The sequence below is a fragment of the Achromobacter veterisilvae genome (assembly GCF_900496975.1).
Classification (GTDB): Bacteria; Pseudomonadota; Gammaproteobacteria; order Burkholderiales; family Burkholderiaceae_B; genus Achromobacter; species Achromobacter veterisilvae.
On the sequence record NZ_UFQC01000004.1, the window covers coordinates 1 to 113,093 of the forward strand.

Genomic DNA, 113,093 nt, shown 5'->3' on the forward strand with positions numbered 1-113,093 from the left:
CCTGCGGCGCCGCTTGCGGCGGCCGCGCCGCAGGCGCCTTGGCGGCGGCCTCGGCGGGCTCGGACACAGCGGGAGGGGCGGCAGCCGGAGCCTCGGCGGGCGGCGCTTCGCCTTCCACGCGGACCCGGGCGATGACGGTATCCGCATTCACGATGCCGTCGACGGCCACGACGTGCTCGACCATGATCCCGTCTTCATGCGCCGGCACCTCGATGATGGACTTGTCCGTCTCGATCTCGACCAGCACCTCGCCCGCCTTGAACGCCTGCCCCGGCGCCACGATCCAGGCGACCAGACGGGCCGCGTCCAGCGCCTCGCCGGTCGGCGGGACGACCATGTCTAGCGTTCTCGTCATGCTTTTTCCTTCATGAACTGGATGAACTCCGTGATGGCGCCCTCGGGCTCCATCAGGTAGAACACCTTGGTGCGCCCCTGCCGCATGACGCGCGGCGACGACACGCTTTCATAGCCGGCGCGGGTGGCCTGTTCGTACACGGCGTCCACGTCCTCGACCTCGAACGCCATGTGGCTGTAGCCGAAATCGCATTGCCGGCGCGGCCGCTTGTCGCCGTCCGGCGTGTAGTACTTGAACAGTTCGACCCGATGCGCGCCATGCCGCAGCATCGCCCAGCGGATGGTCGCCCCCGGCAGCCCCACCACCTCGCCCAGCGCGGGCTCCGACCGGTGGTCCATTTCCCCCTCCAGCTCGAAGCCGAGGAAATCCGTGTAGAAATTCCGGGCGCGCTCGAAATCGTTGACGCACACGGCCGTGTGGTGCGCGGCAAGCAGTCTGTCTTTCAGCATTTGTTCTGTCTCCCAGGCGCGGGCGCCTGCATCAACGGGACCCGCCGCGGCGGGCATCCAGGGACCGGAGCGCGGTCTCCACGGCCTGAGCGTCCGCCAGCGCGGCCCGCTCCAGCACCTTGGAGACGACCGGCGACGAGTTGGAACCCGTGACGTGGACGATCTCGTGGTCCAGCCAATCGAACAGCCTGGACTGCGCGTCGCTGGCAAGCCGGGATCCGATCGAGGTGCCGCGGGTGGTCTGCTCGACGATCATCAGCGCCTGCGTGCGCCTGACGCCCGCCTCTATGGTTTCCCAGTCGATGCCCAGCGGATCCAGGGTGCGCAGGTCGATCACCTGCGCGTCTATGCCGGTCCGTTCCGCGGCCTGGCAGCACGTCTCGACCATGACGCCGTAGGTCAGGATGGTGCAGCGCGCGCCTTCCCTGGCCACGCGCGCGCGCCCGATGGGAACGATGTAGTCCCAGTCGCCCGCCGGCACCTTGTCCACCTTCTTGAAGAGATCGTTGTATTCCACGATCAGGACGGGATCGTCGCAGCGCAGCGCGGCATTGAGCAGCCCGATGTAGTCGTAGGGGCGCGACGGCGCCAGGATGCGCCAGCCGGGGTACTGCGCGAACAGGCCGCTGGCGTCCATCGAGTGCTGCGAGCCGTAGCCGGTGCCGGCCGTGACCCGGCTGCGCACGAGCACGGGCACGGCGAACTTTCCGCCGAACATGTGGCGCACCTTGGCGATCTGGTTGAACAACTGGTCCGCCGCGACGAGCGCGAAATCCGGATACATGATTTCCACGACCGGGCGCATGCCGTTCAGGGCCGCGCCCAGCGCCAGGCCGGTGAAGCCGTTTTCGCAGATCGGCGTGCCGATGAGCCGCTCCGGGAAATGGTCGCCGATATCCTTGGTGGCGCCGGCCGTGCCGCCCTTCAGGCGATGCACGTCCTCGCCCAGGATGAAGATGCCGTCGTCGCGCTGCATGTTCAGCAGCATCGCGCGCGCGATCACGTCCTGGAACTTGGCGTCCACCAGGCCGGCGGGCGCCTGGTCTTCGAGTTCCACGGCGCGCTGGCCCGCCAGTTCTCCGAGGTCGCCCCGGATGCCGGTGTCCACGCTCGCGGGATCCGGCCACAGTTCGGGACGGATGCGCTGGGACTTCTCGTCCCCGTAGTGCTCAAGCAGCCGCTCCAGCGCGCCGTCGATCAACTCGTCCGCCCGGCGCTCCAGCGCCGCGATGCCGGCGTCGTCGATCACGCCCAGCGCCTTCAACTGCGCGGGGAACGCCAGGATGGGATCGCGCGCCTGCCAGGCTTCTTCCTCCTCTTTGTCGCGATAGCGGAAAGCGCTGCCCTTCAAGGCGCCGGACTGGTGCAGGTAGCGGTAGGTCTGCGCCTCCAGCAGCACGGGCCCGCCGTCGCGGCGGACGATGGCGCGCGCCTCCTGCATGGCCAGGCGCGCGGCCACGACGTCCATGCCGTCGAATTCGATGGCCGGCACGCCCAGCGACAGGCCGCGGGCGGACAGCCGGGTTTCGCGGGTCTGTTCCGAGACGTGCGTGGATACCGCGTACAGGTTGTTCTCCACGAAGAAGATCGTGGGGGTGCCGTAGAGCGCCGCCAGGTTCATGGCCTCGTACGCCGCGCCGCTCTGCATGGCGCCGTCGCCGAAGAACGCCACGGACACGTGGTCGTGGCCGCGCAGCTTGTCCGCGAACGCGTAGCCCACGGCGTGCGACGGGTTGCCGCCCACGATGGCGTTCGAACCGTAGATGCCCGCCTCGGGATAGCGCAAGTGCATGGAGCCGCCCCGTCCGCCGCAGTAGCCGGGCGTGAGGCCCAGGATCTCGGCGTAGGTCCGATGCACGACCTCGCGATGCGCGTCCAGCGTGGCCGAGGCCAGCGGCGCATAGTCCGCCGGCGTGGCATGGTTCAGCGCCTTGGCCAGGAACTGATGGTGCATCCGGTGCGTGCCGTTGATCTTGTCCGCGGATCCCAGCACCGACATGGCGCCCACCGCAGCGCCGTCCTGCCCGATGCTGGAATGCGCCGGACCATGCAGAATGCCGGCCACGCTCAGCTTCAGGAGCTTTTCCTCGAAGCGCCGGATCAGTATCAACTGCTCCAGCATCACGGTCATTTCCCGGGGCTCGATGGCCCGCGCGTCGGCCGCGGAGACGTTGAGCCGCCACCACGGAGTCTTGGTCTTCAGGGCGGCAAGCCGGGAGGTCATCGCATCGTCTCCAGATCGGGGGGGCGTGCCGGACGCCGGGCGCTTGCCGGCGGTGCCCGCCGAGGACGCCGGCGCGGCGCCATCATCGATATGCTTCATCGTCGCGTTCCTTCAATGCGCCGCGGCCAGGGCGGCGTCCAGGGGCTCCGTTTCCTGCGCGCGGAGCAGCTTCCAGATATGCGTGCGCAGGTGCACGAACGCCTCCATGTCCATTACGTCCTCGATCCGTTCCATGCTGTCCCACTCCTCGCGCTTGCGCACGTCGGCCACGTTGATGATTTCCTTGATCTGCCCGGGCCGGCCCGTCAGCACCACGACCCGGTCCGACAGGTACACGGCTTCCTCCACGCTGTGCGTGATGAACAGCACCGTGCGCGGATTGAGCCGGGACAACTTGACCAGCTCTTCCTGCATGACCACGCGGGTCTGGGCGTCCAGCGCGCCGAAGGGCTCGTCCATCAACAGCACGTCGGGATCCAGCGCATAGCTGCGCGCGATGGCCACGCGCTGCTGCATGCCGCCGGAGAGCTGGTGGGGATACGCCTGTTCATAGCCCGCCAGGCCCATCAGGTCGATGTAGCGCGCCACCGTTTCCGCCCGCGCCTCGCGCGAAGCGCCCTTGCACTTCAGGCCGAAACCGATGTTCTCCGTCACGGTCTTCCATGGGAAAAGCGCGAACTGCTGGAACACCACGGCGCGGTCGGGGCCGGGCTGCTCCACCTCCTTCCCGCCCACGCGCACGCTGCCCGACGACGGGAACTCCAGGCCCGCCGCCATTCTCATCAAGGTGGTCTTGCCGCAGCCGGACGGCCCGACGATGGAGACGAACTCCCTTTCGCCGACCTCGAAGCTGACGTCGTCCAGCGCCAGGAAGCGCTCTCCGCCCCGGCTGAAGGCGCGCTGCACCCGTTCGAAAGTGATCTGACTCATGCTTGCGTTCCTTTGTCTACTTTGAAACGTCGGCGACGAATGCCCTGAGCTTAGGATCGTCCTGGATCATCTTGAGATACTTGCCCGTGACCATGGCCTTGGAATCGGGGATCTTCTTGATGACGCCCACCGACACCATGAATTCCCCCACGCTGTTCCACCAGTCGACGATGTCCGAACTGCCGGCGGCATTGGGACCGAACAGCTTCACCTGTTCGGCCAGATCGAACGCCGGCCGGTCGCGCAGTTCTTGCGCCAGGTATTTGTCCGGGAACTTCACGCCGACGCTGCCGAAGAAGGCTTTCAGGTAGGCGCGGGCCTCTTCGGGATGCGCGCGCTGCCATGCCACCGCGCGCAGGTAGACCGCCAGGAACCGCGCGACCTTGTCGGGATGCTGCTTGGCGAACTGCGGCGTGGTGAACAGATAGCTGTGGATGGGCATGTTCAGCTCCGCCCCCGTGCAGATCACTTTGGCGCCGATGGCTTCTTCCAGGATGTAGGTGTTGGGCGCCCACACGGACGAGACGTCGTACTTGCCGCTCATCACCGCCGCGTTGATGTCGGGCGGCGACAGGTTCACGAAGCGGTAGTCGTCCGCCTTCAGCCCGAACTTCTTCGAAAGGCATTCGGCGGCGCCCCACTGGCCCGTGGAATTGCTCGTGACAGGAATGGTCTTGCCCTTGAGCAGCGCGGGGTTCTTGAGGTATTCGTCCGCCCGGTCCTTGGTGGCCATCACCGTGATGATCGCCGCCTCGCCGTCGGCGATGCCGATGGTCTGCAGGCCGTACTTGGACGCGCCCAGCAGCGACGGGATATTGCCCGCGCCGCCCACGTCCCACGAACCCGAGGCGCCTGCCGCGATCTCGACCGCGCCGGAGGCGAAAGTCGAGATCACCGGATTCAGGCCCACCTCTTTCCACCAGCCTTTCTCGCTGGCGATGTACCACTCCAGCGCCCACCGCTGCGGCTGCTGCCCGATGCGGATGTTGAACAGTTCCTCGCCCGCCGGCGCGGCCTGGGCCGCCGCCGCCCCCGGCGCCGCCAGCCAGCACCCGATGGCGAGCGCTGCCAAGGCCTTGAGGCCTTTGTAGTGTTTCATTGTCTCTCTCCAAGATGGATTGCCGCCACTGCACTGCCCTTCCGTTCGCCCTCCTCTGTCAATGGCCTCGGGACGCCGCGCCCCTCAGCGGGACCAGTCGCGCTGGACCCGCCGCTGCAAGGCGCGCATGCCCCAGTCGATGCCCGCCCCGATCAGCCCGATGGTGATCATTCCGCTGATCACGATGGCGGGCTCCAGGTTGCTGCCGCCCTGCACGATCATGTAGCCCAGGCCGGTGGAGCCGACGATCAACTCCGCGCCGATCAGCGACTGCCAGCCGAACCCCGCCCCGACCCGGATGCCGGCGACGATGTGCGCCAGGGACGCCGGCAACAGGATCTCGGTCAGCGTGGCCCACCGGCCGGCGCCCAGCATCTGGCCCGCCTCAATCAGCGCGCGGTCGATCTGCCTGGCGCCGCGGTAGGCGTTGAGCACGCAGGGCGCGAAGGCCCCGGCGAAGATCACCAGCGTGGGCGACAGGAAACCCGTGCCGAACCAGAAGATCGCGAATGGCACCCAGGCGATGGGGGGAATGAAGCGGAACGCTTCGAACACCGGCGCCACCGCCCAGTCCAGCGCCCGAAAGCGGCCCATGAACAGGCCCAGCGGCACGCCCAGCAGGACCGCGATGGAGAAGCTGATCAGGAACTTCTCCAGGCTGGCCAGCAGATGCATCTGCAGGACCGACCCGGCGTAGGGTTCGCGGGTGTGCTCCGCCATGCTGCGCAGCACCGTCAGCGGGCCGGGCAGGAAGGCGGGGGACACCAGGCCCAGCCCGGAAAGCAGCGCCCAGCCGCCGAAGAGCGTCGCGATACCCAGCGCCGGCATCGCCCAGCGTTCCAGCGCGCGACGCGACAGAATGGCGCGCCGGCCGCCCCGGCCGGCCGTGCTCAGGCTTTCCATGGCATCACCTTGCGTTCGACCTGCGCCAGCAGCGCGGACATCAGCATGCCCATCGCCGCCACCGCGGCCATGGCCACCAGGATCATTCCGGAGTTCAGATCGCGCGTGGCGATGATCAGCACATGGCCCAGCCCGACGAATGAACCGACCAGTTCGGCCGCCACCAGCACCATCCAGCAGGCCTGCAGCGAAGTGCGCAGGCCGGTGAAGATCGAAGGCAGCGCCCCGGGCACGACCACGTCCAGCAGCATCAGGCGGCCGGCCGCCCCGTTGACGCGCGCCGCCTGGAGCAGCGTGTCGTCGATGTTGCGCACGCCGGTATGGGTGTTGATCACGGTCGGCGCGAACGCGGCCAGCCAGATCACGAAAACCTTCGCGCTCGTGCCCAGCCCGAACCACAGGATCGTCAACGGGATCCAGGCGATCGGCGCGATCGGCCGGACGATCTGGAAGACGGGATTGACGTAGGCCTCGACCAGCCGGCTCCGCCCCATCAGGATGCCCAGCGGCACGCCGGTCAGCGCCGCCGCCGCGAAGCCGTAGAGCACCAGCCCTGTGCTCGCCACGATGTGCTGCCACAGCGTGCCGTCGGCGTAGCCCGCGCCGGCGATCTCCAGCAGGGCGTCGTAGGCGTCGGCGGGCGACGGCAACTGCATCGCGCTCAGCAGTTCCAGCGGCCCCGTGGCCAGGTACCAGGCCAGCAGGAGCGCGGCCACGGAGGCGCCGCTGACCAGCCAGCGCAGCGAGAGGCGCCGGCGCCGGGACGGCGCGGGCGCGGCGGCGGCCGGGGGGATGGCGGTCATGGCCGCGGTCCGGTCGAGCAAGGCCGGGGCGCCGGGAACGGCGCTTCGGGAAAGGGGAAGCAGAGCCATTTCAATGCGTCCTCAGCACGATCTTGGCCGACGCCGAGCGCCCGCCGTCCAGGTCGGAGAAGGCCTGGGCGCCCGCCGCGAGCGGGCGCTCCTCGACCCACGCCAGGTCGCCGAACACGCCCCGGTGCAGCGCGTCCACGGCAGCGCGCATGTCGGCCGTCGTGTAGGTGTACGCCCCGATCAGGGTGATCTCGTCAAGCGTCAGGCGGCGCATGTCGATCTCGCTGGCCCAGTCCTGCAGGCCGATGTGCAGCATGACGCCACCCGGCTGGACCGCGGCCAGCGCGGCCGGGCGCGTGGCCTTCCCGCCGACCGCGTCGATCACCAGTTCGAAGCCGCCGGGCGCCGGCTGGGTCTCGCGGGGATCGAAGGCGGCGCAGCCCGCATGCCGTTGCGCGGACGCGCGCCGCAGCGGGTTGGTCTCGGCCAGGCTGACACGGCAGCCTTGGCTGCGCAGCAGCAGCGCCGACAGCAGCCCGATCGCGCCACCGCCGATGACCAGCGCCCGGGCTTCGGCCAGCGGCCGGAACAGCGCCCGCTGCGCCAGCATCACGCCGTGCAGGGCGGTGGCCGCCGGCTCGGTCAGCGCCGCCGCGCGGGCCGGCATGTCCTGCGGAATCGCGACCAGGCAGCGCTCGGGAATGGTCATCAGTTCGGCGAACGCGCCCGGACGCGTCATGCCCACCATGCCGCGGTTGCGGCACAGGTTGTTGCGGCCCTGCACGCAGAAGCCGCATTCGCCGCAGGGGATCAGCGGATTGGCGGTGACCCGTTCGCCCGCGCGGGGGCCACCGACCAGCACGCCCGCGAATTCATGGCCGAGGATCAGGGGCGGATTGCGGCGCGGATCGTGCCCGTGGTAGGCGTGCATGTCCGACCCGCAGATGCCCACGGCCTCGATGCGCAGCAGCGCATCGCCAACCGCCGGGGCGGGTTCGGGCTCGTCCTGGAACAGGATCTGCCGAGGCGCGGTGTAGACGAGGGCTTTCATGGCGGGGCTCCCTGGGAATGTCCGGTCAGCGGGCCGAAAAGCCGCCGTCGACGAACAGCGTCTGGCCAGTGATGTAGGCCGACGCCTCGCTCGCCAGGAACACGGCGGCGCCGTGCAGATCGTCCAGCCGGCCGTTGCGGCCGATCATGGTGCTCCCGGCCAGCGCCTGCACGCGCGACGGATCGCTCATGACCGCGGCCGTCAGCGGCGTTTCGAAGAAGCCCGGCGCGATCGCGTTGCAGGTGACCCCGTGGCGGGACCAGTACTCGGCGATGGCGCGGGTCAACTGCATCAGCCCGCCCTTGGAGGCGCCGTAGGGCGCGCTGTCGGGAAAGGCGCGCACGCATTGCAGCGAGGTGATGTTGATGATCCGCCCCCAGCCTCGCTCCCGCATGGCCGGCGCCAGCGCGCGGGTAAGCAGGAACGGCGCCGTCAGGTTGATGGCCAGCGAACGGTCCCAGTCGTCGTCGCCGGTGTCCTCGAATGGCTTGCGCACGTTGATGCCCGACGCGTTGACCAGGATGCCGGGCGCGCCGAACGGCTCGGCGGCCCGCTGCGCGAAACCTCGCAGCGCCTCGCGGTCCGCCAGATCGCAGGGCAGCGCCCGCGCCGCCAGCCCTTCCGCCGCGAATTCGGCCACGGCGCCGGCCAGTTCAGGCTCGCGCCGCGCCACCAGCACCACGCGGGCGCCGGCGCGCGCCAGCGCCAGGCCAATGGCCTTGCCGATCCCCGAGCTGCCGCCGCTCACCAGCGCGACGCGGCCTTCCAGTCCGAACAGACGGGACATTTGGTTCTGCATGTGGTCCTCACTCGCGCACGGGCTCGCCCAGTTCGAAGGATTCTTGCGGAAAATACTTGGCCAGGCGGTCGTCCGCCGTGCGCGCGTGCGCCTCCATGCCCTCCAGGCGCGAGATCCGCGCGGTCACCTGCGCGGTGTCGCGGCTGGCCTGCCGCGTCATGCGCTGCCAGGTCACGGTCTTGATGAACTTGTGCACGGACAGGCCGCCCGAATAGCGCGCGGCGCCCTTGGTGGGCAGGATGTGATTGGTGCCGCTGGCCTTGTCCCCGAACGCCACCGTGGTTTCCTCGCCCAGGAACAGCGAGCCGTAGCAGCTCAGCCGCCCGAACCACCAGTCCAGATCGCCGCAATGGACTTCCAGGTGTTCGCTGGCGTAGCCGTCGGACACCTGGGCCGCCTCTTCCCGCGTATCGCAGAGCACCACCTCGCCATAGTCGCGCCAGGCCGCGGAGGCTGCGTCGCGCGCCGTGGGCGGCAGCGCCTCGATCAGTTCGGGCACCCGGCGCAGCACCGCTTCGGCCAGTTCCCGGTCGGTCGCGATCAGCCAGGCGGGGGACTCGTGGCCATGTTCCGCCTGGCCCACCAGGTCCGACGCGACGATGGCCGGGTCCGCCGAGCCGTCGGCGATGATGCAGACCTCCGACGGGCCGGCGAAGACGTCGATGCCGACGCTGCCGAACAACATGCGCTTGGCTTCGGCCACGAACTTGTTGCCGGGACCGACGATGATGTCGGCCGGCTTGCCGGTGAACAGGCCATAGGCCATGGCGGCAATGGCCTGCACGCCGCCCAGGGTCATGACGGCGTCCACGCCCGCCACCTTCATCGCGTACAGCACCTGCGGATGGATGCCCTCGCCGCGATAGGGCGTGGAGCAGGCGATGACCGTGGGCACGCCGGCCGCCTTGGCGGTGGCGATGCTCATGTAGGCCGACGCGATGTGCGCATAGCGCCCGGTGGGCACGTAGCAACCCGCCACATTGACCGGAATCAGCCGCTGCCCGGCCACCAGCCCCGGCGACAGTTCGATCTGGAACTCGCGCACCGATGCCATCTGCGCCTGCGCGAACTTGCGCACCTGGCCGGCCGCGAACTCGATGTCGCGCTTGATGCCCGCCGGAATGGACGCGGTGCGCCGTTCGATCTCGGCGGCGGACACCAGGATGTCCCCCTCCCATTTGTCCAGCCGCCTGGCGTAGTCGCGCACCGCGGCCTCGCCGCCGGACTTGATGTTCGCCAGCATTTCCGCGGCGACCTCGCGCGCGGCGGCCTCGTTGCCCTGGGGTTGCTTCGCCGCGGATTTGAGCTTGTTCACTGCCATCGTTTCGGCCTCGGATAAGAGAGGGGACGGGACTCAGTTGGCGTTGTTGGCGAAAGCCTTGAGCGCCGGGGCCTGGTCGACGCGCTTCATGTAGTCGTCGGTGATGTAGGTTGCCGGATCCGGCACCTCGGTCAGCGTGCCCACGCCCTTCAGGTAGGCGGACAGCGATTCATAGGCCTGGTCCAGGGACGACTTGCCGCCCGTGCGCGACATCAGCTTGAGCTGTTCCTCCAGCGTGAAGATCGGCCGCGCCAGTTCCTGTTCCAGGTAGCCGTCGTTCAGCTTGATGCCGTTGGCGTCGAACAGCTTGCGCAGGTAGCCCATGGCCTCGGCCTTGTTGCTCTTCTCGAAGCTCACCGCCCGCAGGTACACGGCCAGGAATTTGGCCACGGCCTCCGGGTTCTGCTTGGCGAATTCGCCGCGCGCCACCAGCGCGCCGGGAATCATCACGCCCGCGTCCTTGCCGCTGCACACCACTTCCGCCCCGCTCTGTTCGTTCAGGGTGTAGAAATTGGGCGCCCAGGTGCCGGCCAGCATCCCGTTGCCGCCGATGAAGGCGGAGACCAGTTGCGCCGGCGCCAGCGTCACCACGCTGACGTCGCTGCGCTGCATGCCCCATTTCTTCAGGCAGGCCATGGTGGCGTATTCGCCCGTGGAATTCGGGCTGAGCAGGATCTGCTTGCCCTTCACTTCCTTGGCCGCGTTGCTGCGCACGGCCGCGGCGTTTTCCTTGCGCGCCATCACGCCGTTGGCGGTCGATTCGTCGTTGGTGATGCCCAGCGTGACGATGCCGTAGCGTTGCGCGCCCAGCACCGCAGGCGGGGACCCGGTGCCGCCCACGTCCCAGGACTTCGACGCGGCGCCCGCGATCTGCTGCGCGCCCGCCGGATAGACCACGAACTCGGGCTTCAGGCCCGCTTCGGCCCACCAGTTCTTTTCCGTGGCGATGTAGATGGGCAGCGCCCAATAGGCGATCTGGTAGCTGACCTTGATGGGCGTGGGCGCCTGGGCCGACGCGGGGGGATTGACCAGCAGCGCGCCCAGCGGCGCCAGGCACAGGCTCAGGATGCGACGGGGGATTTTCGACATGCTTTGTCTCCAGTTTGGCGGATTCCGGTGTGCATGCGCGAGCTGCCGCGTCATTCCCCGGATGGCAGGCTCGGGTCTGTGTCCGAGCTCATTCTTGAAAGCGCATACAGAGAATAAGCGCGTGGAAATCGCATTCAACCCCGAGAAAACCCTAGAGATAGACCGTAGCGTTCCAATAACTGTATATTCACAACATCAAAATTCTGAAAGCGCTTTCAAACATGAAGCGAAAAACCCAGCCGATCTCGGGCGACACGCTGAAATCGATTGCCGCCAGCGGAGGCATTTCCTCGGCCACCCTGTCCCGCGTGCTGAACCATCCGGAAAAGGTGCGCCCCGACCTGCGCGCGCGCGCCATGGCCCTGCTCGCCGAGGCCGGCTACGTCCCGCACGGCGCGGCCCGTTCGCTGGCCTCGCGCAAGACCCGCACCATGGGCGCCATCATCCCCACCGTGGACAGCGCGCTGTTCGCCAAGCTGGTCGACGGCATGCAGCAGACCATCCACGAACACGGCTACCAACTGCTGCTGGCCAGCACCAACTACAGCCCGGCCCGCGAAGCGGGCGAAGTGCGCGCGCTGATCGAGCGCGGCGTCGACGCCATGATGCTGGTGGGCCGCAGCCGCGATCCCGAGCTATACGAGCTGCTGCGGTCCAAGGGCATCCCCTTCGTCACTACCTGCCACTACGACGCCTCCGAACCCTGGCCGATGGTCGGCTGGGACAATGCCGCCGCCGCGCAGCGCATCGCGGGCTATCTGCTGGACATCGGCCACCGCCGCCTGGGCGTGATCGCCGGCATTTCCAAGGACAACGACCGCGCCGCGGACCGGGTCGCCGGCTTCGCCCGCGCGCTGCAGCGCCGCGGCATCGACCTGCCGCCGCAATACGTCATCGAAAAACCCTACACCGTGCCGGAGGCCCGCCGCGCCATGGCCGCGCTGCTGCGCCTGCCCGAGCCGCCCACCGCCGTGATGTGCGGCAACGACATCCTGGCCTACGGCGCCCTGCAGGAATGCCTGTGGCAGAACCTGCGCGTGCCCGAGCAGATCTCCATCACCGGTTTCGACAACATCGAAATGGCCGCGCACTGCCGGCCCGGCATCACCACCCTGAACGTGCCGGCCTTCGAGCTGGGCCAGCGCGCCGCGAACATCCTGCTGGCGGCCGACGCCGACACGCCGCCGGAAAACGTCTGCATCGAACTCGAACTGATCGTCCGCGATACCACCGCGCCGCCCCAGAGCAGCACCGGCGCGCGCCACAACAGTTAAGTCCACCGGAAGAGAGCCCCATGGAAAACACCGAAACACCCCGCATCGCATTCCTGGGCCTGGGCGTCATGGGAAGCGCGATGCTGCGCAACCTGGCCGCGCGCGGGTATGCAGTCGCAGGCTACGACGTCGTTCCCGCCGCCATGGACCGCCTGGCCGACACCGGCTTCCGGCGCGCCGCCACGCCTCGCGACGCGGCGCTGGGCTGCGACGTGGCCATCACCATGCTGCCCACCTCCTCCCACGTGCGCGAGGCGCTGTTCGGCCCGGACGGCGCGGCCGCGGGACTCAACCCAGGCGCCCTGGTCATCGAAATGAGCACGGGCGACGCCGTCGAAACCGACCGCATCGCGGCAGACCTCGCCGCGCGGGGCCTGCGCTGCATCGACGCCCCCGTCGGGCGCACCCCGCGCGAAGCCGCGCAGGGCAAGGCCCTGATCATGGCGGGCGGCGCCCAGGCGGACTTCGACCAGGCGGCCCCGATCTTCGCGGCCATGGCCGACGAGATCGTGCACGTGGGCGGTTTCGGCTCCGGCATCCGGCTCAAGCTCGTCAACAACTACATGTCCATGGTCGGCATGGTGCTGACTGGCGAGGCGCTGATGTTCGCCGCGAAGCTCGGCCTGGACCGCGCCACCGTGGTCAAGGTGCTGTCCAACACCACGGCGGGGCGCGGCCAACTCTTGACCAACTTTCCCGGCAAGGTCCTGGCCGGCGACATCAGTCCCGACTTCCCCATGCGCATGGGCTACAAGGACATCAATCTGGCGATGAACCTGGCGGCTTCCGTGGGCGCCCCCCTGGGGCTCGGCGGCTATGCCCGCGAGATGTTCGCGCTGGCCAAATCCTGGGGCAGGCAGGAACAGGACTGCACCGCCATGCTGCTGCTGCTCGAAGACGTCGCGCACCTGGAGCGCGGCGCCGCGCTCCCGTGAGGCCACGCCATGAGTGAACACATCGCAACCTTGCCGGCGCGCCGCCCGCGCGCCTCGCGCCGGCGCGTCACCGTCGGGGTCGCCGCCGTGGCGATCGCCTTCGCCGCCTGGTGGGCCGTCTCGGCCCTGGGCCTGGTCAACGGCGCGCGCTTTCCCACGCCCGCCACCACCTGGCAGGCCGCCGTCCAACTGTCGCGGGACTCCGGCTATGCCGGAGGCACGCTGTTCCAGCATATCGGCCACAGCCTGCGCCTGGTGTTCCTGGGCTTTCTGGTCGCCATTTCCACCGGCGTCCCGCTCGGCCTGCTGATGGGCTTCAGCAAGCGCTTCGACGCCCTGATCGGGCCGGTCTTCTCCTTGCTGCGCCCGATTCCGCCGCTGGCCTGGATTCCGCTGGCCATTCTCTGGCTGGGGCTGGGCGACTCCGCGAAGATCTTCCTGATCTGGGTGTCCTCATTCACCCCGGCCGTCATCAATACCTACGCCGGCGTGCGCAACATCGATCCCACGCTGATCGAAGCGGCGCGCGTGCACGGCGCGGGCGGCCCGGCGCGCATGCTGCGCGAAGTGCTGGCGCCGGGCTCGCTGCCGATGATCTTCACCGGCCTGCGCCTGTCGCTGCAGACCGCCTGGATGACCCTGGTGGCGGCCGAACTCATCGGCGCCTTCATCGGCCTGGGCAAAGTGCTGGACACCGCCGCGCTGGACATCCGGCCGGGCATGATCCTGTACGCCATGATCTGGGTGGGCCTGCTGGGCGCGGTGATGACGCGCGGACTGGAATGGATCGAAAAAAGGGCACTGCCATGGCTACCCTGACGCGCACGGCGGGAGACGCGCCCGCCCTCAATTTCGGCCTGTCCTGCCTGGGCCTGGCGGGCTTCTTCCTGGCCTGGCACCTGCTGAGCGTGGGCGGCCTCTTCCCGCCCAACTACCTGCCCGGGCCGCTGGCCGTGCTGCGGACCATCGTGCAGTTCAGCGGCGAGCCCTATTCCGGCGCTACGCTGTGGACACACCTGGGCGCCAGCCTCTACCGCTTCGCCTGCGGCTTCCTGCTGGCGGCCGCCATCGGCATTCCGCTGGGCCTGCTGATGGGCTGGTACCGCTGGCTGGACGACATCGTCAGCCCGTTCTTCGACGCGCTGCGCTTCGTGGCGCCCATCGCCTGGGTGCCGTTCGCCGGCCTGTGGTTCGGGACCGGCATCGGCGGTCCGACCCTGATCATCTTCGCCGGCGCCTTTCCCCCCTGCCTGATCAGCGCCTACCGCGGCGCCAAGTTCGTGGACACGCGCCTGCTCGAGGCATCCCGCACCCTGGGCGCCAGCGGCCCGCGCATCGTGGCCGAAGTGCTGCTGCCGGCCTCGCTGCCGTCCATCCTCGCGGGCCTGCGGGTCAGCGCCGGAATCGGCTGGCAATCGCTGGTGGGCGCGGAACTGATCGTGGTGGGCAACGGCATCGGCTACATGATGGTGCAGGGCCAGCTCAACATCGCCACCAACATCGTCATGGCCGGCATGATCGCCATCGGCATCGTCGGCATCTGCATCGACGTGGCGCTGCGCACTTTTGAACAGCGCCTGAAGGCGCGCTGGGGACGCTAGATGAACCAGGAAGCAACGGAAGGCGCGCTGTCGGTGGTGGTCACCGGCGGCGCCAGCGGCATCGGAGCGGCCGTGTGCCGGCGCGTGGTCCAGGCGGGCGGCCACGCCGCCATCCTGGACCTCGACCATGACGCCGCCGCCGCGCTGGCGCGGGAATTGGGGCCGCGCGCCGCGGCCGCTCCCGGCGACGTGCTCGACGAGGCCGGCCTGCGGGCCGCGAACGAAGCGCTGGCCGCCCGCCTGCCGCCGATCACGGGGCTGGTGAACTGCGCCGGCATCGCGCAGGTGCCCACCCCGATCGAAGACTATCCGGTGCAGGAATGGGCGCGGGTGGTGGATTCACACCTGAAAGGCACCTACACGGCCTGCCGCGTCTTCGGCTCGGCCATGGCCGCGCGCGGCCGCGGCGCCGTCGTCAACGTGGCATCGGTGCTGTCGTTCCGCCCCGGCCCGGTCCTGGCCTACGGTCCGGCCAAGGCCGCCGTGGTGAACCTGACCGAGGCGCTCGCCGTGCAGTGGGCGCGCCAGGGCGTGCGCGTGAACGCGATCGCGCCCGGCTGGACCGACACGCCGTTCCTCAGGCCCAAGGAGCGGCAGGGCGAACGCGACATGACGCCCATCCTGCGCGCCACGCCGCTGGGCCGCCTGATGCGGCCCGAAGAGATCGCGGAAGTCGTCTTCTTCCTGCTGTCCCCCGCGTCCGCCGTCGTCACCGGCGCCACCATCCCCTGCGATGGCGGCGTCATCGCAGGATCGGGATGGGCGCCCTACGGCGGCTTTCCTCAAGCCGGGTGACCGGAGGCCAGCCCCGCGCTGTCCAGGATGGCGGCGCGGAACTCCGTCATCAGGGGCGACCAGGTGGTGGCGTGGCGCGAAATCAGCGCAATGTGGCGCTGCAAGGGCCTGCCCAGGACGACCGGCAGCACCGCGATGTTCCGGTCCGCGGCCAGGGCGCTCTGCGGCGCGACGGCCAGCAGTTCGGATCGAGCCAGGAGTTCGAGCGTCCCCTTCGAGAAATGCTCGACCTCCAGCGCGGCCGCCGGCAGGCCCAGGCCGGCCTCGGCATAGCGAGCGTCCAACGCCTTGCGGGCGACGGAGGTGGACGCAGGCAGTATCCAGCGCTGGCCCTGTAGATCGTGCAGCGACAGTTTCCTGCGCGCGGCAAGCGGGTGCTTTCGGCTCGCGGCCACGCATAGCCGGTCTTCGATTATGGGCTCCTGCCGCAGCGCCGCGGGCACGTCGGCATAGACGGGCGCCACCGCCAGGTCCAGCCCGCCGCTGGCGACCCGTTCGTTCAGGTCGTCCGACAGCCCTTGCGTCAACTGGATGCGCAGGGCGGGCCGGCGCGGCAGGAGCAGCCGCAGCGCCGGCATCACGAAGCTGTCCACCGTCGCTCCCGTCGCCCCTACGCGCAGCAGCCCCGCCTCCCCGACCCGCAATTCCATGGCGTGCCTGACCGCGTCGCGGTATTCCGCCCAGAGCTTCCTGGCATGCTCCAGAAACACCAGCCCGGCCGACGTCAGCCGCAGGCCGCGTCCGCTGCGGTCCAGCAGCGCCAGGCCCGTGTCCGCCTCCAGGCGCTGCAAGGACTTGGACAGCGCGGGCTGGCTGACATCGCATGCAGCCGCGGCCCGGCCCAGGTTGCCGTGCTCGACGGCGGCCAGGAAATACTCGATGTCCCGCAGCGAAAGATTCATGAACAATATTTATGCTTATCCATACTTTCAGGAATATAACGCCGCAAACCTCCCCCTAGAATTCCTGGCCTATACCCGAAGACAAACGGAAGGCGCAGCGCATGGACAAGAAGCCCAACATCGTACTGATCGTGGCCGACAACCTGGGATGGGGAGAACTGGGCTGCTACGGCGGCGGCGCCTTGCGCGGCGCCCCCACGCCCCACATCGACCGGCTGGCCGCCGAAGGCCTGCTGCTGCAGAATTTCAACGTCGAAAGCGACTGCGTGCCCACGCGCTCGGCGCTGATGAGCGGCCGCCACCCGATCCGCACCGGCTGCCTGCAATCCGTCCCGCCGGGGCTGCCGCAGGGGCTGGCGCGCGACGAGATCACCCTGGCGCAGCAGTTGTCGGCCCAGGGCTACGCCACGGCGCACTATGGCAAATGGCACCTGGGCGACATCCCGGGCCGCTACCCGTCCGACCGCGGCTTCGACGAGTGGTACGGCATTCCGCGCACCACCGACGAAAGCCAGTTCACGTCCTCGATCGGCTTCGATCCGTCCGTCGCCGACATCCCCCACATCATGCAGGGCCGGGCAGGCGAGCCTTCGGAGAACGTCAAGGTCTACGACCTGGACACCCGCCGCGGCATCGACGCCGAGCTGGTCGACCGCTCCATCGGGTTCATGCGCAGACACGCCGAGACGAGCCGCCCGTTCTTCCTGTACCTGCCGCTGGTCCACCTGCACTTCCCCACCCTGCCGCACCCCGACTTCGCGGGACGCACGGGCGCCGGCGACTTCGCGGATTCCATGGTGGAAATGGACCACCGCGTCGGGCAGATCGCCCAGGCCGTGGACGAACTGAACCTGCGCGACGACACCGTCTTCATCTTCTGCAGCGACAACGGCCCGGAATTCCGCAAACCCTACCGCGGCACCGCCGGCCCCTGGAGCGGCACCTACCACACCGCCATGGAAGGCAGCCTGCGCGTGCCTTTCATCATCCGGTGGCCCGGCAAGGTGAAGCCGGGACTGGTCTCCAACGAAATCGTCCACGTCACCGATCTGTACGCCACGCTGTCGCGGATCGGCGGCGCTCCCATCCCGCAGGACCGGCCCATCGACGGCATCGACCAGACCGACTTCTTCACCGGCGCCAGCCCGGCGTCGCTGCGGGAAGGCTTCCTGTTCTACATCAAGAACGAGCTTCGCGCGGTCAAATGGCGCGACTGGAAACTGCACTTCTACTGGGAGCCGGAAGTCAATGAGGGCAAGGGCAAGCTGGAATCCCCGTACCTGTTCAACCTGAAACAGGATCCCAAGGAAGAAAGCGACATCCTGATCTTCAACACCTGGGTGCTGGGCCCCATCCTGAAAATGGTGCAGGCGTTCAACCAGTCGTGCATCGCGCATCCGAATACCCCGCCGGGCAAGCTGGATCCCAGTTGACGTCCAGGCGGACCGACCGACAGAAAAACACCAGGGGAAAGAAATGAAGTTCACTATCCGTTGCGGCGCGCTGCTGCTCGGCGCCGCCGCATCCGCCAGCGCCGGCGCGGCGGACGCCAGGCTGGACTGGCCCGCCAAACAGATCACGTGGGTGGTCGGCTTCGTGCCTGGCGGCACGGCAGACGTCCTGACCCGCATCGCGGCGCAGGAACTGGCCCGGCAAAGCGGCCTGAACGTTGTCGTGGAGAACCGTCCCGGCGCCGCGGGCGCCATCGCCCTGCAACTGGTGGCGCGCAGCAAGGCCGGCGACGGCTACCTGCTGACCGTGCCGGGGCCGCTGATCTACCCCACGCCCCAGCCCGAGATCGGCCGCGAATTGTCGCCCGTCATCCTGATGGCCCAGGGCCCCATGGTCATCGTCGGCCCCGCCAAGGACGCGCGGGCGTCGCTGCAGGACGTGCTGGAGGACGCGAAGCGGCGGCCCGAAGCCTGGAGCTACGGCAGTTCCGGCAATGGCACTTCGCAGAACCTGGCCGGCGAACTGCTGAACCAGTACGCCGGCACCCGCATCGTCCACGTGCCCTACAAGGGCGGCGGGCAGGCCGTGGCGGATGTGGCCGGCGGACAGATTCCGCTGGCCATCCTGGGGTCGGCTCCGGTCATGCCGCAGATCAAGGCGGGCACGCTGAAGGCCTACGCGGTCACGACGCCCTACCGCCTGGACAGCCTGCCCGGCGTGCCGACGGTGGAAGAGTCCGGATTCAAGGGCTACGCGGCCACCCAGTGGTTCTCGGTCGCGGCCGGCAACGCCATCCCCGCGGCGCAGCTAAAGCAGGTGAACGCGGCGCTGCAGGCCGCCATCCGCGCGCCCGAATTCAAGGCCGCCGTCGACAACGCAGGCATGGTCGCGGGCGGCGGCTCTCCGGAAGAGCTGCAGGCGTTCATCCGGGCGGACAGCGCCAAATGGAAGAAGCTGCTGGACAGCGGCGCGGTCAAGCTGGAGAACTGATCCCGGCCCGCGACCCGCCGGAATCCCGCACGCGCAGCGCGCCGTCAGAAGGTCACCTTGACCGATGGCGCGCTGCGCCGCGCCTCGCCGTGGAATACCGCTTCGATGTTGTTGCCGTCCGGATCCAGGACGAAGGCCCCGTAATAGCCCGGGTGATAGTCCCGGAAGCCGGGCGCCCCGTTGTCCTTGCCGCCGTGGTCCAGCGCCGCCCGGTAGAACGCGTCCACCATCGCCTGGTCCCGCGCCTGGAACGCCAGATGATGGCGGCCCGTCAGTTGCCCCAGCGCGGCCTTGCTGTCCGCCGTGGACACGAACAGTTCGTCCGCCCAGAAATAATCGTCGCCGGCGCCGCCCATCGGCACCTTCAAGGCGTCGAAGACCGCCTGGTAGAACCGCTGGCTGGCGGGCAGGTCCCGCACCACCAGTTGAATGTGGTCGATCAGCCGGCCACGATGGATTTCATGGGTCTGCATGAGACGCTCCTGTAAGAGGGGTGCGTTTGACTATAACGTCCGCTCCTGCGCAGGCGCGCAACAAGGCGCAACGCCGGCGCGCCCGGATGCGAAACCCGATTGCCCCGCGTCCGCGCATACCATAAAATGCGAAACACTCTTATTTGCATTTAGGCTGCGACCATCAGCCCCGGGAGAAACCCATGGAAGCTGACAATTGCGATCCGCGGCAACAAGTCCACACGCTTTACCGCGATCATCATGCCTGGCTGCAACTCTGGCTGCGCCGCCGCCTGGGCAACGTCAGCGACGCTGCGGACCTCGCGCACGACACCTTCGCCCGCATCCTGGATTCGCGCCTGCCCGCCGTCCTGCACGAGCCGCGCGCCTACCTGACCACGGTGGCGCGCGGCATCCTGGTCAACTGGTACCAGCGCCGCGCGCTGGAACAGGCCTATCTGGAAGCGCTGGCGCAGTTGCCCGAGGAACTGGCGCCCTCGCCCGAGCGCCAATTGCTCATCCTGCAAACCTTGCATGAAATCGACGCCATGCTCGACGCCCTGCCCGCGCCGGTGCGGCGCGCCTTCCTGCTCTCGCAGATCGAAGGCCTGACCTACGAAGCGATCGCGCGCGAGATCGGCGTTTCGCTCATTACCGTCAAACGCTATATGGCTCGCGCCTTCAAGCAGTGCCTGGCCTGCATGGAATAGCCCATGAGCGCCCTGGACAACGCCATCCTCGATGAAGCCGCCGAATGGCTGGTCGTCATGAACGCCGGCGCCGTCTCGGCCGAGGACCGCCAGGCCTGGATGGCATGGCGCGCGCGCAGCGCCACGCATGAACAAGCCTGGCAGCGCGCCGAACGGCTGATGGGCGCCTTCGGCGGGATTCCCGCCGCGCTGGCCATGCCGGCGCTGGACCGGCCGCGCTCGCGCCGCGCGGCCCTGGCCAAGCTGGCCGCGCTGCTGGCCGTGGCGCCGGCGGCCTGGGGCGCCTGGCGCTGGTCCGAGAACGAGGGCTGGACCGCCGACTACCGCAGCGCCACCGGCGAACGGCGCGAACTCCGCCTGGCCGACGGCACCCGCCTGATGCTGGACACGGCCTCGGCCGTCGACGTGCGCTACGACGCCGGGCAACGCCTGGTCGTGCTGCGCGCGGGGGGGATCTACATCGAGACGGCCGGCGATCCCCGGCCCTTCGAGGTTCATACGCGCGACGGCAGATTGCGGGCCCTGGGCACGCGGTTCACAGTGCTGCAACAGGACGGCCAGACGAGGCTCGCCGTGCAGGAAGGCGCCGTGCGCATCGCCACGGACCAGGACGCGCGCATCGTGAACGCCGGCGAGCAGGCCGCCTTCTCCGCGCGCGGCATCGGCGCCGCCGCCGCGCTGGACCCCGCCGCCACCGCCTGGACGCGCGGCATGCTGCTGGCCGACGGCATGCCGCTGGGCGACCTGGTTGCCGAACTGGCCCGCTACCGCAAGGGCGTCCTGCGCTGCGACCCCGCCATCGCCGGCCTGCGCGTGTCCGGCACCTTCCCACTGGCCGACACCGACCGCACGCTGGCCATGCTGGCCGCCACCTATCCGGTGGCGGTCGCCTCGCGCCTGGGCGGCTATTGGATCACGCTGGGTCCTGCCTGAAGCGCGGCGGGGCCCGGCGCCGTCACCACCGGTACGTCACGTTGGCCACCACGCTGCGGCCCGCGCCCAGCAGGCACGCATTGTTCAGGAAGCAGCCCGCGACGTAATACTTGTCCGTCAGGTTCCTGACATTGAGCGCGGCGCTCAGGCCCTTCAAGGACGGATCGGCGCGGCCGAAGTCGTAGCCCACCATCGCGTCCACCAGCGTGTAGGCGGGAACCTTGAAGGTGTTCTGCGCATCGCCGAAGGTGGTGCCCGTGTAGCGCACGCCCGCGCCCAGCGTCAGGCCCTCCAGCGCGCCGCCGGCCAGGGTGTAGTCCGCCCACAAGGACAGAAGATGCCTGGGCACGCGCACGGGCACCTTGCCCTTGTTGCTGATGCCGATGAAATTGGGATTGTCCTTCGTCACTTCCACGTCGTTGTAGGTATAGGAGGCGATCAGGTTCAGGCCCCGCACCGGGCGCAGCACGCCCTCCAGTTCGATCCCGCGCGAGGTCACTTCCCCTTCCTGCACGCTGAACGACGTATTCTGCGGGTTGGGCGTCAGCACATTCTGGCGCCGCAGGTCGAAGGCGGCCAGCGTGACGTAGCTGTCCGAGCCCGGCGCCTGGTACTTCACGCCCACCTCGTATTGCTTCGCTTTTTCCGGCTTGAACTGCGCGCCGTTGATGTCGGTGCCCGTCAGCGGAGAGAAGGATTCGCTGTAGCTCACATAGGGAAAGAAGCCGCTGTCGAAGGCATACCCCAGGCCGGCGCGGCCCGTGAAATCTTCGGCGGCGCTGTCGGTGCGCGTGTCGAGCAGCCGGTTCCGGGTACGCTGGTCGACCCAGTCGTAGCGGCCGGCCAAGGTGGCGACCCAGTTGTTCAGCTTGACCTGGTCCTGCAGATACAGGCCCAACTGGCGGCTGCTTTCATCCGTGCTCAGCAGCGACGTGTAGCGCGACGTATCGATGCTGACGCGCGTAGGATGGTAGATGTTGATCGGCGGCGCGTCGCCCGTCTGCGTATCGGCCGTGCGGCGGGTGTATTGGTAGTCCAGCCCCGCCAGCACGGTATGGTCCAGCGCGCCCGTGGCGAATTTGCCGACCAGCCGGTTGTCCACCGAGTACGTGTCGCTGTCGTAGTCGCGCAACTGGTAATAGCGCGCGATGTCCGTGTCGTCGATCACCCCGCTGTTGCGGAAGAGCTGGTCTTCATAGCCCTTGAAATGGCCGTAGCGGAAATTCTGCTGGAACGTCCACGCGTCGGAGAAGGCGTGGCTCAATTCGTAGCCGATGTTGCTCAGCTCGCCCTGCTCCTTGTCGAAGCCCGGCTCGTTGACGGAGCGGTGCCGCGGCACCCGGCCATTGGGATTGGAACCGTCCAGCACCGAATACGGCAGGTTGCTGGTGAACAGGTTGCGGTTCTTCTGGTACGACGCCAGCAGCGTCACCGACGTGCGCGCGCTGGGCGCCCAGGTCAGGCTCGGCGCCACGTACACCCGGTCGTCCGGAATGCCGTCGATATTGCTGTCCGCGTTGCGGCCCAGCGCCACCAGCCGGTAGGCCAGCGTGCCCTGCGCATCGGCCACGTCGCCGATGTCCATCGAACCCTGGATCCGGTCATTGCTGCCCGTGGACAGGCCGACCTCGCGGTGCGACTCGAACAACGGCCGCTTCGACACGAAATTGACGATCCCGCCCGGCGAACCCTGGCCGTACATCACGGAAGACGGCCCCTTCAGCACCTCGATGCGGTCCATGCCGTAAGGCTCCGGCGCGAAGTACCCGGTATTGCTGTTGCGCAGGCCGTCCGTATAGGCATTGGCGGAGATCTGCTGGAAGCCGCGCACCATCAGCGTGTTGTCGGTGGGATTGTCCCCCGCCACGTTGGCGTAGACCCCGGCGGTGTAGCTCAGCGCATCGCTGACGGTCTGCGCGCCCTGCACCGCCATGCGCTCCTGCGTCACCACCGAAATCGACTGTGTCGTCTCCATCAGCGGCGTGGCGGTCTTGGTGGCGGTCGTGGCGCCGCCCACCAGGTACGGATTCGTGCCGGCGTAGCCGGCCGCCCCCGTCACCGTGATCGCCGGCAGCGTCGCCGCGTCGGACACCGACTTGCGCAGCGTATAGCTGCCGTCGGCGCGCGCCGCCATCTCCAGCCCGCTGCCCGCCAGCAGCCGCCGCGCCGCTTCCGCGCGGCTCAATTCTCCTGATACGCCCGGGCTTTGCAGACCATCGGTCCAGGACGGTTCGAAGGCCAGCGAAATTCCCGACGCCAGCGCGAAGCTGGCGATGGTCTTGCCCAAAGGACCGGGCGGAATGTCATAGACCTGGCGGGCGTGGATGCCGGCGGGAGACTGGGGAGCCTGGGCGTAGGCCGAGGCGGCGGCCAGGGAACTGGCCAGCACGGCCAGGGAGATCGCGCGTCGGCGCCGGGCGGAGGGGGAACGCATGGGTAGAGCCTCTCGAACTGGGGTGGATGCCTTGTATGCCAGTCGAGGAGGGAAAAGGTATCACCTTCGGATGGAATTTTTTTGGAGTGAGCGGTTTTTTGGTGCGAACCAGCGGCCGGGATGGTGACGCCCACGCCCGCCTGTGCCGGACCTGAAGCGCGCCGATGTCCGATTCATCGATTTTGGCTCACTCCGGCGCGCCCAGATCGAGGCGCTGTTTGCCACCGCGGGCCCCGGAATCTTGTCGTTGCCGACAAGATTCCGGGGCGGCTGAGGAACGACCTCGGACCGCATTCTCGTCGATAAGCCCTTCCGGAACAGGCATAGGCCGTGATCTAGCCCTGGCCCGTTTCGGCCTCGTCCCGAACGCCTTCCGAGTCGTGCGCGGTGGCATCGAGAGAAGCCCTTCTGCCTGCAGGTGCATCTTTCAACAGCCGATCCTTGAGCGATTCGCTGGCCCTGCCCCAACGGTTGAAGAACATCAGGTTCCCGATAATTTTCTCCCGCTCTTCCTGGTCCTCAGTGAGCGCAAAATAGACCTCCTCGGCGCTCGGCACGTCGATGATACCGAACAGGGTATCGATCAGAGCACCCCGAATTTCGGGATCCGGATCGCGGGCGAATCGCAGTTGAGCGGGGATGGACAGGGGATGGAGAAAGTCATGCGTCTGAAGCAGGCGGAGTCTTACTCCCTTGTCGAGATCAATTGCCAGTTGGGACTGCGTATCCGACGAAAGCCCCGGCTGTTCCGCCAGTTCCAGGCGTACCTCCGTGTCCTTGTCTTTGGCCAGGATCAACTGCACATCGTCGCTCAGGCGCGTGAAAAGAGGGCTACTGCCTGCTTTGGCCAGTCGTTTGCGGATACTCGCGGACGCGTCGGTCGCCAATATCCGTTGCGCGGACGGCACCAATCCGGCGTATGCGGCCAGCGCATACCGGACTTTTTCGTCTCGATCCTGGGCAAGAATCTCTTGCGCCATGCGGCCGATGCCCCGAAAGACAAAATCGCCGCGCTGATCAACCAGGCGCGCTCGCACCTTTGCATCGGAGTCCTGGGCCAGCAACAACTGCGTACGCTTGCGCAAGCCATCGCAAGCGGCCAGGGCAAGGCGGACGGAAGCGCTTTCGTCCTCCGACAACTGTCGCTCCACTTCCGCGTCCATCCATCCATCCTTGCGGATCAGGCCGCTGCGTACCAGGACGGCCTCATCCTTGAGCAGGATTTTCTGGACCTTCAGGCTGATATGCTCATTGGCCGCCAAGGCTTCGCGAACCCGGGTACTCGTATGTCCGGAAAGCGCTTCCTGCGCACCCTCGGACAAAGACGGATTGCCCGCCAGCTCAATGAGGAATGCATCGGAGCCATCACCCAGCGCCAAGGCCTTGCCTTGCAGGGCCGCTGGAAGCTTGCGATTCCGAGCCAGCGCAAATCTGAGCTTTTCCGCGGCACCGGCGGTGAGAGGCTGTCTGAGAATATTCGCCATCAAGGCTTCGCCGATATGCGGATTTCCTGCCAACAGCAGACGCACCTCGTCCGAGCCTTGCTTGAACAAGCGGTTGTACTGCGCTTCGCTCAAATTGTCGTTGCCGGCCAGCGCTTCCTGGACTTCCAGGACATCGTTAATGAGCTTTTCCGCAACCGGCAGAGCAAGAGCCGGATTCCCGGCCAGGGCGCGGCGCGCCTCCTTGTCGCCGTCTTCCGCCAGCCTGGCCTGCAATGGTGCGTCCAATCCCCGATTGGCAGCAAGGCAACGACGTGTCTCAATGTCCCCTCTTTCAAGCAACTGCTGTTGTGTCTGGACTGAAATAGCGCGGTTTGCGGCCAGCGCGCGCCTGATTTCCGGGAGGGAGTTGCTCAGCGATTGCTGCACGTCGGCCGCAAGATCAGAAGATGCCGCCAGGCTGACGAGAATGTCGGCGTTGGAATCCTGGACCAGGTGTCTCTGAACGATTGCGGGCACAGTACGGCCCCAACGCACCAGACGCTCGCGCACGCTGTCATTCTCATCGCGCATCAGTATCTCGAGGGCTGCATCCAGCGTGGCTTGATTGGCGGCAAGATTTCTGCGCACCTCCACGCTTGGATCGCGCGCCAACCGGGCCTGCACTTCGCTGCAAAGCTGGGCATTGTCCGCCAGAGCGGCCCTGACGTCTTCGGCTTCGCTCTCGCTCAATTTCATCTGCAACGTTGCGCCAAGATGCCGATTTCCCGCCAGCTCTCCTTGCACGGATTCCGTGTCTGCGGCGAGCAATTGAAGAGTGGCGCTGGCCAGGTTGGGGTGCCGGGCCAGGTCCCGGCGCACGTCTTCCTTCGGATCCTGCGCCAGAGTCTTTTGTGCGCCGGCGCCAAGGCTTTCGTTTCTCGCCAGCGCGCGGCGCACTTCCGGATCATCCTTGGCGAGTTCCAACTGAACTGCCTCTGGCAGGAACGCCGAATGGCTGCGCTGCGCCAACCGGATTCTGACCTCGATATTGTCGTCCTTCGTCATGGCGAGCTGGACGGCTTCGGCCAGTGATTTCAAGTCGGCAAGCGCTTCGCGAACCTGGAAATCGCCGTCGCGGCTCAGCAGTTCCTGGATGTAGGGATGCAATGTCTCGTTGGTGGCAAGATCTTCGCGAATTTCCGATTTTGATTCGGTTGCCAGCCGCTTCTGTACATCCGAACTCAAGGCCCGGTTGCGCGCCAGGCGCCTGTGAATAGCGGGATTCTTGTCGGCAAGCAGACGGATATGCAGAGCATCGTGGCTGCTTCGCCCGGCCAACAATAGCCGATGGTCGCTTGTAAGCTTCAGACGATCGAACTGCAAAGCCAGCAGATCATGCGGCGCATGCGGATGCATGCAGGCCAGATGCAACAGGTCGAGATCGAATTCGGCGTGATTCTCCAGGATATTGATGCGCAGTGTCAGCAGGCGCTCTGGACAGTTGGGGTTCTGATAAACCTCTTTCCGAATATCGAGTTCCGGGTCCTGGGCCAGCTTTTCCAGCAGATCGTCGGGACAATCCGGATTACGAGCCACATCGCGGCGACGCAAGGCATTGGGATCGTCCACCATCTTGATCATCTGCGCGACGCTCAGACCATCCACCTTCGAGGCCGGCTTGAGCTTGAGTCGTTCGAAAAGCTCTTCGTACTTGTTCACCTGCTCTCGCAGGGTTTCCCGCAACGGTACGGTACGCTGGATGGCGGACTCGATATGCTCAAATCCCAGCTTCGTCTCGCTGAGGAACGCCGCTTCCCGTGCTTCGTTGATTGCGTTCTGTATATCTGCACCCGCATAGTCGCGGCATTGCGCAACCAGCGCGTTGTGCTGTTCCGAAGTGAGTTCCAGGCCATCCTTCCTAAGATAGATATTCAATATCTCGCCGCGCTCGCCGGCATTCGGAAAACCCACATAGAACACGTCGTCGAAGCGTCCCTTGCGCAGCAATTCAGGCGGGAGCGCCGTGATGTTGTTGGCAGTCGCGATGACGAAGACTGCGCCGCTCTTCTCTTGCATCCAGGTAAGGAAATACCCGAAGAGTCTTGATGACACTTCGGATCCGCTGCTGCTGTTCATGCCGACGAATGCTTTTTCCAGTTCGTCTATCCAGAGAATGCACGGGCTGACGGTTTCAGCCATGGTCAAAGCGCGACGCATGTTGTGCTCGCTCTCCCCAACGTACTTCCCAAGCAACGAACCGATATCCAGACGCAATAGCGGCAGTTGGAACACGCCCGCGGCGGCCTTGGCCGTCAGGGATTTTCCGCAACCCGGCATCCCGGCGATCAATACGCCCTTGGGCGAAGGGATACCCGCAACGGCAGCCTTGTCCAGGCGGCGAAAAATCTCCGCCCGCCGGTTGAGCCAGAGCTTCAGGTTTTCCAAGCCGCCGATATCGTTGGCGCTTTCCGAGACCTTGATCATTTCCAAGACACCGCTCTTGGCGATGATCTGTTCCTTTTCTCGCTGGATCAGCGCCAGCGCAGTCTCATCGACCTGCTCGCACTGTTGCCCCACCATGGCCAAGGCAGATCGGATCTCCTCGTGGCTCAGGCCGCTGCAGGCCGCGTTCAAGCGCTGCCGCAACGTTTCAGGGACGCGCAGTTCAAGCGCCTGGCTGACCGTATCGATCTGCGCTGCGATTTCGTCTCCCCGTGGAAGCATCAAAGGCAACAAGGTGATCTGCGCCTCAACCGAGGGGGGAATATGGAGCGTTTCCGATACCAGGACGACCGCCGCCTTGGCGCGATGATGCCGTTGGATGCGATTGAGCAACTGCTTCAGGCGCGCCGTAGCCAGCGGCTGATTCTCCAGGGCGCTGCGCGCATCCTTGATGATGATCAGTTTTCCATCCAGGTCATCATCCAGCAACACCGGCAGGCTGTGAGCCAAGTCGGTGCTTGGTTCCTGGCCACCGCGGGGCTGCTTGTTGAAGAAATCGACCCAACCGTACCCCAGGTTCCATTCCTTGGGGCTGAGCTGAAGGTCGGCGGCAACGTCCGCCATCACGGTGTCGACGCGGCTTTCTTCCCCCGATTGGATGAACAACCCCGGGTAGCCGGCGATCAGATGCCGTTTTATCTTTTCCTTGAGTTCGAGCTGGTTCATGGTCTTTACCAGAGCGAGGCAATAGCCGAACCAATGGACTGCAACGCACGCCCCGCCGACTCCATGGCGCGTCCGGCGCCTTGGGCAGCCTTGGATAGAAGGCCAATGGCCGTCTTGGAGACGGCCTTGCCGGCGGAATAAACCTTCTCGCCAATATGTCCGCCAGCAATACCGCCCGCCACGCCGCCGACGAAACCGCCGACCAGGGTGCCGACGGGACCGAAGACTGTGCCCAGCGCGGCGCCAAGGGCGGCGCCCTTGGTCGCCCCCATGATGGCGACAGTGGCCGTAACGGTGGTGTTGCCGATCTCGTCCAACGCGTCGGCCTGGGTGAGTTCTCCTTTGCCCAGTTTGTAAAGCACCTTGGCGTTCTGCAGTCCCACGCAGGCGATATTGGCGATCAGGCCGGCCGGCGTGTTGCGCAACGCGGCGCCGAGCCAACCGTTCTTCACTGCCACGACCAAGGCGCCGGACACCGACACTTGCGCCGCGACGTTTCCGGCCGTACGCAAGGAGCTTTCAAAAAACTCTTTCAGATCGTCGTCGACACTGGGATTTTCCCGGCCATTCAGGCTGTTCCACGCGCGTCGGCCCAATATACGGGCGCCTTGCATGCCCGCGGCGATGCAGGCGCCTAGAAGCGCCTGCTTGCCGATCTGCTTGGCCACTTCGATGCGATTGGTGTCGTTCCATTCATACTGGCGCGACTCCTCCCTGGCCTGCGCATCTTCCTGGAGCCGCTTTGCCTCTTCCTTGGAAAGGGGCCGGGATTGCACTCCGTCAGCTTCAATACGCTCCGTGCTATTTGGTACGTCGGCCCCGTGGCCTTCCGGCACCAGGCGCTCCTGATCCGGATAGTCGCCTCGCTCGAACAAGTTTTCAGTCTGATTGGCGTCTGAGCCATACTTGGACTGATATTTGTTGACAACATTCCCCTTGGTATCGACGATCTCGATATCCACGGAATTCAAGTCACGCGAATTGACCATTCGTGCGCGGTAACCACTACCCTTTGCCGCTGCGTCGATGTTGAACGTATCGACATGATGCTGCTCGGCAATGAAGCCGTCGAGATTCCAGTTGAGACTGACATTGCCGGTCTGCGTCATGATGACATGACGCGCGTTATAGTTGGCTTCACTAAGCGCCTGGTCGATGCCGCTGGCGTACTGCCCTACATTTGCCGACCCCGCCAGCCCCGCATTTTTCTCTATTTCGCGGGCCAGCCAGGAGGCCTTGCTCTGCCCCTTGTCCAAATGCTGCTGCAGCGATTCGCGCGAACGGTTGAAAGCGCCGGTCGATGCCATGATCTCCCGCGTGCTTTGCAGAAGCTCCTCTTCACTGCCCCATATCGCCGGGTACTTACGGAATTCATCGCTCAACCACTGTTCAAGGGGCTTTTCGCCACGCTCGTTGCAGGAAGCCACAAACGAGCTGATGAGGGCCGTGGTTTTCTCGGCGGCTTCCTTGTCTTCAAAAAACGCGTTTTCCGCCTGCGCAATCTGATCTTGCTCCAGCGCCTGTTCGTCGACGCCCTCGTCATTGCGAGGTTTTTCTACAGCTTGATTCATGGGTTTGATCCTATTCAGACAATGTTGACTGCAAGTAGTGATTCAGTTCGTCATGTAGCTGCTGTTGCAGCCATGAGGGCTCTACCACCCGTACATGAGGGATCCAATAGCGGAGGATCGGCAACAATTGGTTTGGATGGTTGACCTGGCAGCGAAGCAGCAATCCGCCGTCGTCCCGCTCTTCGATCAGTTCCTGATGCGGCAGGACATGCCGGCGTTTGAAGTAGTAGGCGCCGGACCGGGCGACCCTGACCGTGACGGCCAAGCGCGACTGTCCGAACCAGACATCCTCGTCGTCGTCGATCTGGGCATGAATGCCGTCGTCGGGAATGAATGTTTCATCCAATACCTGTAGATCGGCAATCCGGTTCAGGGCAAAGCTCTTCAGCCGGCCGTCGTCGATGGCGGCCAGATACCAGACGCCCTTGTTTTGAATCAGCCGATATGGCTCAAGCAGTCGCCGGCGCCCCGTATACATCATGGCGCAGCGCCGATTGTTCTCGACGGCTCGTTTCAGTTCGCGGAAATTCCAGACGTCGGGGCGATCCCCTTCGAAATGCGCATCCCGTACCAGCAGCCCGGACTTGCCCGATTTCAGCAGCTCCAGCCAGGACCAGTTTGGCCCGGCGGGGAACATTTTCTCGACGCCGCTTATCTGTGCAAAGACATGCAAATCGCCAGGATTCAGCCGATTGCGGTATTCGTCAGCCAGCCGATAACGGCCATCGGACAGCGGCACCACCATGTCCCCCAGGCGATTCAGGTCTCGATAGATCGTGCGTTCGCTGACACCGAAGCGCGTGGCCAGTTCCTGACGCGCCAATTGCTCTCCCAAATGCAGGAGACGGAGAATTTCCGCGAGACGCAAGGCCAGTGTGTCGTGCGTGTTGACAGCCATGAAACAACTCTGATGAACGTTAGCCGCGACTCTAAAGCCCATCACTGACAGGGCGTGTCAGTGCTTCCAGATATCTCCCGAAACGGGGGAAGAGATAGTATGGATGACTGCTCGTGACCATCTTTATTCTGCAGCCCCGGGACTTTCACGATGAACCGCCGTTTATCCATTGGTCATGCGGGAGAGTCTTCGGCGCGAGGCTGAGCCAATCATAGCCCGGGGGATAATCTAACTAATCCCACACAAAAGCCGCATTTAATGGCGTTTATTCACGGTTATCTATCTACGCAGCGAGAGACACGGCCACGGAAATCGCGCGGCGGCGCCTGCGGAGAAAAAAATGGGAGGCAGGCCGCAAACTCGGCGATTCACTTTCTGAGATAGGATTTCTCCCCGCTGCCTGAATAGCAGAAGGTACCGCCTCGCGGTCCAGTGCAGTATTGCCCATCCCGGCAGCTACATGCGCCGCTGGTGCTGGCGGCTGGAGACTTGGACGTGAGCGGAATTGTAGTCTGACACTATTATTGAAGCCCTACCAGGCCAGATAGAACATCGCCTTGGCCAGCACCACGATGGCCACCATGTGGCAAAACACGCTGATGTGCAGCCGCCGCTGCAATTCCCCGGTCAAGCGCTTGCGCCTGGCCTGCACCAGGGCGGTGACGACATGCGCCAGCACGCTGAGGGCCAGCGCGATCTTGAGGGTCAGCAGGATGCCGAAGGGCGAACTGGCCGGGCTGGCGAGCGCGCCGCGGTACTGCCAGGCCAGGCCCAGGCCGGCCAGGTACAGCACCAGCACGGCCCAGGGAACCACCGAGCGCACGCGCGGGCCGAGCTGGCCGCCCAGCGCCCTGCGCACGTCCGGAGGCAGGCGCCGGTGCACGGGTTCCAGGAACAGCACCTCGAAGGTGACGGTGCCGACGAAGACGAAGGCGGCCAGAAGGTGCAGGATCAGCAGCAGGGGATAGGTATTCATGGCTGGAAAGCTCCGTTGCCCTTGATTGTCTCACCCAGGCGGAACGCCTGGGGATGAGATACATCAAGCCGGCCAGCCCCGTTTGCTAAAACCGGTATGCCACCCCGGCACTGAACGAGCGTCCGTTGCCCGGCAGGAAGATCGGCATGACGGGCGTGGCGGTGTTGCGGATGGCGTAGCTGCTGGCATAGGTCTTGTCCGTCAGGTTGTCCGCCTGCACGTATCCGCTCCAGTGCGCGTCATGCTCGTAGGCCACCTTGAAACCCAGCAGCGCATAGGCGTTCTGCTGCGTGCCCGGCGCGTTCGCGTGGTTGGTCTCGGTGTCGCTCATCAGCCAGCGCAGGTTCGGGCCGAAACGCCAGCCGCCCAGGCGGTACATCACCTCGGCGCTGAGCAGGTGGCGCGGCACGCCGGCGATGCGGTTGCCCTGGTATTCGCCGCTGCGGAAGCGGAAGTCGCTGAAGGTGTAGGCGATACGGTAGTCGAACAGTCCTTCGCCGGGCGAGGGCAGGCTGCCGCTGATGCCGGCTTCGATGCCCTGGTGCCGGGTGCGGCCCGCGTAGTTGTAGGTGCCGGCGGGCGTGCCGTTGGCGTTGGTGACGGACATGAGTTCGTCTTCGACGTTGCTGCGGTACAGCGACATGGTCCAGTTCAGGTCGCGGCCCGCGACGTTGAAGCTGCCGTCTCCGCCGATTTCATAGGTGAGCGCCCGTTGCAGGTCGAGCTTGCTCATGGAGGTGACGGCGCTGGCGGGGTTCATGGGAGCGGGAACTTCGCCGTTGACGATTTCCCAGAAGGTGGGCGCTTCGTTGCTGCGGCTGACGTTGGCGTACCAGCGCTGCGTGGCCGCCGGCCGCCAGACGATGCCGCCGCGCGGCGTGGCGTAGTCCCAGTCCTGGTCCAGGCTCTTGCCGGTATTGCGCTCGCGCGCGTCGCGCACGGCCTGGGTGTACTTCAAATCGCCGACCAGGCTGAGCTGGTCCGTGACGTGCCAGTCCACGCCGACCAGCGCGCTGCGGTTCTCGGCCTTGAGGTCATAGGCGCCGAAGCGCTGCAGGCGGCTGCCGTCGGCGGGGCGGATGGCGTACAGGTCGCGGTCCATGTCGCTGCGCTGCCAGTCCAGGGCAACGCGATAGTCCACGCTGCCCGCCTTGCCGGCCAGTTGCCACATGAGGCCGTAGGTATCGCCGTCGGTCACGTTGGCGACCTGCGGATTGGTGAAATCGTCGTTGGTGCGCTGCCAGTAGATGCCGGCCGTCTGGTTCAGGGCATCGGTGCCCCAGTAGCTGCGGTTGGCGATGCGGAACTGGCTGGTGTCGCGGTGGGGATCGCGCTTGTAGACGTTGTTGGACAGGTCCTGCGGCGTATTGCCGTCGCCGAGCACGCTGCGGGGATCTTCGTACATGCGCGCCTTCGGGATGGGCTGCGGGATGTCGAACTTCAGATCCGTGTACGACAGGTACGTGCGGTTCTCGAAGGTGCCCCGGCGAAAGCCCAGGTTGCCCTGGAAGCTGGAGCGCTCGGACGAGGAATGGTGGCGGTAGCCGTCCGACTTGTCATAGCCGAAACTGAAGCGGCCGTCCATGCGTTCGTCCTCGAAACCCTTGGACAGCGTGAGGCTGCGCGTTCCGAAGCTGCCGCCGCCCAGGCGGATGACGTCGCTCTGCACGCCGGTCAGGGACTGGAAGTCGACTTCGCCTCCCAGCGTGCTGGCGCCGGGCGACAGCGCGTTGGCGCCGCGCCGCACGGTGACCAGGCCGGCGTTGCGCGGCTCGAGCAGGCTGATGATGAAGGATCCGTCGGCATCGTTGAGCGGCAAGCCGTCCTGCATGAGCAGGATGCCGCGGCTCAGGGGATTGCTCTGGATGCCGGAGCCGCGGATGTTCAGGCGCGGCTGGTCCAGCCCGCCGAAGAACTCCTGCACGACGACGCCGGGCTGGTAGTCCAGCGCGTCGCGCAAGGTGATCAGGCGCACTTCCTGCTGGGGCTGGATCAGGTTGGTGCCGCCGGGCACCGTTTTCAGTTCGGCCGCGGCCTGCTGCGGGCCGGGGTCCAGGGCGCGCGTCAGGGAATCGCCGGACACCACCACGGGGGCCAGCGAAGGCACGGCCTGCGGGGCCGGGGCTTGCGCGGTTTGCTGGGCGTAGGCCGACGACAGCCCGAGGGCGCCGAGGGCTAGGCTGGACGCCAATTGGCGCAGGACGAAGGACGTCATGGGAGAGCTTCCATGTAGAGCGGGAAATGGGCTGGAGAAAGGGTCTGTAGCGCGGACTGGACCGCGCGGGCCGGTTTACCAGGACAGATGGAACATGGTCTTGGCCAGCAGCACGATGCCGACCATGTGACAGAACACGCTGATGTGCACCCGCCTGCGCACCGCGCCGCGCAGGCGCTGGCGGCGCGCCAGCGTCATGGCGATGACGACGTGGATCAGCACGCTGGTGGCAAGCGCGATCTTGATCGACAGCAGCAGGCCGAAAGGCGAACTGCCCGGGCTCGCGAGCGCGGCGCGGTGTTGCCAGGCCATGCCCAGGCCGGCCAGGTACAGCACCAGCACGGCCCAGGGCACGACGGCGCGCACGCGCGGGCCAAGCTGCGCGCCCAGCGCCTTGCGCACCTCGACGGGCAGCCGCTTCTGCACGGGCTCCATGAACAGCACCTCGAAAGTGACGGTGCCTACGAAAATGAAGGCGGCGAACAGATGCACGACCAGCAGGAAGGGATAGGAATTCATAGCGATACTCCAATGTCGGAAACAGGAAGTCGGGCCGGCGTCTCAGGAAGGGCCGCCAGCCTCCAGCAGCAGTTCGCACAAGCGCTGCGCGTCGGTCCGGCCGCCGCCGCCGGAAGCACCCTCCAACGCGATGGGCGTGACGCGCCCCCGCTCGACCATGACGCAGCGGTCGACCAGCCCCAGCAGTTCCTCCGGGTCGTGGCTGATGCACAGCAGGGCCGCGCCGCTGCGGGCCAGTTCCTCGCCGCAGCACGCGGCGAGCTGGCGGCGCAGCGCCGGATCCAGCGCGCTGAAAGGCTCGTCCAGCATCAGCAGGTCCGGTGACATGGACAGGGCGCGGGCCAGCGCCACGCGCTGCGCCATGCCGCCGGACAATTCGCCAGGCCAGGCGTGCATGGCGCCGTCCAGGCCGACGCGGGCCAGCCATTGCGCGGCCAGGGCGCGGGCCTTGGCGGGCGGATGCCCCGCTCCGCGCAAAGGCAGGGCGACGTTGTCCAGCGCGTGGCGCCATGGCAGCAGGCGGGGTTCCTGGAACATCAGCACGGGAAGCCGGAAGCCGTTGCGCAGCGCGCCGCCGCTGGGGCGCGCCAGGCCGGCGGCCAGGCGCAGCAGGCTGCTCTTGCCGGCGCCGCTGGGGCCGATCAGGCCCAGCCGCTCGCCGGGCCGCAAGCGCAGATCCACGTCCCGCAACACGGTCTGCGCGCCATAGCGCAGGGAAAGGGATTGCATCTCAAGCATGGCTGGGCTCCATCCAGCGGCCCAGCCGGCGTTGCAGCGGCTGCAGGAAGGCGAATTCCAGCAGGGCCACCAGGCCCAGGATCAGCAGCACCCAGGCAAAGAGTTCGGCGGTGTCGAAAGTGCTGCGGGCATTGGCCAGCGCGTAGCCCACGCCGTTTTCGGCGCCCAGCACTTCGGCCATGACCACCAGCCGCACGCCCCCGCAGGCCGCGATCAACAGCGCGGCCAGGAGCGGCGCGCTGAGCGCGGGCAGGTACAGGTGGCGCAGGCGCAGCCAGGGGCCGTAGCGGTAGACGTGGGTCATCTCGATCAGCTTGCGGTCCACGTGCAGCATGCCCTTGACGGTGTTGACGTACATGCCGGGCGCCATCATCAGCGTGGTGATGAAGATCACCATGGGCGAACCCAGCCCGAACCACAGCATGGCCAGCACCACGACGACGACCGGCGGCATGGCCATCAGCAGCCAGCGCAGCGGCTCGATCAGTCCGCGCAGGCGGGCGCTGTGCCCGGCCAGCACGCCCAGCGCGAAGCCGATGGACGCGCCCGCCAGCACGCCCACGCCGATGCGCATCAGGCTGACGCCCGCGTTGGCGAAGAACTGCGGACTGCGCACCAGCGGGCCGACGGCGCGCAGCGCCTCCCAGGGCGTGGCCATGAGCAGCGGGCCGAGCTGGCGCGCGGCCACGTGCCAGGCCAGCAGAAGCAGCAATACGCCGGCGGCGCTCCAGGCGCGCGAGGTGCGCGCGGGCGCGGCGAGGACGGGGCCCTTTGCGGACGCGTTCATCGGATCGGCGCTCATGGTCCGTAGAACCCGGCGGGCGGCAGGCTGCCGCCGATGGCTTGCGGGGAGCGGGCGGCCAGCAGGCTATACAAGGCCTCGAGCTCGGGGCGCGCGTCCTGGGCGCTGCGGGTGTCCAGGCGGGTGCCGCGGATGGCGGTCTCGATGGCCGGCTGGGGCAGGTGCGGCAAGTGCTCGCGCACCAGCGCGGCGCAGTCGGCGGGATGTTCGGCGCACCAGCGGGCGGAGGCGGCGTAGGCCTGGTTCACGGCGCGGCACAGTTCCGTGTCGCCCGCCACGCCGGCCGAGGCCATGACGCCGGCCTGGGGCAGCGAGGGCTGGGCCGGGAAGGCGCCGCGCCAGGCCTGCTCCAGGCTCTGGCCGCGGTGCAGCGCGGGCGCCCCTGCGGTCTGGCCGGCGCGCCACAGCAGCAGCGAGGCCATGGGTTCGACCAGCAGCGCCTGGTCGGCCTGGCCATTGAGCATCAGCGCTATCGCGTCCTGGCCGTCGCGGGTGCGGCGCAGCGCCACCGGCGCCAGGCCGCGCGCCGCATGGGCTTCGAGCAAGGTATCCAGCAGCACGGCCGGCAAGTCGCGCTGGAACGGCACCACCAGTTCGCGGCCGGCCAGGTCTTCGAAGGTCTGCACGGCCGGATCGCGGCTGACCAGCCATAGAATGCCCCAGACCGATATATTCAGCAGGCGCACCGGCATGCCGCGGTTGTGCAGCAAGGCGGGCAGCGTGCAGGGCGCGGCGCTGAAATCGAGCTCCCCGTTGACCAGCAGCGTGCGCAACTGGTCCGGGGTCTGCCACAGGCGGAAGCGCAGTTGGCCCGCGCGCTCGGCCAGCGCGCCGGTGGCCGCCATGTGCATCAAGGGGTAGCTGACCACGGCGCCGGGGCCGGCCAGCGTCAACACGTCATGGCGGCGCGTCGCCGCCGCGCGGGCGGCGGGCAGGATGGGCAGCAGGGCTGCCCCAAGTGCGGCGGCGCACAAGCGGCGGCGCGTAGGCGAGTCTTTCATTGGATTTCAAATAAGAATTGTTATCGTTTAAGATTCTCCCATTCACGCTGAAAGACCCAGAATGACAAATATCAATCTGCCCGGGCCGGGCCCGGCCGATCTGTTGGCCAGGCACCCGCTGCTGCAGGGCCTGCCGTCCGGCATGGCTCCCGAAGTGGCCGCCGACCTGCTGCGCGGCGCCAGCCCGCTGCGCGCCGAGGCGGGGCAGGTCCTGTTCGGCGAAGGCGACGAGGCGCTCCACTATCTGCTGATCGAAAGCGGCCAGGCCGAAGTCGTGCGCTATGGCTACAACGGCGACGAACGGGTGTTCCGCGTGTTCGAACCCGGCCAGTTGATGGCCGAGGCGGCCATGTTCATGCCTCACGGCCGTTATCCGATGCAGGCGCGCGCCCGCAGCGCGCTGCTGGGCTGGCGGCTGAGCCGCCGCTCGCTGCACGACGCCTGCCGGCGCTGGCCGGACCTGGCGCTCAAGCTGCTGGCCGCGCTCAGCAAGGGCCTGTACGACCAGGTGAACAAGGTGGACTGGATGACCTCCAGCTCCGCGCCCGAACGGCTGGCCAATTACCTGATGGGGCTGCACGAGCGCCAGGGCGCGATGGTGACGCTGCCGCTGAACCAGCGCCAGCTCGCCGCGCACCTGGGCATCCGCGCCGAAACCTTGAGCCGCCTGCTCAACGACTGGCAGACGCAGGGCTATATCAGCGGCAAGCGCCGCCAATGGGCCGTGCATGACCCGGCGCACCTGGCCAGGCTGGCGACGACGGCGAAGCGGCCGTTCTGAAGCGGGGACGCGGCCGGACGACAATGACTTTTGTCATCGGCGCGGCGGCGGCGGCAACGGACAATGCGGACAGATCGTCTCCCCTGCCCCGCCATGCCCCTGTCCGCCCCCGCTCCCGCCTCCCCGCCGATCACTGAAGAAGCTATCCGGCGGCTGGTGCACCGCTTCTATGCGCAGGTGCGCCAGGACGAAACGCTGGGGCCGATCTTCAACGCGCGCGTGGCGGACTGGGATCATCACCTGGAGATGCTGTGCGACTTCTGGTCTTCGCTGCTGCTGGGCACGCGCCGCTTCAAGGGCGCGCCGATCCCGGCGCATGCGCGCATCCCGGACCTGTCATGGCCCTTGTTCCAGCGCTGGCTGGCCCTGTTCCACGGCGTCACCGCCGGGCTGGACCACCCGGCCCTGCAGGCGCAGGCCGACGCCATGGCCGAGCGCATCGCGGCCAAGCTCTGGAGCGTGTGGCAGACGCGGCAGTCGCTGCCGCGCCTGCCCGACACGCTGCCGGAAGGCGTGCGGCCCTATCGGGAAAGCCCGGTGTTCACGCCCGACAACCTGCCGGCCGGGCTGCGCTCGGCGCATACGACCAAGGACGGGACCTGGGGTTTATTGAAGGTGCACGCGGGCGTGCTGCGCTACACGCTGGATGACCCGCCGCACACCGAAGCGGTGCTGGCGGCGGGGCAGCAGGTGGTGATCGAGCCCCAGGTCCGCCACCACGTGGCGTTCGAACTGCCGGGCAGTTTCCAGATCACCTTCTGCCGGGCCGGCGACGCGGAGCCGCCGGCCCCTGGCGGCGCCTGAGGCGCCTACTTCTTGCCGGAAGCGTCCTGCTCCACCACCATATCCAGCACGTACACCTTCGACGGCGCGTCCGCGGGCGGATTCTTCCAGTCGTACTGCTTCACGCGCAGCACGGTGCGCACGCCATCGCGATGCTCATAGCCTTCGATGGACTGGTACAGCGGATGCCACTTGTCCTTGGCGGGCTGCTGTATGCCCGCCTCGTTGTAGCGGCGCTCGCGCACCATCAGGCACTGGTAGCCGGGAATCATGGGGTGGCTGCATTCCACCTTTTTCGCGGCGACTTCCAGGAACCGGATCTCGCCGGCGCTGCCGTAGAGGGTTTCGGGCGTGGGTTCGCCGACGAACGTCAGCACGCTGCCGTCCTTGGCCACCAGTTCCAGTCCGGGTTCGGCGGCATCGCCGCTGAGCGTCGCGCGCAGGTCCCCTTTCATGCGCTGGCCGATTTCGGCGTCCAACTGCATCAGGCTTTGTTCGCACGCCTTCATCGTGGAAGCCAGGTTTGCAACGTGCAGCACGCCATCCTTATAGGTGTATCCGCCGAATTGCGCGTTGCAGCCGCCGCGGATGTTCAAGGCGTCGCTGGTGAACGCCAGGCGCAACGGGTGTTCGACCCCGGCCTGGAGCGCGGCGATGGATTTGCCCGAAGCATCCGTGGCCGAGGCCAGGCGCCAGTAATAGGCGGGCAAGGTCACGGCAGGGCTGGCGGGCGAGGTGGCGGCGTTGGTAGGCATGGAGGACGATCCTTCGCGAGGAGAGGAAGCCGGAGCGCAAGCTTGCAGCAGCGCGGCGCATACGGACGCAAGGAGGATGGTTCTTTTCATGGTGGGTCCTTTCAGCCGGATGGCACTGATGAAAAGCGGCATTCTACGTCCGGGGCATGGACGGATCTGGCGGACTGGCCGCCAGACCGTTTCCAAATCTTGCCGACCCGCCATAGCGATAAACCAGGGAGATTACAGTTGGAAACGATGTTGGCACTACGCGCCGCGAATCGATTCGCGCGGGGTCTGCGGCAGTCGGAACACTAGAAGTCAGCGGCCAATGCCTCGGCCATGCCTTTGAAGTAGCCGTGAACATCCGAAGACCCGGTCCAGTAAGCCAGGTTTCCAATGACATACAAGCGCTTCTTCGCGCGCGTCACGGCAACGTTGACCAGATTGGGGGTTTTCCCCGCGAAACCGGAAATAACGCCCGGCTTCAAAGGATCTCCGCCCAGCAGGAAAATGACGTAGTCGGCTTCTTTGCCTTGAAAGGTGTGAACAGTGCCGCACATTTCATCGGAATTCTTCCGGCCATAACGGGGTTCGAGCAGATCGGTCATCTGTTCGGCAACCCGTTTGAAGGGCGTCACGATATAGACCTTGAGTTTGCCCTCGGCGTCTCGCAGGTTTCCTTCTATCAGCGTTTCGACCATGGACATGGCACGCCCGCCGTGGTCCGGGATCCAATGCCCATCGGCGCCGTGAACCGGCATATCGATCCACTGGCTGTCGGGCACGGCTCCGTCGAGGCTGTCCTTGCCCGCACCGTAAACCATTTTTCCGCCATAGGCGATCTTGTTGGAAATATCGAACATGGGATTCAGGCAACGGCGGTGCACCACCAACGGCGCTCCCAGCCAAATCCGATTGTCCGCGCCATCCCGATCCAGGTACGTGCCGAACCGATTGGAATGGTCCGCCAGCGTCTGCGCAGACGCTGCGGGGGGAACGTAGCGAATATCCGCGCCGCAGCGTTCGCGCAACGGTTCGGTGAGCTCTTTCGGCACGCCCACCACCGGTTCCAACTGGAGGGGATCGCCTACGATCACTGCCCGCTTGGCACGCCACAAGGCCCCCACGGCCTGTTGAGGCGCGGCCTGTCCAGCCTCGTCGATGAGCACCCATGCCAATTGCTCCTCCCGCACGCCTCGAAACAACCTTGGAAATGACGCAAACGTCGTCGATATCAAGGGGACAACCAGGAAGAAGGTGTCCCACAGCGGCATGGGGCCGGAACGGAACTGGTTGGCGTTGATCTGCCCCTGCAAGAGGGACGCGAACGCGTATAGCGTGGGTTTCAGCTTGCGCCACGCCGCCACAACAAAAGCCTTGTGCAGCTCCATTGCCGCCACGAAAAGCTCGCGCCTGGCTTTGAATACTTCCTCATCCTGGTAGGGCGAGCTGCTATGGAAAACGTCTCGCGATACGCCGAACAAGTTCCAGGCGGCACTTGGGGGGTCTCCCAAACCGGCGTCGACCAGCGCTTGCCGATACTGGGCCAGCAAGGCCTGCTTGCCGTGCAGCGCCTGTTCCGCTTGGGCGCAAGGCGCCCTTACGCTCAACGACGGCCTGGCTGCGGATCTCTGCTACCGCGAGGCAGTGCCGATAAGCGTCTTCCGCCAATTGAACCGCTTTCAGGGCGGAATCGAAAGCGGTCGAAGGGTCGGCTATCCGCTCGCTCAGTGAGTTGACGGCGGCATCGTAAACGGCTTGCGCCCGAAGGACTTCCTGCTCCAGGCGGGCCGCCCGATCATGCCAGGTGGAGGCCCCGGTTTCCTCGGACCGCAGAGCGCTTATCTGCCGATGCTTTTCATCGATTCTTGCATTGAGATCGTCATAGCGGGCCTGCCAAGCTCTGGCCGATGCACGATTGAAGATCGACTTCATCAGGCCTGGCTGTATCGCTTGATGCGCTTGGCGGTCATCTCGCAATACCTCCACGTCCATCCGCAGGTGCGCGAGTATCTGCTGGAACTCGTCAGGGGTCTTTGCCGGCTTGTCGCGCAAGAGCGCCGCGTGGGCCTCCTGGGCCTGGTTGAAGGCATCCCGAGCCGAGCGCAGATTTTCGAACAACACCAGCGCCCGCTTGGACGCTTCAAACTCGCCACTGGCCGCGTCCAGCGCCGCGCGAGCATTCGCCTCCTCGCTCATCGCCGCCCGATAGGCTGATTCGAGCATGGTTCGGGACTGCTTGAGCTGCTCGATTTCGGGCAAGAGCCGTTCGGTTTCCCTCAGTTGGGTCGCCAATGTGCCCGCCCGCTCCAACGCGCTGCGGGCCTTCGCCCTGGCTTCGGCATAACGGGATCTCGCTTCGGTCCAGGAAGGAACTTGGGCGCCAAATTCCTCTACCCACTCCGGCAGCGTGAAGGGACGCAATGGATTGGGCGCCTTGGGTGGATCCGCCTCTGCCGATTTTCCCGCAGGGGCGTTATCGCGAATGCCATACCAGAATCGGCTGAGAAAGGCGCCCCGATTTGCCTGGCTGCCCAGCACCGCGGAAACCATCCCCCAGCGCTGCCGCTGAGGCTGGCGTTCCTTGTCACGCTCACGCAATCCCACGGAATCCGCCACTTCCGAAAAGTAGTCGATATCAATCCTCGGATCGATTGCGCCTACCCCCGGAAGCTCTTTGCTAATGTTCTCCACAGCGCCATTGTTTGCGCTGCTGACGACGATGCCAAAGCCGCGCAGTCGCTCGTCGAGTTCCCACACCGGATACTGGTGGCGTTCCACTTCGAGCTTCTGCTTGAATGCCTGCAGAGGATCATTGAACTCGTACAGGACATCCGCACGCTGCTGCACCACGGATGCGACAATGTCCTTGAGCATGGTCGTCTTGCCAGTCCCGGGCGGGCCGTTCACCGAGAACAACCCTTGCTCCGCCAGATCGCGCATAACGGCGTTCACGGCAAACTGTTGGGCCGTCACCAGCGGGAACTTGGCGGGCCAGCACGACAACGGCATAAAGCGGGGATGCACTCCGTCGACCAGGCAATCGCGCGCGGCATCCACATCGATACGCTCGGGATGCCTGGGCATCTCCAGATACTGGGTCAAGGCGTTGCCGCAAGTGCGGGAGACATACTCGCGCTCGACCCGCTCCAGTTCTTCCGCGAAGAAGCTGTTCAAGGGATCTTCAGGCCGTTTGGCATCCGATTTCTCAGATACCTTTTGCGCCTGGATGATCCAGTCGCTCTGGCTCTGCGGCGCCCACCCACATGCTTCGAATACCAGATCCGAGATATCACGGACATCTGCGGCATCAAGCGGACGCCGTTTCACTCTTGGCTCAATCGGTTCTTCTTCGGCGCGCTTTATGGCCTCCTTGTCCGCTTCCGGCTCCAGGATCAACTGGCGTGCGACAAGTAGCAAATCCACTTTGGCGGCGATTTTCTCGTACACCCCGTCTGCACCGAAAAACCCCGAAAAATTGAAGCGTGTGGCGCCGGCTTGCGCAGCGCTCATGCACCCCATGGCCCAGGGAACGGAACTGATGAAAATCCTGCCTGAAACATATCCGTTCTCGTCGATGGGAATAACGAACGCCGCTGCGTCCGCCGGCGCTCGTTGTTCGGAAAGATCCAGTACGGGCGCATCCAACAAGGTCCGCGCGGATTCGATGAAATCAGCGCCCGGGACAATACCGCCAAAAAGCAGGAAACGCTTGCGATGGCGGAACAACGTTCGCAGACGTTCGAGCTTCTGCGGGTCTTTCCAGGGCATTTGATCGTCGCCCGGCGCCTGAGGAGAAAGCGCCCATACGCAATGATCCTTGCGAAGCTCCGGAACGGGCGGCTTTTGCGGACTGAGATATTCAAAAGTCTGCCAAAGCCTCAGAGCGGAGAGTGCCTCTTGATCCTTGGAACGAGCCCCATCCTCATTTTTCATAGCTGCCATGCCAACGCGTCCCTTTCAATTCCGGCTGTGCTTTTAATACGTTAAGCATCGGATTTTGACACAGAGTTACAAGCCATCCTGACCATAACGCCGATTCCGCCGCGACCAAAAGACATTCTGCTGGCAGCGTCGCTCGGGGAATATTCGTCTCCTCTTGCGCGTCCATCCCAATGACATGCCGCAAACGCCGCGCCGCGCAGCACGACCGCACGGCATGGCGTCCAGACCAACCTGCCGATCGCGCCGTCCGCGGCGTCCTCTACAGCGCGCATCGGCGCAGAGCGGGAGTGCTTGATATGAAGTCGATCGGAAAATTTGCCTGCGGCATGGCCGCCGTGGTCTGCCTGGCCGCCCATGCCGCGTGGGCCGCGCAGGATCTGAACGTGTACGGCCCCGGCGGCCCCGCCCCAGCCATGAAGGAAGCCGCCGAGGCGTTCGGCAAGCAGCACGGCATCCGCGTCGAGGTCACCGCGGGCCCCACGCCCGCCTGGGCCGAACAGGCCAAGCAGGATGCCGACGTGATCTATAGCGGGGCCGAGAACATGATGAGCGGCTTCGCTTCCGCGCTGCCTGGCGTGTTCGAGCTGCGGGACGCCCGCACGCTGTACCTGCGGCCGTCGGCCATCCTGGTGCGCCCCGGCAATCCCAAGCGCATCGGCGGCTTCAAGGATTTGCTGAAACCGGGCATCAAGGTCATGGCGGTATCGGGCGCGGGGCAGACGGGCCTGTGGGAAGACGTGGCCGGCCGCCTGGGCGATATCGAAACCGTCCGCGCCTTCCGCGCCAACCTGATCCTGCCGGAAGCCGGCAACAGCGCGCAGGCGCGCAAGCAGTGGACCGAGGACCAGACCATCGACGCCTGGCTGATCTGGAACATCTGGCAGGTGTCGAATCCCGATCTGGCCGGCGTGGTCGAGATCGAAGAGCCGTACCGCATCTACCGGGACGCGGGCGTCGTGGTGACGAAAAAGGGGAAGGCCAATCCGCAGGCGCGGGCCTTCGCCGATTTCCTCGCGGCGCCCGAGGGCAAGGCCATCTTCCGGAAGTGGGGCTGGAAGACGGACTGAGCCCTCCCCTGCGCCGCTAGCGGCACACGCGGTAGGCCGGCTTGAGCTTGCTCAGGACCTCGGGCGCGCCGCTCTCCGACACCACCAGGGTGTGGCCCAGCGACATGGCGAGGTTGTTGGGCGTATCGATCAGGATGGCGTGCAGGAACAGCACCATGCCCGGTTCGGCCAGCGTGCCGTTCTCGGCGAACAGCAGCGGGGGCACGTCCATCCAACTGGGCCGGAAGGTCGCTCCCAGCGAATAGCCGCAAGCCGCCATGCGCGCATGGCCGTAGCCGTGCCGGTCGAACACGCGGCGGTGGGCCTGGTCGATATCGCCCAACGGATTGCCCGCCTGCGCGGCGGCCGTCATCGCGGTCAGCGCCTCCAGCGTGATGTCGAACATGCGCTCCTGCCGCGGATCGTGCTTCCCGATGGCCACCGTGCGCATCAGGCAGGCGCAATAGTGCCGGTAGCTGGCGGCGAACTCCAGCGTCAACTGGTCTTCCTCGTCCAGGTGCCGATAGCCGGTGGCGGTGCGCACCAGCAAGGCGCGATCGCCGGATCCGAGCACCGGGCCGCCCGGAGGCGGATCGCCGCCGCCCCGGAACTGCACCGCCGCCCCCGCCGCCGCGATATCGCCTTCGAACGCGCCCGGCCGCGCCGCTTCCAGCATGGCCAGCAGGGAGTCGTCGGCCAGGCTCGCGGCTTCGCGCACGTAGCGCAGTTCCGCTTCCGATTTCACCACCCGCAAGGCGCGCACCAGGTGCGAAGCGTCGACCAGCCTGCACCAGTCGGCCAGGCGGGCGTGCACGCGCGCATGGTTCTTGCCGACCAGGCCGAAGTTGTCGGTTTCCATGCCGACCCGCCTGCCGGCCAGCCCCAGTTCCTCCAGGATGGCCTTCAGGTCGATGCTGGGATCCGCGCCCTCGTTGTCGTACCAGATGCGGATGTCGTCGACGATGGAGGTGCGCTGGGCCTGGACCAGGTCGGGGCGGCGGGTCAGCAGGATGGGAGGCCGGTCGTCCGCGGTCAGGATCGTGCACTGGAAGAATACGTAGCCCGCCGTGTCGAACCCGGTCAGGTAGTAGTGGCTTTCCTGGGCGAACAGCAGCAAGGCATCCAGGTTTTCCGCCTGCATGCGCTTGCGCGCTGCCCGTATGCGGTCGAAAAACGTCTCGCGCGGAAAATGTAGCGCCATTGTGGGGTCTCCGGAGGTAAGTCGTTGTGGAAGAAGACGGTTCGACGTCAACGGCGCCGCTGCAGGGCCCGCGCGGCCAGCGGCAGCGCCACCGACACGAGAATGAGCAGGGTGGAGATCGCCGCGATGGCCGGATCCACTTCATCGCGCAGGGAATTGAACATGCGCTTGGTGAGCGTGGCGCTCGGGCCGCCGGCGATGAACAGCGCCACCACCACTTCGTCCAGCGAGGTGATGAAGGCCAGGATGGCCGCGGCCATCACCGAGAAGCGGATCTGCGGAAGCGTCACGTCGCGGAACGCGCGCAGCGGATGCGCGCCCAGGCTGCGCGCGGCCATCTCCTGGCTGAAGTCGAAGCTGGCCAAGGCGGCGCTGACGGTAATGAACACCAGCGGCAGCGCCAGGCAGGTATGCGCCAGGACCAGCCCGAGCAGCGTGTTATTCAGCCCCAGGCGCGCGTACAGCAGGAACACCCCTACCCCGCACAGGATGACCGGCAGGGCCAGCGGCAGCAGGAACACCAGCCGCAGCCAGCGCGCATGGCCGGCCGTCGCGCGGGCCGCGGCATAGGCGGCCGCCAGGCCCAGGGGCGTGGCCAGCACCGTGGTGCCCGCCGCCGCCCGCAGCGACACCCAGGTGGCCTCGCGCCACTCCAGGCTCTGGAAGTACTCCAGATACCAGCGCAGCGACCAGGCGCTGGGCGGGAAGGTCAGGAAGCGCGAATCCGAGAAACTCATGGGGATCACCACCAGCGTGGGCGCCACCAGGAACAGGACGATGAGCGCGCAGACGGGCGTCAGCCACCAAGGCGCGCGCGTGTGAAAAGAATTCTGCATCGCCCTACCTCGCCAGGAGTTTTTCAAGACCGAACACGCGGCCCAGCAGCCAGATGAACAGCAAGGTCACGGCCAGCAGCACCACGCCCAGGGCGCTGGCGGCGCCCCAGTCTCCGTAGAGCGAAATGTTGCGTTCGATCTGCATGGACCACATGACGACCCGGCCGCCGCCCAGGACCGCCGGCGTGACGTAGAAACCCAGGGACAGCACGAAGACCAGCACCGAGCCGGCGGCCAGCCCCGGCAGGGACAGGGGCAGGTACACCTGGCGGAAAGCCTGCCCCGGCGTGGCGCCCAGGCTGGCCGCCGCCTGCATGTAGTCGGCGGCGATGGCGCGCATGCTGGCGTAGAGCGGCAGCACCATGAAGGGCAGCATGATGTGGATCATCCCGATGGCGGTGCCGGTGAAGTTGTGGACCAGGCGCAGCGGCGCGTCGGTCAGGCCCAGGTCGGCCAGCCAGCCGTTGATGACCCCGCGCCGCTGCAGGAGAATCAGCCACGCGTAGGTGCGCACCAGAAGCGAAGTCCAGAACGGCAGCAATACGCAGAGCATCAGCAGCGCCGCCGCGCGCGCCGATACCCGCGCCATCAGGTAGCACAGGGGATAGGCCAGCAGTGCGCACACCGCCGTCACCAGCAAGGCGAGTTCGAAAGTCGTGCGGAAGCTGTAGAGGAAGGCGCCGTGCCACAGGCGCTCGTAATTCGCGAAGGTCAGGCCGTCCGGGCCGATGACGGACAGGGCCGACAGCCACAGGATCGGGCCCAGCAGCACCACGGCCAGCAACAGCAGCGCCGGCGCGGCCAGCAGCAGCAGGCGCCACTGGCCATGGCGCGCCCGCGCGGCGCGGGAGGCCTGGGCGCGCGGCAAGGTCGCGTCAGCGGCCATCATGGGCCTCCTTGGGAATGAGCACGGTGTCTTCGACGTGCAGGGCCAGGGTCACTTTCTGGCCGGTCGCGACACCGGACTCGCGGATCTGCGTGGGCCCCAGGCGCAGCGACACCTCCAGGCCGTCATCCAGGCGGACGAAGAGGCGGGAGCTTTCGCCCTGGAAGACCGTATCCGCCACTACGCCGCTCAACAGATTGCAGGCCGGATCCGGCGCGGCGTCCGCCAGCATCAGATTCTCCGGACGCAACATCAGCCATGCCTCGTCGCCGCCCGGCGCATCCTGCCCCGCGGGCAGCGCCAGCGGCCGCCCGGACACCAGATGCCGGCCGCCCTCGCGCCTGACCGGCAGGAAATGCGATTCGCCGATGAAGTCCGCCACGAAGCGCGTGGCGGGCCGCTGGTAGATGCTGCGCGCGCCGGCGATCTGCTCGATGCGGCCGCGGTTCATCACCGCGACGCGGTCCGACATGGTCAGCGCTTCGCGCTGATCATGCGTGACGTACACGGTCGTGACGCCCAGGCGGTCGTGCAGTTGCCGGATTTCGCGCTGCATCTGCTCGCGCAGTTGCTTGTCCAGCGCCGAGAGCGGCTCGTCCATAAGCAGGATCGCGGGCTCGAAGACGATCGCTCGCGCCAGCGCCACCCGCTGGCGCTGTCCGCCGGACAACTGGCTCACGCGCCGGTCGGCCACGCCCGGCAGGCGCACCAGTTCCAGCGCGCCGGCGACCCGCTCGCGGATCTCGGCCTTGGCGCATTTCCTGAGCCGCAAGGGGTAGCCGATGTTCTCGCCCACGGTCATGTGCGGAAAAAGCGCATAGCTCTGGAACACCATGCCGATGTTGCGCCGGTGCGCCGGCTCGGCCACCATGCTGCGGCCGCCGAACCGCAGGTCGCCGGCGTCCGGCTGCACGAAGCCGGCCAGCGCCATCAGCAGCGTGGTCTTGCCCGAGCCCGACGGGCCCAGCAGGGTCAGGAATTCCCCGCCGCGCACCTCCAGGTCCACCTGGTCCAGCACTGTCTGCGCGCCATAGGCTTTGCACAGGCCCTCCACCGCGATGGGCAGGCCCCGCTGTTTCGCATCCGTCATGGCTGTCCCCGCCTTCAGCGTTGCAGCATCAGATCGAAGCGCTTGGACATGGCGTCATAGTTCTGCGCCCACCATTGCGTATCCAGCACCACGGCGCCCGCGCGGTTCTCCGGCGAGTTCGGCAGCCGGGCCGCCAGCTCCGGGCTGATAATGCCGGTTTCATAGGCCTTTTCGTTCGCCGGGGCATAGTTGATCAGCGTGGACAGGCGTGCCTGCGTTTCGGGCTTGACGAGATAAGCCAGCACTTTCATCGCGGCTTCCTTGTTCTTCGCCCCTTTGGGAATCGCCAGGCAGTCGTACAGCACGATCTGCTGGTTCCACGAAAAGTCCATCCTCGGGTCTTCGGTGATCAGATCCTGGATGCGTCCGTTCCAGATCCCGGACATATCGACTTCCCCGTGCTGCATGAGCTGCACGGATTCGGCGCCCGACCCCCACCATGCGCCTACGCTGGGCTTCAGCTCGGCCAGTTTGCGGAAGGCCCGATCGACGTCGGGCGGATAGATGTCCGAAGGCGCTACGCCGTCGGCCAGCAGCGCGGCCTCGATGTTGTAGAGGGGGGAACGCCTCAGGGAACGCATGCCCGGGAATTCGCGCGTGTTCCAGAAGTCCTTCCAATTCTGCGGCGGCGCCCCCTTCAGGGCCTCCTTGTTCCAACTGATCACGACGCCGTACACGACGTCCGCGACCCAGTAGTCCGACTTCATGTTGTCGGGAATGCCGGTCGTATCGACGATGGCCGGGTCCAGCTTTTCCAGCAGGCCTTCCTTCTCCATCAAGGGGCAGGATTGGTTGCCCTGCTGCACGATGTCCCACGCGGGCTTGCCGGACGCGACCTGGGTGCGCACATCGGCCAGGCCGGATGTGGTGTCTTCCCTGATGGTGAGGCCCAGCGCTTTTTCGGCGGGTGTGAACCAGGCTTCCCGCTGCGCCTTCTGGAACGAACCGCCCCAGGAAGCCAGGGTGATGCTGCCGCCATCGGCCTGCGCGCCGGCGGCCACGCAAGCCAGGATCATGCCGCCCAATAACTTCGCCTTCATTGTGTTCCCCTTGAATCATGAATCGAGTTGGATGCCTATCGGTCAATTCACATCGAAAAAATTCATATATGCTTTGAACCGAACAATATAAGCACGGCTTGTTTTCTTAGGGACTATAGGGCAGCAAATCCGCAAACAACTGATTGAAATTCAATACATGAATTTTTTGAGTGAATCCCCATGATCTCCGAACGCGATACTCCCGAGCCGCCCCTGCGGGCGATACGCGCATTCGAAGCGTTCGCCCAGCACGGTTCCATCGCCGACGCCGCCGCCGAGCTGAACATCACGCCGTCCGCCGTCAGCCATCAACTGCATCTGCTGGAAAGCTATATCCAGACGCCGCTCACGATGCGCAAGGGCCGTTCGCTTTGCCTCACGGACGAAGGGCGCGATTACTACCGCTCGATCCACACGGCATTCACCGTGTTGCGCAGCGCCACGCGCCAGGCGCAAGAACGCGCCACCCTGACCCAGGTCACCGTGGGCGTGACGGGCCTGCTGGGCACCGGCTGGCTGTTGCCGCGGCTGGGACGCTTCATGCGGGAACATCCGGACATCGGCATCAACGTGGTCTACGCCATGCACGGCACGTATCCGAGCGATTCGGCGGACCTGTCGATCCGTTTTGGCGCCGGCCGTTGGCCCGGCTGCCAGGCCACGCGCCTCCTGGCGGGCGCCGTGGTGCCGGTCTGCACGCCGGCCTTTGCCGATCGCCATGGGCCGTTCAAGCATGCGCGGGACCTGGCGCAGGCGCCGCTGGTGCACGATGGCGACCGCGCGCGCTGGGCCGCCTGGTTCGCGCAGGCGGGCGTGCGGCCGGAACGGCTGAACGGTCCGCTGCTGGAGGATGCGCAGCTCACGCTGGGCGCCGTCCTGGCGGACCTTGGGGTGGGGCTGATGCGCCTGGCGCTGATTGAAGGGGAACTTGCCGCCGGCCGCCTGACGCAGCCGTTCGAGCAGCGCCTCGACACGGGGCTGGACTACTACCTGTGCGTGCGCGAGGAAGACCCGCCCACGGAAGCGGCTACCCGCCTGGCCGAATGGATACTGGCCGAAAGCACCGCTATTTCCGCTGTTCCGACCGCCAGGCGCGCGGAGCGACCCCGACATTCCGGGTGAAGATCCGCGCGAAGTGGCTCTGGTCGGAAAAGCCGCACTCGGCCGAAATGTCCGCCAGGCTCAGGTCGGACCGCCTGAGCAGTCCCATCGCATGCTCCAGCCGCCGTTCGCGCACCCACGCGAACGGCGTCATGCCCATCGCGCTCTTGAACGCCCTGGCGAACGTGGCCCGCGACATGCCGCAATGGTTCGCGATATCGGCCAGCGCGATGTTCTGCGCCAGGTGCGCCTCGACATATTCCGTCGCCCTGGCCAGTTGCCGCCCGCTCAGCTTGCCCGCGGACCGGCCCTCGGCGCCCCGCAGGCCGGCCTGTCCGTATCGGCGCAGCAGATGCGCGACCATGGCCAGCGTCAGATGTTCGATGAACATTTCGTCGCCCGATTCGCGGCGCATCAGGCTGGGCAGCAGCGCCTGGACCAGCAACCGCATGGTCGCGTCCTCCGTGCCCTGCTGCTGGCGCAGTCCGGGCACCTTGCCGGCGAACAGTTCGCCGCCCAATTCGTCGAGCACGTCGTTGCGGATCTGGAGCCGCACGTTGTCATAGTCCGACAGGTGCTGGCAGGCGTAGGCGTTGGTCAGGTCGGTCAACGCCATGGAGGCCTTGGAGTGGCCGCCGGCATGGACGAGTCGTTGGTCCACCCACAGTTTGTGCGATGCAAAATCCTGCATCTGGAAGATCACCGAATACGCGCGGGCCTGGGGAATGGCCTGCACATGCGCATCGGCGTGGTCGCCCACGTGCCGGAACCTGGCCGCCGCCAGCAGGGGCGTGCGCAGGGCCGCGATGCAGTGAGGAGGATGCGTGACCGGAGCGGCCAGCGACTTCTCGGTAGGCTGCATGGGTACCTCCGTTGGTGATGCGCTCCAATGTTGTGGAACTGTACCCTAGCCACTCATCGTGACAAGTAGGCCGCGCGCGATTCATTGTCGCCCTCCGGTTGACGCAGAATGCCCCCGCCGCGCATCCGCCCTGGGTAAAATGGCCGGCCATCGATTCAAGCGGGCGCTATGCAATTCGACGACGTTCGTATCTTCGCCGCCGCGGTCGACACCGGCAGTTTCACGGCCGCCGCAGAGAAATTGTTGCTGTCCAAGCAATTCGTCAGCCGGCGGATCGCGGGCCTGGAGGCATCGCTGGGGGTCCGGCTGCTGGTGCGCAATACGCGCAAGCTCACCGTGACCGAATCGGGCCGGGAGTTCTACGCGCATGCGCAGCGCATACTGGACAACGTGGCCAGGGCGGAACAGGCCATGGCGCTGCGGCGCACCGAACTGCACGGAACGCTCAGAGTCAGCACGCCCATGTCCTTCGGGCTGCGCCATCTGTCCCCGCTGATTGCCGAGTTCCTGGCCCAGCACCCCGCCCTGCAATTGCAGGCCATCCTGGACGACCGCCACGTCGACCTGGTCGGCGAGGCGTTCGACATGGCGCTGCGCATCGGCGCCATGCCCGATTCCACGCTGATCGCTCGCCGCCTGGGCGAACTGCGCATGGTGGCCTGCTGCAGCCCGTCCTATCTGCGGGAACGCGGCCTGCCCCTGACGCCCCTGGACCTTCAGCGCCACAATTGCCTGCTGTACGGTCGGGAGGCCAAGAACGGCTGGCCGTTCACCGTGGATGGCGAACAGCAGTCGTTCGAGGCGCGCGGGCCTTTGCTTTCCAACAACGGAGAAGTCGTGCGCGACGCCGCCATCGCCGGCCTGGGAATCGCGCTATTGCCCCGCTTCATCGTGGGCGGGGCGCTGCGCAGCGGGGAACTGGTCGCGGTGCTGGAAAACCACGCTCCCCGGCCGCTGCCCGTCAGCGCGGTCTACCCGCAGCACCGCCAGCAATCGACGAACATCTGCGCGTTCGTCGAGTTCCTGGAAGGCCGCTACGCGCGCATGACGGAAAGCCTGGAAGCGTAGTGCGCTAGCGTTTCCCGGCGGCCCGCGCTGTCAGGGCGCCGAGCGCCAATCCGCCGATCAGGCCCAGGTTCGCCAGAAAGGCGTTCATGTCATGAAACCTCGCCTGCGGGTCCGGCAGGTTCCAGAATGCGTGGCCCATCACCGATGCCGCGAGGGTGAACGCGGCCAGCGCGCCCGCCGCCAGCCAGGGCCAGGCCCCGGCGACCAGCAGGATGGAACCGCCCAACTGCACGGCGATCACCAGTACCGCGTACAGCGCCGGCGGGTGCAGGCCGAAATGCGCGGCCTCGGCCAGCGCGGACGGGAAGTCCAGCAGTTTGCTCACGCCGCTCCACCAGAACGGCAGGGTCAGGACGAGCCGGGCCAGACGGCCCGGCAGCGGCGACGAAAGCCAGGCCGCGCCAGGATGAGTCGTCATGGCGCCGCCCCTAGACCGCCCAGCACGCGCAACCCAGCGCGCCCCAGAAGGAAGCCGCGTCGGCTACCGGCATGTCGCGGCTTGCCGCCGCCATGTGCGCGTGGCCATGCACGGCGCAGGCGCTGGCGCACCCGCAACGGGCCGCCACCGACGCGAGGTAGCCGTTCTGGCTGGCCGTTTTGCGCGAGAAATAGCCGCCGAAGGCCCGCACCGGCGACCAGTCCGGCGCCGGCGGCGGCACCTCGGGCGCGTCCTTGGAAAAGCTGCCCGTCCCCCAGACCACCTTGCCGCCCAGCAGCGTCAGGTCGCTCTCGATGGCGATGATCTCGTCCTCGGGCACCGTGAAGTAGTCGCGGTCCAGCGCCACCAGGTCGGCCAGTTGGCCCGCGGCGATGCGGCCCTTCTTCCCCTGTTCGTTGGAGAACCAGGTATTCGCCTCGGTCCACAGGCGCAGCGCGGTCTCGCGGCTCTGCCGCTGCGCGGCGGGATACATGCGCAGGCCGCCCAGGCTGCGCCCGGTGACCAGCCAACTGAGCGAGACCCAGGGGTTGTAGGACGCCACGCGCGTGGCATCGGTGCCGGCGCCTACCGGCACGCCGGCCGCGAGCATTCTCGAAATCGGCGGCGATTGCTCCGCCGCCGGCGCGCCATAGCGCTCCACGAAATCCTCCGCCTGGTACATCATCCGGTGCTGGACGGCGATGCCCCCGCCCAGCGCGGCGATGCGGTCGATGTTGCGCGGACTGACCGTCTCGGCGTGGTCGAAGAACCAGTGCAGGCCCTCGAAGGGCTGGTCGGCGTTGACCTTCTCGAACACGTCCAGCGCGCGCGAGATGGTTTCGTCGTAAGTGGCGTGCAGCCGCCAGGGCCAGCGCTGCGACACCAGTTGGCGGACCACGGGTTCCAGGTCGGCCTCCATGTTGGGCGGCATTTCGGGCCGCGGCTGGCGGAAGTCCTCGAAGTCCGCGGCGGAATAGACCAGCATCTCGCCCGCGCCGTTGTGGCGGTACAGGTCGTCGCCCTGCCCCGGCCGCACCTGCTTGCCCCAGCCCTGGAAGTCGGCGAGTTCCTGTTTGGGCTTCTGCGTGAACAGGTTGTAGGCCAGCCGCAGCGTGAGCAGGCCGTCCGCGTGCAGCTTCTCGATGATCTGGTAGTCCTCGGGATAGTTCTGGAAGCCGCCCCCGGCGTCGATCACGCTGGTCACGCCCAGCCGGTTCAGTTCGCGCATGAAATGGCGGGTGGAATTGAGCTGGATGTCCGGATCCAGCTTCGGCCCCTTCGCCAGGGTGGAGTACAGGATGGTCGCATTGGGCTGCGCGATCAGCAGGCCGGTGGGCTCGCCGTTGGCGTCGCGCTGGATCTCGCCGCCCGGTGGGTTCGGCGTGTCGCGCGTATAGCCCACGACGCGCAGCGCGGCGCGGTTCAGGAGCGCCCGGTCGTAAAGGTGCAGGATGAATACCGGCGTGTCCGGCGCGGCCGCGTTGATTTCATCCAGCGTGGGCAGGCGCTTTTCGGCGAACTGGTGGCGCGTGAAGCCGCCCACGACCCGGACCCATTGCGGCGGCGGCGTGTTCTGCGCCTGGCGTTTCAGCATGGCCATGGCGTCGGCCAGGCTGGGCACGCCGTCCCAGCGCAATTCCATGTTGTAGTTCAGGCCGCCCCGGATCACGTGGGTGTGGCTGTCGATCAGGCCCGGAATGACGCGGCGCCCGCCCAGGTCGATGACGCGCGTGCCCGCCCCCGCTTGCGGCAGGATCTCGGCCGCCGTCCCCACCGCGGCGTAGCGGCCGTCCTTGACGGCAACCGCCTCGGCCTCGGGCCGGGACGGGTCCAGGGTCGTGAATTTGCCTCCGTGGAGGATCAGATCGGGTTCGGTCTTCATGGATGCGCTCCTTCCCAGGGCCGCGCCGGGCGCCAGGCCCAGCGCGACCAGCGTTTTAACGGTGGTCCTGCGGTTGCGGTCGAATGCCGTCATGGGTCATTCCTTGCGCGCCCTGTCGGGCGCCAGATAGTGGCGGACCACCGGCGGCGCGTCGCCCTGGTGGAAGTGGCGCACGGAAACCTGCTGGTCCTGGTCCGACACGGTCACGCGGTCGTGCTGCCGCAGATGCTCCACCCAGGACGCCACCAGGAAGTACTCGATGTAGTGCGCGGGTTCGCCCGTGTGCTCGAATATTCCCCAGGCATAGGCCCCGTCCCGCCGGCGCTGCTCGCCGACCTTGTCCATGGCGTCGAGGAAAGCCTCGCGCGACGCCGCGTCGACGCGGTATTCCACGGTGACCATGACCGGCCCGCGGTCGTGGCGCACGCCGGTGCTCAGCACGGGCGCCGGCCAGTGCATCGACGGGGCGAGATCCAGTTGGGCGCCCAATTGAAGTTTCCAGCGCCAGGTCAGGGGAATGGCCAGCAGCGCGCAAATCGCGGCCGCCAGCAGCGCCTGCGAAATGCCGAACAGGCTTGCCGCCTGCCCCCACAGCAGGCTGCCGGCGCTCATCGAACCGAAGAACACCGTGACGAAGATGGACAGGCCCCGCGCGCGCACCCAGTCGGGCAGCGCCGTCTGCGCGGATACGTTCAACGAAGACAGCACCGCGATCCAGGACGCGCCCGCCAGCAGGCTGGCCGCGATGGCCGCCGCCGGCACCGGCACCAGCGCCACGACGGCAAGCGTGACCGCGATGCCGCAGGTGCCCAGCATGACCAGGCGGTCCGCCCCGCAAGCCTTCCTGATGCGGGGCAGCAGGAAGGCGCCCAGCACCGCCCCCAGCCCGACGCTGCCCAGCATGATGCCGTACAGCTCCGCCCCGCCCCGCAGCACGGTGCGCACGACCAGGGGCAGCAGCGCCCAGAACGCGCTCGCGAACACGAAGAACGCCACGGCGCGGACCAGCGTGGCCTTCAAGGCGCTGCTGTTGCGGGCGTAGCGCAGGCCGGCCGCCATCGCGCCCCAGAGCTGTTCCGGGGGCAGCGAGTTGCCGCGGTCCGTTGCCGGCTTCCACCACAGCAGCGCCGCCGCCACGATGAGAAAACTTATTGCGTTGACGGCGAACGGCACCGCCAGCCCCACCGCCGTGATCAGGAAGCCGGCCAGCGCGGGGCCAATGGCGCGGCTGATGTTCACGCCCACGCTGTTGATGGCGATCGCCTGCTGGAGCGATGCGCGCGGCACCAGGCTGGGGACGATGGCCTGCCAGGCGGGCGCGATCAGCGCGGTGCCCGTGCCCATCGCCAGCGTGAACAGCAACAGCGCGACCGGCGTCGCCAGGCCGGCCCAGACCAGCCAGGCAAGCGCGGCCGCCACGGCGCACAGCCCCACCTGCACCAGCAGCAGCAGGCGGCGCCTGTCGACGATGTCGGCCAGCGCGCCCGCGGGAAGGGACAGGAGGAACACCGGCAGCGACGTCGCCGTCTGCACCATCGCGACCATCATCGGAGACGGCGACATCGACGTCATCAGCCATCCCGCGCCGACGTCGTGCATCCAGGTGCCGACGTTCGAGAGCACGGTCGCAACCCAGAGAACCGTGAAGTTGCGGGAAGCGAACGGCGATGGGCCTTTCTCGTCCTGCGGGCGGGCGGTGGCTGCCTGGTTCATGTCTTGCTCGCTTTGGCATGCCGCGGCGCGCGCGCCGCGGCGGGTTCAGGGATCAGGACTTGCCGGCGGCGACCGGCGCCAGGACTTCGTGCTTCGACGCCGTGCGTTCCGCCGCCTTGTGCACCATCGTATAGGCATAGTCCACGCCCATGCCATAGGCGCCCGAGTGGTCCTTGACGATCTGCATGACCGCGTCATAGGAATCGCGGCGCGCCCAGTCGCGCTGCCATTCCAGCATCACTTGCTGCCAGGTGACCGGCACGACGCCGGCCTGCACCATGCGCTGCATGGCGTAGTCGTGCGCTTCCCTGGACGTCCCGCCGGAGGCGTCGGCCACCATGTAGATCTCGTAGCCGCCCTGGTCCATGGCTTCGAGCGCGAAGCTGTTGTTGCAGACTTCCGTCCACAGCCCCGAGACGACCACCTTCTTGCGGCCGGTGGCCTTCAGGGCGTCGCGCACCTTCTGGTCGTCCCAGGAATTCATCGACGTGCGCTCCAGCAGCTTCTGGTCGGGAAACACGTCCAGCAGCTCGGGATAGGTATGGCCGGAGAAGCTCTCGGTCTCCACCGTCGTGATGATCGCGGGAATGCCGAAGACCTTGGCCGCCTTGGCCAGCGCGACGGTGTTGTTCTTCAGCACCTGCCGGTCTATCGACTGCACCCCGAAGGCCATCTGGGGCTGGTGGTCGATGAAAATGATCTGGCAGTTGCGCGGCGTCAGCAATTCTAGTTTCGGGTTGGACATGGAAAGCTCCTTGGTCGAGCGGGTTGTGGCGAAACATCGCCGTGAATGCCGGATTGAGCCGGGCGCGCAGGCCTGGCGGCCGCCCGTTGGCGCCGCCGCGCCGCGTGCGCGCGCCCTCAGGCGGCGGGCGGATTGCCCTGGCCGCCGTCCTTGCCCTCCGTCCTGGGAGGCAATCCGGTGATTTTTGGCGCGCATTCGTTGCTGAACCAGGACACGGATACGGGTTCCCGGTGAATGACGCGTTTTGCGATGGGGACGAGTTGCTCGCCGATCAGCATGCCGAGCAGGCCGACGAGCGCGATGGCCGGCGGCGCGGGCGACCGGACGTGGATGAGCCCGTAGATCACGCCGACGAGCACGCCGGCGCCCAGGGATATGAGGTACATAGCGGGCTCCCAACCATGAGTTGCATCGGTCCGTACTTTCCCGCAGATCCCGGTACGGCGCTAGAACGGCCGTATCGCGGAATTTGTATATCCGTCTCGGTGGAGGCGCCGGCCCCTCAGTTCTTGACCATGGAGCGCGGCAGGTTGATCAGGAAGTCGGCCAGGCCCTTGGCGCCCTGGGCCAGGCTGATGTGGCGCATCATCATCCGATGGGCGCGCTCCGGGTCGTGGGCCAGGATCGCCTCGAGCAGTTCGCCGTGCTGCTCGTACGAGGCGCGCACCCGCCCCACCGCGCTGAACGCGTGGCGCAGGTAGGCGCCCGTGCGGGCGCGCAGGCTCAGGAGCTCTTGCCGCAGGTACGGATTGCGGCAGCCGCGGTAAAGCACCTCGTGGAACGCGTGGTTGGCCTCGCGCCATCCCTCGGCGTCGTCGGCCTCCACCAGCGCGGCCGCGTCGCGATGGATTCGCGCCAGTTCCTGGCGTTCTTCGTCGGACATGCGCTGACAGGCCATCCGCGTGCACACGCCTTCCATCTCCGCCATCAGCTCCCAGATGGCCAGCAATTCCTGCACGTCCATCCTGGCCACTTCCATGCCGTTGCGCGGCTGGCTCTCGAGCATGCCCTGCACCTTCAACTGGATCAACGCTTCGCGCACCGGTGTCCGCGACACGCCGAAACGCGCGGCGAGCTCCTGCTCGTCGATCGCGTCGCCGGGTTTCAGGACGCCGGCGCGAATGTCCTCCTCGACGGCCAGGCGGATGCGTTCACTGACTTTCATTCTGCCCACGTATAAAAATTTGGTTGCTGTAAATTATCGCTTGTTCTATAAATATATTTATAAGTCGTCAAATAATACAAGAAGGGGTGGCAATGCGTATTCCCGACAGAGGTGGGCCGTTGCAGGACGACAGGGCCGGTTTGCCGCCCCTGGCCCTTGGCGTGCGCGAACTCCTTGCGCTTCAGGGCATCCCGGCAAGCGAGGCGCAAATCCGCGGCGTCGCCAAGACCCTCGTCCGCCTCGCGCCGCCGGCGCGCCGCCAGGAGCCCCTGCGATGACGCCGGCCGGCCTGCCCGCCGGAATCGCGGCGCTGCGCGCCGCCCTGCTGCGGGGCGACGTCGACCTGGGCGACGCGCTGTCCAGGCAGCGCGCGGCATTCGCCGCGGATTCGCGCCACAGCGCCGTCAGCGTGTTCGCCCCGCCCAAGCAATTGCCCGATCCGTCTCTACCCCTGGCCGGCGTGGGCCTGGCCCACAAGGACATCTTCATGCTGCCGGGCCGCGCGCCCGGCTGCGGCACGGACCGGGCCGCGTCGGCCAGCCCCCGGCCCGGCCCGGCGGCGACGCTGATCCGCCGCCTGGACGCCGCGGGCAGCCAGCCGCTGGCCGCGCTGGCCATGGCGGAACATGCTTGCGGCGCGACCGGAGAGAATCCGAACTACCCCTTGCCCCTGAACCCGGTCGATGCGCGGGCGGCCGTGGGCGGTTCATCCAGCGGCTCGGCGGTCGCGGTGGCCGCCGGCCTGTGCTATGGGTCGCTGGGCACCGACACCGCCGGATCGGTGCGCATTCCCGCCGCCACCTGCGGCATCCTGGGACTCAAGCCCACGAGAGGCTTGCTGCCCGCGCACGGCATCGCGCCGCTGGCTCCCAGCCTGGACACCGCGGGCATTCTCGCCCGCGATGCCGCCGATGCCGCCCTGATCCTCGAAAACCTGGTCGCCCCGGCCCAGGCGCGGCGGCTCTTTCCGCAAGGCGCCGGCGCCCTGGCCGGCCCGCCCGGGAAAATCGATTGGCGCGTCGCGGCCTGCTGGGAGCATCCGAATCCCGCCGTGCAACTGGACGCCGAGGTCGGCGACGCCTTGCAAGGTTTGGTGGACGCATTGCCGGCCGGCACGGCGCAAGCGCCCATCGCGCTTGCCGGCCTGCCGGCCTGGAGCCGGCTCGCGGACACCCTGCTGCACGCCGAAGCCGCCGCCACCCACCAGGCCGCCTTGCGCGAAGAGGCGCCCGCCCTGACTCCCCTCACGCGCACGGTGGCGCTGGCGGGCGCGGCGCTGCCGGCCGTCTGGTATCTCGACGCGCTGCGCCAGCGCGGCGCCCATGCCCGCCAGTTCATCGCGCAGGCGCTGCGCCGCGCCGACCTGCTCCTGACGCCGGCGCTGCCGCGCGGCGTGCCGGACTGGCCCCAGGTCCTGACCGGCGGCGAGGCGTTCGAACCGCGCCGGCTGCTGGACATGTTCTGCTGGATGTCCTTCGTCAATTACCTGGGCCTGCCCGCGATCGTCTTCCCCATCGGACTGGACGGCCGCAAGCGCCCGATCAGCATCCAGGCGATCGCCCGCCCCGGACAGGAAGCCCGGCTGCTCGCATTCGCCCGCCACGTGGAGCAGGCGCGTCCGCACGCCGCTTCTTTCCTTCCCTCTTCTCTTTGAAGCCGAGACCATGCCACAACTCTCCGCCTCGCCAGCCTTGCGGCGCTTCCGCGTGCTAGACCTCTCCCGCGTGCGGGCCGGCCCCACCTGCGTGCGCATGCTCGCCGACTTCGGCGCTGACGTGATCCGGATAGAGCCTCCGCCGGGCGTCGATCCCAACGAAGCCATGTTCGCGGCCGACCGCTGGAGCGGCGACTTCCAGAACCTGAACCGCAACAAGCGCTCGCTGACCCTCAACCTGAAAACGCCGGAGGGTCTTGAAGTGTTCAGGCGCCTTGCGGCCGAGGCCGACGTGGTGGTCGAGAACTGGCGTCCGGACGTCAAGCAGCGGCTGGGCGTCGACTATGAATCGCTGCGCCGGATCAACCCCCGGCTGATCCTCGCCAGCATCTCCGGATTCGGCCAGACCGGCCCCTACGCGGGCCGGCCGGGCTTCGACCAGATCATCCAGGGCATGGGCGGACTGATGTCGGTCACCGGCCTGCCCGGCCAGGGGCCGGTGCGCGCCGGCCTGGCGGTCGCCGATTCCAGCACCGGCCTGTATGCCGCGCTGGGCATCCTGACCGCGCTGCTGGAACGCGAACAATCCGGCCAGGGCCAGTGGGTCCACGCCTCGCTGCTGCATTCCCAGATCGCCATGATGGATTTCCAGGCGGCGCGCTATCTGAACGACGGCGACGTCCCCCGCCAGGAAGGCAACGATCACCCGACCAGCAGCCCCATGGGCCTGTTCCACGCCAAGGACGGCATGTTCAACCTGGGCGCCGCGGGCGAAGGCAACTGGAAGCGCTTCTGCGCCGCGCTCGAACGGCGCGACTGGGAGTCGGACCCGGAGTTCGCGACCGAAAAGCTGCGCGTGGCCAACCGCCAGCGGCTGAACCGGGAAATCCAGGCCATGTTCCTGAACGCGGACGTGGACCATTGGGTGACGCTGCTCAATGAAGCGGGCGTGCCGGCCGGCCCCGTCTATTCCGTGCCGCAGATGTTCGAAGACCCGCAGGTGCGGCACCTGGGGGCCGCCCGGACCTGCCCCGCCTGGCAAGGCGGCGAGCGCACGCTGATCACGCAGCCGGTCACCCTGGCCCGCACGCCCGCCGACATCGCGCGCACCGCTCCCGGCTGGGGCGAACATACCGAGGAAATCCTGCTCGAGGCCGGCTACGCTGGCGAGGATATCGAACGGCTGCGCGACGCCCGCGCGATCTGATACGACTGCCCACGCGGAGTTTCTCCATGACCCTGACCTCCTCATCCCCCGCTCCCGGCCGCCTCGACGTGGCCCTGGACGGCAACGTCGTGCGCGTCCGCATCGTCAACCCCGCGCGCTACAACGCCATGTCCCTGTCGATGTGGGAAGACCTGGCGCGCGCCCTGGGGGAAGCCGGCAACCGGGAAGGCGCGCGCGCCGTCGTGCTGGCGGGCGACGGCGACCGCGCCTTCGTGTCCGGCGCCGACATTTCCGAATTCGCCTCGCAGCGCAAGGATCCGGGGCAGGTCGCCCGCTACGACGCCGCGGTGGCGGGCGCCATGCGCGCCCTGAGCGCCTGCCCCCTGCCGGTGATCGCCGCGATACGCGGCATATGCATGGGCGGCGGCATGGCGCTGGCGCTGGCCTGCGACCTGCGCTATTGCACGCTGGGCTCGCGCTTCCGGATGCCCGCCGGGCGGCTGGGCCTGGGCTATGCGATGGAAGGCCTCAAGCGCATGCGCGACACGCTGGGCGCGGCCCGCGCCGCCGACCTGTTCATGACGGCCAGGACGCTCGACGGCCAGGAGGCCGCGCGCATCGGCCTGGTGCAGGAAGCCTATGCCGAAGACGCGTTCGACGAGGCCGTGGCCAGGCGCGTCGGCGAAGTCGCGGGCAATGCCCCGCTCACCCTGCGCGCCGCGAAAATGGCCCTGCGGCATCTGGCCGGCGAGCCGTCCGCCCCGACCGCCGAAGCCGTGGACGAAGCCGTCCGCGCGTGCTTTCTCAGCCGGGACTACCAGGAAGGGCAGCAAGCCTTCCGCGAGAAACGGCCGCCTGTATTTACCGGAAGCTGAGCGCGGTCCGGCTCGGCTTCTTCCTGGCGCGGCGCCGCCGCGCCGCTCGCAGTGTTTATCAAGCAACAAGGGGAAAATGCATGAAAACGCTCTACAGGATGACCCTCGCCGGCGCGCTCTGCGCCTACGCCGCGGGCAGCCACGCCGTCGGCCCTCGGCCGGCGCCCGCGCCGCAGAAGCAGGTGTTGACGGTGGGCTACGTCAAGGTCGGCCATCTCTCGCCCATCATCTTCGTCGCCGATGAACTGAAGGCCTGCAACGTCGAGGTCAAGCCCGTCGAATTCGTCCGCTATGCCGACGCGCGCACCGCCCTGCTGTCCGGCTCGGTCGACGTGTCCGGCATCGGCCCCGCCGACCTGGCGATCGCGCTCGCCCAGGGCAGCCAGAAGCTGGTCGGCCTGTCCGGCGTCGCGTCCTCGCCCAAGTACCTGGTGACGCGCAAGGGCGTGAAGATGGACGACTGGAAAGACCTGGCCGGCAAACGCATCGGCATCGCTCCGGGATCGGCCGTCTGGTTCCAATGGGCGGCCATGCTGTCCGAAAAGGGCGTGCCGTACAACACGTTCACCGCCGTCAACATCCAGGGCGGCGGCACCGCGTTCGTCCAGTCGCTGCAGCGCGGCGACGTCGACGCGGTCGCCCTGTGGGAGCCGTTCGAATCCCAACTGGTCGCCGACGGCACCGCCTTCTTCGCGAAGAACCTGGAATACAGCCAGAGCAAGGCGGTGGGCGCCGAACTGGGCCTGCTCGCCACCACGCGCGACGCGCTGCGCGACAAGCGCGAGGCCGTGAAGTGCTTCCTGTGGGCCTACAAGAACGCCGAGGAAAAGCTCTCCAAGGATCCCGAGGCGTTCGCCGAAGCCTATTCCAAGTACACCGGACTGCCCTTGAACGTCACGCGGGAATCGGCCAAGCTGATCAAGCTGGGCGGCGTGCTGGACCTGGACCAGATGCGCCGCCAGGCCAAGACCTTCAATGAACTGGGCGTCATTCCGAAAGACGTGAGCGGGCAGATCGACACGGTATGGGATGCCGATCTGCTCAAGGAAGTCATGTGATTGCGCGGCTTGCGGGCCGGCCTGCCGGCCCGCAAGCCAAGGAGATGCTGGTGAACGCTTCAACATTGAAATGCGCAACGCCGATCCGCCGCTCCCGCCGCGCGATCGGCCAGGCGGGACTCGGACTGGCCGTGCCCGTCCTGATCCTGATCGTCTGGCAACTGGTGGGGCAGTCGCCCGACATGGCCGGCGTGGTGCCGACGCCGGTCCAGGTCGCCCGCGCGTGGTATGCCTGGATCTTCGGCCCGCCGGGGATGGGACTCAACCCCTACCAGGGCACCTGGGCGGGCAATGTGCAGTACTCGGCCATGCGCGTGATCCAGGGCTTCGCGCTGGCGATGCTGCTGGGCATTCCGCTGGGCCTGGCCATCGGCTGGAGCCGGCTCGCGTCCCAGACGCTGGACCCGCTGATACAAGGCCTGCGGCCGATTCCGATCACGGCATGGCTGCCTTTCTCGATTGCCCTGTTCGGCATTCGCGACATGGGCTCCATCTTCCTGATCTTCCTGGGCGGCTTCTACGCCATCGTCGTGAACACCACGCAGGGCGCGCGCGACGTCGACCGCAACCTGGTGCGCGCGGCGCGCATGATGGGCGCCTCTTCCACGCAATTGCTGCGCCGGGTCGTGCTGCCTGCCGCCATGCCGGCCATCTTCACCGGCTTGCGCATCGGCCTGGGCATCTCGTGGACGGCCGTGATCGTCTCGGAAATGGTGGCCGTGAAATCCGGCCTGGGCTACGTGCTGTGGGACGCCTATTACGTCGGCCGCATGGACATCGTGCTGGCGGACATGGTCTCCATCGGCCTGATGGGTTTTCTCAGCGACCGCCTGATCGTCATCATCGAGCGCCGGGTCCTGGTCTGGCGCATGCTGCAGAATCATTGAGGGTGCCATGTCTGATATTTCAGTCACGAATCTGAGCAAGACCTACCCGGGAGCGACCCCGGTGCAAGCGCTGGACGGCATCGACCTGCACGTTCCCGCCGGCGAGTTCGTGGCCCTGCTGGGGCCGTCCGGCTGCGGCAAGTCCACCTTGCTGAACCTGATCGCGGGCTTCGAATCGCCCACCTCGGGCGCGCTGACCGTCGACAGCGAACCCGTGACGCGGCCCGGCCCGGAACGCGGCGTCGTGTTCCAGGAAGCCGCGCTGTTTCCCTGGCTGAACGTATGGGAGAACGTCGTCTTCGGCCCCAGGATCGCGGGGCTGTCCAAGGCCGAATACGCCGAGCGCGCCGAAGAGATGCTGCGCATCACCGGCCTGTCGGCGTTCACCCGCCACCTGCCCATCCAGCTCTCGGGCGGCATGCGCCAGCGGGTAGGCATCGCGCGCGTGCTCACGCTGGGCTCCAAGGTGCTGCTGATGGACGAACCGTTCGGCGCCCTCGATGCGCAAACGCGGCTCACCATGCAGGAGCTGCTGCTGTCGGTGTGGCAGAAGCTGCGGACCACGGTGGTTTTCGTCACCCACGACATCGACGAAGCCATTTTGCTGGCCGACACGATCTACGTCATGTCGGCCCGCCCGGGACGCATCGCCACGCGCATCACGGTCCCCATCGAACGCCCGCGCTCGCTGGACCTGATCACCGGCGAAGCGTTCAACGGGCTCAAGCGCGAAATCCTCAAGCAAATGCGGCACTGACCCGCGGACCCATCATGACGACTCCCCGTATCCCCTACGCGTTCTCCGCCGATCCGCCCGCCCTGGCCGAACCGGGGCAAGGCAGGATCATGGTGCACCTGGTCATCAACGTCGAACACTGGCCGTTCGACCAGCCCATGCCGCGCACCATCATCACCCCGCCGCACGGCCGCGAGACCGTGCCGGACGTGCCCAACTTCAGTTGGGCCGAATACGGCATGCGCGCCGGCCTGCCGCGCATGCTCGCCGCGATCCAGTCCCGCGGCCTGCCCGCCTCGACCAGTTGCAACGCCAGCGTCATCGACGCCTACCCGCGCGCGGCCGAGGCCATGCTCGCGGCGGGGTGGGAATTCATCGGGCACGGCATGCACCAGAAAACCCTGAACCAGGCGGACGCCGAGGCCGAACTCATCGGCGCGTGCCTGGAAAAACTGCGCGCCTTCACCGGCAGCCGTCCCCGCGGCTGGCTCAGTCCCGGCCTGCGCGAAACGCCGGACACGCCCGACCTGCTTGCCGATGCCGGCGTCGAATACGTGTGCGACTGGGTGCTGGACGACCTGCCCAACTGGATGCGCGTCAAGCGCGGTTCGCTGATCCAGATGCCGTACAACCTGGAGTTGAACGACTCGGTCATCTATGCCGTCGAAAAACATTCCTCGCCCGAATTCCTGCTGCGGCTGACGCGCACCCTGGCGCTGTTCGAGCGCGAATGCGAAACGCAGCCCCGGGTGCTCGCGCTCGGCCTGCATCCGCACCTGATGGGCGTTCCGCACCGCTACGGCTATTTCGAGGAAATGCTGGACCTGCTGGCCGGCCATCCCAAGGTCGATTTCATGACGGGCAGCCAGATCGCCGACTGGTTCAAGCAGCGCCGCCCCCTTCCCGTTCCCGCCCCTTGATTCCCATGCCTACCGCTATCGCCCATGACGGCTATCGCCTGCACGTAGAAGAGACCGGGCAAGGATCGCCCGTCGTTTTCGTCCATGAGTTCGCGGGCGACCACCGGAGCTGGGAACCCCAGTTGCGGGCTTTCGCGCGCCGCCATCGCTGCGTCGCCTATGCCGCCCGCGGCTACCCCCCGTCCGACGTGCCGGCCGATCCGGCCGCCTACTCGCAGGAGAACGCCGTCCGGGATCTCGCGTCGGTGCTGGCGGCCCGCGGCATCGACCGTGCCCATATCGTCGGCCTGTCCATGGGCGGCTTCGCGGCGCTGCATTTTGGCCTGGCCCACCCCAGGCTCGTCCGCTCGCTGACCATCGCCGGCGTGGGCTACGGCGCGCTCGCGTCCGGCCACGCCGCGTTCCGCGACGCTTCGCTGCAGGCCGCCGAACGCTTCGAAACGCTGGGCAGCGCAGGATACGGCCCGACCTATGCCGCCGGCGCCGCCCGGGTCCAGTATCAGAACAAGGACCCGCGCGGCTGGCAGGCCTTCGCCGACGCCCTGTGCGGCCACGACGCCACCGGCGCCGCGCTGACCTTGCGCGGCGTCCAGGCGGCGCGCCCCGCCCTGGATACGCTGGCCGGCCCGCTCGCCGAGCTGGCCGCTCCCGTCCTCATCATCGCCGGCGACGAGGACGACCACGCCCTGGAGCCCGCCTTGTTCCTCAAACGGACCCTGCCCGCCAGCGGCCTGCTGATGCTGCCCAAGACCGGCCACACACTGAACCTGGAAGAGCCCGAGGCGTTCAACCGGGCCGTGCTGGACTTCATCGCCGCCGTCGAGGCCGGATGCTGGGCCCCGCGCGACCCTCGCGCGGCCGGCGAAGTCATGAAACTTTCGTGAGGCTGGCCGGCGAACCCGCCCGGACCTGCCTGCGCCGCGCCGTCGCGGCCGCCTCGTCGACGGGCGGCATTATTTCCCGCCTAGAAATCCACTTGGCAGGGAAACCCTTTTGACTGAGTCGAAGGCAGGGCCTTGGCGATGCCCTTGACGGGCAGATTCACCACTTTGCCGTCGCTCGTCCTGGCCTCCAGACGCTTGGCCTTGCGCATGGCGTCCCAGGCAAAATAAAAGTTATTCGCGCCCACCCGCGAACTCGTTTCATAGGGCTGCGATATTTCCTTGCCGTCGATAATCAGGCTGAAATCCTTGCCGTCGCCGCCATATTCCTGGCCCGCCACGGTCAGTGTCATGGACACGGGACGGTCTTCGCTGCAGGCAATATAAAGCGCATTTTTCTTTGCATCGACGGCGGTGTATTCCGATACCCCCTGGCCCCACCCGCTGGACCACTGCCCCGCCTCGCCGAAAGCCATCGCGGCCGCAGGCGCGAGCACACTGCCGGCAATGGCCATTAAACCGGCGGATAAACACTTTTTCATACTTCCTCCTCGAATTCCGCGGACCGCCGGATAACGCGAAATAACCAACGACCGTCGCTCGCGGGATCGAGATTCCGGATTCCGACTGCGGAAAATCAAACAATATAAGACCAAAAGAGTCAATAAATTGCTCAGAATTTGATATTGTGATTAAATGTGAACAAAATACAATAAAAGTTCACTTTTAATAACATATAGTATCATTTGACGGAGAAGCGATGAAGTGGGCAGCAGTGGCAGGTTTGGCTTTGGTACTGGCGGGTTGCGCCAATCCTCAAGCACGAAAGGACTTTTCACGGGATCTGGCGGCCGGCAATCTCCCTGCCGCCACCAGTAGCGCGGTACAGGCGGCAGGTCCCCTGGACGCCGCCCCCACCGACCTGCCCTGGGCCCTGGAAGCGGGCGCCCTCCTGCGGTATAGCGGGCTGTCCGAACGTTCCACGCAGATGCTGGACGGCGCCGAAGACCTCATGAAAGACGACGACACGCGCAACGTCGCGGCCAGCGCCGGCAATCATGCCCTGTCGCTCGTGGCCAACGACAACGTCCTGCCCTATACGCCGGCCGTGTACGACACGGTCATGCTCAATACCTATAAGGCCCTCAATTTCTGGCAATTGGGCGACTATGCCAATGCGCGCGTCGAATGGAACCGCAGCGACGACCGCCAGCGCCGCGCCGCCGAGCACTTCGAAGCCGAAATCGCCAAACAGCGCGATGAAGTGAAAAGCGACGAAAACGCCGATCTGGTCAATCGCAGCCTGTCCGGCACGGACGAAGCCCTGCTCAAGGCCGGCGTCGACCTGTCCCAATGGGCGCCTTACGCGGGCTACGTGAATCCGGCGGCGCTCTACCTTCATGGCCTGTACTTCCTGTTCAACGGCGAACAACAAGCCGACGCCGACAAAGCGCGCAAGAGCCTGGAGCGGGTCTATGCGCTGACCAAGAACACCCAGGTCAAGATCGATATGGCGGCCGCCCAGCGCAAGGGCGGCAAGCTCAAGCCCGCGGTCTGGATCGTGTTCGAAAACGGCACGGCGGCGCACAAAGAGCAATTCCGGATCGACCTGCCCCTGTTCCTGGTGAGCGGCAACGTCAAATACACCGGCATTGCGCTGCCGGTGATGCGCGACGGCACCCCCGCCTATCCCTACCTGACCGTCGGCCGCCAGCAGACGCAGATGCTGGCCGACATGGACACCATCATCCGCGGCGAGTTCAAGACCCGTTTCAACGCCATCCTGATCAAGGAAATCGTGCGGGCCACGGCCAAGACCGTGGTGCAGAAGCAATTGAACGACTCCAGTCCGCTGTTGGGCTCGCTGGCCGCTATCGCCCAGGCCGCTTCGACGCAGGCCGACCTGCGTTCGTGGTCGACGCTGCCGCACAACTTCCAACTGATGACCGTGCCCTATCCCCAGTCGAACCAGTTGAAGCTGGGCTTCCCCGGCCACGAAGACCTCGTGGTCGATCTGCCCCAGGAAAAAAGGCCGGTTGTCGTGTACGTCCGCGCGCTGAACGCCGCAACGCCGCCTCGCGTCGACATCCTCGCTTCCAAATAACGATCTACAAGGAACATCATGAGCCTGAAGCTCTCTCTTTCGGCCGCATTGCTGGCGGCGATGCTGGCCGGCTGCGCCACCACCACCCAATACGTCGACCAGAAGAACGATAACGTCGCGGTAATGGGCCTGGACTACAAGGACTTCGAGTCGGCCGCCAACAAGATGGTCAACGACATGCTGAACTCGCCGTTGATGGTGCACCCGAAGGCTGCCCAGGGCGGACGTTTCGTGGTGGCGATGTCCAACATCACCAACGACACGGCGCAGCGCATCGACACCGACCAGTTGACCAAGAAGATCCGCGTGAGCCTGCTCAATTCGGGCCGCTTCGTGATCACCACGGCGGTCGGCCTGAACGGCCCCGAAGACGCCATGACCGCCAAATCGCGGGCGCTGAAGGGTTCGAAGATGGTGAACCAGGCCACCGTGAAGAAGGACGGCCGCGTCATCGCCCCGGACTTCTCGCTCTCCGGCAAGATCATGCAGCGCAATAACCGCGTCGACAGCCGCACGCAGCAGGTCGACTACTACTTCCAACTGACGCTCACCAACCTGGACGACGGGCTGGCGTACTGGGAAGGCGAAGAAGCCATCATCAAGCGCGGCGACAACCGCACGGTGACCTGGTAACGGTCATGGCTGAATGGACCGCCTGCCCGCAAGCAGGCGGTCTTTTTTTCGAGAGCAGATTCATGATGAAAAAATGGATGTTGGGCGCGGCGCTGTTCTGCGCCGCCCACGCGGCGAACGCCGAAGACGTCACCGTGCCCGCGGTCGGGTATGGCGACACGTTCGAGCAGGCCGTCGAGTCGGCCCTGGGCAATGCCATCAAGCAGGTCAACGGCGCGGCCGTCGCCACGCGTTCGGGCAGCCCCAAGGCCTATGTGCAGGTCAAGCGGGATGCCGAGGGCCAGGCTTCCGCCGAACTCAATGCCAAGCGCACCGAACAGGACACGCAAAGCGGCCTGATCAAGGACACGGTCACGAACAACGAGCAGAACCTGAACGCCAGCGCCTCGTCGCAGGCCGAGATGTCCAGCAAGACCACGGTCGAAGCCGGCGTCGGCAGCACGAACGACGTGCGCGCGCAAGGCAAGGTGAAGGGCTACTCGGTGACCAGGCAGGAATGCGGCGGCAGCAAGGGCTGCATGGTCGAACTGTCGGTAACGATCGAGAAGTTCGAATACCAGGCAAAGACGCCCAAGCTGGAACGCGATAGCATCGCCATCGTCACGACCGGCAAGCTGCGCCGCAGCGCGCTGTCGGCCGACATGCGGCAATCGGTCACCGACAAGCTGGTCAAGAGCGGGCGGTTTACCGTGCTGGACCGCAGCAACGACGTCGCATTCGAAAAGGAAAACGACTTCCTGGCCAGCGACAACGTGTCCGATCAACAACGGGCCCGGCTGGGCCAGGCGGCCGGCGCGGATTTCCTGCTGATCATCGACCTGACCCAGGCCGCCGTGTCGACGCGGGTGCAGGAGAACAACATCGACCTGACCGGGGAATCCACCCGCGAAGTCTCGCAGTCCACGCGGGCCTCGGTGCGCTATACGCTGGTCGAGGCCGCGACCCGCGCAGTGAAGTGGTCGGACTCGGCGTCGTTCGCCTCGGGCGGCAACAAGATCAGCGCCGCCATGGAACAGTTCCAGGCAAAAATGGTCGGCGACATCATCGAAATCGTGAACCCGGCCAAGGTCGTGGCGGTGCAGAACGGCCGCGTGATCATCAACCGCGGCATGGGCAGCGTGGCCGAAGGCCAGGTCTACGACATCTACGCCACCGGCGAAGAATTGGTGGATCCCGACACGGGCGAGAAGCTGGGCGCGGCCGAGGAAAAAGTGGCTTCGATCAAGATCGGCGAAATCAAGGCCAAGGTCGCCTATGGCGCCTTGCTGACGGGCCAACTGGAATCGATCGCCAAGGGTTCGATTGCGCGGATGGCCGCACCGCCCGCCGAGCCGGCCAAGAAAGCGCCGCCCAAGCGCGCCGCGCCGCCCAAGTCCGACCAGAAGATCGACTCGGCGGGAGGCGTCATTCTCTGACGCCCCGGCAGTCCGCCCGCGGGTCGATCCAGGCCGCGGGCGCGCCAGCCAGAAAAAAGCCCGCGTTTCCTGAGGAAACGCGGGCTTTTGCAAACAGGGCCTGGGACGCCTGACCGGCGCCCCCGCACATCAGCCGAACACGCGGAAGCGCTCGGCGTCATCCATGAACGGCTTCTCGCCGAAGCCGTTTTCATTCGAGCCGAACGGCATCTGCGCGCGCAGCTTCCAATAGGCCGGCACGTTCCACTGGCTCGCCACGGCGGCGTCGATCAGCGGGTTGTAGTGCTGCAGGCTGGCGCCCACGCCGGCATTGGCCAGCGCGGTCCAGACCGACAACTGGGCCATGCCGCCCGCCTGTTCCGACCAGATCGGGAAGTTGTCCGCGTACAGCGCGAACTTCTCCTGCAGGCTGCGCACCACGTCCTGGTCTTCGTAGAACAGCACGGTGCCCGCGCCGGCGGCGAAGCTCTTGAGCTTGGCCTCGGTCTTGTCGAAGCCTTCGGCCGGCGCGACCTTGCGCACTTCCTCGATGGCGAGGTCCCAGAGCTTTTCGCTTTCCGCGCCGAACAGGATCACCGCGCGCGAGCTTTGCGAATTGAAGGACGAGGGGCTGTTCTTGATCGCTTCCTGGATCAGGGAGGTCAGTTCCTCCTTGGAGGTCGACAGGTTGCGGCCCAGCGAATACTGCGTGCGACGCTTCTTCAGAGCGTCGAGATAAGCGTTGCTCATAACGATATAGCCTTCCGACTGGTAGATAGAGGAAAATGCACGGAGGAATTCTACCGGCGGGCAATCGCGCAAAGCACATGTCCCAGCCATAAAGCCGCAATTTTGGACGGAACAAACTGTTCCACCCATGCGGCAAATCCTCGATATTACGGAGCACGCATGCACTTCACGCAGGACCCCGCCTCTCCCGCCGCCCCGGCCATCGGCTTTGACGATTTTCTCAAGGTCGACATCCGCATCGGCACGATCCAATCGGCGGAAGCCTTCCCCGAAGCGCGCAAGCCCGCGTACAAACTGACGATCGACTTCGGCGCGGGCGTGGGCATCAGGAAAAGCTCCGCGCAGATAACCGCGCACTATGCGCTGCATGACCTTCCCGGCAAACGCGTCATGGCGGTGGTGAATTTTCCGCCGCGCCAGATCGGCCCCGTGAAATCCGAAGTCCTGGTGCTGGGCTTCGCGGACGCGGAAGGCGGCATTGTGCTGGGGGTCCCGGACGGCGAGGTGCCCGACGGCACGCGCCTGACCTGACGCCGCGCGCTCCTCCGCCCCTTCCATCACGCACGCCCGGCGCGCATTCCCGCGCCGGCGCCCTCCCTGCCTGACGTTCCGTCCCGCGCCATCAGGGCATTCCCCTATTACCCGCCTGCCGCCAAAAAACTATCGTATTCGAGAATTATCAAATAAGAGAATTCTCGCTTCCGACAAAATGACAGCAGAACCCCTATTCGATTACGCCGTGATCGGCGCCGGCATCGCCGGCGCTTCCGTGGCCTACCGGCTGAGCGCCACGGCGTCGGTCGTCGTATTGGAACGCGAGGCCCAGCCGGGCTATCACTCCACCGGCCGCTCGGCGGCCATGTTCATGGAGACCTATGGCACCGCGCAGATCAAGGCGCTCACGCGAGCCAGCCGCGCCTTCTACGAGCAACCGCCGCAAGGATTCAGCGAACACCCCCTGCTGAGTCCGCGCGGCGTGCTGTACGTCGCGACCCCTGACCAGAAAGACCTGCTGCGGGAGGTCTACGAAGATTTCCACAGCCAATCGCCCAACGTGGCGCTGATCGACGCCGCGCAGGCGGTCGAACGCGTGCCGTGCCTGCGCGGCGACCAGATCTGCGGCGCCATCGAGGAACCCGACGCCCGCGACATCGACGTGCACGCGCTGCACCAGGGCTTCCTGCGCGGCATGGGCCGCCAAGGCGCGGTGCTGCACAACAACGCCGAAGTCGTATCGGCCGCCCATGCCGGCGAGGCCTGGACGCTGACCCTGGCGGACGGCCGCCGCCTGCGCGCTCGCGCGCTGGTCAATGCCGCCGGCGCCTGGGCCGACCATGCCGCCGCCCTGTGCGGCGCGCGCCCCGTCGGCCTGCAGCCGTGCCGCCGCACGGCGTTCACCTTCTCTGGCCCCGAGGACGTGGACTTCTCCCGCTGGCCCGCCGTCGTCGGCGTCGACGAAAGCTACTACTTCAAGCCCGACGCCGGCCAGTTGCTGGGCTCGCCCGCCAACGCCGACCCGGTCGCCGCGCACGACGTCGTGCCCGAAGAACTGGACGTCGCCACCGGCATTCATCGCATCGAAAACGCCACCTCGCTCACCATCCGCCGTCCCAGGCACACCTGGGCCGGCTTGCGCTCGTTCGTGCGCGACGGGGACTTCGTGGTGGGCTGGGATACCGAAGCGCCGGCCTTTTTCTGGCTGGCGGCGCAAGGCGGCTACGGCATCCAGACCGCCGCCGCCACCTCCGAACTCGCCGCCGCGCTGCTCATGCGCCAGCCGGTGCCCGCCCACCTGCACGCGCATGGCGTCAATGCCGATGCCGTGCGCCCCGCGCGCCTGCGCTGACCCTCCACCCCGGACGCCACCATGAACGCCATCACCCGCTATCCCAGCCCCCTGCCCCTGCCCTTCTCGCGCGCTACCCGCGCGGGCGGCTTCCTGTTCCTGTCGGGGCAGATTCCGATGGACGCCAACGGGCAGGTCGTGCGCGGCGATATCGGCGAACAGACCCATGCCGCGCTCGCCCGCATCGAAGAGACGCTGGCCCTGGCCGGCGCCACGCTCAAGGACGTGGTGCGCGTGACGGTATGGCTGTCCGACCTGGACCTGTTCGCGCAATTCAACGACGCCTACCGCAGCCATTTCCCCTCCGACTTTCCATCGCGTTCGACGGTCGAGGCCAAGCTGGCCATGGACGTGGACGTGGAGATCGAAGTGCAGGCCTGGCTGGGAGGCACGCCGGCCCATCAGTCTTCAGTGCCGCGCTATGCCTCCGGCGCCTCTTCGGCGCCGGGCCCCGTCTCCGAAGCCTGAGCCGGCCCGCCGGGCCGGATTGCCTGTACACCGCGCGGCGCGGATGCCGCGCATTGCGGTATTTCCCTGGCGCGCGCGGCAACGCCCGCGCCCCGTCCATCCTTTACGCGGAGCGGCAGCATGAAAATATTTTCCGGGTCCCTCGCGACCGAGACGAACACCTTTTCTCCCATTCCGACCGGGCTGTCCGCCTACCGTGCGCGCGGCTACTTCCCCGCGGGCCAGCACCCCGACCGCATGCAGATGTTCTCCGGCCCGCTCTGGGCCGCCCGCCAGCGCGCGCAGGGCAAGGACTGGACGCTCATCGAAGGCATGACGGCAGGCGCCACGCCGGCCGGCGTCACCACCCGCCACGCCTACGAAACCCTGCGGGACGAACTGCTGGAGGACCTGCGCCGCGCGGGCAAGGTCGACATCGCCCTGTTCGGCCTGCACGGCGCCATGGTGGCCGACGGCTACGACGATTGCGAAGGCGACCTGCTGCGCCGCGCGCGCGAGATCGTCAGCCCCGATACGGTGATCGGCGCCGAACTGGATCCGCATTGCCACATGACGGCCGCCATGGTCGACAGCGCCGACTTCCTGGTCTGTTTCAAGGAATACCCGCACACCGACATCCTGGAGCGCGCCTACGACCTGGTGGACCTGTGCGTGGCGCGCGCCCAAGGGCGCATCCAGCCCGCGCGCGCCGTGTACGACTGCGAGATGATCTCCATCATGCATACCAGCCGCGAGCCTATGCGCGGCTTCGTGGACCGCCTGCTCGCCATGGAGGGCAAGGAAGGCGTGCTGTCGATTTCCATCGCGCATGGCTTCCCCTGGGGCGACACGCCGGACATGGGGTCCAAGGTGCTGGTCTACACCGACGGCGACCAGGCCCGGGCCGACGCGCTGGCCCGCGCGCTGGGCGAAGAGATCATCGGCTTCCGCGACCGGCTGGCGCCCCCCTACCCCGGCGCCGACGAGGCGCTGGACCAGGCGCTGGCGCTGGACGATTTCCCGGTCGTGCTGGCGGACTCCGCCGACAACGCGGGCGGCGGCGCGCCCAGCGACGCCACCTTCATCCTGGAACGCGTGCTGGCGCGCGGCATCCGCGACGTCGCGACCGGACCCTTCTGGGATCCGGTCGCCGTGCAGCTTTGCTTCGAAGCGGGCGAAGGCGCGCGGATCAAACTGCGCATCGGCGGGAAGGTGGCCCCGGTCTCCGGCATGCCGCTGGACCTGGATTGCGAAATCCTGGCGCTCAAGCGCGACGCCGTCATGACCGGCCTGGCCGGCACCCCCGCGCTGCTGGGCGACGCCGCGGTCGTGCGCAGCCAGGGCGTGACCATCGTGCTGACCACCAACCGCACCCAGGCCATGGGCACCGACCTGTTCACGCAGTTCGGCGTGGACCTGCGGGCCATGAAGCTCATCATCGTGAAGTCGTCGCAGCACTTCTACGCCTCGTATTCGCAAGTCGGCCGCCACGTCATCTACGTCGAGACGCCGGGCGCGATCACGCAGGACTACAACGCACTGCCTTACACCAAACGCAAATTGCCGAAATGGCCGTTCACGGCATGAGGCGCCATCCATCGCCGCCCGAGACGGGCTTCGGAATGACCAAGGGGACAAGAATGATCAGACGTTTCAGTTTGCTGGGCGCGGCCGCCCTGCTGGCCATGGGCGCCGCCACGGGCGCGCTCGCCGAGCCCACGACCCTGCGCCTGGTGCCGCACGCGGACCTCAAGACGCTGGACCCGCTCTTCAACACGGCCTACATCACGCGCAACCACGGCTACATGGTGTTCGACACCCTGTTCTCGCAGGATGGCAAGGGCCAGGTCAAACCGCAGATGGTGGACACCTGGACCACGTCCGAAGACGGCAAGACCTGGACCTTCACTCTGCGCGCGGGCCTGAAGTTCAATGACGGCACCCCGGTGAAGGCCGAGGACTGCGTCGCTTCGATCCAGCGCTGGGCGAAGAAGGACACGCTCGGCCAGGCCCTGATGGCCGCCGGCGCCGAACTCGCCGCCACGGGCGACGACACCTTCACGCTGACCTTGAAGGAACCCTTCGGCCTGGTGCTGGACGCCCTGTCCAAGCCGTCCGGCATGCCGCCCTTCATCATGCCCAAGCGTCTGGCCATGACGGACCCGAACAAGCAGGTCACCGAAATGGTCGGCTCCGGCCCGTTCCTGTTCAAGCGCGACGAGTGGGTGCCGGGCAACAAGGTGGTGTATGTGAAGAATCCCGCCTACGTGCCGCGCGCCGAACCGGCCGACGGCCTGGCGGGCGGCAAGAACGTCAAGGTGGATCGCGTCGAATGGGTCTACATCCCCGACGGGAACACGGCCACGGCGGCGCTGATGAACGGCGAAGTCGACATGATCGAACAGACGACGCCGGACTTCCTGCCCGTCCTGGAAAGCAATCCCGACATCACGCTGGGCACCTCGGTGGCGTCCCAGGGCATGGTCATCGTCAACTCGCTGCACCCGCCGTTCAACAACCCGTTGGCCCGCCAGGCGCTGTACCACCTGGTGAACCAGAAGGAAATGCTGTCGGCCATGGGGTACCCGGAAAAGTACCGGGTCGACTATTGCGCCACCCTCTACATCTGCGGCTCGCCGCTGGCCACCGACGCCGGCGCCGCGCCCTACGCCAAGCCCGATCCGGCGCGCGCCAAGCAGTTGCTCCAGGAAGCCGGCTACAAAGGCGAGAAGGTCGTGGTCCTGTACCCGACCGACCACCTGAGCGCCCCCGCCGTCATGGTGTTGACGCAGAACATGAAGAAGGCCGGCATCAACGTCGACCTGCAGTCGATGGACTGGGCCTCGCTGGCCGCGCGCCGCCTGAAGAAGGACGCGCCCGAGCAAGGCGGCTGGAGCGTCTTCGTGACCTGGGGCGGCTACTACGACGCCAGCACGCCGGTGACCAATCCCTGGCTGTCTGCCGCCTGCGGCAACAGCCTGCCCGGCTGGCCTTGCGACAAGGAACTCGACACGCTGCGCACCAACTGGATCCGCGAGACGGATCCGGCCAAGCGCAAGGACATCGCCGCGCAGATGCAGGCGCGCGCCTACCAGACCGTGCCATACGTCATGTTCGGCGAGTTCAAGCCGGTGTCCGCGGTGCGCGGCCTCAAGCACACCGAGCTGTTGAAGACCGGCATCCCGGTGATGTGGAACATCGAAAAACCGTAAGGCAGACGCCGGGCGCCTCTCGCGCCCGGCCGCAAGCCCGGGGGAAACCAGCGTGAAATACATCCTGCGCCGCATCGCGGCCGTCATTCCCGTCATGGCCGTCGTCGCGGTCGTGGTGTTCCTGTTGATCCACCTGTCGCCGGGCGATCCGGCGGCCGTGATCGCGGGCGACAATGCCACCGCCGACGACGTGGAGAAAATCCGCCAGAACCTGGGCCTGGACAAGCCGCTGCTTCAGCAGTTCGGCATCTGGGTGGCCCACATCGCCACCGGCGACCTGGGCACCTCGATCGCCACGCAAATGCCGGTGTCGCAACTGATCGGCCAGCGCATGGGCCCCACATTGTCCATCGCCATATTCACCATGCTGTTCGCCGTGATCGCGGCGGTGCCGCTGGGCGTGCTGGCGGCCTGGAACGCGGGACGCTGGCTGGACCGGCTGGTCATGGTCGGCGCGGTCTGCGCCTTCTCGGTGCCGGTCTTCCTGATCGGCTACAGCCTGGTCTACGGCTTCTCCATCAAGCTGGGATGGCTGCCCGTGCAGGGCTACAAGCCGCTGTCCGCCGGCGTGGCGCCCTACCTCCGCCACCTGGTGCTGCCGTGCCTGTCGCTGGGCCTGGTCTATATGGCGCTGCTGACCCGCATGACGCGCGCCACCATGCTGGAAGCCCTGTCCGAAGACTACATCCGCACCGCCCGCGCAAAGGGCCTGTCGGCGGCCCCCGTCGTGTGGCATGCGCTGAAGAATGCCGCCAATCCCATCGTCACCACCATCGGCGTCGGCGTCGCCCTGCTGATCGGCGGCGTGGTCGTCACCGAAACCGTGTTCGCCATCCCCGGCCTGGGCCGCCTGACCATCGACGCCGTGCTGCGCCACGACTACCCCGTCATCCAGGGCGTGCTGCTGGTGGCTTCCGGCATCTACGTACTGATCAATCTGCTGGTCGACCTGAGCTACCGGCTCTTCGATCCTCGCATCCGCTACTGAAGGGGGACACGCATGACTACCGCCACCCTGCCTCTGCCCGCCAGGCGCCCGCGCTACCGCCGGGTCCTCAAATCGCTGCGCCGCCACCCCATGCTGTACGTGGGCGGCGCCATCCTGCTGGCCCTGGCCGCGATCGCGCTGGCCGCCCCCTGGCTGGCCACGGTCGATCCGCAGGACATCAACCCGATGGCGCGGATGAAGCCGCCGTCGTCCGAGCATTTCTTCGGCACCGACGCGCTGGGCCGCGACGTGTACTCGCGCACCGTCTGGGGCGCCCGCATATCGCTGGTGGTCGGCATCGTGGTGGCGGCGGTCGCCACCGTGGGCGGTGTCGCGCTGGGCATGGCGGCGGGCTACTTCCGCCGCCTGGACGCCGCGATCATGCGCATCATGGACGGTCTGATGGCCATCCCCGGCGTACTGTTGGCGATCGCGCTGATGGCCACCCTCAAGGGCGGCCTGGGCACCGTGATCATCGCCATCGTCATTCCTGAAGTGCCGCGCGTCGTGCGCCTGGTGCGCGCGCTGGTGCTGACGATCCGCGAACAGCCCTATATCGAGGCGGCCGTGTCCTCCGGCACCCGCGTGCCCGCCATACTGCTGCGCCACATCCTGCCCAACCTGTTCGCGCCGCTGATGGTGCAGGCCACCTTCATCGCCGCCTCGGCCATCTTGACGGAGGCCGTGCTGAGTTTCCTGGGCGTGGGCATCCCGCCCCAGACCCCAAGCTGGGGCAACATCATGGCCGAAGGCCGCAACTTCGTCGCCGTGGCCTTCCACATCATCCTGTATCCGGGCCTGTTCCTGGGCGTGGCCGTCCTGGCCGTCAATCTCGTGGGCGACGGGCTGCGCGACATGCTCGACCCCCGCCTGGCCAAAAAGCTGTAGGAGCGCCCATGCAACCCCAACCTGTCTTGCGCGTGCACGACCTCACCACCTGCTTCGACGGGGACGACACCACGGTGGTTGCCGTGGACGGCCTCTCGTTCGACCTGCTGCCCGGCGAAACCCTGGGCCTGGTCGGCGAATCCGGATGCGGGAAGAGCGTCACGTCGCTGTCCATCATGCGCCTGCTGCGCGCCCCCGGGCGCGTCGCGGGCGGCCGGATCGAATTCGACGGGCGCGACCTGCTCGCCCTGCCCGAGAAGGCCATGCGCGAGATCCGGGGCAACCGGATCTCGATGATCTTCCAGGAACCGATGACCTCCCTGAACCCCGTGTTCACGATCGGCAGGCAGATCAGCGAATCGCTCATGCTGCACCAGGGCCTGTCGCGCCGCGACGCCCTGGCGCAGGCCGAGAAGCTGCTGGACCTGGTGCAGATATCCGACCCCGCCCGCCGCGTCCGCGAGTATCCCTACCAGTTGTCGGGCGGCATGCGCCAGCGCGCCATGATCGCCATGGCCCTCGCCTGCCAGCCCAAGGTCCTGATCGCCGACGAGCCCACCACGGCGCTGGACGTCACCATCCAGGCGCAGATCCTGCACCTGCTGCGGGACATCCAGGCCAGGCTCGGCACCGCCATCGTGCTGATCACGCACGACCTGGGCGTGGTGGCGCAGATGTGCCAGCGCGTCATCGTGATGTACGCCGGCCGCAAGGTGGAGGAAGGCAGCGTCGACGACGTCCTGGACCGCCCGCAGCATCCCTATACCCAGGCGCTGATCCGCTCCCTGCCCGAGTTCGTGGACGGCCAGGGCCATGGCGCGCGGCTGGCCGAGCTGCCCGGCATCGTGCCGGTGATGACGCCGGCGTCGCGCGGCTGCCCCTTCGCCGAGCGCTGTTCCCAGGCGCAGCCGCGCTGCGTCGAAGCCGCCCCGCCCGCCGTGGACGCCGGCAGCCGGCACCGCGTCTGGTGCTGGGCCCGCGAGGCCGCGCCCGTAGCCGACGCCATGACTGCGTGAGACCCGACATGAACCTGCACGACACCCCCCTTGCGCCCGCCGCCGAGGCCTTGCCCATGCTCGAAGTCGTCGGCCTCAAGAAGCACTTCCCCGTCGACGGCGGCGCGAAAGTGCTGCGCGCCGTCGACGGCGTGTCCTTGTCCGTCCCGCGCGGCCAGACTCTGAGCCTGGTCGGCGAATCCGGCTGCGGCAAGTCCACCACCGGCAAGTGCCTGATCCGGCTCGCCGAGCCCACCGAAGGCCGCATCCTGCTGGAAGGGCACGACCTGGCGGCGATGAACGGCAGCCAGTTGCGCGCCATGCGCCAGCGGATGCAGTTCATCTTCCAGGACCCGTTTTCGTCCATGAACCCGCGCATGCGCGTGCGCGACATCATCGACGAGCCGCTGCGCAACTTCGGCCACGGCCGCGCCGCGATCCGGGAACGCGTCGCGCAACTGCTGGCGCGGGTCAGCCTGCGCCCCGACGCCGCCGACCGCTACCCCCACGAATTCTCGGGCGGGCAGCGCCAGCGCATCGTCATCGCGCGCGCGCTGGCGCTGGACCCGGGCCTGATCGTCTGCGACGAACCCGTGTCCGCGCTGGACGTCTCGGTCCAGGCCCAGGTCATCAATCTGCTGATGGACCTGCAGCGAGACCTGGGCCTGACCTACGTATTCATCTCCCATGACCTGAGCGTGGTGCGCCACATCAGCCACCGGGTCGCGGTGATGTACCTGGGCCGGATCGTGGAGATCGGCACGCGCGACGCCGTCTTCGGACGCCCCGCCCACCCCTACACCCGCGCCCTGCTGGCGGCGGTGCCGTCCGCGCGCCAGGGAGAGCGCGCGCCGGTCGAGGTGCTGAAGGGCGAAATCCCCAGCCCCCTGTCGCCGCCTTCGGGCTGCGCGTTCCGCACCCGCTGCCCCATGGCCCAGCCCCGCTGCGCGCAGGAAACCCCGCCGCCCCGCCACATCGCCCCCGAACAGCAGGTCGCCTGCCACTTTGCCTAGCCGGAGATACGCATGAACCAGCCCGACGCCACCCCATTCGACTACATTCTTGCCGGCGGCACCGTCATCGACGGCGCAAACGTGCCCGGCCGCCGGGCCGACGTCGGCGTGCGCGGCGACCGGATCGCCGCGGTGGGCGACCTGAGCGGCAGCGCCGCCGGGCTGCGCATCGACGTCGCCGGCAAGGTGGTGGCCCCGGGGTTCATCGATTCGCACACGCACGACGACAACTACCTGCTCAGGCACCGCGACATGACGCCCAAGATCTCGCAGGGCGTCACCACCGTCGTCACCGGCAATTGCGGCATCAGCCTGGCGCCGCTGGCGCACGCCAACCCGCCCGCGCCGCTGGACCTGCTGGACGAAGGCGGCTCCTATCGCTTCGAGCGCTTCTCCGACTATCTGGACGCCCTGCGCGCCGCGCCCGCCGCCGTCAACGCCGCCTGCATGGTGGGCCACTCCACGCTGCGCGCGGCGGTCATGGCCGACCTGAAGCGCGAAGCCACGCCCGCCGAAGTGCGGGCCATGCGGGCCCTGGCCGACGACGCGCTGGCCAGCGGCGCCATCGGCATCTCCACCGGCACGTTCTACCCGCCGGCCGCCAGCGCCAGCACCGAGGAGATCATCGAAGTCTGCCGCCCGCTCGGCGCGCGCGGCGGCATCTACGCCACGCACATGCGCGACGAAGGCGAGCACATCGTGCCGGCCCTGGAGGAGACCTTCCGCATCGGCCGCGAACTGGGCGTGCCCGTCGTCATCTCGCACCACAAGGTCATGGGCAAGCCGAACTTCGGACGTTCCAGGGAAACGCTGCGCCTGATCGAAGCCGCCATGGCCGCGCAGGACGTCTCGCTGGACGCCTATCCCTACGTGGCGGGCTCCACCATGCTCAAGCAGGACCGCGTCCTGCTTGCCGGACGCACCCTCATCACCTGGTGCAAGCCCTTCCCAGAACTGAGCGGGCGCGACCTGGACGAAGTCGCCGCCGAGCGCGGCAAGTCCAAGTACGACGTGGTGCAGGAACTGCAGCCCGCCGGCGCCATCTACTTCATGATGGACGAGCCCGACGTCCAGCGCATCCTGGCGTTCGGTCCCACCATGATCGGCTCGGACGGCCTGCCCCATGACGAACGCCCCCACCCGCGGCTGTGGGGCACCTTCCCCCGCGTGCTCGGCCACTACTCCCGCGACCTGGGCCTCTTTCCCCTCGAAACCGCGGTCTGGAAGATGACCGGCCTGACCGCCGCCAAGTTCGGCCTGGCCGGGCGTGGGCAGGTGCAGCCCGGCTACTTCGCGGACCTGGTGGTCTTCGACCCGGCGACCGTGGCCGATTCCGCCACGTTCGAGCGCCCCACGGAGCGCGCTGCCGGCATCCATTCCGTCTACGTCAACGGCGCGCCGGTCTGGCAGGACCAGGCCTTCACCGGCCGGCACGCGGGCCGGGTGCTGAACCGCGCCGCCTGAACGGCCGCAACCTTTACAATCGGCATGCGCGGCGGGGCTTGCGGGCCCTGCCCCAGCCCTCAACCCCTTGATGCCAGACCGCTACATGGCCCTTTCCGGCAAGACCGTCCCGCCCGAGATCGTGGGCAAGGAAGAAATGGGCGCTCGCCTGCGGGCCGAGCGCAAGGCAAGGAAACTGACCTTGCAGGCCGTGTCGCGCGCCAGCGGCATCGCGGTGTCGACGCTCTCGAAGGCCGAGCTGGGGCAGATCGCCCTGAGCTACGAAAAGTTCGCCGCGCTGGCGCGGGCGCTGGACATCGACATGACCCGCATGTTCATGCTGGGGGATACTCCGCAGGCGGCCGTCGCTCCCACCTTCATCAAGAACAAGCTCGGCGACGCCCGCGACTACGTCACGGAGAACTATCACTACCGCTTGCTCATGGGCGAATACCCCGGCAAGAAGATGACCCCGATGTTCGCCCTGATCGACGCGCGCGAGGTGGTCGAGTTCGAGGACTACATCCGGCACCCGGGCCAGGAATTCGCCGTGGTGCTGTCGGGCAAGGTCCGCATCCAGTTCGAGAACGGCGACAGCGTGGTGCTCGGGAAGCTCGAGACCGCCTATTTCGACAGCAGCATCGGGCACGTCTACCTGTCGCTGAGCAGGAAGCCGGCGGAAGTCCTGGCGGTCTGCAGCGACACGGACGAGGTGCCCTCGCGCCTGAAGGCGACCTGAGCGCGAGCGCGGCAGCCCGCGCCTACCCCAGGATCTCCCCGTTGTGCTCCCCCAGCCCCGGCGCCCCGCCGGCGGCCGCCCGCAGACTGGCGGAGAAGCGGAACGGCGTGGGCGCGCAGCGCAGCGCGCCCTCGGTCGGGTGCTCGACGTCCTGGAAAAAACCCACGTCGGCCAGGTGCGGATCGTTCAGCAGCTCGTCCAGGCCGTTGGCCGGCCCGGCGGGAATGTCGTGTTCAAGAAACAGCGCCAGCCATTCGGCCGCGCTGCGCGCCAGCAGGCTCTCGCTGATCTCTTCGTACAGCGGTTCCGCGTGGCGGATGCGGTCTCCCATCGTCGCGAAGCGCGGGTCCGCCGCCAACTCGGGCCGGCCCACCAGGGAGAACAGGCGCTGCCATTGCGCGTCCGTATTGGCGACCAGGCAGACATGCCCGTCGCGGGTCTTCAGGGGCCGGTGGTAGCGGCTGAAGACCCGTTCGTAGCCGCGCGCCGACGCCTCCGCCCCCGCGACGCTGAAAATGCTGTCGGCCAGGTGTTCCACCAGATTGAAGGACGCCATGGTTTCGAACATGGGCACTTCCACCTGCTGCCCCTGCCCGCTGGCCGCGCGCGCCACCAGCGCCGACGCGATCGCGCCGGCCAGGTAGACGCCGCAGAGCTTGTCGGTGAAAAGCATGGGCACGAAGCCGGGCTCGCCGTACATGCGCGCATGCAGGCCCGATACCCCGCTCATGCCCTGGATCACATCGTCATAGGCGGGGCGTTCGGCGTAGCGGCCGTCCTGGTGGAAACCCAGGGCCACGGCATAGACCAGCCGCGGATGGCGCGGGGCCAGGTCTTCGTAGGCAATGCCCAGCCGCCGCGCCGCGGCCGGACGCATGTTGTGCACGAAGACGTCGGCCGTGGCCAGCAGCGCATCCAGGCGCGCCACGTCGCCGGCGTCCTTAAGGTCCAGCACCACGCTGCGCTTTCCGCGGTTCAGGTTGAGGAAGAAGGACCCCATCTTCGGGTTGCGCGACGTGCCGACCATGCGCATGGGATCGCCCTGCGGCGGCTCGACCTTGATCACCTCGGCGCCCATGTCCGCGAGCATTTGGGTCGCCATCGGCCCGAATACGAAGTTGCTGGCGTCGATGACGCGCATGCCGGCCAAAGGACCTGTCATATCTGCTCCTGGTTGGATATCGCCCGGGACGGGCCCGGGATGGGCGCGGCCCGCGGCGGGGCGGGAGCGAGCCGCTCGCGCGCCTCGCGCAGCAGGTCGCGCCCGATGATGAGATGCTGCACCTCGGTCGCGCCTTCGTAGATCCGGAGCGCGCGGACGTCGCGGTACAGCCGTTCCATGATGTGGCCCTCGCGCACGCCCAGGCCGCCGTGCATCTGCAGCGCCGCGTCCACGACTTGCTGGGCGTGCTCGGTGGCGGCCAGCTTGGCCATGGCCGCCGCGCGCGGCGATCCCTGGCCCGCGTCGCGCGCCCAGGCGGCGCGGTAGACCAGCAGGGCCGAGGCGTCCGTCAGGGTCGCCATCTGGCTCAGCCTGGCCTGGGACAATTGGAAGTCGGCAAGCGTCTTGCCGAACATCTCGCGCTCCAGCGCGTATCGAGTGGCCTCGGCCAGCGCGCGGCGCGAAAAGCCCAGGGCCGCCGCGCCCACCGAAACGCGGAAGATGTCCAGCGTGCGCATGGCCAGCTTGAATCCCTGGCCCGGTTCGCCCAGCCGCTGGCCGCCATCGACGCGGCAAGCGGAAAACGCCAGCGTGGCCAGCGGATGCGGAGAAATGACGTCGATGCGCTCCGATACCTCCAGGCCGGGCGTGCCGGCGTCCACGATGAAGGCCGAGATGCCCTTGGCGCCCGCGCTGCCGGGCTCGCGGGCGAAGACGACGTAGTAGTCGGCGACGCCGCCGTTGGAGATCCAGGTTTTCGTGCCGTCCAGGACATAGCCGTCGCCGTACCGCCTGGCGGTGCACGCCAGCGCGGCCACGTCGGAGCCCGCCTGCGGCTCCGACAGCGCGAAGGCCGCCACGTAGCGCCCTTCGCGGGTCGGCCCCAGGTAGCGTTCGCGCTGCGAGGGCGAGCCTTCCAGCGAGATGGCGGCCGAGCCCAGCCCTTGCATGGCGAATACGAAATCGAACAGCGCGCCCTGCTGCGCGAGCCTGTCGCGCAGCAGGCAGACCGCGCGCGTGTCGATGCGCGCGCCGGCCTGGGCCGGATCCGCCACGGCATGCGCGAGCAGGCCCGCCTGCCCCATCCGCGCCGCCAGCTCCCGGCACGCCCGGTCCAGTTCGGGCCGGCCCTGCGGCGCGGACCAGGCAGGCAAGGCCGACAGCCAGTCCTCGGCCTGCCGCAGCACCGCCTGGTGCTCCGCACCGAAGAAGGGCAACGCGAGCGTCGCTTGCATATCCATCGCGTAACGTCCTGTCGTGGGTGCCGGATTACTGCTTGGGGATGTTGGCCGTCTGCGCCGTGGCGATCTCGAGTTCGATTTCCTTCCTCTGGAATTTGGCCAGCGCTTCCGCGTCGCCAATGAAGGAAATGAAATTGCTCTGCGCCAGGAAATCGCGCGTCTTGGGCTCGGCATAGATCGCCAGCAGGGCGTCCTGCAAGGTCTTGATCACCGGGGCGGGCGTCTTGGCCGGCGCGAACATGGCCCACCACGCCACCTTGAAGAAGTCCTTGTATCCCAGCTCCTGCAAGGTCGGCGCGTCCGGCGCGCTGGCCAGCCGTTCGTTCGTCGTCACCGCCAGCAGCCGCAGCTTGCCCGCCTGCACCAGGGCCTGCGCGCCGCTGTATTCCGCGATCACGAAGTCCACCTGCTTGCCGGCCAGGTCATTGAGCGCCGGGCCCGCGCCCTTGTACGAAATGCCATTGGCGCTGGCCTGCGCGAGCGACAGGAACCATTCCGTGGCGATCTGGTAGGTCGCGCTGCCCGCGCCATAGTTCAGCTTCTTCGGATCTTTTTTCGCGGCCGCGACCAGGTCCGCCACGGACTTGTACGGCGAATCCTGGTAGACGTAGAAGCCCATCGGCGCCTGGGCCAGCACCGCCACCGGCGCCAGGTCGGTCAAGGGGTCGTAGGGCAGCTTGGCGAACGCCGCCACGTTGGTCGCCACCGGCGCGTTGGCCGCGAGCAGCAGCGTGTAGCCGTCCGGCGCGGCCGTCACCACCGTCTGGGTCGCGATGATGCCGCTTGCGCCCGGCCGGTTTTCGGCGATCACGGGCTGGCCCAGCCTGGCTTCCAGTTGGCGGGCGGTGAAGCGCGCCAGCGTGTCGGTGCCGGTGCCCGGCGGATAGGGAACGATCAGCCGGATGGGCTTGTCGGGAAAGGCGTAGCTCGCCTGCGCGCCCACGGCCAGCGTGACGCCGATGAACAGCTTGATCAATCGTTTCATGTCTCCTGCTCCTTGATAGTGCTTTGTCGTTGGTTGTTGGGATACACGGGTCTGCGCCCGTTGTCAGGGGGAGGGTTGCGGATGCAGGGCGACGCGCCCGATCACCTCGCGGGACGCCAGGACGGCCAGCGCCTCTTCGTACGATTCCAGCGCGAAGGTCCGCTGCGTGCGGGGCTTCAGCGCGCCCTCGACCACCCAGCCGAACAGTGTCGCGAACGCGGCGCGCACCGCCGCGCGGCGTTCGGGCGGGACCGGCACGCGGCCCCAGCCCATGTAGTAGCCCCAGTAGATGCCGATGGCCGTGGCGTTCTTGACCAACAGGATATTGGCGGGAATCTGCGGAATATCGCCGCCGGCGAAACCCATGGGGATCAGCCGCCCTTCCGGGGCCACGCAGCGCATCGACTCGTCGAAGACTTTGCCGCCCACCGGATCGAAGATCACGTCGGCGCCGCGGCCGCCGGTCAGCGACAGCACGGCATCGCGGAAGTCGCCGTCGCGGTAGTTCAGCCCGGCGTCGGCGCCATGGGCCCGCGCCGCGTCGAGCTTGGCTTGCGTGCTGGCGCAAGCGATGACCCTCGCGCCCATCCTCTTGGCGATTTCGATGGCCGCCAGCCCGCTGCCTCCGCTGGCGCCGTGCACCAGCACGGTCTCGCCGGGCTGAAGGTGCGCGCGCCAGCACAGCGCCCCGTAGGCCGTGGCGTAGATGGTCGGAAACTGCACCGCGCTGTCGAAATCCACGCCGTCGGGCAGGGCGAACGTGGTGTCCTCCGGGGCCACCGCCTCGCTGGCGAAGCCGCCCGAACGCACGCCGGCCACCACCCGGTCTCCCGGGCGGAACAGGGTGACGTCCGGCGCGCATTCGGTGACGATGCCCGCGACCTCGGTGCCCGGGGTCAGGGGCAGCGCCGGCCGGTTCTGGTGCTTGCCTTGCAGCACCAGCAGATTGGCGAAGCTCACGCCGCAGGAATGCACGGCGATGCGCACGCCGCCAGGAATCATGGGCGGCGCGGCGCAGACTTCCACGCTGACTTGGCTGGGATCGTCCAGCCCTCGGCAAATCACGGCTCGCATGCGGGGCTCCTAATCGGCATCGGGCAAGGCGCCATGACGGCCCGCGCCCTGTTGGAAACGTTGCGCGCCCGCCCTCGCCTCCAGGCGGCGCGCCTCGGCGGCATAGGCCATTTCGGCCGCCACGGCGTCCCGTTCCGCCATGCCCGCCTGGGCATAGGCCGATTGGCGGTCGGAACGCAAGGCGATCTGCGGGAACTGCGCCATCTGGTGCGCCAGCGCCTCGGCCTCCGCGCGCGCCTGCCCGTCCGGGACGACGCGGTTGACGAGCCCGTAGCGCTCGGCCTCCGCCGCGGACACGATGCGGGCGGTCAACAGCATGTCCAGGGCGCGGCTCATGCCGATCAGCCGGGGCAGGCGCACGGTCGTGCCGTCGCTCATGGGCACGCCCCAGCGGCGCGACAGCACGGCGAACGAGGCGCTCTCTTCCGCGATCCGCAGGTCGCACCACAGGGCCACGCCCAGCCCGCCGGCGCACGCATGGCCGGCCACGGCCGCGATCACGGGCTTGGACAGCGGCGCGTGCAGCGGACCTTCCGGGCTGCCCGCCCACGGCTCGTAATCGGCGCCGCCCGCCAGTTCCTTGAGATCGGCGCCGGAACAGAAAGCCCCGCCCGCGCCGCACAGCACGGCGACGCGCGCTTCGTCGTCGGCGTCGAATTCGCGCATGGCGCGGGCCAGCCCGGCCGCCGCTTCGCGATCCAGCGCATTGCGCACTTCGGGCCGGTTGATGATCACCGTCGTCACAAAGCCGGTGCGTTCCACCAGGATTTTCGGAGCCATAGATCGCTGTCGTCCTGTTATTTAAATAATACCGATTAGTATCAAAATGGATTAAAAAAAACCGCGCGGGCCCGTCGCCCGCGCGGTCCGGCGCTTACCGCGGATGCGGCAACAACGCGCTGACCGCGAAGCCGGCCAGTTCATCGGCGACGCGCTCGCGGTCCTTCGCGGTTTCGTTCTTGCGCGGGTGATACCAGCGCGACGTCCAGTTCAATGCGCCCAGCAGCGGCTTGACCAGCAGCTTGGGATCCATGGGGCGGAAATCGCCGGACTGCACGCCCTCTTCGATCACGCGCATGTACAGGGCTTCGTTCGCCGCCCGCAGCTTGAGGATGTCTTCCAGCTCGGCGCGTTCGGAAGCCGTGGTGCGGCCCGTCAGGTGCAGTTCCAGGCCTTGCGCGGCCACCCGGAGATACGCCAGGTGCTCCATCATCAGCAGCGTGTGGTCATGCGCCATCCCGCGCAACCGGGCCGCGGGGCTTCCGCCGGCCAGGGCGTGGGGCTCGATCGCCTCGCGGGTCAATTCCATGGCGCGCCGCTGCACGGCGAAAAACAGCGCCGACTTGTTGCGGTAGTAGTAATAGATGATGCCCTTGGTGGCGCCGTACGCGTCGCTGATGTCGTCGAGCGAGGCCGCGGAAAAGCCCAGGTTCATGAATACGGACGCGGCGGCGTCGAGAATGGCGAGGCGCTTCTCGATTCCTTCCGTACTGTCGATCAGGCTTGGCCGTCCCATGGTGTCCTTGCTGTGCCGAAAATAAACGCGAAATTCTACCCTCAGGGCCGTCCGCCGAATTCCGCGCGGACAGCCTGCGTATGCGCGCCGATGGCCGGCACCTCGCCCAACTGGCGCGGTTCGCCGCGCACCTGCGCGGGCGGCGCCACGATGGAGGCCTCGCCGTGCGCGGTGCGCACGTTCACGCGGCGCAGGTGCGGATGCGCCGACAATTCCTTGACGCCGTTGACGGACGCGTATGCGATCTTCGCCTGCGTCAGGCGCTGCCGCAGTTCGGCAAGATCCATTCCGCGCAGCACCGATTCGATCTCGGCCTTCAGCCCGTCGGCATGCCGCACGCGATCCTGGTTGCTGCGGTAGCGCGCGTCGTCGACCCATTCAGGCCGCCGCAGGACGTCGCTGGCGAAGCGGCGCCACTCGCCGTCGTTCTGCACCCCGATCAGGAGCTGCTGCCCGTCGCCGCAGGCGAACGCGCCGTAGGGAGCGATGGTGGGATGCCCCAGTCCCACGCGCGGCCAGACCGTGCCGGCGTAGTCGTAGTGCAGCAAGGGCACGGTCATCCAGTCGGCCATCGCATCGAACAGCGACACGTGCAGCGCGCTGCCCTGCCCCGTCCGCTCGCGCTGCAGCAGCGCTTCGAGAATGGCGGCGTGCGCGTACATGCCGGTGCCGATATCGCAGGCGGAAATGCCGATGCGCCCGGGCGCTTCCGGCGTGCCGGTCACCGAGGCGACGCCCGATTCGGCCTGCACCAGCAGATCGTAGGCGCGCATGTCCGCATACGGCCCCGTCTCTCCGTAGCCGGTGATGTCGCAGGTGATCAGCCGCGGATTGGCGGCGCGCATTTCCTGCCAGCCGAAGCCCGCGCGCGCCGCCGCGCCCGGCCCCAGGTTCTGGATCAGCACGTCGGCCTGGAGGATCAGCGTGCGCAGCAGCGCCATGTCCTCCGGCTGCGCGAAGTCCAGCACGATGGACTCCTTGCCGCGGTTGAGCCACACGAAATACGTACTGTCGCCCATGACCGCGCCGTCGTAGCCGCGCGCGAAATCGCCGGCCGCGCGTTCGATCTTGATCACGCGCGCGCCGGCGTCGGCCAGCCGCGACGAAGCATAGGGCGCCGCGGCGGCCTGTTCCACAGCGATCACCAACAGACCTTCCAAGGGCAACGGCATTCCTGTCTCCAATCCGGTATTCTTTTTTTAATGCTACCGCGTAGTATCAGAATTCGCAAGAACCCGCCGATGCTGGCATCAGACTGTCACATGCGGCGGCGATACTGGCGGCGCAATGCGCGCAGATCCCGGCGATCCCTCCGGGAAAGCCCGGATATCCATATGAAAGGTAAATCGTTGGCGCGCATTCCAGGCCGGCTTACGATGCCTGGCATATACCGGGCCTGGAGCCCGCAGGAATTCCGACATGCAACGCTTGATATCCCCGATCCTGACCCGCCGCCCGGCCTTGCTGGCCGGCCCGCGCAGCTCGCGCCGCTACGATGCCGTCGTGTCGCTGCAGGCCTATCGCGAAGCGCGCCTGCTGCGCGAATCCGCCCAACGCATCCTGGCCGTGTCCGCGCGCTACATGCTGCCGGGCGCCTGAACGCCCATCACCGGAAGCCGGCGGCGCGGAACATGCGTTCGTAGATCCCGCGCAGCGTCGCTTCCTTGCGCTTGTTGTACGCCATCACCTCCATCTCCGGGCAATCCGAACCGAACACGTGCAGGTTCACTCGCGGCTCGTCCAGTTGCAGCAGGCGGTGCTGGTGCCAGGAAGGCTCGCGCAGCGCCAGGACGTAGCCGATCGCCTCCAGCGCCGGAATTCAGGCGTGGCCATGCGACCGTTCCTCCTGCCTCGGGGCGCCGCCCCGCATTACGCCTCGTCCGGCACGCTCATGGCCTTGCGGATTTTCTCGGCCACTTCCACCAATTGCGGGCCGTAGACTTCCACCAGTTCGCGCTCGGGCAGCAGATAGGCCGCGCCGCCCAGGTTCAGGCCGTACAGGCTGCCGTCGGACAGCCGTATGGCGGTGCCGGCGCCGTGGATATAGCTTTGCCATTCGCCCAGCGACGTGCAGAAGCCGTAGCGGTCCATGTCGCGCATGGCCTTTTGCAGGCCGACCATGGCGGTCGCCCAGTCGGCGCCGAACTGGGGCTGCAGGACTTCCAGCAGGCGTTCGCGCTCGCCCTCTTCCATGCGGGCCAGGTAGGCGCGGCCCATGGCGCTGGTGATGATGGGAATGCGCGAGCCGTTGAACAGGCGCAGGCCGATCAGGCCCGAGCCTTCGCAGGTTTCGATGTACAGCATCATGCGCTTGTGCAGGATGCCCAGGCCGACGTTGCCGTTGGTGCGGTCGGCAAGTTCCTGCATGAGGGGCGCGGCCACCTTGCGTATGTTGCGGCGGGCCAGCGCGACCTGCCCCAGCGCCAGCGTGCTGCTGCCCAGTTCGTAGTTTTCCTGGCGAGGATTGAATTCCAGGTAGCCGAGGCGGCACAGGGTGTAGGCCAGGCGCGAAACCGTGGCGGCCGGCATGCCGGTGCGCTCGGACAGTTCGCGGTTGCCCAGCGGGCCTTCGCGCGGCCGGAAAGCCTTGAGGATATCGAGGCCGCGCGCCAGGGCCACGACGAATTGCCGGTCGGAACTGTCTTTCAGGTCGTCGCGGGCGGCCGAGAGGCCGGCCGGGCTGGCTTCCATCGCCTTGCGGCGCCGGCCGTTCGCGGGCGCGGGGTGGGGGTCAGTCTTGCTCATGGGAGGGTCCGGATTCAGGCGTATGAGTCTAGCAGACGGGTCGGGCGCTTCCGCCTAGGCGCCGGGGCCGACGGCGGGGTTGCCTTGCCACTGGGAAATGGCCGCGTCGGACCAGCCCCAGCCGCGCAGGCATTGCTCGTAGCGGCTGTTGACGGGCTCGGGCGGACGGGGCGTGGCCGTGGGGGTGCCGCCGAAGCGCGGCGCCGGCGCGGGCTGGGCGACGCCGTCGATATCGATGAAGGTGCCGCGGGCGCGGTTGTGCGGGTGGGCGGGCGCATCGGCGATGGACAGGACGGGCGCGACGCAGGCGTCGGTGCCGTCGAAGACGGCGCACCATTGGGCCTGGGTACGGGTGGCGATGCGCGCCGCGATCTCCTCGCGCAAGGCATCCCAGCCGGCTTTCGCGTCGCCGTCCATGGAATCGCCGCCCATCCCCAGCTTGTCGAAGAAGACCCTGCGGAAGCGGGTCTCGATGGGCGCGATGGACAGGTACTTGCCGTCGGCGCAGCGGTACACGTCATAGTACGGCGCGCCCGAGTCCAGGACGTTGGTGCCGCGCTCGGGATTGAGCAGCCCGGCGGCGGCCATGCCGAAAAACGGCGTCATGAGCGAGGCGGCCCCGTCCACCATGGCCGCGTCGACCACCTGCCCCTTGCCGCCGCCGCGCGCCGCGAAGACCGCGGCCATGACTCCCAGGGCCAGGTACAGGGCGCCTCCGCCGAAATCGCCGACCAGATTCAGGGGCGGCGTGGGCGGCTGCCCCCGGCGGCCGATGGCATTGAGCGCGCCGGTCATGGCGATGTAGTTGAGGTCGTGTCCGGCCATGGCGGCGTAGGGGCCGGTCTGCCCCCATCCGGTCATCCGGCCATAGACCAGCCTGGGGTTGCGCGCCAGGCAAGGTTCCGGCCCGAACCCCATGCGCTCCATCGTGCCGGGCCGGAAGCCCTCGAGCAGCGCGTCGGCGGAGTCGAGCAACTCCATGGCGAAGCGCGCGCCGTCGGCCGCTTTCAGGTCGACGCTGATGCTGGGGCGGTTGCGCAGCAGCAGGTTGTACTTGAGCGGGCGCTCCACCCCCAGGTCGGCCGCGGGTTGCCGCCGTTCCAGCCGTATGACGGTGGCGCCCAGGTCGGCCAGCAGCATGCCGCACATCGGAACCGGGCCGATGGCCGGGAACTCCACCACTTTCAGTCCAGCCAGGGGACCCATTGCTTTCTCCTTGTGCCACGTCATGTCATGCCCCCACCGTGGCGCTGCCGTTGTTCAGCACGACGGCGCCCCGTTCCAGCGCGCTGCTGCGGAACACCGCCGCGCCACGGTCGATCCAGATTTCCGTGCGCAGTGTTTCGCCAGGGTACACCGGCGCCGAAAAACGCACGTCCATGGATTGCAGCCGTTGCGGCTCATTCCCGCAGGCCGCGTCGAGCAGCGCGCGCCCGGCCATGCCGAAGGTGCACAGGCCGTGCAGGATCGGGGCCTGGAAACCCGCTTCCGCCGCCAATCGCGGGTCCACGTGCAGGGGGTTGTAGTCGCCCGACAGCCGATAAATGAAGGCGGCCTGCGGCAGGATGGCCTGGTCCCGCACGTAGTCGGGCGCGCGCCCGGGCATGGCCGCGCCCGGGCGGGCCGGCGGCGGCGGCCCGCCGAAGCCGCCGTCGGCGCGCAGCATGGAGGTGACGAACAGGCTGCACAGCAGTTCATCCGTCGCCGCGTCGACGACGTCGCGCCGGCTATGCACCACCGCGCCCTTTTCCGGCCCGCGGTCGTACACCTCGGTGACCCGGGTGCGGCCGATCACGGTGCCGGAGGTGGGCAGGGGCCGGTACAGCGCCATGCCTTGCTCGCCATGCAGCATCTTGTGCCATTGCAGGCCGAGCGCGGGATCGCGCATCCACAGGCCGGCGTAGCCCAGCACTACCGCCATGGTGGGCAGCGCCCGCAGATCGCGTTCGTAGGCGAAGCGCAAGGTTTGCGGAGATTGCGGATCGTCGCCGACGCCCAGGCCCAGCGCGTACAGCATGGTGTCGCGCTCGGTATAGGTGTGCCGGACTTCGGGGATGGTCCAGTTCAGTAACTGTTCTCGGTCGATGGGCATCGCCAGGCTCCTGGTGGCCGCGCCTTATGGGCGCGACGGCGCTTCGAAGATGCCGACCACGCAGGCGGCTTCTTCAAGCCCGTAGAAGCCGCCGCCGTTCTCGGTCATGCCCAGGCGCGGATTGCCGGGAACCTGACGCTGCCCCGCTTCGCCGCGCAGTTGCGTCACGATCTCGTGCACCTGGATGGCCCCGGTGGCGCCTATCGGATGCCCCTTGGAAAGCAGGCCGCCCGATACGTTCAGCGGCAGGCGGCCGCCCAGGCGCGTCGCGCCGCTTTCGACCAGCGCGCCCCCGTCGCCGTAGTCGCAGAAGCCGCAGTTCTCGCTGTGCAGGATCTCCGCGATGGCCGACGCGTCATGCAGTTCGGCCAGCGAGATATCCTGCGGCCCGACGCCGGCCGCCTCGTAGGCGCGCCCGGCGGCGCCCCGGGTGAGATGGCGGTCGACCTGTTCGGCGGTGCGCTGCGAGCCGCTGCTCGCGGCGATGCCGCGGATCCGCACCGCCCGGCGGGCGTCGAGCCGCTTGAGCGCTTTTTCGGATACGACCACCAGGGCGGCCGCCCCGTCGCTCATGGGCGCGCACATCGAGCGCGTCATGGGCCAGGCGACGAGTTTGTCGGCCAGCACTTCCTCCACGGTCATGGGCGTCCGGTACTGCGCCAGCGGGTTGAACTGCGAGTGCCAGTGGTTCTTGGCGGCCACGGCGGCAATCTGGCGCTGCGTGGTGCCGAAGGTCTTCATGTGGAAACGAGCCTGCGCGGCGTAGATGTCCATGAAGACCGAGCGCTCGCCCGTCTCGGCCAGCGCCTCGGGCGGAAGCTCCATGCCCGCGCCCATGGCCAGCAGCGCCTGCATGTGCTGCTCGGCCAGGTCGCGGTCCCAACTGCCCTTGAAGGCCTCGAACATCTGTTCGCGCTTTTCGGGGTAGTTCATTTTTTCGGCGCCCACCACCAGGGCGACGTCGTACAGCCCGGCCTTGACCGCGGCGTGGGCCTGCAACAGGCCCGAGCTCGAACTCGCGCAGGCGTTGTCGGTATTGAAGATGGCGATGCCTTCGAAGCCGTAGGCGCGCAGCGAGCATTGCCCGCGCACGCCATGCTGGCCTTCCAGCGCGCCCTGGCGCGTATTGCAGAACCAGGCCGCCTCGACGGCCCCGCGTTCCAGCCCGGCATCCTGCAGGGCCTTGTCCACGGCCATGGCCGACAACTGCTTCACGCTCAGGCTCAGGTGCTTGGCCAGGGGCGTCATGCCTATGCCTACGATGTATGTCTCGCTCATGTTTCTCTCTGTCTGTGTGGCTGGCGCGTCAGGCCAGCTTGACCGCGCCCTGCCGGCGCAGGGCTTCAATCTGTTCGTCGGCGTATCCGAGTTCGCCCAGGATCGCGCGCGTATGTTCGCCATGCGCTGGCGCCGGACCCTTGGCCATACTGCGCTGGCCGTTGAACTTGACCGGCTGTCCGACCGTGCGCATCGGACCGTGGCGCTCGCTGTCCACGTCGACCAGGATGCCGCTGGCCAGGGTGTGCGGATGGTTCAGGGCATCGGCGAAGGTGTTGATCTGCGCGCCCGGGATGCCGTTGTCCAGCAGCAGGCCCTGCCAATGCGCCGCGTCCTGCCCCGCCAGCACCTCGTTCAGTCGCTGCGCGACCAGGCCGCGGTGCTGCACGCGCTTGGCATTGCTCTCGAAGCGCGGATCGTCGCGCATGTCTTCCAGGCCCAGCACGTCGCACAGGCGCCGCCACAGGGCTTCGCTGGCCACGCCGATCAGGATCTGTTTATCGCGCGCCTGGTAGGCCTCGTAGGGGCAAAGGGATTCGTGTGCGCAGCCGTAGCGCTGCGGTTCCGTTCCCCGCTCCCAGAAGCTCTGGAACATGTAGCCCAGGAACGCCATGCCGGTTTCGAACAGCGAGGCTTCGATGCGGCATCCTTCGCCGGTCTGGCCGCGCTGCATCAATGCGGCCAGGATGGCGCTGGTCGCCTGCATGCCGGTGCCCTGGTCGACCGGCGAAAACGGCGCCCGCACTGGACCGCTGCCCTGCTCTCCCATGATCGAGCACATGCCGACGAAGGCCTGCAGAATCATGTCGTAGCCCTTGCCGTGCGCCAGCGGGCCGCTGCGTCCGTAGCCGGAGATGCTGCAATACACCAGCCGCGGGTTGATGGCGGAAAGCGTTTCGAAGTCGATCTTCAGCCGTTCGGCCACGCCAGGGCCGAAACTCTCGACGACCACGTCGGCGCTTTCGACCAGCTTGTGTACCGCCGCCAGCACGTCGGCGGATTTCAGGTCCAGCGCTATGCTGCGCTTGGCCCGGTTGGCATAGTGGAAGACCGCGCCTTCGCCGTTCCTGAAGGGCGGCCAGCCGCGGGTGTCGTCGCCGATGTCGGCGGCTTCCACCTTGATGGCTTCGGCGCCCAGGTCCTGCAGCGCCTGGGTGCAGATGGGGCCGGCCAGCACTTTGCTGAAATCCAGAATGCGTATGCCCGCAAGAGGCTTGATGGACATGGTGTGCTTCCTCCTGGCGCGGTCAGTAGCGGCCGCCGGTGACGTGGACGACATCCCCCGTCAGGTAGCCGGCCGGCTCCGACGCCAGGAAAGCGACGACGCTGGCCACGTCGTTCACGTGGCCGATGCGGGGAATGGGCGTGGTCGCCTGGGCCGCCTCGCGGATCTTTTCGTAATGCGGGAGCCGCCGCACCGCCTCGGTATCGATGATGCCCGGCGCCACCGCATTGACCGTCACGTTGTGGCGGCCGTGTTCCAGGGCCATGGCGCGCGTAAACCCGATCAGGCCGGCCTTGGCCGCCGAGTAATTGGCCTGGCCGGCATTCCCCAGGTGGGCGCGCGACGAGATATTGATGACGCGGCCCCATTTCTTCTCGGCGAAATGCCGCGCCGCTTCGCGGGTGCACAGGAAGGCGCCCTTGAGAATGACGTCGACGACGCTGTCCCAGTCCTCCAGGCCCATCCTGGTGATGCGCATATCGCGCGTGAACCCGGCATTGTTCACCAGGATGTCCACGCCGCCGAACTCGGCGCCCGCCCGCTCGAAGAGCTTGAGCACGGAGGCTTCGTCGGTGACGTCCACCTGGCAGGCATGGGCGCGGCCGCCATCGCGCGCCAACGCGTCGGCCTGGGCCTGCGCGGCCTGGCCGTTGATGTCCGCGACGACGACCGTGGCGCCTTCGCGGGCCAGTTGCGCGCATATCGCGGCGCCGATGCCGCTGCCGCCGCCCGTGACGACGGCCACTTTCCCCTCCAATCCCAAATCCATCCATGTCTCCAGTCTTGTGTTGCAGGACGGGACGGCGCTGCCGCGCCGCACCCTGGCAAGGGCTTTCGCCCCAACGATCATAAATGCAGAAATGATTTCCGCAATATATCCGAACAACCTTCGCAGTGGCAACAAGCACCGGTTAATTGGCTTGTTCAGCCAAAAGACGCTCTCATCAGATTATTGCGAAAATCATTTTCGTAATGTACATTGACCCGACTTTCAACCCCATGGACAGGAGACGACGACCCATGCCAAGCACAGGCTTCGACCCCACCGCGCACCAAATGTGCGAACAACGCTATTTCGACGACTTCAAGGTGGGCGAGCGCTTCGTCCTGCCGTCGCGCACGATGACCGACGCCTTGTTCGCCGCATTCCAGCTAGCCAGCGGCGACAACCACCCGATCCACTACGACGTCGAGTACTGCCGCGCCAACGGCATGCCGCACATGCTGGCCCATGGCTTCCAGGTGGCGATCCAGACGGCCGCGGGCGCCGGGCTGTTCCCGCACATGACCGAAGCGTCGATGAAGGGCTTCATCGAGCAAAGCTCGCGCTTCGTGGGCCCGGTCTATGTGGGCGACACGCTGTACAGCTCGCTGGAAATCGTGGAACTCAAGCCCGGCCGGACCACGGGCACGGTCCGCATGGCGACCCGCGTGGTGAACCAGCGCGGCGAGACCGTGATGGAAGGGTCGCAGACCTACCTGCTGAGAAAGCGCCCAACCGAATAACGAACAACGCCCAAGCCGGCGTACAGGAAGGAGGGAGACAACATGAAGCAGTCGGCAATCCGCCTCATCATGGCCGCGAGCATCGCCGCGGCGCCGCTGGCCGCGCACGCGGCCCAGGACAACTATCCGCAAAAACCGATCACGCTGCAGCTCGGCTTCCCGCCGGGCCAGGCCACCGACACCGTGGCCCGCATGCTGGCCGAACGCGCCGCGGCCCGGCTGGGCCAGCCCGTGATCGTCGAAAACAAGCCCGGCCAGGGCGGCAGCGTGCTGCTGTCATCGTTCGTGCGCCAGCCCCCGGACGGCTATACGCTGACGATCGCCGCGACCGGCGCGGCAGTCACCAATCACTTTCTGTACAAGACGGTGAACTACAAGACCCCGGACGACTTCACGCCGGTCGGCCTGGTGGCCGACCTGCCCCTCGTGCTGGTGGCCCGCCCGGGCATGCCGTTCAACGACGTGGCCGGCCTGGTCGCCTATGCCAAGCAGCATCCGGGCAAGCTGAACTACGCCAGCCCGGGCACGGGCACCTCGTCCAACCTGGCGATGGAAACGCTGAAGCAGCAGAACGGGCTGCGCATCGAGCACATCCCGTACCAGGGCAGCGCGCGCGCCATGACCGACCTGCTGGCCGGACAGGTCGACATCGCTTTCGACACCGTGCCGGCCGTGCAGGCCTTCGTCAGCTCCGGCAAACTCAAGGGGCTGGCCATCGGCTCGGAACAGCGTCTCAAACTGTTCCCGGAAGTGCCGACCATGAAGGAAAGCGGCTTTGGCAGCGTGCCGGCCCACGTCTGGATCGGTTTCCTCCTGCCCAAGGGCGCCTCGCCCGCGGTGGTCCAGAAGCTGAACGGCGTGTTCAACGCCGTACTGCAGGACAAGGAAGTGATCGAGAAGCTGGAGGGGCTGGGCGTGGTGGCGCATACGACCACGCCGGAAGGCTTCGAGGCCATGCTGCGCAAAGAGTTGCCGCGCTGGGGCGATATCGTCAAGCAGGCGGGCCTGGAACCTCAATAGGTCGCAGCACCAGGGGCCGAAGGCGGGCGCGGTCTTCCAGCAGGGCGTGCGCCCTGGCCGCATCGCGCAGCGGCAGTTCCTGGCTTTCCTGGATGTCCAAGGCCCCTTCCTGGCAAGCGTCGAAGTAGCGTTTGGCGGCCTCGCGCAATAGCTCGGGCGTGCGCACATGCTGGAAAACGCTGGGACGGGAAAGCGAATTGGATTTCGGAAACAGCATCGACACTTCGAAGGCGGGCACGGCGCCGGATGCCTGGCCGTAGTTCGCCAGGTGCCCGAAGGGCGCCAGGCATTGCAGCGAGCCGAAGAAGGTGTCTTTGCCGACCGCGTCATAGGCGACCTGGACGCCGGCGCCCCCGGTGATTTCGTGCACGCGCGCCACGAAGTCCTCCTCGCGGTAGCGCACCACCGAATGGCAGCCCGCGGCAAGCGCCAGGGGCACCTTTTCGGGGGAGCCCACCGTGCCGATCACGTTGGCCCCCAGGTGCCGGACCCACTGGCACAGGAGCGTGCCGACGCCGCCGGCCGCCGCGTGCACCAGCACCCAATCGCCCTTCTGGATGGGATAGACGCGCTGGACCAGCATCTGCGCGGTCAAGCCCTTGAGAAGCGACGACGCCGCCATGATGTCGGACATGCCGTCGGGCAGCGGCACCAGAAGATCCGCGCCGATGACGCGCCGTTCCGCATAGGCGCCGTACTGGCGGGTCACGTAGGCGACGCGATCGCCCGGCCTGAAATCCCGCACGTCCCGTCCGACGGCTTCGACGACGCCCGCCGCCTCGATACCGGGGATGCCCGGCAAGGCCAGCGTCTTGTACAGGCCGGACCGCACATAGGCGTCGTGAAAGTTCACGCCGATGGCGGTGTGGCGCAGCACCACTTCATGCGCTTGCGGCTCCGCGACGGCGACGGGTTCCCATTGGAGGACCTCAGGTCCCCCCGCGGCGCGCATGACGATGGCTGAAGTCATGGAATCTCCTCTTTCTCGGTGAATGGATTACAAGGTGCCGGGATACGCCCCGCCGTCGATCAACAGGTTCTGCGCGGTGAAGTAGGCGGCCTGCTGGCTGCAAAGAAAGGCGCAGGCCGCGCCGAACTCATCCGCCCGTCCGAAGCGCCGCGCGGGAATGGCGTCGAGCCGTTTGGCGGTATAGGCATCCAGCGCCATCTCGGCCTGCCCCGCGGCCGCGGCCAGATTGGACCTGAGCCGGTCCGTGTCGAACGTTCCAGGCAGCAGATTGTTGATGGTGACGCCGCTGCCCGCCACCTGGCGCGCCAGCCCCGCGACGAAACCCGTGAGACCGCTGCGGGCGCCGTTGGACAGGCCCAGATAGGGGCTGGGCGCTTTCACCGCCGTGCTGGTGATATTGCAGATCCGCCCCCAGCCTCTGGACATCATGCCATCCAGCGTCTCGCGCATCAGCGCGATCGGCGTAAGCATATTGGCATTCAGCGCCTGGTGCCAGATGGCGTCGTCCCAATCGCGGAAGTCCCCCGCCGGCGGCCCTCCCGCGTTCGTGACGAGGATGTCGAATTCGCCTGCGCCGCCGCCGGGCAGCCTGGCGGCGGCGGCCAGCGCGCTCGCGCGCCCTTCCCCGGTCGTGATGTCGGCGGCGACGGCCTCCACGGTTACCGGTCCCAGCGATCTCAGTTGCTCGGCCGCGGCCCGCAGCGGCGCCTCGTTGCGCGCCACGATCACCAGATGCGCGCCCGCCTGCGCCAGCGCCTCGGCGCAGGCGTAACCCAGCCCCTTGCTCGCGGCGCATACCAGCGCCCGCTTTCCGGAAATACCCAGATCCATAGTCCTCTCCTCTTTGTCGGCCGACGTGACGTTCGGTTCAAATGCTACTGGATTAAGTATCTATCAAAATAAATTTTGCTGCTTGTGAAATTTAAATTTCATTATTATGATTCAACTCAAACGGGCGCTCTCTCCCGGGAGCGGTGTCCAAGAGCGTATCCGCATACCGCCCGGGTCCCTGGGCATTCCCTTTCCCTTCCCTTCACGCAACCATCCGAGAAGCAATGAGCGCAACATCCACAGCCCACGCGTCGATATCGCGGTCCCGTACCGGCGGGCAGATCCTGGTCGATCAACTCCGCATCCATGGAATCGACCATGTCTTCTGCGTTCCCGGGGAAAGCTATCTCGCGGTGCTGGACGCATTGCACGATGCCGACATCAATGTGACGGTATGCCGCCAGGAAGGCGGGGCCATGATGATGGCCGAGGCGCACGGCAAGCTGACGGGGCGGCCCGCCGCCTGTTTCGTGACGCGCGGCCCGGGGGCCACGAACGCCACGCCCGGCATCCACATCGCTACGCATGACTCCACCCCCGTGCTGGTATTCGTCGGCCAGATCGAGCGCGGCGTGCGCGAGCGCGGCGCGCTGCAGGAACTGGATTACCGCGCCGCGTTCAGCCACTTCGCGAAGTGGGCCACCGAAATCGACGATGCCCGCCGCATACCGGAGATCGTATCGCGCGCGGTCCATACGGCCATGTCCGGCCGGCCCGGCCCAGTTCTGGTCGCATTGCCCGAGGACATGCTCGTCGACCGCGTCGAATGCGCCGACGCGCAACCGGCCCAAGCGGTGCAAGCCAACCCCGGCGCCGAACAGATGGCCAGCGCGCTGGCGCTTCTGGCCCAGGCCAGGCGGCCCCTGGTGGTGCTCGGCGGCACGCGCTGGAACGCCGAGGCCGTGAACCGCTTCGCGCAATGGGCCCGCGCATCGCGGCTGCCCGTGACGGTCTCGCTGCGCCGCCAGATGCTCTTCCCCACCGGCAACGAGTCCTTCGTCGGCGACCTCGGCTTCGGCCCGAACCCGGCGCTGGTGGAACAGGTCAAGCAGGCCGATCTCATTGTCTTGATCGGCAGCCGCATGTCCGAGACGCCCAGCCAGGGCTATACCCTGCTCGACATTCCGGTCCCCAGGCAGAAACTCATCCATGTCTTTCCCGATGCCGCCGAACTCGGCCGCGTCTACTCGCCCACGCTGGGCATCTGCGCGACCCCCTCGGCCTTCGTCCAGGCGCTCGGCTCCCAGCCGCTGCCCGCCTCGGAATCGCGGGCGGCATACGCCGCCGATCTGCGCGCCATCTATGAAAAGTGGCGCAGCACCGATGACGTGGTGACGCCCGGCACGCTGCAGATGGCCAAGGTGATGGAGCATCTCAACAAGGTGCTTCCGCAAGACGCCATCGTATGCAACGGCGCGGGCAACTATGCCACCTGGATCCACCGCTTCTACCGCTACGGCGCCTTCGGCACGCAACTGGCGCCGACCTCGGGCTCGATGGGCTACGGCGTGCCCGCCGCCGTGGGCGCCAAGCGCGTCTTCCCGGACAAGACCGTGGTCGCGTTCGCCGGAGACGGTTGTTTCCTGATGAACGGCCAGGAATTCGCGACGGCCGTGCAGTACCAATTGCCCATCATCGTCATCGTGGTGGATAACGGCATGTACGGCACGATACGCATGCATCAAGAGCGGGAGTATCCGGGCCGGGTCAGCGCCACGGCGCTGCGCAACCCCGACTTCGCCGCCTACGCCCGCGCGTTCGGCGGCCACGGCGAGCGCGTCGAGAAGACGGAGGATTTCGCGCCCGCCTTCGAACGCGCGCGGGCATCGGGCCTGCCGGCGATTCTGCATTGCGTGATCGATCCGGAGGCCATCAGTCCCGCCTTCACGCTCTCTCAGGTGCGCGAGTCCGCCCTGGCCGCCGGCCGCGGCCGCGCCTGACCCACCGTCCGGAGGACGCCATCGTGGACACAGCAAAAACCGTGCATCGCAACCTGATCGGAGGCGAATGGTGCGAACCGGCCGACGCCATCCGGAATATCAATCCGTCTGACACCCGGGAAACCGTGGGGCTGTACGCACGCGGCGACGCGGCCGACGCGCAGCGCGCGGTGGAGGCGGCGCGCGCCGCATTTCCCGCATGGGCCGACAGCTCGCCGCAATTGCGGCACGACGTCCTCGCGCGGGCGGCGCAGGAACTGCTGGCGCGCAAGGAGGAACTGGGGCGCCTGCTTTCCAGCGAAGAAGGCAAGACGCTGCCCGAAGGCATGGGCGAAGTGGCGCGCGCGGCGAGCGTATTGGCCTTCATGGCCGGAGAGGCGCTGCGCATCCGCGGCGACCGCCTTCCCGGCCTGCAACCCGGAAGCGACGCCGAAGTCACGCGCGAACCCCTGGGCGTGGTGGGCGTGATCGCTCCGTGGAATTTTCCGATCGCCATCCCCGCCTGGAAGATCGCGCCGGCGCTGGCCTACGGCAACACCGTGGTGTTCAAGCCGGCGGAGCTGGTGCCCGCCTCGGCCTGGGCGCTGGTGGACATCCTGCATCGCGCGGGGTTGCCGGATGGCGTGCTCAATCTGGTGATGGGTTCGGGCAGCCAGATCGGCGGCGTGCTGTGTTCGCATCCCCAGGTCGACGCGATCAGCTTCACCGGCTCGGTCCCGACCGGCCGCCGCATCGCCGCCGACTGCGTGGGCGGCGCGCGCATGAAACGCATGCAACTCGAGATGGGCGGCAAGAATCCACTGATCGTCCTGGATGACGCGGATCTCGATGTCGCGGTGGAGTGCGCCGTGCAGGGCGCGTTCTTCAGCACCGGCCAACGGTGCACGGCCTCGTCCCGTTTCATCGTGACCGAGGGCATACACGACCGCTTCGTGCGGGCGGTCGTCCAGCGGCTCGAGGCGGTAAAAGTCGGCCACGCCTTGCGGGCGGACACGCATATCGGTCCGGTCGTGGACCGAAAGCAGCTCGACACCGATCTGTCATACATCGACATCGGCAAGCGGGAAGGCGCCCGCCTGGCCTGGGGCGGCGAGGTCCTGGAGCGGGACACGCCGGGGTTCTACCTCCAGCCCGCCCTGTTCGTCGACGTCGGCCCGTCCATGCGGATCGCGCGGGAAGAGATCTTCGGGCCGGTCGCGTCGGTCACGCGGGCGCGCGATTTCGACGAGGCGCTGCATATCGCCAACGACACGGAGTTCGGGCTTGCCGCCGGCATCTGCACGACCAGCCTGCGCCACGCGTCCCGGTTCAAGCGGCAGGCGCAGGCCGGCATCGTCAAGGTGAATCAGGCGACCAGCGGCCTGGACTACCACCTGCCGTTCGGCGGATCCAAGGCTTCCTCCTACGGGCCGCGCGAACAAGGCCAGTACGCGGTGGACTTCTATACCGTCGTCAAGACGGCGTACACGTCCGCGTGACGCCGACGCCGCGAGGAGCGGTTCCCATCCCCTGAAGGAGACAAAAAAGATGAAAAAAATGATCACCCGCCTTTTTCTGTTCCCGGCGGTCGTATTGGCGGCTTCAGCGCATGGCGCGGATTATCCGCAGCGCGCCATCCGCATCATCGTCCCGTTCGCCGCCGGCGGCATCACCGACGTGATGGGGCGCACGATCGCCAACCATCTCAGCACCGAACTGGGGCAGCCCGTCATCGTGGACAACAAGCCCGGCGCCAGCGGCATGATAGGTTGCGAGACGGCCGCCAAGGCCGCGCCCGACGGCTATACCCTGTTGATGGCGGGCATCGCCCCCCTGGGAACGAACCCCGTGATGTATCGGCAGATCCGGTACGACCCGGTCAAGAGCTACGAACACATCGGGCTGGTGGCCAAGCAGCCGCTGGTCGTGGCGCTGAGCAACGCGGTGCCGGCGAACAACATCCGGGAACTCGCCGCCTATCTGAAACAGCGCCCGCCAGGAGACATGTTCTATGGCACCTCCGGCAGTTCCTACCAACTGATCACCGAAGCCTTCAACGCGCAGTTGGGCGTGAAGATGACCCATGTTCCCTTCAAGGGCACGAGCCCGGCCATCGAGGCGATGCTGGGCGGGCAGATCGGCTTCATGATCGACCCCTATTCCACCATGGGCCCGCTGGTCAAGGCCGGAAAAGTGAAGGCGCTGGCCTTGACCGCGGACAAGCGTTCCGATGCCGCGCCGCAATTGCCGACGGTGATCGAGGAAGGGGTGCCGGGATTCGAGGCCTCGTCGTGGCAGGGCCTGCTCGCTCCGGCGGGAACGCCCAAGGACATCGTCCAGAAACTGAACGCCGCCCTGGTGAAGATTCTTGCGTCCGATGAGATCAAGCAGAATTTCTCGGCGTCGGGCGTGCAGCCCTCGCCTTCCACCCCCGAGGAATTCCGCCGCTTCATCGTTGCCGAGAACCAGCGCTGGAAGAGCGTCGCCGCCGCCGCCGGCATCCAACCCCAGGATTGACCGCGCGATCGTGGAGTCCGGCCGGCTTCAGCGGCCGGACAGTTGCGCGATCTGCTGCAGGGCGGGCACCTGGAGCGGCATCAAGCGGGTGCAGGCCAGCAGTTCCTTGGCGACGAAAGCGACGGTCTCGTCGTCGAAGCTTTCGGAATAGGCCGTGATCGCCAGGCAGCCGAGCGCGGTCTTGTCCCAGGAATGGAAATTGGCGGCCACGGCGCTCAGGCCATCGTAGTACTCGTCGCGCACCAGCACATAGCCGTTCTCGGCGGCCCGTTTCAGGTCCGCGTCCAGCTCGGCCTTGGTGGTCAGGGTTTTATTGGTGCGCGCCACATACGGAGGCTTGCCCAGCAAGGCCTCGCGCCTGGCCGGGTCGGAGGCGAGCAGCAGGGCCTTGCCCGGACCCGACGCATGCAGCGGGCCATGCAGCCAGGTCGTGTAGTACGGGTTGAGCGAAGTGCCCGCCTGCATGACGTCCACGACCACGCGCTCGCCGCCTATGTAGGCCACCAGGACCACCGATTGGCCCACCTTGTTTGCCAGGCCGCGCACCAGCGGATCGGCCTGGCGGCGCAACTCTTCCAGCGGGTGCTTCAGTGCCAGCGGACGCAGGGTGGACGGCGAAGCCAGATAGTATTTGCCATCGCCGATGCGGATGACGCGCTTGGCGTCTTCCAGCGTTCTCAGCAGGCGCAGCGTGGTGCTGAGATCCAGCTTGACGTCGGCGGCCAGTTCCGCGAGCGTCATCGGATGGCTTGCCGCGATCAGCGTATCCAGCAGGGCCAGGCCGCGCAGCAGGGTGCCGGCCAGCGGCCCGCTGCCCTTGGCGCTATCGGTGTCCGTCTCGGCGACGGCGGAGGGTGCAGGATTTTTGCGTGGTCTTGGCATAGTCTGGATCAGAGTTTAGCGTACTTGCGCAGGGCTTCCGTGAACGAAAGTCCTGCGCGGATTTCCTCGCTGGCCTTCCTGTCCTGCTGCTCCAGTTCGCCGGCGAGCCGCGCGACTTCCTCGGCGCGATCGCGCGGCACCACCACCAGGCCGCTGGCGTCCCCGACGACGATGTCGCCGGGATGCACGGGCATGCCGTCGATCTTGACGGTGGTGTTGATCTCGATGACCTTCACCCGTGTCTTGCCCGACAGCGGCACGACGTGGCGCGAGAAAACGGCAAAGCCCTGCTCGATGATCTCGTCGGCGTCGCGCACGCCGCCGTCCACCACCAGCCCGGCGACGCCGTTCTGCACGGCGGCCACCGAGGCCACGCCGCCCCAGGTGGACACTTGCTGGCCGCCGTTGTCGATCACGACGACATCCAGGGGCTGGCACATGTCGATGACCGCGCCCAGTCCGAACTCGGATGGCTTGTAGGCGTTCTTTGCGCCGGTCACCTCCTTGACGGTGAGCGCGGCGCCGACGAATCGCATTCCCGGCGCGACGGGCCTGAGGTTCAGGCCGATGCTGCCGATGCCGAGATCGTCGAGCACGTTTCCGATGGTGCTGGTGGCGAGCCCCTTGAATGCGTCGATCAGCGCGGGGGAGGTGTCGGGGCGGGTTCCTTGGTGGATAGACACTTGCGTTCTTCTCCGAATTGAATGATGATGCACGAAAAATACAATAAAGAAATAAAACTTTCAATGAATGAATAATTAATTTCGTTCAATGATGTGACTTTGTTTATGCGGTCGAGTAGCAGAGCTAGGCGACGATGACTCTGCCTATCTGGACCGCCAAGGTTCAAATACAAGGAGACTGAATACATGCGTGACTCTCGACGTACCGTGCTCAAGCAGCTTTCCGCCGCGGCACTGATGGGGGCTTTTGCTCCGCGGGCGTTTGCAACCAGCGATTGGCCGCGCAGGCCGATCAGGGTCATCGTGCCCTTCACCCCAGGAGGCTCGACCGACATCGCGGCGCGGCTGGCGGCCGAAGGCATGGGCCGCTCGCTGGGGCAGACCTTCGTGGTGGAGAACCGTCCGGGCGCGGGCGGGAACCTGGGGCTGGAGGCCCTGGCCAGGTCGGACAATGACGGCTACACGATCGGCATTCTCACCACGGCGCATCCGATCAATAGCTGGCTGTACAAAAAGCCCGGCTACGACCTCAAGACCAGCTTCTCGCCCATCGGCTTCCTCCAGGAAGGCCCCATCATGCTGGTGGTGCACCCCAGCCTGCCGGTCAATACGCTGCCGGAGTTCATCGCGTACGCGAAGGCCCGTCCGGGCCGGCTGAACTTCGCCACGTCGGGAACCGGAAACTCCACCCACATGGCGGGCGAACTGTTCTGCAACCGCGCGCAAGTGCAGATGACCCACGTGCCCTACAAGGGCAGCGCCCCCGCGATCACGGATACCATCGCCGGCGTGTGCGAACTCAGCTTCGATACGATGATCTCCGCGCTTCCGCACGTCAAGGCGGGCAAGCTCAAGGCCATTGCGGTCACGACGGCCCAGCGCTCCCCCATGACGCCGGACGTGCCCTCCATCGCCGAGACCATTCCGGGCTTCGACGTCTCGGCATGGAATGGCATGGTGGCGCCGGCCGGCACCCCGAAGGAAGTCATAGACAAGCTGCATCAGGCGATGGCGGTGGCGCTGGCCGCGCCCGGCGTGGTCCAGCGCTTCGCGGAAATGGGCGTGACGCCCCGCGCCATGCAGCCTGAAGAGTTCCAGCGCTTTATCCTTCAGGAAGCGGATATGTGGGGCAAGACGGTGCGGGCCGCGAACATCACGATCGATTAAGAACACGGAGACAAGAATGCAAGCAAATCGACGTTCCGCCATCAAGGCGGGATTGGCCCTGGCCGTGGCGGCGGCGGGCATGGCGGGTTCGCCTTCGCACGCCGGGGACGAGGCCGCCGGCGCCTATCCCGCCAAACAGGTGACTTTCCTGGTGCCTTATGCCGCCGGCGGCCCCACGGACCTGATAGCGCGTCAGCTCGCCTTCGGCCTGGGCAAGCTGTGGGGGCAGCCCGTGGTGGTCGAGAACCGCACCGGGGCCAGCGGCATCGTCGCCCTGACGGCCTTGGCGCGGGCGCCGTCGGACGGCTATACGCTGGGTATCATGGTGTCTCCGGTGACGGCCATCGCGCCGCTCACGCAACCCAACTTCCGCTATGACGTGACCCAGGACTTCACGGCGGTATCCGATCTGGTGGACTACGCCCTGGTCCTGCTCGCCGGCCCGCAGACCAAGGCGGCGAACCTCAAGGAACTGGTGGAATTCGCCAGGCAGAACCCGACGGCCGTGACTTACGGATCCTCGGGCCTGGGCGGCACCAACCATCTGGCCGGCGAACTGTTCTCGCGGTCGGCCGACGCGCCCATGCTGCACGTGCCCTACAAGGGGAATGCGCCGGCGCTCAACGATGTCATGGCGGGGCAGGTCAGTTTCGTTTTCGCCCAGACCGATGCCGCCATCGGCCTTGCCAAGAGCGACAAGGTGCGCGCGCTGGGCATCACCTCGCGGGAACGCAACTCCGCGCTGCCCGACATTCCCACCATGGAAGAAAGCGGCTTCAAGGGCGTGGATGTCGGGGGCTGGACGGGCGTGATGGGTCCGGCGAAACTGCCGCCCGCGGTGTTGAAGAAACTGGAAGACGGCATTGCCGCAGTCAAGAAGACCCCCGAATTCAAGGAAAAGATGGAGTCGCTCGGCTTTGTGATCACCGGAACCTCTTCCGCCGCCTTCACCCAGCGCGTGCGCGCGGAACGGGACTTCTGGAAAGCGAAAATCACCGAAGCGAACATCCAGCTCCAATGAATCCGGGAAAACTCTTGTCCGTGGGGGACTTCGAGCGCGCGGCCAAGTCCGTCCTGCCGCGCGCGGTTTTCGGCTACGTCAACGGCGGCACGGAAGACTGCCAGACGCTCGCCGCCAACAGGGACGCGTTCCGCTCGGTCCAGTTCCGCCCGCGCGGCCTGGTCGGGGTGGCCGATCGGACGCAGGCCGTCGAACTCTGGGGACGCCGGTACCGGCATCCCTTCGGGATTGCGCCGATGGGGGTAACGGCCATGTGCCGCCATCGCTGCGAATGGGACCTGGCCAAGGCAGCCTCGCACGCGGAAATCCCGTTCGTGCTGAGCGGCCTGTCCACGCTTGCGATGGAAACCGTGCGCAAGGCGGACGCCGATTTCTGGTACCAGGGTTACCTCCCCGGAGACAGGGAGGTCATTGAACCGCTCATGCGGCGGCTGCAAGCCAACGGCGTCAATGTCCTGGTCGTGACCATCGACACGCCCCTGGGCGCCAATCGCGAGAACAACCAGCGCAACGGCTTCACCATTCCATTCAAGTTCAGCCGCGGCCTGCTCTGGGACGGCATCTGCCACCCCCGCTGGTCAGCCAACGTGTTTGCCCGCACCCTGCTCTCCGACCGGGAAATACCGCGTTTCCGCAACGTGGTCGCGGACGCGCGCGGCTATCGCATCACCGAGGAACCCAAGGGCGGCCTGCGCGGCGGCCGCGACCGGCTGGACTGGTCGCACCTGGCGTGGATGCGCGAAGCCTGGCCCGGCCGCATCGTCCTCAAAGGCGTGGCCCACCCCGGCGACGCGCAGATCGCCGAACGGATGGGGCTGGATGGCGTCATCGTCTCGAACCACGGCGGGCGTCAGCTCGACGGCGCGCAGGGGTCGCTCGATGCCCTGCCCGACGTGGTGGCGGCCGTCGCGTCCACGTTCCCCGTGATGGTCGACGGCGGCTTTCGGCGCGGCACCGACATCCTCAAGGCGCTCGCGCTCGGCGCGCGCATGGTGTTCCTGGGGCGTCCGTTTCTCTATGGCGCATCCGTCGCCGGACAAGCCGGCGTGGCGCGCGTCATCGACATTCTGGGAACCGAAATCGACCGCAACCTGGGCCTCCTGGGCTGCCGCGACGTGGCTGAACTGGGCAGCGACTTTATCGTGTCCCGCGGTTGACGGCGGCCGGCCCGCCTTGCCCGCGAACGAAAAAAAAGCCCGTAAGAACCTTGGTTCTTACGGGCTTTCCGCATATCCGCCACGGCGAAGCGCCCCGGTTTCAGGCCGGAACGCTTCCCCAGCCGGCGCTAGAAGCGCGTCTGCAGATACAGCGAAGCCGCATGGCTGCTCAGGCCGGAGCCGAACTGGCCGCCATAGCCGACACCGAAGGACGTGGCTTCGCCGGCCTTGACTTCGGCGGCCAACTCCAGGGCCGCGCTATCGCGGGCCAAGGGCACGCCGCTGATGTGGAAATTGCTGCCCTGCCCCTGGATGAACGCCAGGCTCCTGCGCTGATCCACATCGCCATCGGCGTGCACCCAGGCCAGGCTTCCCCGCAGCGCGGCGGGCTGCTTGAATAGCGTGAAGGACGTCGCCCCCCGCACGCCCAGGCTGCTGGTGAGGACCCCATCCCGCTGGCTCTCGCCCTTCAATGCGCCCGACCCGCCGCTTTCCTGGAAGGCGCCGGCGCGCTGCGAAGTCCAGGCGAGCTGCGCGTAGGGTCCGACGCGGGTGTCGTCATTGACGTGCACGTCATAGCCGAGCTCCGAGAACAATTGCATGCTGTTCACGCTGTAATCGGCCTTCAGGGACTGGCCGCCGGCCAGGTCGATATGGCGCGTCGAATCCACTTTGTGGTGGGTGTACGCGGCCCCCACGCGCAGATTCATGCTGTTTCCGCCCAGATTCCAGCGCTTGCCGCCATAGAGCGCCGCGGTATAGCTTTCGGTGTTGGCGTGGGAAGAGCGGTCGTCCACGGTGGTCTTGCCGTCGACATAGCCCAGCGCCCCGCCGACGCGCCAGCCGTCGGAGATCTCGACGTCGCCGCCGACCAACAATCCGCCCTGGCGCGTCTTGGCCGACGCGGCCCCGGCTCCGTCGGCACCAAGCCGGTATTCGCCGCCCAGCACCTGGGCCCACAACGGCGACCCCTGCACGGGCGAGGCGCCGGCCCGTCCCAGGACTGCGCGCTGCACCAGGCTGGTCGACTGCAACAGCGCGGACTGCGTGCTGGCGTGGATCTCGCCGCTGAGCTGGTTCAGCGCGCTGGCGGGGCTCGAGGACACAAACGCGGCATCGGCGGCGCTGTTCATGCCGGCGACCGACAGCGCGCCATCCAGGGTATGGCTTTGATTCGAGGTCAGGCCCTGGCGCACGGCGGCGACCTTGGACTGATCGACCGAAAGGCTGACGAAGACATCCTTGCTGCCGTACTTGACGGGATCCAGGCGGACCAGCGTATTGGCGAAGCTGCTGTCCAGCCCGCTGCTGGCGAACGTGCCGACGACATTTCCGCCTACCGTCTGCAGAATCCGGTAGTCGTGACCCAGGCGGTAGCCGCCGTTCCCGTTTTCCTGGGCGACGATCAGGTTCGTCGCGGAGATATCGACGTTGCCGGTGGAAGCCCTGATCAGGTCGGAAGCGCCCGCCGCGTTGACTTCGGCCTTGTAGGTGGTGCCGAAATTGCTGATGGAGCCGTAGGTCTGCACGCCGATCGAGTTGCCCGGGCTGAGGGTCGCGCCGGCGGCATTGACGTCTCCGCGGACATTCAGGTTGCCGCCAAGAACGGACCCGCTGGAAGCGGTCACATTGCCCTGGACGACGATGGGAGCCCCGACGGATCCGCCCGCCAGCGTGGCGCTGTTGCTCAACGCCACGTCGCCGCCGATGGAACTTCCCTGCGTCTTGCTGAAGAGGAAGTTCGAACCATCGCCGCTCACGCCGCCCGCGATCTGTGCCGTCCCCTGGAATACAAAGGCGGCGCCGGTGCTGCCCGAGACGGACTGCCCGATCACCAACGGCCCCTGGAACGTCATCTGCGCGCCGCCGGAAGCGGCCACGTTGGATTGCAGCGTCGTCGGGCCGGAGAAGCTCATGGTGGCGCCGGTATTCACGACATTGCCCGCCACCGAGGTATTGCCGTGGAAGACGGCCTGCCCGCCTTCAGCCACGGACACGCCGCCGCCGATGGTCGCGCCGTTATTGAACACGATCGTGGCGTTCTGCGCGCCCGACACGTTGCCGCTGATCGGCGCTCCGCCATTATCGACGAACTGCCCGCCGGCTTCCGTGGTCGCGTCATTGATGCCGCGCACCAGGCCGCTCCAGTTGGCCCCGGCCTCGACCGTGAAATTGGTGGTGCCGGCGCGGCTGCCCGACTCCGACAGGCCGTCCAGGTCCACGACGTCGCCATAGGCCGACGAGCCGGCGGACAACGTCAGATTCACGATGCCGTCCATGCCGGCTTCGTTGCGGTTCACCTGCAGCAGGACGCCATTGTTGCGCGTCGCGTCCGTACCGCTGCCCAGGACGATCTGCTGTACCTGCTCGGCCGAATTCAGATTGGACACCAGCGACGCGCCGGCCGACTCCAATCGTGTGTTGACCAGGTTGACCGTGCCACTGTCGTTGATGACGATGCCGTCGCCCTTTTTCGAGATCAGCGTCGAATTCTGCGCCTGGAAGCTGCTCCCGTAATTGACCTCGGCGGCGACGGCGCGGTCTCCCTTGACCGTCACCGAACTGTCATAGAGTTCCACCGTGCCGGAGGTGAGGCTGTCGCCCACCGCGCCGCCGACCTTCGCGCCGACGCTATCGGCGCCATGCGTGACCAGCGTCATGTTGCGCGCGCTGATCGTGCCGTTCCCCACGCCCTGCGTCCCGCCCACGGCCACCAGCCCGTTGGCCGTCTCGTAGGGGCTGTTCGCGTTGGGATTGCCGGCCACATCGATATTGGCGCCGTTCAGCGTGACCAGGCCGCCCTGGTAGGCCCAGATCGCATCGCCGACGCTGCCCGAGGTGCGCACGACGACATTGGACGCGTCCACCGTGGAACCCGCGCCGCTTGCGTACAGGCCGTAGGCCATGAAGCCATTGGTCTGCACGCTCGCGTCCTGCAGCGTGATCTCGCCGCCATTGGTGGCGTAGGCGCCGTAGGCGCGCTGGCCTTGCGTGGAGATCGCCGTGCCATTGGCCACACTGATCGTCGACCCCGCGCCATCCGCCGTCAGCGCGTAGGCTCGCGAGCCGTCGCCGTCCTGCGCATCGCGGCCTTTGGTATTGGCCGTACTGATACTGCCGCCGCTGATGGCGATGCTGCCGCCCGCCTGGGCGCGCGCCCCGTAACCGTAGAGCCCGTTGGTCTCGACCGATACGCCGGTCGCCGCGATCGACGAGTTCAGGCCGTCGGCGAGCATGCCGTACGCCTGGTTGCCGTTGACGACGAAGGTGTCGCCATTCAGGGTGAGGCTGCCGCCGTTCTGCGCCGTGGCGCCGTGCGCGTTCGCGCCCTGCGTCGTGATCGAAGAGCC

Annotated in this window: 105 protein-coding genes (1 of these 105 running past the window's edge); 46 read left to right on the forward strand and 59 right to left on the reverse strand. The window is 67.1% G+C overall.

Annotation, left to right across the window (positions count from 1 at the left end; genetic code table 11):
* From AVE30378_RS04285 to AVE30378_RS04335, 11 genes are all read right to left on the reverse strand, one after another.
* A partial coding sequence (locus AVE30378_RS04285) for a lipoyl domain-containing protein (RefSeq protein ID WP_208742344.1) occupies nt 1-355 on the reverse strand: 355 nt, incomplete at its 3' end.
* Complete coding sequence (locus tag AVE30378_RS04290; RefSeq protein ID WP_129239539.1) at nt 352-804, reverse strand: VOC family protein; 453 nt, start codon at nt 802-804, stop codon at nt 352-354. The genes AVE30378_RS04285 and AVE30378_RS04290, both read right to left, overlap by 4 nt.
* Before the next feature lie 31 nt (nt 805-835).
* Nucleotides 836-3,127: an alpha-ketoacid dehydrogenase subunit alpha/beta gene (locus AVE30378_RS04295; protein WP_244234964.1), complete on the reverse strand. Its 2,292-nt coding sequence runs from the start codon at nt 3,125-3,127 to the stop codon at nt 836-838.
* A gap of 12 nt (nt 3,128-3,139) precedes the next feature.
* Entirely contained in the window at nt 3,140-3,958 is an 819-nt protein-coding gene (locus tag AVE30378_RS04300; RefSeq protein ID WP_129239540.1) for an ABC transporter ATP-binding protein, read from the reverse strand.
* Between the two features lie 16 nt (nt 3,959-3,974).
* Complete coding sequence (locus AVE30378_RS04305; RefSeq protein WP_129239541.1) at nt 3,975-5,057, reverse strand: ABC transporter substrate-binding protein; 1,083 nt, start codon at nt 5,055-5,057, stop codon at nt 3,975-3,977.
* Between the two features lie 84 nt (nt 5,058-5,141).
* Nucleotides 5,142-5,960: an ABC transporter permease gene (locus tag AVE30378_RS04310; RefSeq protein WP_129239542.1), complete on the reverse strand. Its 819-nt coding sequence runs from the start codon at nt 5,958-5,960 to the stop codon at nt 5,142-5,144.
* Entirely contained in the window at nt 5,948-6,763 is an 816-nt protein-coding gene (locus AVE30378_RS04315; RefSeq protein WP_129239543.1) for an ABC transporter permease, read from the reverse strand. Before AVE30378_RS04315 ends, AVE30378_RS04310 begins: the two co-directional genes overlap by 13 nt.
* Before the next feature lie 70 nt (nt 6,764-6,833).
* The gene (locus AVE30378_RS04320; protein WP_129239544.1) at nt 6,834-7,823 is read right to left on the reverse strand and encodes an alcohol dehydrogenase catalytic domain-containing protein; all 990 of its coding nucleotides are present in this window, start codon (nt 7,821-7,823) and stop codon (nt 6,834-6,836) included.
* Nucleotides 7,824-7,848: 25 nt separating this feature from the next.
* Nucleotides 7,849-8,610, reverse strand: coding sequence for an SDR family NAD(P)-dependent oxidoreductase (locus AVE30378_RS04325; RefSeq protein WP_244234965.1), 762 nt, complete (start codon nt 8,608-8,610; stop codon nt 7,849-7,851).
* A gap of 19 nt (nt 8,611-8,629) precedes the next feature.
* On the reverse strand, nt 8,630-9,943 hold the full coding sequence (hpsN, locus tag AVE30378_RS04330) for a sulfopropanediol 3-dehydrogenase (protein WP_129239546.1): 1,314 nt from the start codon (nt 9,941-9,943) through the stop codon (nt 8,630-8,632).
* A gap of 33 nt (nt 9,944-9,976) precedes the next feature.
* Entirely contained in the window at nt 9,977-11,032 is a 1,056-nt protein-coding gene (locus AVE30378_RS04335) for an ABC transporter substrate-binding protein (RefSeq protein WP_129239547.1), read from the reverse strand.
* Nucleotides 11,033-11,253: 221 nt separating this feature from the next.
* Between AVE30378_RS04335 and AVE30378_RS04340 the strand changes: the two genes are divergently transcribed.
* Genes AVE30378_RS04340 through AVE30378_RS04360 form a run of 5 tightly spaced genes read left to right on the forward strand, consistent with a single transcriptional unit; the run spans nt 11,254 to nt 15,637 of the window.
* Nucleotides 11,254-12,306 carry a LacI family DNA-binding transcriptional regulator gene (locus AVE30378_RS04340; RefSeq protein ID WP_129239548.1) on the forward strand — a complete coding sequence of 351 codons (1,053 nt, stop codon included), beginning with the start codon at nt 11,254-11,256 and terminating at the stop codon, nt 12,304-12,306.
* Nucleotides 12,228-13,241, forward strand: coding sequence for an NAD(P)-dependent oxidoreductase (locus tag AVE30378_RS04345; protein ID WP_279636179.1), 1,014 nt, complete (start codon nt 12,228-12,230; stop codon nt 13,239-13,241). Before AVE30378_RS04340 ends, AVE30378_RS04345 begins: the two co-directional genes overlap by 79 nt.
* A 9-nt stretch (nt 13,242-13,250) precedes the next feature.
* On the forward strand, nt 13,251-14,060 hold the full coding sequence (locus tag AVE30378_RS04350; RefSeq protein ID WP_129239550.1) for an ABC transporter permease: 810 nt from the start codon (nt 13,251-13,253) through the stop codon (nt 14,058-14,060).
* A complete protein-coding gene (locus AVE30378_RS04355; protein WP_129239551.1) occupies nt 14,048-14,842 on the forward strand; it encodes an ABC transporter permease in 795 nt (264 codons plus the stop codon). Before AVE30378_RS04350 ends, AVE30378_RS04355 begins: the two co-directional genes overlap by 13 nt.
* A complete protein-coding gene (locus tag AVE30378_RS04360; RefSeq protein ID WP_129239552.1) occupies nt 14,843-15,637 on the forward strand; it encodes an SDR family NAD(P)-dependent oxidoreductase in 795 nt (264 codons plus the stop codon).
* On the opposite strand, the gene AVE30378_RS04365 is transcribed toward AVE30378_RS04360, so the two are convergent.
* Nucleotides 15,625-16,539 (reverse strand): LysR family transcriptional regulator, encoded by a 915-nt coding sequence (locus AVE30378_RS04365; RefSeq protein WP_129239553.1) that lies wholly within the window; start codon nt 16,537-16,539, stop codon nt 15,625-15,627. The two genes, AVE30378_RS04360 and AVE30378_RS04365, sit on opposite strands and share 13 nt — an antisense overlap.
* A 101-nt stretch (nt 16,540-16,640) precedes the next feature.
* On the opposite strand from AVE30378_RS04365, the gene AVE30378_RS04370 reads away from it, so the two are divergent.
* Both AVE30378_RS04370 and AVE30378_RS04375 read left to right on the forward strand, forming a co-directional pair.
* The gene (locus tag AVE30378_RS04370) at nt 16,641-17,972 is read left to right on the forward strand and encodes an arylsulfatase (RefSeq protein WP_129239554.1); all 1,332 of its coding nucleotides are present in this window, start codon (nt 16,641-16,643) and stop codon (nt 17,970-17,972) included.
* Nucleotides 17,973-18,015: 43 nt separating this feature from the next.
* Nucleotides 18,016-18,981 (forward strand): tripartite tricarboxylate transporter substrate binding protein, encoded by a 966-nt coding sequence (locus AVE30378_RS04375; RefSeq protein WP_129239555.1) that lies wholly within the window; start codon nt 18,016-18,018, stop codon nt 18,979-18,981.
* A gap of 44 nt (nt 18,982-19,025) precedes the next feature.
* Here AVE30378_RS04375 and AVE30378_RS04380 read toward each other — a convergent pair whose 3' ends face one another.
* The gene (locus AVE30378_RS04380; protein ID WP_129239556.1) at nt 19,026-19,454 is read right to left on the reverse strand and encodes a VOC family protein; all 429 of its coding nucleotides are present in this window, start codon (nt 19,452-19,454) and stop codon (nt 19,026-19,028) included.
* 182 nt (nt 19,455-19,636) lie between these two features.
* On the opposite strand from AVE30378_RS04380, the gene AVE30378_RS04385 reads away from it, so the two are divergent.
* Complete coding sequence (locus AVE30378_RS04385; protein WP_129239557.1) at nt 19,637-20,143, forward strand: sigma-70 family RNA polymerase sigma factor; 507 nt, start codon at nt 19,637-19,639, stop codon at nt 20,141-20,143.
* 3 nt (nt 20,144-20,146) lie between these two features.
* The gene (locus tag AVE30378_RS04390; RefSeq protein ID WP_129239558.1) at nt 20,147-21,076 is read left to right on the forward strand and encodes a FecR domain-containing protein; all 930 of its coding nucleotides are present in this window, start codon (nt 20,147-20,149) and stop codon (nt 21,074-21,076) included.
* Nucleotides 21,077-21,098: 22 nt separating this feature from the next.
* Here AVE30378_RS04390 and AVE30378_RS04395 read toward each other — a convergent pair whose 3' ends face one another.
* The 10 genes from AVE30378_RS04395 to AVE30378_RS04440 form a co-directional block, all read right to left on the reverse strand.
* Nucleotides 21,099-23,510 carry a TonB-dependent siderophore receptor gene (locus tag AVE30378_RS04395; protein ID WP_129239559.1) on the reverse strand — a complete coding sequence of 804 codons (2,412 nt, stop codon included), beginning with the start codon at nt 23,508-23,510 and terminating at the stop codon, nt 21,099-21,101.
* A 335-nt stretch (nt 23,511-23,845) separates the two neighbouring features.
* Nucleotides 23,846-28,102 (reverse strand): AAA family ATPase, encoded by a 4,257-nt coding sequence (locus AVE30378_RS04400; RefSeq protein ID WP_208742345.1) that lies wholly within the window; start codon nt 28,100-28,102, stop codon nt 23,846-23,848.
* Nucleotides 28,103-28,107: 5 nt separating this feature from the next.
* Nucleotides 28,108-29,673 (reverse strand): hypothetical protein, encoded by a 1,566-nt coding sequence (locus tag AVE30378_RS04405; protein WP_208742346.1) that lies wholly within the window; start codon nt 29,671-29,673, stop codon nt 28,108-28,110.
* Nucleotides 29,674-29,683: 10 nt separating this feature from the next.
* Nucleotides 29,684-30,571, reverse strand: coding sequence for a helix-turn-helix transcriptional regulator (locus AVE30378_RS04410; RefSeq protein ID WP_165360080.1), 888 nt, complete (start codon nt 30,569-30,571; stop codon nt 29,684-29,686).
* A 532-nt stretch (nt 30,572-31,103) separates the two neighbouring features.
* Complete coding sequence (locus AVE30378_RS04415; protein WP_129239561.1) at nt 31,104-31,547, reverse strand: CopD family copper resistance protein; 444 nt, start codon at nt 31,545-31,547, stop codon at nt 31,104-31,106.
* 85 nt (nt 31,548-31,632) lie between these two features.
* On the reverse strand, nt 31,633-33,762 hold the full coding sequence (locus AVE30378_RS04420; protein ID WP_129239562.1) for a TonB-dependent receptor family protein: 2,130 nt from the start codon (nt 33,760-33,762) through the stop codon (nt 31,633-31,635).
* A 75-nt stretch (nt 33,763-33,837) separates the two neighbouring features.
* Entirely contained in the window at nt 33,838-34,281 is a 444-nt protein-coding gene (locus AVE30378_RS04425; RefSeq protein ID WP_129239563.1) for a CopD family copper resistance protein, read from the reverse strand.
* A 42-nt stretch (nt 34,282-34,323) separates the two neighbouring features.
* Entirely contained in the window at nt 34,324-35,019 is a 696-nt protein-coding gene (locus AVE30378_RS04430; RefSeq protein ID WP_129239564.1) for an ABC transporter ATP-binding protein, read from the reverse strand.
* A complete protein-coding gene (locus AVE30378_RS04435) occupies nt 35,012-35,806 on the reverse strand; it encodes an ABC transporter permease (protein WP_129239565.1) in 795 nt (264 codons plus the stop codon). Before AVE30378_RS04435 ends, AVE30378_RS04430 begins: the two co-directional genes overlap by 8 nt.
* An 11-nt stretch (nt 35,807-35,817) precedes the next feature.
* Nucleotides 35,818-36,822, reverse strand: coding sequence for an ABC transporter substrate-binding protein (locus AVE30378_RS04440; protein ID WP_129239566.1), 1,005 nt, complete (start codon nt 36,820-36,822; stop codon nt 35,818-35,820).
* 61 nt (nt 36,823-36,883) lie between these two features.
* Here AVE30378_RS04440 and AVE30378_RS04445 point away from each other — a divergent pair, with 61 nt between their 5' ends.
* On the forward strand, nt 36,884-37,603 hold the full coding sequence (locus AVE30378_RS04445; protein WP_129239567.1) for a Crp/Fnr family transcriptional regulator: 720 nt from the start codon (nt 36,884-36,886) through the stop codon (nt 37,601-37,603).
* 93 nt (nt 37,604-37,696) lie between these two features.
* Nucleotides 37,697-38,407 carry a TehB-like domain-containing protein gene (locus AVE30378_RS04450; protein WP_129239568.1) on the forward strand — a complete coding sequence of 237 codons (711 nt, stop codon included), beginning with the start codon at nt 37,697-37,699 and terminating at the stop codon, nt 38,405-38,407.
* 5 nt (nt 38,408-38,412) lie between these two features.
* On the opposite strand, the gene AVE30378_RS04455 is transcribed toward AVE30378_RS04450, so the two are convergent.
* The 3 genes from AVE30378_RS04455 to AVE30378_RS04465 form a co-directional block, all read right to left on the reverse strand.
* Complete coding sequence (locus AVE30378_RS04455; protein ID WP_208742347.1) at nt 38,413-39,141, reverse strand: META and DUF4377 domain-containing protein; 729 nt, start codon at nt 39,139-39,141, stop codon at nt 38,413-38,415.
* A gap of 293 nt (nt 39,142-39,434) precedes the next feature.
* A complete protein-coding gene (locus tag AVE30378_RS04460) occupies nt 39,435-40,607 on the reverse strand; it encodes a DEAD/DEAH box helicase (protein ID WP_165360081.1) in 1,173 nt (390 codons plus the stop codon).
* Entirely contained in the window at nt 40,576-43,068 is a 2,493-nt protein-coding gene (locus AVE30378_RS04465; protein WP_129239571.1) for a hypothetical protein, read from the reverse strand. Before AVE30378_RS04465 ends, AVE30378_RS04460 begins: the two co-directional genes overlap by 32 nt.
* A gap of 296 nt (nt 43,069-43,364) precedes the next feature.
* Between AVE30378_RS04465 and AVE30378_RS04470 the strand changes: the two genes are divergently transcribed.
* A complete protein-coding gene (locus AVE30378_RS04470) occupies nt 43,365-44,135 on the forward strand; it encodes an extracellular solute-binding protein (RefSeq protein ID WP_129239572.1) in 771 nt (256 codons plus the stop codon).
* A 16-nt stretch (nt 44,136-44,151) separates the two neighbouring features.
* On the opposite strand, the gene AVE30378_RS04475 is transcribed toward AVE30378_RS04470, so the two are convergent.
* Genes AVE30378_RS04475 through AVE30378_RS04495 form a run of 5 tightly spaced genes read right to left on the reverse strand, consistent with a single transcriptional unit; the run spans nt 44,152 to nt 49,167 of the window.
* Nucleotides 44,152-45,315, reverse strand: a complete 1,164-nt coding sequence (locus AVE30378_RS04475) for a M24 family metallopeptidase (RefSeq protein ID WP_129239573.1) — start codon at nt 45,313-45,315, stop codon at nt 44,152-44,154.
* 47 nt (nt 45,316-45,362) lie between these two features.
* Nucleotides 45,363-46,151 carry an ABC transporter permease gene (locus AVE30378_RS04480; RefSeq protein ID WP_129239574.1) on the reverse strand — a complete coding sequence of 263 codons (789 nt, stop codon included), beginning with the start codon at nt 46,149-46,151 and terminating at the stop codon, nt 45,363-45,365.
* A gap of 4 nt (nt 46,152-46,155) precedes the next feature.
* Entirely contained in the window at nt 46,156-47,040 is an 885-nt protein-coding gene (locus AVE30378_RS04485; protein WP_129239575.1) for an ABC transporter permease, read from the reverse strand.
* Nucleotides 47,027-48,127: an ABC transporter ATP-binding protein gene (locus AVE30378_RS04490; protein WP_129239576.1), complete on the reverse strand. Its 1,101-nt coding sequence runs from the start codon at nt 48,125-48,127 to the stop codon at nt 47,027-47,029. Before AVE30378_RS04490 ends, AVE30378_RS04485 begins: the two co-directional genes overlap by 14 nt.
* Before the next feature lie 14 nt (nt 48,128-48,141).
* Nucleotides 48,142-49,167, reverse strand: coding sequence for an ABC transporter substrate-binding protein (locus tag AVE30378_RS04495; protein WP_129239577.1), 1,026 nt, complete (start codon nt 49,165-49,167; stop codon nt 48,142-48,144).
* Between the two features lie 180 nt (nt 49,168-49,347).
* On the opposite strand from AVE30378_RS04495, the gene AVE30378_RS04500 reads away from it, so the two are divergent.
* Nucleotides 49,348-50,289 carry a LysR substrate-binding domain-containing protein gene (locus AVE30378_RS04500; RefSeq protein ID WP_129239578.1) on the forward strand — a complete coding sequence of 314 codons (942 nt, stop codon included), beginning with the start codon at nt 49,348-49,350 and terminating at the stop codon, nt 50,287-50,289.
* Here the strand turns inward: AVE30378_RS04500 and AVE30378_RS04505 are convergent.
* Complete coding sequence (locus AVE30378_RS04505; protein WP_129239579.1) at nt 50,234-51,130, reverse strand: helix-turn-helix domain-containing protein; 897 nt, start codon at nt 51,128-51,130, stop codon at nt 50,234-50,236. The genes AVE30378_RS04500 and AVE30378_RS04505 overlap by 56 nt on opposite strands.
* Before the next feature lie 168 nt (nt 51,131-51,298).
* On the opposite strand from AVE30378_RS04505, the gene AVE30378_RS04510 reads away from it, so the two are divergent.
* Nucleotides 51,299-52,198 (forward strand): LysR family transcriptional regulator, encoded by a 900-nt coding sequence (locus tag AVE30378_RS04510; protein WP_129239580.1) that lies wholly within the window; start codon nt 51,299-51,301, stop codon nt 52,196-52,198.
* Between the two features lie 4 nt (nt 52,199-52,202).
* On the opposite strand, the gene AVE30378_RS04515 is transcribed toward AVE30378_RS04510, so the two are convergent.
* The 6 genes from AVE30378_RS04515 to AVE30378_RS04540 all read right to left on the reverse strand — a co-directional run bounded on the left by AVE30378_RS04515 (nt 52,203) and on the right by AVE30378_RS04540 (nt 58,121).
* Nucleotides 52,203-52,616: a DoxX family protein gene (locus tag AVE30378_RS04515; protein WP_129239581.1), complete on the reverse strand. Its 414-nt coding sequence runs from the start codon at nt 52,614-52,616 to the stop codon at nt 52,203-52,205.
* 10 nt (nt 52,617-52,626) lie between these two features.
* Entirely contained in the window at nt 52,627-54,498 is a 1,872-nt protein-coding gene (locus AVE30378_RS04520; protein WP_129239775.1) for an amidohydrolase, read from the reverse strand.
* 96 nt (nt 54,499-54,594) lie between these two features.
* Nucleotides 54,595-56,211 (reverse strand): MFS transporter, encoded by a 1,617-nt coding sequence (locus tag AVE30378_RS04525; protein WP_129239582.1) that lies wholly within the window; start codon nt 56,209-56,211, stop codon nt 54,595-54,597.
* 52 nt (nt 56,212-56,263) lie between these two features.
* On the reverse strand, nt 56,264-56,956 hold the full coding sequence (locus AVE30378_RS04530; RefSeq protein ID WP_129239583.1) for a hydrolase: 693 nt from the start codon (nt 56,954-56,956) through the stop codon (nt 56,264-56,266).
* A 116-nt stretch (nt 56,957-57,072) separates the two neighbouring features.
* The gene (locus tag AVE30378_RS04535; protein ID WP_129239584.1) at nt 57,073-57,342 is read right to left on the reverse strand and encodes a XapX domain-containing protein; all 270 of its coding nucleotides are present in this window, start codon (nt 57,340-57,342) and stop codon (nt 57,073-57,075) included.
* A gap of 116 nt (nt 57,343-57,458) precedes the next feature.
* A complete protein-coding gene (locus tag AVE30378_RS04540) occupies nt 57,459-58,121 on the reverse strand; it encodes a GntR family transcriptional regulator (RefSeq protein ID WP_129239585.1) in 663 nt (220 codons plus the stop codon).
* A gap of 92 nt (nt 58,122-58,213) precedes the next feature.
* On the opposite strand from AVE30378_RS04540, the gene AVE30378_RS04545 reads away from it, so the two are divergent.
* The 9 genes from AVE30378_RS04545 to AVE30378_RS04585 all read left to right on the forward strand — a co-directional run bounded on the left by AVE30378_RS04545 (nt 58,214) and on the right by AVE30378_RS04585 (nt 66,303).
* Nucleotides 58,214-58,399 carry a hypothetical protein gene (locus AVE30378_RS04545; protein ID WP_129239586.1) on the forward strand — a complete coding sequence of 62 codons (186 nt, stop codon included), beginning with the start codon at nt 58,214-58,216 and terminating at the stop codon, nt 58,397-58,399.
* Nucleotides 58,396-59,775: an amidase gene (locus AVE30378_RS04550; protein ID WP_129239587.1), complete on the forward strand. Its 1,380-nt coding sequence runs from the start codon at nt 58,396-58,398 to the stop codon at nt 59,773-59,775. The genes AVE30378_RS04545 and AVE30378_RS04550 overlap by 4 nt, the downstream gene beginning before the upstream one ends.
* A gap of 10 nt (nt 59,776-59,785) precedes the next feature.
* Nucleotides 59,786-60,982 carry a CaiB/BaiF CoA transferase family protein gene (locus AVE30378_RS04555; protein WP_129239588.1) on the forward strand — a complete coding sequence of 399 codons (1,197 nt, stop codon included), beginning with the start codon at nt 59,786-59,788 and terminating at the stop codon, nt 60,980-60,982.
* A 32-nt stretch (nt 60,983-61,014) separates the two neighbouring features.
* Nucleotides 61,015-61,818: an enoyl-CoA hydratase gene (locus AVE30378_RS04560; protein WP_165360099.1), complete on the forward strand. Its 804-nt coding sequence runs from the start codon at nt 61,015-61,017 to the stop codon at nt 61,816-61,818.
* An 80-nt stretch (nt 61,819-61,898) separates the two neighbouring features.
* On the forward strand, nt 61,899-62,876 hold the full coding sequence (locus tag AVE30378_RS04565) for an ABC transporter substrate-binding protein (protein ID WP_129239590.1): 978 nt from the start codon (nt 61,899-61,901) through the stop codon (nt 62,874-62,876).
* 44 nt (nt 62,877-62,920) lie between these two features.
* Nucleotides 62,921-63,763 carry an ABC transporter permease gene (locus AVE30378_RS04570; RefSeq protein ID WP_244234969.1) on the forward strand — a complete coding sequence of 281 codons (843 nt, stop codon included), beginning with the start codon at nt 62,921-62,923 and terminating at the stop codon, nt 63,761-63,763.
* Between the two features lie 7 nt (nt 63,764-63,770).
* Nucleotides 63,771-64,520: an ABC transporter ATP-binding protein gene (locus AVE30378_RS04575; protein ID WP_129239592.1), complete on the forward strand. Its 750-nt coding sequence runs from the start codon at nt 63,771-63,773 to the stop codon at nt 64,518-64,520.
* A gap of 14 nt (nt 64,521-64,534) precedes the next feature.
* A complete protein-coding gene (locus tag AVE30378_RS04580; RefSeq protein WP_129239593.1) occupies nt 64,535-65,419 on the forward strand; it encodes a polysaccharide deacetylase family protein in 885 nt (294 codons plus the stop codon).
* 5 nt (nt 65,420-65,424) lie between these two features.
* A complete protein-coding gene (locus tag AVE30378_RS04585) occupies nt 65,425-66,303 on the forward strand; it encodes an alpha/beta fold hydrolase (protein WP_129239594.1) in 879 nt (292 codons plus the stop codon).
* An 80-nt stretch (nt 66,304-66,383) separates the two neighbouring features.
* On the opposite strand, the gene AVE30378_RS04590 is transcribed toward AVE30378_RS04585, so the two are convergent.
* A complete protein-coding gene (locus AVE30378_RS04590) occupies nt 66,384-66,842 on the reverse strand; it encodes a hypothetical protein (RefSeq protein WP_208742348.1) in 459 nt (152 codons plus the stop codon).
* 242 nt (nt 66,843-67,084) lie between these two features.
* On the opposite strand from AVE30378_RS04590, the gene AVE30378_RS04595 reads away from it, so the two are divergent.
* The 3 genes from AVE30378_RS04595 (at nt 67,085) to AVE30378_RS04605 (ending at nt 70,452) form a co-directional block, all read left to right on the forward strand.
* Entirely contained in the window at nt 67,085-68,404 is a 1,320-nt protein-coding gene (locus AVE30378_RS04595) for a COG3014 family protein (protein ID WP_129239595.1), read from the forward strand.
* Between the two features lie 18 nt (nt 68,405-68,422).
* Complete coding sequence (gene lpoB, locus AVE30378_RS04600) at nt 68,423-69,037, forward strand: penicillin-binding protein activator LpoB (RefSeq protein ID WP_129239596.1); 615 nt, start codon at nt 68,423-68,425, stop codon at nt 69,035-69,037.
* Nucleotides 69,038-69,099: 62 nt separating this feature from the next.
* A complete protein-coding gene (locus tag AVE30378_RS04605; protein WP_165360082.1) occupies nt 69,100-70,452 on the forward strand; it encodes a CsgG/HfaB family protein in 1,353 nt (450 codons plus the stop codon).
* 129 nt (nt 70,453-70,581) lie between these two features.
* Here AVE30378_RS04605 and AVE30378_RS04610 read toward each other — a convergent pair whose 3' ends face one another.
* Nucleotides 70,582-71,181: a nitroreductase family protein gene (locus AVE30378_RS04610; RefSeq protein WP_129239598.1), complete on the reverse strand. Its 600-nt coding sequence runs from the start codon at nt 71,179-71,181 to the stop codon at nt 70,582-70,584.
* A gap of 159 nt (nt 71,182-71,340) precedes the next feature.
* Between AVE30378_RS04610 and AVE30378_RS04615 the strand changes: the two genes are divergently transcribed.
* The 11 genes from AVE30378_RS04615 (at nt 71,341) to AVE30378_RS04665 (ending at nt 82,752) form a co-directional block, all read left to right on the forward strand.
* Nucleotides 71,341-71,712 (forward strand): tRNA-binding protein, encoded by a 372-nt coding sequence (locus AVE30378_RS04615; protein ID WP_129239599.1) that lies wholly within the window; start codon nt 71,341-71,343, stop codon nt 71,710-71,712.
* Nucleotides 71,713-71,890: 178 nt separating this feature from the next.
* Nucleotides 71,891-73,027: an NAD(P)/FAD-dependent oxidoreductase gene (locus AVE30378_RS04620; protein WP_129239600.1), complete on the forward strand. Its 1,137-nt coding sequence runs from the start codon at nt 71,891-71,893 to the stop codon at nt 73,025-73,027.
* 21 nt (nt 73,028-73,048) lie between these two features.
* Nucleotides 73,049-73,495: a RidA family protein gene (locus AVE30378_RS04625; RefSeq protein ID WP_129239601.1), complete on the forward strand. Its 447-nt coding sequence runs from the start codon at nt 73,049-73,051 to the stop codon at nt 73,493-73,495.
* A 120-nt stretch (nt 73,496-73,615) separates the two neighbouring features.
* Entirely contained in the window at nt 73,616-75,061 is a 1,446-nt protein-coding gene (locus tag AVE30378_RS04630) for a M81 family metallopeptidase (RefSeq protein ID WP_129239602.1), read from the forward strand.
* A 53-nt stretch (nt 75,062-75,114) separates the two neighbouring features.
* The gene (locus AVE30378_RS04635; RefSeq protein WP_129239603.1) at nt 75,115-76,686 is read left to right on the forward strand and encodes an ABC transporter substrate-binding protein; all 1,572 of its coding nucleotides are present in this window, start codon (nt 75,115-75,117) and stop codon (nt 76,684-76,686) included.
* 52 nt (nt 76,687-76,738) lie between these two features.
* Complete coding sequence (locus AVE30378_RS04640; RefSeq protein WP_129239604.1) at nt 76,739-77,674, forward strand: ABC transporter permease; 936 nt, start codon at nt 76,739-76,741, stop codon at nt 77,672-77,674.
* Between the two features lie 12 nt (nt 77,675-77,686).
* On the forward strand, nt 77,687-78,562 hold the full coding sequence (locus AVE30378_RS04645) for an ABC transporter permease (RefSeq protein ID WP_129239605.1): 876 nt from the start codon (nt 77,687-77,689) through the stop codon (nt 78,560-78,562).
* Between the two features lie 8 nt (nt 78,563-78,570).
* The gene (locus tag AVE30378_RS04650) at nt 78,571-79,578 is read left to right on the forward strand and encodes an ABC transporter ATP-binding protein (protein WP_129239606.1); all 1,008 of its coding nucleotides are present in this window, start codon (nt 78,571-78,573) and stop codon (nt 79,576-79,578) included.
* An 8-nt stretch (nt 79,579-79,586) separates the two neighbouring features.
* A complete protein-coding gene (locus AVE30378_RS04655; RefSeq protein ID WP_129239607.1) occupies nt 79,587-80,570 on the forward strand; it encodes an ABC transporter ATP-binding protein in 984 nt (327 codons plus the stop codon).
* 12 nt (nt 80,571-80,582) lie between these two features.
* Nucleotides 80,583-82,034, forward strand: a complete 1,452-nt coding sequence (locus tag AVE30378_RS04660) for an N-acyl-D-amino-acid deacylase family protein (protein WP_129239608.1) — start codon at nt 80,583-80,585, stop codon at nt 82,032-82,034.
* A gap of 85 nt (nt 82,035-82,119) precedes the next feature.
* Entirely contained in the window at nt 82,120-82,752 is a 633-nt protein-coding gene (locus AVE30378_RS04665; RefSeq protein ID WP_129239609.1) for a helix-turn-helix domain-containing protein, read from the forward strand.
* 22 nt (nt 82,753-82,774) lie between these two features.
* On the opposite strand, the gene AVE30378_RS04670 is transcribed toward AVE30378_RS04665, so the two are convergent.
* From AVE30378_RS04670 to AVE30378_RS04700, 7 genes are all read right to left on the reverse strand, one after another.
* Nucleotides 82,775-83,914 (reverse strand): CaiB/BaiF CoA transferase family protein, encoded by a 1,140-nt coding sequence (locus tag AVE30378_RS04670; RefSeq protein ID WP_129239610.1) that lies wholly within the window; start codon nt 83,912-83,914, stop codon nt 82,775-82,777.
* Entirely contained in the window at nt 83,911-85,155 is a 1,245-nt protein-coding gene (locus tag AVE30378_RS04675; RefSeq protein WP_129239611.1) for an acyl-CoA dehydrogenase family protein, read from the reverse strand. Before AVE30378_RS04675 ends, AVE30378_RS04670 begins: the two co-directional genes overlap by 4 nt.
* A 28-nt stretch (nt 85,156-85,183) precedes the next feature.
* Nucleotides 85,184-86,140: a Bug family tripartite tricarboxylate transporter substrate binding protein gene (locus tag AVE30378_RS04680; protein WP_129239612.1), complete on the reverse strand. Its 957-nt coding sequence runs from the start codon at nt 86,138-86,140 to the stop codon at nt 85,184-85,186.
* Nucleotides 86,141-86,203: 63 nt separating this feature from the next.
* The gene (locus AVE30378_RS04685) at nt 86,204-87,214 is read right to left on the reverse strand and encodes an NADPH:quinone oxidoreductase family protein (protein WP_129239613.1); all 1,011 of its coding nucleotides are present in this window, start codon (nt 87,212-87,214) and stop codon (nt 86,204-86,206) included.
* 9 nt (nt 87,215-87,223) lie between these two features.
* Nucleotides 87,224-87,994 (reverse strand): crotonase/enoyl-CoA hydratase family protein, encoded by a 771-nt coding sequence (locus AVE30378_RS04690; RefSeq protein WP_129239614.1) that lies wholly within the window; start codon nt 87,992-87,994, stop codon nt 87,224-87,226.
* A gap of 94 nt (nt 87,995-88,088) precedes the next feature.
* Complete coding sequence (locus AVE30378_RS04695) at nt 88,089-88,730, reverse strand: TetR-type transcription factor C-terminal domain-containing protein (RefSeq protein WP_129239615.1); 642 nt, start codon at nt 88,728-88,730, stop codon at nt 88,089-88,091.
* A 41-nt stretch (nt 88,731-88,771) separates the two neighbouring features.
* Entirely contained in the window at nt 88,772-89,902 is a 1,131-nt protein-coding gene (locus AVE30378_RS04700) for a CaiB/BaiF CoA transferase family protein (RefSeq protein WP_129239616.1), read from the reverse strand.
* Between the two features lie 247 nt (nt 89,903-90,149).
* Between AVE30378_RS04700 and AVE30378_RS04705 the strand changes: the two genes are divergently transcribed.
* Nucleotides 90,150-90,329, forward strand: coding sequence for a hypothetical protein (locus tag AVE30378_RS04705; RefSeq protein ID WP_043543579.1), 180 nt, complete (start codon nt 90,150-90,152; stop codon nt 90,327-90,329).
* Between the two features lie 7 nt (nt 90,330-90,336).
* Here the strand turns inward: AVE30378_RS04705 and AVE30378_RS33000 are convergent, their stop codons facing one another.
* The 7 genes from AVE30378_RS33000 to fabG all read right to left on the reverse strand — a co-directional run bounded on the left by AVE30378_RS33000 (nt 90,337) and on the right by fabG (nt 96,839).
* Nucleotides 90,337-90,459: a hypothetical protein gene (locus tag AVE30378_RS33000; protein WP_279636176.1), complete on the reverse strand. Its 123-nt coding sequence runs from the start codon at nt 90,457-90,459 to the stop codon at nt 90,337-90,339.
* Between the two features lie 140 nt (nt 90,460-90,599).
* The gene (locus AVE30378_RS04715; protein WP_129239618.1) at nt 90,600-91,475 is read right to left on the reverse strand and encodes an IclR family transcriptional regulator; all 876 of its coding nucleotides are present in this window, start codon (nt 91,473-91,475) and stop codon (nt 90,600-90,602) included.
* Nucleotides 91,476-91,529: 54 nt separating this feature from the next.
* On the reverse strand, nt 91,530-92,681 hold the full coding sequence (locus tag AVE30378_RS04720; protein ID WP_129239619.1) for a CaiB/BaiF CoA transferase family protein: 1,152 nt from the start codon (nt 92,679-92,681) through the stop codon (nt 91,530-91,532).
* Between the two features lie 25 nt (nt 92,682-92,706).
* Complete coding sequence (locus tag AVE30378_RS04725; protein ID WP_129239620.1) at nt 92,707-93,567, reverse strand: MaoC/PaaZ C-terminal domain-containing protein; 861 nt, start codon at nt 93,565-93,567, stop codon at nt 92,707-92,709.
* 24 nt (nt 93,568-93,591) lie between these two features.
* Nucleotides 93,592-94,845 carry a thiolase family protein gene (locus AVE30378_RS04730; RefSeq protein ID WP_129239621.1) on the reverse strand — a complete coding sequence of 418 codons (1,254 nt, stop codon included), beginning with the start codon at nt 94,843-94,845 and terminating at the stop codon, nt 93,592-93,594.
* Nucleotides 94,846-94,873: 28 nt separating this feature from the next.
* Nucleotides 94,874-96,070 carry a CaiB/BaiF CoA transferase family protein gene (locus AVE30378_RS04735; protein ID WP_129239622.1) on the reverse strand — a complete coding sequence of 399 codons (1,197 nt, stop codon included), beginning with the start codon at nt 96,068-96,070 and terminating at the stop codon, nt 94,874-94,876.
* Nucleotides 96,071-96,092: 22 nt separating this feature from the next.
* Nucleotides 96,093-96,839 carry a 3-oxoacyl-ACP reductase FabG gene (gene fabG / locus AVE30378_RS04740; protein WP_129239623.1) on the reverse strand — a complete coding sequence of 249 codons (747 nt, stop codon included), beginning with the start codon at nt 96,837-96,839 and terminating at the stop codon, nt 96,093-96,095.
* Nucleotides 96,840-97,090: 251 nt separating this feature from the next.
* Here fabG and AVE30378_RS04745 point away from each other — a divergent pair, with 251 nt between their 5' ends.
* Together AVE30378_RS04745 and AVE30378_RS04750 are read left to right on the forward strand one after the other, a co-directional pair.
* Nucleotides 97,091-97,576, forward strand: a complete 486-nt coding sequence (locus AVE30378_RS04745) for a MaoC family dehydratase (RefSeq protein WP_129239624.1) — start codon at nt 97,091-97,093, stop codon at nt 97,574-97,576.
* Nucleotides 97,577-97,618: 42 nt separating this feature from the next.
* The gene (locus AVE30378_RS04750; RefSeq protein WP_129239625.1) at nt 97,619-98,596 is read left to right on the forward strand and encodes a Bug family tripartite tricarboxylate transporter substrate binding protein; all 978 of its coding nucleotides are present in this window, start codon (nt 97,619-97,621) and stop codon (nt 98,594-98,596) included.
* On the opposite strand, the gene AVE30378_RS04755 is transcribed toward AVE30378_RS04750, so the two are convergent.
* Both AVE30378_RS04755 and AVE30378_RS04760 read right to left on the reverse strand, forming a co-directional pair.
* Nucleotides 98,568-99,566 (reverse strand): quinone oxidoreductase family protein, encoded by a 999-nt coding sequence (locus AVE30378_RS04755; RefSeq protein WP_129239626.1) that lies wholly within the window; start codon nt 99,564-99,566, stop codon nt 98,568-98,570. The two genes, AVE30378_RS04750 and AVE30378_RS04755, sit on opposite strands and share 29 nt — an antisense overlap.
* A gap of 27 nt (nt 99,567-99,593) precedes the next feature.
* Entirely contained in the window at nt 99,594-100,397 is an 804-nt protein-coding gene (locus AVE30378_RS04760) for an SDR family oxidoreductase (RefSeq protein ID WP_129239627.1), read from the reverse strand.
* 224 nt (nt 100,398-100,621) lie between these two features.
* On the opposite strand from AVE30378_RS04760, the gene AVE30378_RS04765 reads away from it, so the two are divergent.
* Genes AVE30378_RS04765 through AVE30378_RS04775 form a run of 3 tightly spaced genes read left to right on the forward strand, consistent with a single transcriptional unit; the run spans nt 100,622 to nt 104,833 of the window.
* The gene (locus AVE30378_RS04765) at nt 100,622-102,337 is read left to right on the forward strand and encodes a thiamine pyrophosphate-binding protein (protein ID WP_129239628.1); all 1,716 of its coding nucleotides are present in this window, start codon (nt 100,622-100,624) and stop codon (nt 102,335-102,337) included.
* Nucleotides 102,338-102,378: 41 nt separating this feature from the next.
* Nucleotides 102,379-103,815 (forward strand): aldehyde dehydrogenase family protein, encoded by a 1,437-nt coding sequence (locus tag AVE30378_RS04770; protein ID WP_208742355.1) that lies wholly within the window; start codon nt 102,379-102,381, stop codon nt 103,813-103,815.
* A 49-nt stretch (nt 103,816-103,864) separates the two neighbouring features.
* Nucleotides 103,865-104,833 (forward strand): Bug family tripartite tricarboxylate transporter substrate binding protein, encoded by a 969-nt coding sequence (locus AVE30378_RS04775; RefSeq protein ID WP_129239630.1) that lies wholly within the window; start codon nt 103,865-103,867, stop codon nt 104,831-104,833.
* 27 nt (nt 104,834-104,860) lie between these two features.
* Here the strand turns inward: AVE30378_RS04775 and AVE30378_RS04780 are convergent, their stop codons facing one another.
* Nucleotides 104,861-105,715, reverse strand: a complete 855-nt coding sequence (locus AVE30378_RS04780) for an IclR family transcriptional regulator (protein WP_129239631.1) — start codon at nt 105,713-105,715, stop codon at nt 104,861-104,863.
* An 8-nt stretch (nt 105,716-105,723) separates the two neighbouring features.
* Complete coding sequence (locus AVE30378_RS04785) at nt 105,724-106,398, reverse strand: RraA family protein (protein ID WP_165360084.1); 675 nt, start codon at nt 106,396-106,398, stop codon at nt 105,724-105,726.
* Nucleotides 106,399-106,584: 186 nt separating this feature from the next.
* Here AVE30378_RS04785 and AVE30378_RS04790 point away from each other — a divergent pair, with 186 nt between their 5' ends.
* The 3 genes from AVE30378_RS04790 to AVE30378_RS04800 are packed head-to-tail and all read left to right on the forward strand — an operon-like array spanning nt 106,585 to nt 109,743.
* A complete protein-coding gene (locus tag AVE30378_RS04790) occupies nt 106,585-107,565 on the forward strand; it encodes a Bug family tripartite tricarboxylate transporter substrate binding protein (RefSeq protein WP_129239633.1) in 981 nt (326 codons plus the stop codon).
* A gap of 16 nt (nt 107,566-107,581) precedes the next feature.
* On the forward strand, nt 107,582-108,586 hold the full coding sequence (locus AVE30378_RS04795; protein ID WP_129239634.1) for a Bug family tripartite tricarboxylate transporter substrate binding protein: 1,005 nt from the start codon (nt 107,582-107,584) through the stop codon (nt 108,584-108,586).
* Nucleotides 108,583-109,743, forward strand: coding sequence for an alpha-hydroxy acid oxidase (locus AVE30378_RS04800; RefSeq protein ID WP_129239635.1), 1,161 nt, complete (start codon nt 108,583-108,585; stop codon nt 109,741-109,743). The genes AVE30378_RS04795 and AVE30378_RS04800 overlap by 4 nt, the downstream gene beginning before the upstream one ends.
* Nucleotides 109,744-109,871: 128 nt before the next feature.
* On the opposite strand, the gene AVE30378_RS04805 is transcribed toward AVE30378_RS04800, so the two are convergent.
* Nucleotides 109,872-113,093 carry the 3' portion of an autotransporter domain-containing protein gene (locus AVE30378_RS04805; RefSeq protein ID WP_129239636.1) on the reverse strand. 1,035 nt of this gene lie beyond the right edge of the window, so the window shows 3,222 of its 4,257 coding nt (coding positions 1,036-4,257); its start codon lies beyond the right edge, outside the window; the stop codon is at nt 109,872-109,874.

Bases quoted from the DNA above. Each gene is read 5' to 3' on its own strand.
- AVE30378_RS04290 (WP_129239539.1), bottom strand. From the start codon at position 804: ATGCTGAAAGACAGACTGCTTGCCGCGCACCACACGGCCGTGTGCGTC.
- AVE30378_RS04295 (WP_244234964.1), bottom strand. From the start codon at position 3,127: ATGAAGCATATCGATGATGGCGCCGCGCCGGCGTCCTCGGCGGGCACC.
- AVE30378_RS04300 (WP_129239540.1), bottom strand. From the start codon at position 3,958: ATGAGTCAGATCACTTTCGAACGGGTGCAGCGCGCCTTCAGCCGGGGC.
- AVE30378_RS04305 (WP_129239541.1), bottom strand. From the start codon at position 5,057: ATGAAACACTACAAAGGCCTCAAGGCCTTGGCAGCGCTCGCCATCGGG.
- AVE30378_RS04310 (WP_129239542.1), bottom strand. From the start codon at position 5,960: ATGGAAAGCCTGAGCACGGCCGGCCGGGGCGGCCGGCGCGCCATTCTG.
- AVE30378_RS04315 (WP_129239543.1), bottom strand. From the start codon at position 6,763: ATGACCGCCATCCCCCCGGCCGCCGCCGCGCCCGCGCCGTCCCGGCGC.
- AVE30378_RS04320 (WP_129239544.1), bottom strand. From the start codon at position 7,823: ATGAAAGCCCTCGTCTACACCGCGCCTCGGCAGATCCTGTTCCAGGAC.
- AVE30378_RS04325 (WP_244234965.1), bottom strand. From the start codon at position 8,610: ATGTCCCGTCTGTTCGGACTGGAAGGCCGCGTCGCGCTGGTGAGCGGC.
- hpsN (WP_129239546.1), bottom strand. From the start codon at position 9,943: ATGGCAGTGAACAAGCTCAAATCCGCGGCGAAGCAACCCCAGGGCAAC.
- AVE30378_RS04335 (WP_129239547.1), bottom strand. From the start codon at position 11,032: ATGTCGAAAATCCCCCGTCGCATCCTGAGCCTGTGCCTGGCGCCGCTG.
- AVE30378_RS04340 (WP_129239548.1), top strand. From the start codon at position 11,254: ATGAAGCGAAAAACCCAGCCGATCTCGGGCGACACGCTGAAATCGATT.
- AVE30378_RS04350 (WP_129239550.1), top strand. From the start codon at position 13,251: ATGAGTGAACACATCGCAACCTTGCCGGCGCGCCGCCCGCGCGCCTCG.
- AVE30378_RS04355 (WP_129239551.1), top strand. From the start codon at position 14,048: ATGGCTACCCTGACGCGCACGGCGGGAGACGCGCCCGCCCTCAATTTC.
- AVE30378_RS04360 (WP_129239552.1), top strand. From the start codon at position 14,843: ATGAACCAGGAAGCAACGGAAGGCGCGCTGTCGGTGGTGGTCACCGGC.
- AVE30378_RS04365 (WP_129239553.1), bottom strand. From the start codon at position 16,539: ATGAATCTTTCGCTGCGGGACATCGAGTATTTCCTGGCCGCCGTCGAG.
- AVE30378_RS04370 (WP_129239554.1), top strand. From the start codon at position 16,641: ATGGACAAGAAGCCCAACATCGTACTGATCGTGGCCGACAACCTGGGA.
- AVE30378_RS04375 (WP_129239555.1), top strand. From the start codon at position 18,016: ATGAAGTTCACTATCCGTTGCGGCGCGCTGCTGCTCGGCGCCGCCGCA.
- AVE30378_RS04380 (WP_129239556.1), bottom strand. From the start codon at position 19,454: ATGCAGACCCATGAAATCCATCGTGGCCGGCTGATCGACCACATTCAA.
- AVE30378_RS04385 (WP_129239557.1), top strand. From the start codon at position 19,637: ATGGAAGCTGACAATTGCGATCCGCGGCAACAAGTCCACACGCTTTAC.
- AVE30378_RS04390 (WP_129239558.1), top strand. From the start codon at position 20,147: ATGAGCGCCCTGGACAACGCCATCCTCGATGAAGCCGCCGAATGGCTG.
- AVE30378_RS04395 (WP_129239559.1), bottom strand. From the start codon at position 23,510: ATGCGTTCCCCCTCCGCCCGGCGCCGACGCGCGATCTCCCTGGCCGTG.
- AVE30378_RS04400 (WP_208742345.1), bottom strand. From the start codon at position 28,102: ATGAACCAGCTCGAACTCAAGGAAAAGATAAAACGGCATCTGATCGCC.
- AVE30378_RS04405 (WP_208742346.1), bottom strand. From the start codon at position 29,673: ATGAATCAAGCTGTAGAAAAACCTCGCAATGACGAGGGCGTCGACGAA.
- AVE30378_RS04410 (WP_165360080.1), bottom strand. From the start codon at position 30,571: ATGGCTGTCAACACGCACGACACACTGGCCTTGCGTCTCGCGGAAATT.
- AVE30378_RS04415 (WP_129239561.1), bottom strand. From the start codon at position 31,547: ATGAATACCTATCCCCTGCTGCTGATCCTGCACCTTCTGGCCGCCTTC.
- AVE30378_RS04420 (WP_129239562.1), bottom strand. From the start codon at position 33,762: ATGACGTCCTTCGTCCTGCGCCAATTGGCGTCCAGCCTAGCCCTCGGC.
- AVE30378_RS04425 (WP_129239563.1), bottom strand. From the start codon at position 34,281: ATGAATTCCTATCCCTTCCTGCTGGTCGTGCATCTGTTCGCCGCCTTC.
- AVE30378_RS04430 (WP_129239564.1), bottom strand. From the start codon at position 35,019: ATGCTTGAGATGCAATCCCTTTCCCTGCGCTATGGCGCGCAGACCGTG.
- AVE30378_RS04435 (WP_129239565.1), bottom strand. From the start codon at position 35,806: ATGAACGCGTCCGCAAAGGGCCCCGTCCTCGCCGCGCCCGCGCGCACC.
- AVE30378_RS04440 (WP_129239566.1), bottom strand. From the start codon at position 36,822: ATGAAAGACTCGCCTACGCGCCGCCGCTTGTGCGCCGCCGCACTTGGG.
- AVE30378_RS04445 (WP_129239567.1), top strand. From the start codon at position 36,884: ATGACAAATATCAATCTGCCCGGGCCGGGCCCGGCCGATCTGTTGGCC.
- AVE30378_RS04450 (WP_129239568.1), top strand. From the start codon at position 37,697: ATGCCCCTGTCCGCCCCCGCTCCCGCCTCCCCGCCGATCACTGAAGAA.
- AVE30378_RS04455 (WP_208742347.1), bottom strand. From the start codon at position 39,141: ATGCCTACCAACGCCGCCACCTCGCCCGCCAGCCCTGCCGTGACCTTG.
- AVE30378_RS04465 (WP_129239571.1), bottom strand. From the start codon at position 43,068: ATGGCAGCTATGAAAAATGAGGATGGGGCTCGTTCCAAGGATCAAGAG.
- AVE30378_RS04470 (WP_129239572.1), top strand. From the start codon at position 43,365: ATGAAGTCGATCGGAAAATTTGCCTGCGGCATGGCCGCCGTGGTCTGC.
- AVE30378_RS04475 (WP_129239573.1), bottom strand. From the start codon at position 45,315: ATGGCGCTACATTTTCCGCGCGAGACGTTTTTCGACCGCATACGGGCA.
- AVE30378_RS04480 (WP_129239574.1), bottom strand. From the start codon at position 46,151: ATGCAGAATTCTTTTCACACGCGCGCGCCTTGGTGGCTGACGCCCGTC.
- AVE30378_RS04485 (WP_129239575.1), bottom strand. From the start codon at position 47,040: ATGATGGCCGCTGACGCGACCTTGCCGCGCGCCCAGGCCTCCCGCGCC.
- AVE30378_RS04490 (WP_129239576.1), bottom strand. From the start codon at position 48,127: ATGACGGATGCGAAACAGCGGGGCCTGCCCATCGCGGTGGAGGGCCTG.
- AVE30378_RS04495 (WP_129239577.1), bottom strand. From the start codon at position 49,167: ATGAAGGCGAAGTTATTGGGCGGCATGATCCTGGCTTGCGTGGCCGCC.
- AVE30378_RS04500 (WP_129239578.1), top strand. From the start codon at position 49,348: ATGATCTCCGAACGCGATACTCCCGAGCCGCCCCTGCGGGCGATACGC.
- AVE30378_RS04505 (WP_129239579.1), bottom strand. From the start codon at position 51,130: ATGCAGCCTACCGAGAAGTCGCTGGCCGCTCCGGTCACGCATCCTCCT.
- AVE30378_RS04510 (WP_129239580.1), top strand. From the start codon at position 51,299: ATGCAATTCGACGACGTTCGTATCTTCGCCGCCGCGGTCGACACCGGC.
- AVE30378_RS04515 (WP_129239581.1), bottom strand. From the start codon at position 52,616: ATGACGACTCATCCTGGCGCGGCCTGGCTTTCGTCGCCGCTGCCGGGC.
- AVE30378_RS04520 (WP_129239775.1), bottom strand. From the start codon at position 54,498: ATGAAGACCGAACCCGATCTGATCCTCCACGGAGGCAAATTCACGACC.
- AVE30378_RS04525 (WP_129239582.1), bottom strand. From the start codon at position 56,211: ATGAACCAGGCAGCCACCGCCCGCCCGCAGGACGAGAAAGGCCCATCG.
- AVE30378_RS04530 (WP_129239583.1), bottom strand. From the start codon at position 56,956: ATGTCCAACCCGAAACTAGAATTGCTGACGCCGCGCAACTGCCAGATC.
- AVE30378_RS04535 (WP_129239584.1), bottom strand. From the start codon at position 57,342: ATGTACCTCATATCCCTGGGCGCCGGCGTGCTCGTCGGCGTGATCTAC.
- AVE30378_RS04540 (WP_129239585.1), bottom strand. From the start codon at position 58,121: ATGAAAGTCAGTGAACGCATCCGCCTGGCCGTCGAGGAGGACATTCGC.
- AVE30378_RS04545 (WP_129239586.1), top strand. From the start codon at position 58,214: ATGCGTATTCCCGACAGAGGTGGGCCGTTGCAGGACGACAGGGCCGGT.
- AVE30378_RS04550 (WP_129239587.1), top strand. From the start codon at position 58,396: ATGACGCCGGCCGGCCTGCCCGCCGGAATCGCGGCGCTGCGCGCCGCC.
- AVE30378_RS04555 (WP_129239588.1), top strand. From the start codon at position 59,786: ATGCCACAACTCTCCGCCTCGCCAGCCTTGCGGCGCTTCCGCGTGCTA.
- AVE30378_RS04565 (WP_129239590.1), top strand. From the start codon at position 61,899: ATGAAAACGCTCTACAGGATGACCCTCGCCGGCGCGCTCTGCGCCTAC.
- AVE30378_RS04570 (WP_244234969.1), top strand. From the start codon at position 62,921: ATGCTGGTGAACGCTTCAACATTGAAATGCGCAACGCCGATCCGCCGC.
- AVE30378_RS04575 (WP_129239592.1), top strand. From the start codon at position 63,771: ATGTCTGATATTTCAGTCACGAATCTGAGCAAGACCTACCCGGGAGCG.
- AVE30378_RS04580 (WP_129239593.1), top strand. From the start codon at position 64,535: ATGACGACTCCCCGTATCCCCTACGCGTTCTCCGCCGATCCGCCCGCC.
- AVE30378_RS04585 (WP_129239594.1), top strand. From the start codon at position 65,425: ATGCCTACCGCTATCGCCCATGACGGCTATCGCCTGCACGTAGAAGAG.
- AVE30378_RS04590 (WP_208742348.1), bottom strand. From the start codon at position 66,842: ATGAAAAAGTGTTTATCCGCCGGTTTAATGGCCATTGCCGGCAGTGTG.
- lpoB (WP_129239596.1), top strand. From the start codon at position 68,423: ATGAGCCTGAAGCTCTCTCTTTCGGCCGCATTGCTGGCGGCGATGCTG.
- AVE30378_RS04605 (WP_165360082.1), top strand. From the start codon at position 69,100: ATGATGAAAAAATGGATGTTGGGCGCGGCGCTGTTCTGCGCCGCCCAC.
- AVE30378_RS04610 (WP_129239598.1), bottom strand. From the start codon at position 71,181: ATGAGCAACGCTTATCTCGACGCTCTGAAGAAGCGTCGCACGCAGTAT.
- AVE30378_RS04615 (WP_129239599.1), top strand. From the start codon at position 71,341: ATGCACTTCACGCAGGACCCCGCCTCTCCCGCCGCCCCGGCCATCGGC.
- AVE30378_RS04620 (WP_129239600.1), top strand. From the start codon at position 71,891: ATGACAGCAGAACCCCTATTCGATTACGCCGTGATCGGCGCCGGCATC.
- AVE30378_RS04625 (WP_129239601.1), top strand. From the start codon at position 73,049: ATGAACGCCATCACCCGCTATCCCAGCCCCCTGCCCCTGCCCTTCTCG.
- AVE30378_RS04630 (WP_129239602.1), top strand. From the start codon at position 73,616: ATGAAAATATTTTCCGGGTCCCTCGCGACCGAGACGAACACCTTTTCT.
- AVE30378_RS04635 (WP_129239603.1), top strand. From the start codon at position 75,115: ATGATCAGACGTTTCAGTTTGCTGGGCGCGGCCGCCCTGCTGGCCATG.
- AVE30378_RS04645 (WP_129239605.1), top strand. From the start codon at position 77,687: ATGACTACCGCCACCCTGCCTCTGCCCGCCAGGCGCCCGCGCTACCGC.
- AVE30378_RS04650 (WP_129239606.1), top strand. From the start codon at position 78,571: ATGCAACCCCAACCTGTCTTGCGCGTGCACGACCTCACCACCTGCTTC.
- AVE30378_RS04655 (WP_129239607.1), top strand. From the start codon at position 79,587: ATGAACCTGCACGACACCCCCCTTGCGCCCGCCGCCGAGGCCTTGCCC.
- AVE30378_RS04660 (WP_129239608.1), top strand. From the start codon at position 80,583: ATGAACCAGCCCGACGCCACCCCATTCGACTACATTCTTGCCGGCGGC.
- AVE30378_RS04665 (WP_129239609.1), top strand. From the start codon at position 82,120: ATGGCCCTTTCCGGCAAGACCGTCCCGCCCGAGATCGTGGGCAAGGAA.
- AVE30378_RS04670 (WP_129239610.1), bottom strand. From the start codon at position 83,914: ATGACAGGTCCTTTGGCCGGCATGCGCGTCATCGACGCCAGCAACTTC.
- AVE30378_RS04675 (WP_129239611.1), bottom strand. From the start codon at position 85,155: ATGGATATGCAAGCGACGCTCGCGTTGCCCTTCTTCGGTGCGGAGCAC.
- AVE30378_RS04680 (WP_129239612.1), bottom strand. From the start codon at position 86,140: ATGAAACGATTGATCAAGCTGTTCATCGGCGTCACGCTGGCCGTGGGC.
- AVE30378_RS04685 (WP_129239613.1), bottom strand. From the start codon at position 87,214: ATGCGAGCCGTGATTTGCCGAGGGCTGGACGATCCCAGCCAAGTCAGC.
- AVE30378_RS04690 (WP_129239614.1), bottom strand. From the start codon at position 87,994: ATGGCTCCGAAAATCCTGGTGGAACGCACCGGCTTTGTGACGACGGTG.
- AVE30378_RS04695 (WP_129239615.1), bottom strand. From the start codon at position 88,730: ATGGGACGGCCAAGCCTGATCGACAGTACGGAAGGAATCGAGAAGCGC.
- AVE30378_RS04700 (WP_129239616.1), bottom strand. From the start codon at position 89,902: ATGCCGTTGCCCTTGGAAGGTCTGTTGGTGATCGCTGTGGAACAGGCC.
- AVE30378_RS04705 (WP_043543579.1), top strand. From the start codon at position 90,150: ATGCAACGCTTGATATCCCCGATCCTGACCCGCCGCCCGGCCTTGCTG.
- AVE30378_RS04715 (WP_129239618.1), bottom strand. From the start codon at position 91,475: ATGAGCAAGACTGACCCCCACCCCGCGCCCGCGAACGGCCGGCGCCGC.
- AVE30378_RS04720 (WP_129239619.1), bottom strand. From the start codon at position 92,681: ATGGGTCCCCTGGCTGGACTGAAAGTGGTGGAGTTCCCGGCCATCGGC.
- AVE30378_RS04725 (WP_129239620.1), bottom strand. From the start codon at position 93,567: ATGCCCATCGACCGAGAACAGTTACTGAACTGGACCATCCCCGAAGTC.
- AVE30378_RS04730 (WP_129239621.1), bottom strand. From the start codon at position 94,845: ATGAGCGAGACATACATCGTAGGCATAGGCATGACGCCCCTGGCCAAG.
- AVE30378_RS04735 (WP_129239622.1), bottom strand. From the start codon at position 96,070: ATGTCCATCAAGCCTCTTGCGGGCATACGCATTCTGGATTTCAGCAAA.
- fabG (WP_129239623.1), bottom strand. From the start codon at position 96,839: ATGGATTTGGGATTGGAGGGGAAAGTGGCCGTCGTCACGGGCGGCGGC.
- AVE30378_RS04745 (WP_129239624.1), top strand. From the start codon at position 97,091: ATGCCAAGCACAGGCTTCGACCCCACCGCGCACCAAATGTGCGAACAA.
- AVE30378_RS04750 (WP_129239625.1), top strand. From the start codon at position 97,619: ATGAAGCAGTCGGCAATCCGCCTCATCATGGCCGCGAGCATCGCCGCG.
- AVE30378_RS04755 (WP_129239626.1), bottom strand. From the start codon at position 99,566: ATGACTTCAGCCATCGTCATGCGCGCCGCGGGGGGACCTGAGGTCCTC.
- AVE30378_RS04760 (WP_129239627.1), bottom strand. From the start codon at position 100,397: ATGGATCTGGGTATTTCCGGAAAGCGGGCGCTGGTATGCGCCGCGAGC.
- AVE30378_RS04765 (WP_129239628.1), top strand. From the start codon at position 100,622: ATGAGCGCAACATCCACAGCCCACGCGTCGATATCGCGGTCCCGTACC.
- AVE30378_RS04775 (WP_129239630.1), top strand. From the start codon at position 103,865: ATGAAAAAAATGATCACCCGCCTTTTTCTGTTCCCGGCGGTCGTATTG.
- AVE30378_RS04780 (WP_129239631.1), bottom strand. From the start codon at position 105,715: ATGCCAAGACCACGCAAAAATCCTGCACCCTCCGCCGTCGCCGAGACG.
- AVE30378_RS04790 (WP_129239633.1), top strand. From the start codon at position 106,585: ATGCGTGACTCTCGACGTACCGTGCTCAAGCAGCTTTCCGCCGCGGCA.
- AVE30378_RS04795 (WP_129239634.1), top strand. From the start codon at position 107,582: ATGCAAGCAAATCGACGTTCCGCCATCAAGGCGGGATTGGCCCTGGCC.
- AVE30378_RS04800 (WP_129239635.1), top strand. From the start codon at position 108,583: ATGAATCCGGGAAAACTCTTGTCCGTGGGGGACTTCGAGCGCGCGGCC.